This window comes from uncultured Fluviicola sp. (assembly GCF_902168135.1).
Taxonomy (GTDB): domain Bacteria; phylum Bacteroidota; class Bacteroidia; order Flavobacteriales_D; family Crocinitomicaceae; genus Fluviicola.
In genome coordinates this window covers 1-93,528 of the sequence record NZ_CABHOL010000050.1, presented here as the reverse complement: position 1 = coordinate 93,528, position 93,528 = coordinate 1, and the positions used below count along the sequence as shown (strand labels likewise).

Genomic DNA, 93,528 nt, shown 5'->3' with positions numbered 1-93,528 from the left:
CGGATTTCCGTTCCGGGAAACGATTTCCACTTTTCCATTACTGATTTTTGTTACTGCACGGTAACCGTCGTATTTCGGCTCATACATCCAATCCGGGTTATCTTCGTGCGACGAAGAAAGGGTTGCCAGCATAGGTTTTTTCAACTTTTTCCAGGCTTCTTCAATGGGGGTTTTAGGAAGTTCGGGCTCAGCATCCGTTTCGAGATCTGCAGAAACTTTCGGCTCTTTTTTCTCCGGTTTTCTTTTTGGTGTTTTCTTTTTCGCAAACGGTTTCACCGGATCGATCGAAGCAATGTTGTAGCTTTTTACAGCGTGGTCGTCCGATTTCTTGATCAGCAGCCAGTTCTTATCCGTGCCGTCATTCATCCGCACCAAAGCAAATGCTCCTTTCAGGTGTTTTCCTTTCAGGATGAATTTCAGATCTCCTTTATGATATTGATACAATAACAGCTTTTCAGCAGATTTGGAAGCATCCGGTTCCAATGGAATATAAGTCCCGTTATCCCAAATTTCCACAATCCCGGCACCGTAATTCCCTTTCGGGATTTCCCCGTAAAATTTACCGTAAGCCAGCGGATGATCTTCCACGTGGACAGCCAGCCTGCGTTCTCCGGCTTTCATCGACGGGCCTTTCGGAACTGCCCAGCTTTTCAGAACGCCATCCATCTCCAGCCGGAAATCGTAATGCAGATGAGAAGCGTCGTGGCGCTGGACCACAAAAGTCAGTTTTTTCGAAGCTTTTTCTTTCTTGCCCGATGGTTCGGGAGTTTCCCCGAAATTTCTTTTTTTCCGATAGAGATTGAGTGCCATAATCAGGATGCTTTGGATGATTTACTTTTCTCTAAACTGGCCTTGAGCTGTTCCATCAAATCTTTCGACTTGCTGTGGACCACTTTCAGTTTCGGTACTTTCGATTTTTTACCTTTTGCCTTTGCTTTGATAATCTTCAATAAAGCCGCGGCATACTCGTCTTTAAACTTATCAATATTGAAAGGTGTTGTGTATTGTTTAATCAGTGCCATTGCCATTTTCAGTTCCGCAGGTTTCACTTCGGAAGCGGAAGGCAGTTTCAGCTCATCTGTATCACGGATTTCCTGGGAAAAACGGATCTTACTCAAGACCAGTACATTTCCTCTTGGTTTCAATACTGTGAGCGTTTCAGCCGTACGAAGTACAAATTGGGCAATACCGACCTTTTTCGATTTTGCCAGCGCCTCCCGCATCAAAGCGTATGCCTTTACACCGGACTTTTCTGGCTCCACATAATAGGAATTCTCAAAGAAAATGGTATCAATATCTTTTTCATCCACGAAATGGTCTACCTGGATGATCTTACTTTTCTCCGGTGCCGCAGCTTCAAAATCCTCGGGATCCAGCAAAATATAGTGCTCTTTCAGCTTGTAAGCTTTTGCAATATGCTCCCAGGCTACTTCTTTCCCTGTATTTTCATTTATCCGTTTGAATTTAATGTGGCTCATATCCCGCGGATCGACCATATCCAGGTCTAACGAGCTCTGCTGTGTTGCACTGTATAGTTTGACAGGAATATTGACCAGTCCGAAACTAATTGCACCTTTCCAGATTGCTTTCATAATTCAAAATTTAAAATGGATAATTGAAAAGGGGATTAGACCTCTTTATTCTTATGTTCAAGAAAACAGAAAGCTGCTTAAAGTTCGAGTACTTTTTAATTCCACAATTTTCCATTTTAAATTATTTATCTGGTCTAAGCATACTTCCTTTTTCGTAAATGTCTACCACCATATTCCCGGAATGATCTATTCCCGCGCGGTGCATGCGGTCGCAGTTGAATGAAAAACCAATGTTTCCGTCCACATCCACGCTGATCATTCCAACATCGCCGTTGATCGGATTATCGATGTTCCGGATCACATTATCACATGCAGCCTGCAGGGGCATTCCTTTCAATTCCATCAGCAAAGCCACTCTATGTGCAATCACATTGATAATGATCAGCTCACCATCACCGGTACAAGATGATGCACATTGAGTATTCGCATAACAACCCGCCCCGATCATACAGCTATCTCCAACTCTTCCAGGCAAACTATTCGAAATACCTCCGGTAGAAGTAGCTGAAGCCAGGTGACCCGAAGCATCCAATGCGACACAGCCAACTGTTCCGTGACCATAACTTTTCTCTTCCTTCAAATCGTTGATCTGCCTTTCTACGATGAAATAATCTTCAGGCATTAACTCCAACTGATTCAACTTGGCGAGTTCCAATGCACCATATCCTGCGATATGCACATGTTTGGTATTACTCATAACCTTTCTAGCCAGTGAAATTGGGTTTTTCACTTGTGTAACCATGGAGACTGCTCCAGCGGCATGTGATTTTCCATCCATAATTGCGGCATCCATTTCAACCTTGCCATTGGAATTCAAAGCGGAACCTTTCCCGGCATTAAACAGCGGGTTATCTTCCAGAATTCTTACGGTGGCTTCTACCACATCCAGTGCGGAAGAACCCTTTTGTAATAATGCGTACCCTTGTTCTAAGGCTGCTTTTAATCCTTCCAGGTAAGCGTCGTAATTGGCTTCTATGAACTCACTGTTTTGTCCGGCACCGCCATGTATAGCAATTGCAATTTTATTCATCTTCTGTCGATTTTATGTGTGAATAACTTAATTTGCAGGTGTGGATGTTGAACTCGCAATTCCTGACAAGCAGATGCACTCTCAGGTTGTCTACATAGATAGGATCACCTTTTTCCACATCACTCACATTGGTCTGTTCAATATGACGTGCATCGATGATAACTACCATTCCTGAACCCAGGCATTGCGCTTTACGTCCTTTCCGTATCAGTAAAGCCGTATCTTCTCCCAATCCGACCCCAAGCTGGTTCGAATTGGAAATAACAGCATGGGCCAGTCTTCCGAAACGCCCTCTCCGTATAAAATGCGTGTCTATGATACAATCTTCGATCAGACCTAAACCGGAGCTAATACGCAAATCATAATCAATCAATGCTTCATTCGTACCACCGCTTTGGATCATCAATTTCGACATGACCATTGCCCCGGCACTTGTTCCTGCAACTGTAAAATTAGAATCGGTCTTGTAGCGTTTATAAATAGCATCCGATATGGGGGAACCTCCGATGATTGTAGCGATCTTGAACTGATCTCCGCCGCAAAACATAATCGTATCTGCTTTGTTCACCCGGTCCAGGTATTCCGAATTCTTGGTATCTGCAATGCTGTGAATATCCAGAAAACCAACATTCGTATAACCGACCTTACCGAAGGCTTTTTCGTAGCTTGCCCGGATCTCAAGGGGAAATCCGGTAGCTGTTGTGATCACTTCGATCCGATCATCCAGGGAATTTTCAGAAACCAGTTCTTTCAATATTTCAAGGTGCACAAACTGTTTGTTATGTGCAGCTATCGGGACCTGGTTCTCACCTTTATCTTCGGCCCCGCCGATTAGTAAAAGTCTGCCTTTGGGTACCATGCGGAGTGTTTTTAATTAAGAAACTTTAGACATTGAGTAAAGCAGTTTTTCCTGTAGTCGGCGCACCAGCTCGATCGAATGCTTTACATGGTCTGCACATACAAATATGAAGGCTTCCTGCGGTGCATTGGTAACTGCAAATTCAATTGCCGCAGCTTCATCGGAAATAACCTCGACTCTCGGATTAGCATTAACAGAATGAATTCCTTCCATTACCAAACCGGTCAGTTCTTCGTTTGTTCTGCCTCTCCCGTCTTTATCGTGCCTGATAATGATCTCATTAAAAATGGACGCTGCATATTTCCCCAGGTTGCGGATATCTTCCTCTCTCCGGTCACCGGTTGCCCCAATGATACAAATCTTGGAAGATGCATCCACCTGGGCCATATATTTCTGAATGGCATCAAAGCCCGAAGCGTTATGTGCATAATCGAGCATCAATTGGCAGTGAGCAAATTCAAAAAGATTCATTCTTCCGGGTGTCAATTCCGGAGAAGGAATGAACGAAGTAAGTGCTATCCGGATATCTTCGATTGTAAATCCTGAAACTATGGCCGCAGCGATTGAAGGTAAAACATTTGCTACCATGAATGCTGCTTTCCCACCCAAAGTAACCGGAGTGCGGGTCACAGCCAGGATCCGGATCACCGTCTCCCCTTTTTGTACGACAAAATATCCATCCTGCACGAATACGGATATGCCACCTTTTGCACAGTGCTCCGTAATCCGTTCATTTTCCTGCTCCATGCTAAAAAGTACCACCGTGGAAGAAACAGCATGACGCATTTCATAAACCAGGTCATCATCCGCATTTAAGATAGAATAACCTTTATCAGCTGTGCTCCTGGCAACGACTTCTTTTACCTGTGCGTAATCTTCCAGGGTATGGATATCATCAATTCCCAAATGGTCTTCCGTAACATTCGTAACGATGCTCACATCACATTCATCGAAAGCTAACCCGGAACGAAGAATTCCTCCCCGCGCACATTCCAGTACCGCAAAATCAACCATCGGATCCGCCAAAATAGTTCGTGCACTTTGCGGACCGCTGCAATCTCCTTCCCGAATGGTATGTCCATTGATATAAATTCCTTCCGTTGTGGTATACCCAACACTTTTTCCTGCTTTTTGTGCCATGTGAGCAATCAGGCGAGTGGTCGTTGTTTTACCGTTTGTACCGGTGATAGCAATAATCGGGATCTTACCATTCGAATTTTCCGGGAAAAGCATATCCAAAACGGGTTTCGCCACGTCGCGGGCCGTTCCGTTGGAAGGATGTGTATGCATGCGGAAACCGGGACCTGCATTTACTTCAATCACTGCACCGTTTCCTTTTCGAATCGGCTCCGACACATCTTTTGCCATGATATCAATTCCGCAAACATCCAGCTGGAAGAGTCGTGCAATGCGTTCTGCAAGGAATATATTGAACGGGTGAACACTGTCCGTTACATCGGTTGATGTTCCTCCTGTTGAAAGATTGGCTGTTTTCTTGAGCATAATCTCCATTCCCAGAGGAAGCACATCATCCAGGCTCAATCCGGCTTCTTTCAACAGTGCTTTGGTATGGTAATCTATTTTTATCTTCGTAAGGACTTTTTCATGTCCCAGCCCGCGATCCGGATTTTCGTTCTCTTTAGCAATGAGCTGGCGGATAGTCAACTGCCCGTCACCTCTGACACAAGCAGGCGTTCTTTTTGCAACTGCGATCAATTTGTAATTGATAACCAAAAAACGGTAATCAAAACCTTCAATAAATTCTTCGATTATAATCTTGTCGGATATTTTCCAAGCCTGCTTTGCAGCTTTCAACGCCACTTCTTTGTTACGTATATTAGCGGTAATTCCCCGTCCATGATTTCCATCAATGGGTTTAATAACCCACGGAAAAGGAATCTCCTCAATGGCTTCTTCCAATTCGGGTTTCGTATAAACGGTGATGCCTTTGGGAACAGAGATCCCGGCTTTTCCAAGCACTTCTTTCGTGAACCATTTACACGCTGCGGATTCTACTGCCAGGTTATTGGTGGTTCCCATCACTGTAGCGCGGAACAGCTGTTGATTTCGCCCGTACCCAAGCATATATAGAGAATGACAATCCATCCGTGTTACGGGAATATTCCTGCGGACTGCCTCATCGAGAATTGTTTGAGTACTTGGGCCGGGCATTTCATCTGTCCAAATCTCCTTCAGCGTTTCGATGACATTTTTAACATCAAAATTGTTCTTTTCCGCAACAGCTTTTACAAATTCCACTGCCGCTTTCCCGGCATAAATACCTGCTTCTTCCGATAAATAGGAGAAAACAACTTTGTATACACCATATTCTCCGGCAGATCTCGTTCTGCCGTAACCACAATCCATTCCGGCAAGCACCTGGAATTCCAGGGCCACATGTTCAATGACATGCCCAAGCCAGGTACCTTCTTTCATTCTTTCGCAAAGCCCTCCTGCTTTCCCTTCTGAACAGCGATGTTCGTATAAGGACGGTAATGCTTTCATGATGCGTTCGTAGAATTTCGGGATTTTATTGGTTGGAAGTTCTTCGTACTTTCCCAGGTCCAATTTCATTACGATCAGTTTCTGCCTGTAATTCGACCAATAATTCGGCCCGCGCATTACCTGTATGTTTTTAATTTCCATGATTTATTAATTAAACAGTGTGTGTCATTTCGGGTTTGAAAAACATTGAAAATTGAATCTATCCCAATGTCAGTCAGCACCGTAGGTAAAAATAAAACTGTATAGAAACTGCTTACTTACACAATTCTCCGGTCGATTTACATAAATCCTATTATTTGTTTTTTTTAAGAATATCGGAGGTTCTGCCCTGGTGGAATCATTCTATTAAAAAAAGCTAAAAATCGACTTTTCATGCACTAAAGATCAAAATCCCGGAATCTCATCTCACACATGCGCCAAATCCTTTTAAACACTAACAATTCGAAATCCGGAACGCATCATTGGGAATTATCCAAAGTGTGAATAGTACAAATTCTCAAAAATTAAGTGTAACAGGATTTTTATCAAAGCTCCCGAATTTTAGTTCTCTCACAGATAGCACCTTATATTGGTATGTGGGTGTAAGAAGAGTTTTATAACCAAAAGTAATGTATCATGAAAAGTGTAAGAATGACAGCAAGAAGGAGTTTGGCTTATTTAGGAGGATTAAGCCTGGGTTTATTAGTGATCCATGCATGTGGCGGTAATCCCGATGATTCGAAAGAAATCGCAGAAGACCAGAATGATGAGCGTTTTGATGACAGAAAGTCGGAAAAAGACGCAAACTTTTTAGTTGAGGCGGCAGCTATTAACCTGGAAGAAATTAAACTAGGAGAATTAGCTCAGCAAAAAGGGATGATGGAAGACACCAAAGCATTAGGTAAAATGATGGTGAAGGAGCATACTGCGGCATTGGACGAATTGAAAACACTGGCTGCAAACAAATCTATTACGATCCCTGAAGTTTTAACCGAAGACGGACAGGATGCCTATGACGACCTGAACGAAGAAAAGGGGATGAAATTCGACGAAGAATATGCCAGCATGATGGTAAGAGGACATAAAAGCGCTATCCGCAAGTTTGAGAATGCTTCTTCCAATGCGGAAGACCCGGACATCCGAAACTGGGCAACATCCATGCTTCCGGGATTGCGTGCGCACCTGGAGAACGCTAACATCTGCAAGGATAAAGCTAAGGAGATGAAGTAAGAGAAAGCACTGCTTTCGATTCGAAAGACCGTCATTGACGGTAAAAAGTGGTGTCGAAATGAATTTGAAAAATCAGTTTTGACCCACTAAAAAAGCAAGTAGTAACACATAAAAACAAACAACATGGCGACAAATAATCAAGAAATTGTAGATTGTTTAAACAACCTGGTACAAATCAATAACGACCGCATCCAAGGGTATCTAACCGCTTCGCAGGAAACCGACCAGGATGACCTGAAAAGTGTTTTCTCTGAAATGATGACAACCAGCCAGGAATGCCGTCGTGAATTGGTTCAGGAGATTACCAAACTAGGCGGAACACCGGTTGAAGGCACAACCGTTTCAGGCAAGCTTTACCGTGTGTGGATGGATATCAAGGCCGCCCTGAGCAGTAAAGAGCGTAAAGCAATCCTGAATTCCTGTGAATTCGGTGAAGATGCTGCGGTTAAAACTTACCAGACAGAAATGGATAGTGAAGCTTTGAAAGGAAGTGAATACGCGCAACTCGTTCAGGAACAGTATTCTAAAATCAAAGCAGGTCACGATAAGATCAAGCAATTACGCGATGCTGCCAATAACGCGGCGTAATTTGTTTAAATACAGGTATGACCTGTTCTTAAACACTATTCAATTAAAAGGGCTGTCTTTCGGGACAGCCTTTCTTGTGTGGATAACTTCCTGTTTTTAGAGGGAATGTATTTATTTTACCTTCCGTTTTTTGGGATATTCCAGCTGATAAGTTTGAATATCGAATTTGCAGTTTTTGACCAACAAGTGCACACGGAGATTGTCCACATAAACAGCTTCGTCATCTTTCGCCTCATTGATGTTGGTATGCTCGATCTCCCGACCGTCGATAAGAATCACCATGCCGGATCCCAGGCATTTCACTTCATGTCCTTTTTTAACGATGATCGCTGTGTCTTCACCCAATCCGATTCCCATTTGTCCGGGGTTGCGAATAATTGCCTGGGCAAGCCGACCGAATCTGCCGCGTTTCAAAAAGTGTGTATCTATAATACATCCTTCCAGCAGACCAAGTCCCCCACCTGTTTGCAAATCCGATTCAAAAAGCGCTTCATAAGTTCCCCCCGACTGGATCATAACTTCAGGAGCAACCGCAGCTCCGGCACTGGTCCCTGCAACTGTAAAATCCTTATCGGCAAAATATTTTTCTTTAATCGCTTTTGCAACAGGAGTTCCGCCAATTATAGTAGCTATCTTAAACTGATCTCCTCCCGAAAATAAAACGGTCTTTGCTTTTTTGATGCGGTTTATAAACTTTTCCTCATGTGCTTCCTTTTTGGTTTGGATATCCATGAAACCGATGTTTTTATAGCCGACCTTTTCAAATGCTTCTTCGTATTTTTTTTTCTGTGTTTGGGGCTCGTTCGATGCAGTGGTGATTACTTCAATCCGGGGGTTTTGTGTTTTACCGCTTACCAGTTTTTTCAGGATCTCCATTTCCACGAATTTCGGATTATGGAAAGCCATAGCTAACTCCCCTTTTCCCTTGTCTTCTGCACCACCGATAATTAATAATCTTCCTTTTGGAATAGTCTGCTGATTCATGATTCCTGTTTTTCGTTTATTCTTAAAGAAAAGTAGAAATGAACCGCGTAAAATGGTTTGCAAAAATTTCAGAACCATTTACATGATTCTCACCACCGAAAAAAATTAAGCAACATCCTCAGCAGAATCCCCGTCCCCGGTAAGAAACGGCTGCGTAGGAAAAGCAAAGCAAATAGATCGTTCTTTGAAAATCCTGATCACTTCCATGTATATGGCATGCTGAACATCCATGTAGACTCCGTAATCCGGACTGAGAACAATATAGACAAATTCAAAATTGATACTCCAGTGGTCCAATGCAGCTAAGTGACCGCGGCTGTATTCCACTTTTGGCTGTTTATCGATGATTTTTTTTACAATCCCCGGAATTTCTTCCAGCACTTCCGGCGGGGTATTGTATACAACCCTTAGAATAAATACGATCCGACGAGTCTCCAACCGTTTAAAATTGTTTACGCGTGAATTGGTAAGATCGCTGTTCGAACAAACGAGTTGGTCTCCGCTCAAAGTACGAATGCGGGTGGTTTTAATGCCTATTTTCTCTACCGTTCCGGACTGATCTCCTATTGTAATCGAATCGCCGATCTCAAAAGGTTTATCAAAGAAAATGGAAAAGTAGCTAAAAAGATCACCCAATATGTTTTGTGCTGCCAGTGCAACTGCAATCCCACCGATTCCAAGGCCGGTGATCAGCGTAGTAACGCTATATCCCAGGTTATCGATCAGGAAAATAATTCCCAGTATCCAAATGACGACATTCAGCACGATCATCAAGCCCGAAACGGATTGCTCTGCTGATCCATCATCGGTTCTACGCCTGGTAACTCTCATCAGCAAACGACGGAATACGGCACTGATCAAGCGAAGTACGCAAAAAGTAAGCACCACCATATAAATGATATGCACAACCTTATCCGCTTTTGGCGATAAGTGAAGGGTACTTATTGCAAGATAGAGAAAACCAACATAAAGGATCGGAACTACTAACCGTTCGATTCCAATGACTAACAAATCGTCCCAGGTTGCGGAAGTTGATGCTGACCAGGTTTTTAGCCGTTTTAATACGACGTAGCGAAATAATTTTATTCCAATGACGGAAACAATTACAATTCCCAAAGCAAACAACCAGGAATAGATGGTGTTTCCCCAAAAAGTGTACTGTAAAAATTGCTCCATGCCTTAATCCTTTAAACGAACAATCCCGGCCGGATCAATTATATACAGCTAAAGAAGGGGCTCTCGCCCCATCATAACCTAACTCCTAACCAGTTTTGCCATTACCAACTACAACTAAGTAATGAAGCTAAATTAAAGTTCATCTGAATTCAGAAACTTACAATTCTGTTATAAGAATTTACATAATTCATACTTTAGAACTGACACTGCGAAAAAGCCTATTGAAATCTCTCAAGGGCTTCTGTACTTTTCGGTGTAAAAAAATTGATCAAATTGCCATCCGGATCGCGGAATAACAACGAGCGGTTTCCCCATGGCATGGTCGTTGGCTGCTGTACTAATTTCTCACCGATTGAATCTTTGATCCTTTCGTATACCTCATCTACATTGTCGACCCGAAATTCAATAATCACACTCTTGTTACTTGCAGGAACCGCCATTCCCTCTCCGAAAAAATTCAAGGTACGTGTACTTCCAACAGCTAATTTGACTGACCCAATTTCAATTTCTGCAAAATCTTCCGTATACCAAACAGCCGGCAAAGCTGTAATGTGTTCAAAAAAAGACACCACCTGTTTGATGTCGGCTGTAATAATTCTAACTGATGCTAAATCCATAATCTTGTTTCTTTAAACTCCCAATGACATTATCGGGATTGTTTGACGAAGACAAAACTAGGGCAGCCCTGTGACAGCAGCTTGTCAGGGGTGTTGGAAATTTTTTCGCTTTTTCGCCAGGTATTGCTGAAGTGTGATTTTATGAGGTTCAAAAGCCTCTGCCAACGGTTCAATCGTTAAAATCCGGTCCAAACGGAACATGCGGTAATCTTTTCTCAGCCTGCAGAATGCAATTACAGCCCAACATTCATCCAATGTATAGTACATGGCAAAGGGTTCGATCTTTCGTTCCGTTTGCCCGGAACTGTTTTCAGATTGATAGGAAATTTTAAGCACATTGAAATTCGTTAAGGCATGCTGGATAACTGTCAGTGAATTACTGGAATGCGTTTTTGGTTTCACCGGACTCAGCGCAATGCGGTTGGATAAGAGATCCGTTCTGTCTTTTGCCGAATAGGAAAGCACTGCTTTTACTTTATTGACAGCCGAAACATAGGATTCAGCCAATGAACTGTCCCGGTTATTGAGGGCTAATTGTTCCATGGTTACCAGCGCATTTGCTTCCGCTTCGCTAAACATTACCGGAGGTATCTTAAATCCTTCTGTCAGCGAATACCCTTTTCCATCAATTACTACAATAGGAACTCCTGCCAATTCAAGGGTTTTTACATCGCGGTAGATGGTGCGCACACTCACACCGAATTTTTCCGACAGGAAAGTTGAAGTAACAATCCGCTTTGTCTGCAACTGAATCAATATTGCTGTTATGCGTGCTATTCTCGTTGTGTCCGTGCTGTTCATTCCTTGATTTCAGACCCTAAAATTGAAAAAGTTGTTATTCATTTCCAACTACAGACATTCATTCAAGGGTAAAACGCATGATGTACCCGATCTCTTCTCGCTTCATGCTTTCCAAACCATACCGGAATTGAATGAATAGAAAAATACCTGATGGTTCTTCAACAATTCTAACAACTCCCGGACCACCTCCATTGACTGAGGAAACAGTGAACTTTTTATTGTCATTCATCGGGAAAGGAATTTCATACCACATACCTGTTTTTGAAACAGTAAATGTGCTTGATATTCCATTTACATCGTAGGTGAAATCCGTAATGGTCAAATCAATAGACATTAACTTCCCTTTTATCAACGGATTTTCAGTAGTTTCATAAGTGGATACTGCTAAAATTTTTAACCCGTTGTACGGCGGAAATAAATTACTTCTGGATGTTTTCCAGTCTCCTGAATACCAGACCTGTTCTTTCGTATTACTCATAGTGCATTTTTTTGATCATCCTTTATTAATATTCTCCAATGCAAAGCTAAATTCAGTTGATGAAGTACCTGGTCCGCCTCCTGTCATTACGATATCTGCACTTGTAATACCCAGTAAGTTGATCTCTGTGTTCACCTGGGAAATGATCGCAGAATTCATTATATCACCTTCCTCAACCTGGGAAACAACCCCGATGTAAATACGCGGTCGAAACTCAAACACCGCTTTTTGCCCCGGAGCCAAACCCGTTTTAACAGCAAGTAATTTTCCATCGCGAAAACAGCTGGCGTTGATCGCACCCAAACTTAATTCGTTCCTCACCTCAACCTGATAGGGACTTGTAGCAGGAGTTGTTGACAATTGAAGTATATCTCCCGAAGTAGATTTAAACATGTCAAAAGCCTGACCATCGTAAGCAGTAAGCTGCGGAGTATAATTCCCATAAGAATCACTGGCCGACACCTGGAAATTCATCGAGTACAAGAACGGATGATTATCCAATCGTCCACAATTTTGAATGACTTTCCATGCTACTGCCAATTCATCGAAATTTTCTGCAACATTTTGCTGGAAGATAACCACATTACTGTTGTTCATGTCATTCGAACGGTTAATGAAATTCAGTTTAATAGCGTTCATAAATAATGGTTTAATTGCTTCCAAAACTAATCCAAAAATTGATTCAAAGAGGAAACTGTCGAAATAAAGTCAGGCATCCCGTTTGTCTTATTTCATCGCTCAAGACATATACTCTTATTCTTAACTCTTGCCAAAAAATGCCAAAACTGTGAGTTATGTAAGCTCCCGGAATTTTGTTATAACACATCAAACCGCCATTTCTGTCACCTTTAATTAGGATTTAAACAGACAGAATATGAAAAAGATTTTAATAATGGCTGCGGTGCTTTTGACAAGCCCTACAGTATTTTCACAGGATGCTCCTGAGAAAACGACCAAAACACTTTCGATAGGACCTTCCGTAGGGTTTGGTCACACCGGTCTGCGGAATACAGTTGGAACAGATATATTCAAACCATCCTGGAGAGCCGGTATTATCCTGAACTACAGCTCACGCAAACATATCGGATTTGCCGCAGATATTCTTTGGTCTATGGAAGGTTCAAAAGTACAAGACAATGGTTTTGAAGCAGATTTAAGCATGCACTACATCCGTGTACCTTTGAAATTCGCCTATTATTTCGGTGATTTTGAAGATGATTTCCGACCAAAAATAACAATCGGTCCTTCCATGGGATTCCTGCTGAAAGCAGATGGTTATGTGGAAGGCCTGGAAACGGTAGATGTGACAGACAATTATGAGAAGTTCGACATAGGTGTAGCTGCTTCCCTTGGTTTTAACTGGAAACTGGCAACCAACATCTGGCTGAATACCGATTTCAATTATTATACTGCATTTACGGCAGTTCGCGACAGTCAATACAACTCCAACTTTGGACTCCAATTGGGGGTGGCTTTTGGTCTATAAAAGAGTTTGAACAAACTCCGGAATGCCCTCAACGACAATGTCGGGGGCATTTTTGTTTTATAGCTCTTAAAATGCATTGCATCTAAAATCCATTGTAAATAAGGAACAGTCATTCAGAAAGGCGAACTACTAACTGAATCTCCTTCACTGTCAAAACTCATACCGAAAGAAAAGAGCGTAGAAACCCATTCTGAGTGAGTTTGAGAGTGAGAGAAGAGGGTAAAAAGAAAAGAGCGGTACTTGAGTATCGCTCTTTTCTTTTTGGAGCCGAAGCCCCCACTTAAACTAAAAAACTTAAACCTAAAACATTGTCTTTTACAACTTATTGAATGGTCCTTAAAATTACCTTATCAGTCATTCATTTAGTTACATTATCTTTTAAAGAATTTACAAATTCTTTTGACCGGAGCCGAATCACTATTCCTGTATCAGGGAAAGTATATTTTTCGAAGGATCCGTAAACCAAGCCTGTGAAGGTCCGTTCTCCATCCGGGAAATTCCTTTCTGGTCTGTTTTGATGTAAGGCATATCGTACTGCAGGAAAGAAACTCCCTTTTTACTTAATTCATCCACTGCATCTTCTATATCCGTAACCGGAATATTCAATACGGTGAATGTTGCCGGAACATGGTCCTGCTTCGGATAAATAATGATTCTCATTCCTTCATTGATGCTGATTGTTAATATCGACATCTCTTCTTTCTCGACCTGCAGCCCCAGCACATTTTTGTAAAAGAAATATGCTTCATCAGTATCCTCTGCCGAAAAACTGCTAAAAATTCGTTCTCTCTGTATCATAACTATCGTTTTATATTTCAATTTCAACTTCCGGTTTAGATGTACGCTGATCAAACAAACGCACTATAACCTGTTATTGCCCTTCCTACAATCAGGGTGTTGATCTCTTTAGTTCCTTCGTAGGAGTAGATTGCCTCCGCATCGGCCACAAACCTGGCGACATCGTATTCCAGTAAAATCCCATTACCTCCCATAACTTCACGTGCTTTACTGACAATATCCCGTGTACGCAGGCTGCAGAATACTTTCGCCAAAGAGGCATGCTCGTCGGTTAGTTCTTTCTGGTCCTGTAATTCTGATAAACGAGCAACCATGGTCTGCATAGCCGTAAGATTCGTAAGCATTTCCACCAAATGGTTTTGGATGAGCTGGAAAGAAGCAATCGGTTTACCGAACTGTTTCCGCTCCCGGGTGTATTTCAAAGCCGCTTCGTAAGCACCCCGTGCACATCCAACTGCCAGCCAGGCAACCCCGGCACGGGTCATACGCAGCACGTTAGCCGTATCCTTGAAAGAATTGGCTTTTTGCAGGCGGTCCGTTTCTTCCACTTCACAGTTCGTCAAGGTCACAATCCCGTTCTGAACAATGCGCAAAGCCATTTTATCTTCCATCTTGTCGACCGAAAGTCCCGGGTTTCCTTTTTTGACCAAAAACCCTTTGACCTGTTTATCATCTTCATCTTCCGCCCAGATAATGATTACATCTGCAAAAGTGGCATTGCCGATCCATTTCTTTTGTCCGTTCAGGACCCAGGTATCTCCGTTTCGCTTAGCTTTCATCGTAAGGCCTCCGGCAACGGCTGATCCGACTTCCGGTTCTGTCAGTCCAAATGCTCCGATTTTTCGCAAGCTCTTCAATTCCGGCAGCCATTGTTGTTTCTGTTCTTCCGAGCCCAGTAAATAAATCGATCCCATGACCAATCCGCTCTGCACCCCGAAAAATGTAGCAAAAGAAGCATCCACGCGTGCCATTTCCATGGCCAGTACCCCTTCAATCAAACAAGATCTCAAAGGATTGCTAAAACCTTCGTAAGTAATTCCGCAAATATCCAGCTCCCCTATTTTAGGAATCAGGTGATGTGGAAACTCACCCCGCAGCCAATAATCATTGACGATAGGTTTCACTTCTTCTTCCATAAATGTCCGGACTCTCAGCTGCAGTGCTCTTTCTTCGGAATTGAGCGTGTGACTGATATTGTAAAAATCCCCGTCGATGGGAGGCAGTTCTTTTTCGGAATGCTTTCCGCCGATGAGTTTCATTAAACCGGCCAGCTGCTTATCATCCAGTTTTCCCACCCGGTTCATCACCTCGGGAAGATCGATCTTTTTTGACAATTGGGAAAACTGTTCCATATCCACCTGCTTAAACAAGTGCCAGGCATTTTTGAGATTGGAAAATAACGACATTCGTGCGAGTTTTTTGTGTGTCCCTGTAAAGTATAACAAAAAGCCGCGCGGGTTTCTTAAAAGAACTTAAAACTACTTTACATCCGTGAGGTTTTCCAATGCCGTGGGAATGAGTTCGGAAACTGTTGGATGCAGTACAACCGTGTCACGGAGTGCCGTATAGGGAATACCGGAGACCATCAGGTTGAGAATTCCCGAAATAATTTCATCACCACCCACTCCCAACACCGCTGCACCAATGATCGTATCGTCTTTCTCATGGATGAGGATGCTCATAAACCCTTTGGTTTCTCCTTTTTCAACAGCTCTTCCTACCCGCGTCATTTCCCTGCGTGCTTCCTTCACTTTCAACCCTTTCTCAAGAGCTTCTCTTTTGGTCATTCCGGCTCTTCCCAGCGGAGGATCCACAAAAAGCCCGTAAGTTTGGATCCGGTCCGAAATCTTTCGTTTCTTTTCATCAAAAAGATACGATGCCGCGATTTGAAAATCATTGTACGAAGTATGCGTAAAAGCTCCTTTGCCGTTACAATCGCCCAATGCAAAAACACCGGACACACTGGTTTCACAATAATCATTCACTTCGATATACCCGCGTTTATCTGTCTGAATGTTCGTTACGCTTAAATTTAACCGGTCCGTATTGGGTATTCTGCCGATTGCCAAAAGCAGATGCGTAGCAGAAAGTGTGTGATCATTGCCATCCGTTCGATAACTTACCCGGATTTTTCCGGCTCGCCCTTTGGCAGATATGTTAGCAGCATGCTTGATAAATTTCACCCCGTCACTTTCCAGGCATTCCTGTATCACAGCACTCGTGTCTTCATCTTCACGACTGATTATCTGACCGGAGCGTTCAATGATTGTTACTTTACTTCCGAAGCGTTTAAAAAGCTGTCCGAACTCAAGCCCGATATAACTGCCACCGATAATCACCAGGTGTTTGGGTAATTCGGTCAACTCCAGGATGGATTCATTGGTCAGGTAATCGATGCCATGGTATTCTTGGGGAACTAAAGCTCTTGCGCCTGTATTGATGAAAATTTTTGGAGCAGTATACTTTTTGCCTTTTACCTGAATAACCTTATCGGAAACAAAAGATGCTTCGCCTTTGATCAGCGTAATATTCGAATGATCCCGAAAACTTTTCCCGATTGACTTTACCGAACCGTCTACTATTTTGTCTTTCCGGGCTTTGATCTTTTTAAGGTCTGCAGCAGATTTTCCTTTCAGAGAAATCCCCATTTCTTCCAAATGTTCGGTTTCCCACATGCGCCGTGCACTTGCAACATAAGCTTTTGTCGGAGTGCAGCCTGTATTTACACATGTTCCGCCTACGGTACTTTTCTCTACGATTGCCACAGACCACCCCTGATCGGCCAATTTGTGTGCTAAAGGAGTTCCTGCCTGCCCGGAACCGATAATGAGTGCGTCAAAATTTTTCATGCTTATCCGATCTTTTTAAATCTGCTCTAACGCTGATTGTTTTCAACAAGCTTTTCTTGTTTCGACACAATTTAGGATATTTCAGGAAATCTAAAAAATCGAACTTCCTTATCGATGTGGATCAGTTAAACGACTGACGGTACTCCAGGGGTGTGATGCTCGTTTTCTTCTTAAAAAGCGTACTGAATGACTGTGCATGCTCAAATCCCAATGCGTATGCAATTTCACTGACGGATTGATTGGTCGTAGCCAGCTTTTGTTTTGCTTTTTCGATCAATCTTTCGTGAATGTGCTGCTGGGTATTTTGTCCGGTGTGCATACGCAAAAGATCACTTAAATAGTTGGGTGACAGGTTCATCATCCCGGCTATATACTGCACGGTCAGCAATTCCTGCTGCATTCCTGCATTGTTTTCAAAATAATCGTCAACCAGCTTTTCAAATTTCGCCAATAACTGGTGATTGTGATTTTTACGGGTGATAAACTGCCGCTCATAAAACCGGTTGGAATAGTTCAGGAGTAATTCAATCTGTGATAAGATAATTTCTTGTGTATGCTTATCAATATGGCTGCATTCTTTATCAATTTTATGAAGTATCGTGATCAGATCTTCTTCTTCCTCAGCTGAAAGGTGCAGGGCTTCATTAACAGAGTAAGAAAAGAAACTGTAATTGCCTATCGTCTTTGCAAGCGAATGAGTCAATAAAAAATCAGGATGGAAGATCAGTAAATAACCCGAACCGCATTCCATGTTTGCCAGGTCCAGGTGCTGCACCTGGTTGGGAGCAGTGAAGCTCAAAACACCTTTATCGTAATCGTAATGCTGTTGTCCGTACCTGATCTTACCTTTCGCATCCCGTTTCAAGGCCACGCAGTAAAACCGGTTAACGAATCCCTTCCACACGTCGTCTTCCAGAAAAATACTTTCGGTGAGATTAATGACACTTACCAAAGGATGCCTGGGTTCTGGCAGAGACAACAAGCGATGAAATTCAGATATTGAGTTTATGGAATTCATAGTACTAATTTAAGCATTTAAAAAATAAAAAAAGCGGCTGTACACTTTACACAACCGCCTAATTCCTAGTCAATCAGCCCCATACTGAATTCATCGTACGGTTTGCCGGTATCCGTTCCCAGCGGCACAATGTTTTCCAATTTTGACAGATCTGCTTCACTTAACGGTATTTCAGCCGACGCAATATTCTGTTCCAGGTACTTTCTGCGTTTAGTCCCCGGGATAGGCAAAATCCCTTTACTCATGATCCAAGCCAGTGCAAGCTGGGAAGAAGTGATTTTTTTCTCTTCGGCCATTGCTTCAATTGCTTTCACTAACTCAATATTCTTGTAGAAATGAGCTTCCTGGAAACGTGGAATGGCTCTTCGGAAATCATTTTCTGGTAAATCATCGATTGTGCGGATCTGCCCGGAAAGGAATCCACGTCCCAATGGGGAATAAGCTACAAAACCAATTCCTAATTCCTCTAAAGTTTTTAGTACGTCTCGTTCTTCAACCGTCCGCTCAAATAGAGAGTACTCACTTTGAACAGCCGTAACCGGGTGAACAGCATGTGCTCTTTTTACTGTTTCTGAAGACACTTCCGATAATCCGATATACCCGACTTTTCCTTCTTTCACCAAATCGCTCATTGCTTCAACAGTCTCTTCGATAGGTGTGTTCTTGTCGAGACGGTGCATATAGTACAAATCAATGTAATCCGTATTGAGGTTCTTCAGTGAACGCTCCACCGCTTTTTTTACATACTCTTTTTTACCATTGATTGCCCAGGTCACTTTATCGTTATCGTCTATTTCCCAGCCGAATTTAGTTGCCAGAATATATTTATCCCTGTTCCCCGCAATGGCTTTGGCAATCAGCTGCTCGTTTTTCAAAGGTCCGTATAAATCCGCCGTATCTAAAAAGTTTCCGCCTAGTTCAAGTGATCGATGGATCGTGGCGATCGCTTCCTGCTCATCTGCTTCCCCATACATATTCCCTTCTTCAAAACCGGTCATTCCCATACATCCCAGTCCGATTACCGGAAGTACCAACCCTTCACTTCCCAATTTTATTTTCTTCATTTTTAACGTATTTGATTGAATGAGACAAAGTTCCGAAAGAATCTTTCCGCACTTGTTTGCAAATCCCTGAAAGTTGTATGCAAATCAAGGAGAAGATGAAAACCATCACAATTCTTTGCTCGTTTCGAATTTTTAATACCTTTGCTTCGCATTTAAAATGTTGGTGCGGTGGACAGGACTCGAAAAATTGTCTAACTAATATTTTTAAAAGCATGAAAAAGATCAGCACTTTATTCAAAAAAGACCCTAACGATTTAGGCCGGATTATCAACGAGATCAATCCTGAAAACGCTTGGGTTTTCAATGGGGAAGGAATTGCCACCCGAAAATTTGACGGAACTTCGTCGGCCATTATCGATGGCATTTTGTACAAACGATATGATGTAAAAAAAGGACGAACAGTTCCTGAAAACGCCATTCCGTGCCAGGAAGCAGATGCCTTATCGGGTCATCATCCGCATTGGTTACCATGCGACCGGACCAAAAAAGAAGACCGTTATTTCTTTGAAGCCTTTGATCAATTGACGGAAATTGTGGACGGAACCTATGAATTGTGTGGTCCTAAAGTTCAGAATAATACTGAAAACTTAGAGCACCACATCTTGATTCCACATGGGAACGAGATGATTGAAATTACCAATTTCAGCTTCGAAGCTTTTCAAAACTTGTTGTCTGACAAAGACGTAAACATTGAAGGGATTGTATTCCACCATGTTTCAGACGGACGCATGTGCAAGATCCGCAAACGCGACTTTGGCATTAAACGATAAAAAGCAATGTTAAAACGGGATTATTTGCTGCTGCGAATGGTCCCGTTTCTTGTTACTTTTGCAACTGCAAATCAGTATCCCATGACGCCAGAAAACTTATTAAAGCAAATCCAGTTCATAAAGGAGATCGACAAGATCAAGTACATTCAGCGCAAAACCAAATTATTCAACAGCGACCGGAACGAAAACGACGCGGAACACAGCTGGCATTTAGCCATGATGGCTATCGTACTGGCAGAACATGCCAATACATCCCTTGACTTGCTAAAAGTGGTCAAAATGGTATTGATCCACGACATTGTTGAAATTGATGCCGGCGATACCTTCATTTACGATACGCAGAAAAACCATTCGAATACAGAAGAAGAACTCGCAGCAGCCAAACGTATTTTCGGGATGCTGCCTAAAGAACAAGCCGAAGAACTGATAGCGGTTTGGAAAGAGTTCGAGGCCGGGGAAACAAATGAAGCCAAATTTGCCCGAACCATGGACCGCCTGGAACCTTTACTGCAAAATACTTCTAACAATGGCGGAACCTGGAATGAGTTCGGTGTAAGCTACGACAAAGTATATGCAAAGAAAAGCATCATGAAAGAAGGTTCAGACACCATTTGGTCTTACGCCGAAGGATTAATCAACGACAGCGTGGAAAAAGGGATTTTGAAAAAGGACTGATACAAAGCTCTCTCCAACTACTTTTTGATGAATTTAAAAGATACAGTTGCATTATTTTCCAGAACTAACTGCCCATAATAAAGTCCGGGAGCTAATTTCGAAACATCCACTTCATTGGATAAGTCCTCATTCGCTAAAATGACTTCCCTCCCGCTTTGATCCAGAACAACCATCCTGGTCACTTTTCCCGCTGCATCAATCACCAGTTTTTCTTCTGCAGGATTGGGATAGACATTTAACACGGAGATTTCCAATTCGGAGTTCCCCAGGTACTCAAACAGGTTACAATCACACAATGAAGTCTGCTTTTCCAATTCACGTCCTTCGTTGAAATCAACGATGTAAATCCACCAGTTGTTCAGAATCCCTCTTTTATCCCGGCAGGCCTTGTTAGGCAGATGCCTGTGCCACCAGGACATATACCCCAGTTGCGAACAATTCCAATCCAGGCAGTTCACCATTTCGGTTTCCTGGAAAAGGAAAGGGTATGTATACCAATTAGGAGCGTAGCTAACAACAGTGTTCAAGGCATCGTATTCGTAATCATCAGATGCATTCACCGGAAAATGGATATTACCAACATGTCCGCTGTCACTTTGATGTGTATCCAACAAGGTAAAGAAATCAAAACTACTGGCTGGAGAGGCATTGTTCCACCCTCCGAATAAGCGGATCATGGCATTTTCCGCACGGTGTCCATAACTGTGCCATGCTTCAGCCAGTCCGCGTTCATAATTGAAGCCCATAATCGGCAGGTGATCCGTACATGAATTACCTGTAAGCGGCGGAGAATTATAAAAAAAAGCGTTATTACCGGTCAGCCTGCTTTCATATAAACCAACAAATGGCATGGCGTAAACCCAAACCTCATCGATCTGTTCATTGTTGCTCAACGTGCAAAAATCATAATCTGCCAGAAGCTGGTTGTAAAGGAATTCACTTTGACCGAGCGTTTCCGCAACATAGTGCAGAGTTGCCCAGCCGGGTTCCATAAAAAGTTCCGCAAGGCTGTCTGCACTTATCGCCGTGTTTCCGAACAATGTATACAGGTTATCGGTGTGATACGTTTGAGAAATGGAATAGTGCACCACTCCCCCGCTGGCAGCATTCAGGCTGTCGCACAAGTTCTGTGATAAAGTCGCAGGATTTTCCCAGGAATGGTATTGGGAGAAAGTACTTCCTCCAAAGACTCCGGATGCGGGGTCTATAATCACTAATGCCACATTAACAGGACGCGTATTTGCCAACTGAGGCTCGATAAAAGGAGTTACCGTAACAGAAGCATGTGAGGTCAGAGTCGAAAATTGAGCGGTCAGTATTCCGGAACCGGTCGCTCCAACAGCAGAGATTACACCGTTACCGTTTACATTGAACACTGCGGTTTGGTTCGATGACCAGGTAAACAAAGCCGGATCTACCGCATGATAAATTCCTGAGGTATCCAGCATCAATGCCCCGGGCTGATAATCTGCCCCTGGTAAGATCCGAATGGGTGAAGGACTCATACAAATAGCTGAAACTTCAGTTTGTACACTTGCTTCAATATTCCATTCACGCAAATGCACGTAATCATCTCCGGTTGTACGTTCCAGTGTGAGCCGTAAAAAACGCGCCGAAGCATTTAAAGATTGGTCATCCCAAACATTATCAGTTATTGCAACCTGATTCACCAACACCTGGTAAGAACCTGTTTGACCATTCAGATCTGTCAGGGAATTGGCGCATTCCAGTTTCCACACGGCATTACCGGCACCATTCATCAAACTATTATCACCTATTGCTACAATCCGGTTAAAATCCAGTGTGACAATCATTGGGTTAATGGAAGCAGTGCGAGCCAAAGTAGCGGTATTGCCGTCAAACACATCGTTTATACTACCTATATCCAGGATCGGGTGAGTTATACCGGCTTCACCGCTAATAACTTCCTGACCAACATTTAATTGAAAAGTATAAGGGATTTGGGAAATTCCGGCCAATGGAAGGAGCCAAAACAAAAAAAGGAATCGTGATGCAGTCATAATGGTGTTTTTTCAATATTACAAAAAGATATGAGAATAATCCGCACATCATATCGGATCTATTCTTTTCATCTGTTTGTTTTTTACAGAGTTCCGGCAACTCCACACCTGTCACTTTGATGGAACGGTTATGAAAACCGGTCAGGCAGTCTGACTTTCCTCGAATTCCTTTTGGCGCTCTTTGATGAAGGCGGCGTGCGTCGTTCCCCAGTTGTCAATCTGTTCAAGGAGCGGCAGCAAACTCTCGCCCAATGCAGTCAATTGGTACTCTGTTTTCTTGGGATATGCATCGGTTGCGCGTTTTTCAATGACTCCGAAAAACAGTAATTCTGCCAGTTGCATTTCTATCACACGCGGAGAAGCTTCATCGATGTAACGGCAGATTTCTGCCGGACGAACGATCCCTCTGTGGATGGCGTCCAAGACACACAATTTCCACTTTCCTCCAAAAACTTTAGCAGCTACAAGAATGCCGCAATCCAGGTTCTCTTTTATTTTCTTTGTATACATGAACTGGTTTTTGATAAAATTACCGAATTCGTACAACAGGAAACCATTCGTTCATACCGAATCTTTTTTCGGGTATTGTGTAGTTATTTCTTTCCGGTGAAATTTGCTTCAGTTAATGAAATACACAGAAAAATGGAAAACAAAGCAACGAACAACGTCAAATTTAAATTACACACCACAGACATCTTCCCACTTTTAATCTGGGCCTTCGCCATTTTCATCACCTGGACATTTATGCACGGAGCGGATCACTTCCTGGACCTCACAGCTCAATCTCTCGGAAAATACTACGACTATAAATGGATCCTGATCGCACACATTACAGCTGGCGGAGTAGCTATTATTTCAGGCATGCTCCAGTTCTGGAAAAAACTGCGCAATTACAGCCGGAAACTGCACCGGTTTATTGGTTTCATATACCTGCTGGCAGTTCTCACAAGCGGGCTATGTGCAGTTGTACTGGCATTTACCACGGCTTACCAAGTAAATCTTCCATATGCCTTTTCGCTTCAAATCTGGGTAAGTGTCTGGCTGAGCGCCTCCTTTATAGCGTATTATGCAGCGATCAAAAAAAAGTTTCAATTACACAAAGAATGGATGATCCGAAGTTATATCGTAACTGTTGCCTTCGTTATTTCCGGTTTGACTCTTAAAATTCCCTATGTACAGAGCTTAGGAAGTTTTGAAGACATCTCTCCTTCCCTCTTTTGGTTCGGGTGGGCTGTGCCGCTTTACATCTATGAAGTAATCCGGAGCAGTAAAATGATGGCAAAATAATGCCCTGACTGTAACTTATCTTCCGATAAGCGTTATACAGTTGATTACTATACTTTTGATCATTAATCCAAAACAATGGACTATGAACCGGCTCCTTTCCTTACTATTCCTGTTGTCGTTCCAAAATATGTTTGCTCAAGAGCAAACAGAACACACCATCTCCTCAAAAGTCTTCGACACAGATCGAAAGATTACCGTTTATCTTCCGGCAGAATATCTTCTGGACACGGTAGGTAAGTTTCCGGTTGCCTATTTGTTCGACGGGCAGTCTGAACATTATCTCAAAATGGTTTCCGGAATGATGGAATACTACAACCAGACAAATCTCTGCACCGGTTTGGTGATCGTTGCAGTACATACCGAGGATCGTTTCGGAGAGTTTGTCCCGGAACCCAAAACGGATTCCGTCAATCATAAAACCACTTATTCGACCAAATTGACGGATTTTCTCGACCAGGAATTATTCTCATTCATAGATTCTAATTACAGAACAACTCATTTTAAAATGGGAATCGGGCATTCGCTGGGCGGGACTTTCCTGCTTTACGAATCCTTTAAGGAAAATTCCCCTTTCGGGGCTGTTATTGCCGCAAGTCCCAACACCAATATCCCCGGAATGACTCAAATGATCCCCGAATACCTGGATAAACATCCTGATATGAATACCTTCTTCTACATTACAGGTGGCGATACGGATCAAATGGAACTAGACTTTCTAAAAACAACTATGCAGATCGATTCTTCCATAAAGGCGCGAAATTCAGCGTCTTTGGATTGGAACTTCCGGAAATACGAGCACTCCAACCACATGGAAACTTTTCCAAAAACGTTCAATGACGGTTATTTGCTGTTTGTAGAAAGATGGAAGACGACCTCGAAAGACTTTGCTGCCATGAAAGGACTGCAAGATGAAGCACTTGAAAAAGAAGTTAAAAAGCTATTGGCCAAAAAAGCTGCTCATCAAAGAACAGAAATGCCTTACACCTTCAGAGAAGTGCTCATAGCTCAGAGACAAGCTGAAATGGTTAACGAATACCAAACAGCATCTAATATCAGCGGCCTGTTAATCCGTTTATTGGAAACAGATTCAACGGTTCCTAAGGATGACAAAGAGGGAATGTCACAATGGCTGAAAGAAAAACAGCTTTACCTGAAGTTCCGGGATATTTGCGGTCAGGCACAAAGTGCCTTGGACCGGAAAGACTACAAACTGGCAGCACAGGAGTATGCACGAGCCTTCGAACTAAACATTATCCGCGGCACCTTTTCTGAGCGTATCAACTCACTGGATGCTTTTGCACAAACCGGAAATACCGAAGCTGCTTTCAAACAGCTTGATCTGCTGGCAAACCTTTTCAAACTAAGAGGAAGTGAAAGCATAGTTGATGATCCGTTACTGGAACCACTTCATAAAGACAAGCGCTGGGATAAGTACTTGAAGATTTTAGAGGAAAATAAGAAGCTGAAGTATGAGTAAGTCCTTCAAAATCTATTTAACACTTCGGAAGTCCCAAACCATATTTGATGGCCGACTCAAGCACTTCCACAGCAATATCTTTCAACGATTTGAACTTAATAGAGTAACCCGTCACCTTGGCTTTACCCAATTTTGATCCGTAAGTTTCTGCCAAAAAGGTTTTGTCCTCCAAACCAAGAATATAAACTGATATTCCGGTTGTATTTGCACTCAATCCGATGCGGTAAAATTCCCTGCTTGTTCCGTCTGCGTAATTGATCATATATGCTCCGTAACCGATATTCGGGTTGGATACCACTTTACCCTCCGCATTTTTACCGTCTGTGAACCACAATTGACAACCCGGCGAAACCTGCAATATGCGTTCGTTCAGGAGTTGTATTTCATTCCTTTTTGCTTCCGGCAAGCTGGCAATATACGTTTTGATCTGTTCTTCTATACTCATATTTAATAGTAGTTAATATCGAAAAAAGGAACGGTTTTTAGATACTTTTTCTTCTTAAGACCATCCAAAATTGCTGTAAAAAATACCCTGCTCTATATTCTTAAGTGCAAACACAACTTCATCAATGGTGTTCTCAGGTAAGGAATCCATTGAAAACCAACTTAAATCATCGCATTTATGCGGCTCCATGTTCTGTATCGTACCATTCCAATTAGCGGCGGTCACATACACATCGATATACTCGCGATCTTTTGTGCGGCGGTGCATGACATGCTTAACCAGAAGATCTTCCGGAAGAAGTGTGATATCAGCTTCCTCCTTTGCTTCACGAATAATGCATTGTTCTGCAGTTTCACCATGCTCCAAATGACCGGCAACCAAACTATACATTCCGTCCCGATAACCGGTATTGAAGCGTCTGAGAAGCAAAACTTCCTTTTTTTTGAGAAGTACCAGGTATGCGGCTATGTATATTTTAAATTGTTCCCCGGACAGCTTGTTTTTCATAGAACAAACTTAGGTAAAATTTAACCGGACTCAATTCCCTGAATCAGAAATGATCAGCCTTTTATACCGGCAGATTTGAGACCCGAAACCTCCGGACCACCGAACAAAAGTTCAAACAATATTATTCACACCCAATTGCATAAAAAAATAGTGTGTGTGCATAGGGGTTATAAAGTTAGTTTTTAAACACAAAAAATTAGGCCTGATCTCTAAAATGTCAGTATCTTTGTGCCCTACAAATGGAGAAAATAATGATTAGAAGGGTAACATATTATTCCTTTCATGTGTCTGAGCTGGTTTATCTTATGCAGATGAAGAAAGAATTTAAACAATTCAGACCTTCGGATCGCCGCCTGACAGATTTATCACAATCCACAGATGATTTAAATTATTGTTACGAAGCACTTAAGAAGGTTTCCCGTTCTTTTGCCGTAGTGATCCAGCAATTACCTGAGGAACTGAAAAATCCCGTTTGTTTGTTTTACCTCGTTTTAAGAGGGCTTGATACGATTGAAGATGACATGAACATCGACAATACGGTCAAAAAAGAGATGCTGCTGAGTTTTGCCGACCGCATCAACAAAGAAGAGTTTATACTTAAAAACGTTGGAGACACCCAGGACTACCAGGATTTAATGCTCCATTTCGACAAAGTAATCCGTGAATACCAAAAACTTGGTCCCGAATACAAAGCCGTTATCACCGAGATAACTCACGAAATGGCAATCGGGATGAACAAGTATGCACATGAAACCGTTGAAAGTTATAAAGACTGGGATGATTACTGCTATTACGTAGCCGGGCTGGTTGGAATTGGTTTGAGCAGATTATTCCTGGCTTCAAAACTAGAAACAAGTCCAAAGCTTGCCAACAAAAGCCTCAGTAATGAAATGGGACTGTTCCTTCAAAAAACAAATATCATTCGCGATTTTGCAGAGGATTTGGAACAAGGCCGCATTTTCTGGCCGGAGGAATCCTGGAAAAATAAAGCAAATACACTGAAGGAATTACAGGCTGATGAAAAGAGCGGACTTGCTGCATTGAATGAAGTTGTTATCAACGCGCTTGGGCATGTTCCGGCTTGTTTGGAGTTTTTGGAATGTTTAGAGAACCAACAGGTTTTCCGTTTCTGCGCCATCCCCCAATTGATGGCTATTGCAACATTAAAAGAATTGTATAACAATCCGGAAGTGCTGCATAAAAACGTTAAGATCCGAAAAGGAAGAACAGCCAAGTACTTCATTTCGATCAAGGATTTTAAGTCCACAAAAAAAGAATTTATCTCTATACTGAACAGCTTAGAGAAAAAAGACCATACAGGTAAAATCAAATCAATATTAGCCGAAATTCAAAGATGAGCACAGGTGAGTTTGATATCATAGTTATTGGTGCCGGAGTTGCCGGAGGCGTATTTGCCGCTTCACAACCTTCCGGCACACGCATTCTTGTAATAGAACGCGACCTTACGGAACCCGACAGGATAATCGGTGAATTAATGCAGCCCGGAGGAATTCAGGCCCTGACCCAAATGGGGCTCGGTCATTTACTGGAAGGTATTGATGCACAGGAAGTCAACGGTTACAACCTGATCAAAGGAAATGAACGTTTTACGATCCATTACGATGAAGTCCAGAAAGGAATCAAGGGAATTGGTCTGAGAAACGGGAAATTCCTGACAAATATCCGTCAGGAACTTGCAAAACGTGAGAACATTACGGTAGTCCAGGGAAATGTTACTCAAATCCTGGAAAAGGACAATGCCATTATCGGTGTAAACTATACGCAGGAAGACGGAACAACTGTTTCCCAATACGCCAAACTAACCATTGTTTGTGACGGGCCGATGTCCGTACTGCGTGATAAACTGAGCAAGGTAAACAAGCAGGTGACTTCCTATTTCATGGGATTGGTAATGAAAGACCTGGAATTGGAATTTCCTTCCTACGGGCATATGATCGTTACAGGTGATTTCCCGATCCTGGTTTACCCCATTCATACCAATGCTTATCGCATCCTGATTGATTATCCGGGCGGAAAAGCTCCCAAAATGGGTAAAGAATCCATTGAACGATTGAAAGAATCGGTTGTAAAAGTATTGCCGCAGGAAATGATTGCATCCTTTTTGAAGGCGTTGGAAGAAGATCAGTTAAAGGTCATGCCGAACCACTCCATGAAGAATCAGGCATTCCGTATGAAAGGTGCCGTACTTTTGGGAGATTCTTTAAATATGAGGCATCCTTTGACGGGTGGTGGAATGACCGCAACCTTTTCGGATATCCTTTGTTTGAATGAACAATTAGCGGGAATTGACTTCCCGGATGAAACCAAATTGGAAAATGCCGTTAATGCCTATTATAACAGCAGAGGAAAAAATGTGGAAACAATCAATATTTTGGCAAACGCTTTGTATAGAGTGTTCACCGATGATGAATTGAAAGAAGCATGCTTTGAATATTTACAAAAGGGAGGAGAACAGGCTACCGGCCCGCTTTCCATTCTTTCGGGGATAAACAGGAACAAGCAATTCCTGTTGAAACACTTTTTTAAAGTGGCTATGCAGCACCCGATACATTTTATTACTAAACCGGCGAAACAAATTCGCTTATATAAAAATGCCTCAAGAATTATTCGTCCGATTTTAAAGGATGAAGGGGTTTCGGCAATGATCTGATGGAAAAAATTGAACACGAATCGCTTGAAGCGGCAGACTTAAGAAAAAAGAACCATTTGGATTTGGCTTTTGCATCGCAAAGTGCCCTATCTGATGGCCGTTTTTATTACGAACCGATGTTGGCAGGACATGCGGAACAATCCGACTTACCTGTTCGGCTGGGAAATAAAACCATGCGCTACCCTGTATGGATTTCCAGTATGACCGGAGGTACTTCAGCTGCGGGACCAATCAATAAAATGCTGGCAAAAACTGCCGGTAAATACGGTTTTGGTATGGGCTTGGGTTCTTGCCGGGTGATCCTGGAAGACGACACTTATTTCGATGATTTCAACCTGCGTCCGATCCTGGGTGATGCTTCTCCACTGTACGCGAATGTTGGAATTGCTCAAATTGAGCGGTTAATCGATAAAGGCCAGACTTCCAAATTAAAAGCGCTGGTTACAAAACTCGATGCGGATGGTTTGATCGTACATGTCAATCCTTTACAGGAATGGCTGCAGCCGGAAGGAGACCTGATTCAACGCTCTCCTCTTGTAACCATTAAGCAGCTGTTAAATGAAATTGACACAAACATCATCGTGAAGGAAGTTGGCCAGGGATTTGGTCCTGAGAGCATGAAAGAGCTGCTGAAATTGCCGATCCTGGCAATCGACTTTGCTGCAAATGGCGGAACAAACTTCTCTAAATTAGAGTTGCTGCGTAACGAGCCGTTAAAAGCGCATTATGAGGACGTGATTGCTTTGGGTCATTCTGCTTCAGAAATGGTCGATTTTTTAAATACAGCAATCCGGGAACTGGGTTCTGAACGTAAATGTGACAACGTAATTATAAGCGGTGGGATCAAAAACTTTTTAGACGGTTATTACCTGACCTCCAAAGCAAACATCCCTGCTGTCTATGGTCAGGCAGCACCGTTTTTAAAACATGCAAACGAATCGCAGGAAGCCCTGGATACCTTTGCAGAAATACAAATAAAAGGGTTGTTAATGGCCCACAAATTTCTAAAAATAAGATAAATGGAGCTAATCGAAGGGTTCTCAAAAAAGAACAAGCAGGAGAAGTTGGAGGCGATTGCGAATTTTTTCAAATCGCCGGGAGAAACGATTAAAACGTTTAAAAGTTTTGATCACTGTGATGCTGCTGTACAAGAAGTAATCAACGAGTTTAGTGAAAATACCATCTCGAATTTTCACTTACCTTACAGCATTGCTCCTAACTTTTTGATCAATGGGAAAACGGTTGCCGTTCCAATGGTTATTGAAGAAAGTTCCGTTGTGGCCGCAGCTGCTAACAGTGCCAAGTTTTGGTATGCTTTCGGAGGATTCCATACGGAGATCGTTGATACCGAAAAAGTAGGACAGGTCCATTTCTTATGGCACGATGATATTCAAAAACTGAAAAGCCGTTTTGATGAGCTAAAACAGCTTTTACTGGATGGTTCTGAAGATATTACTGTAAACATGCGTAACCGCGGTGGAGGTATCAAGGATATCGTTTTGAAAGACCTTTCGGATAAAGAACCGGGATTAATGCAATTGTTTGTGACTTTCGAAACGAAAGATTCCATGGGGGCAAACTTCGTAAACTCCTGCCTGGAGCGTTTTGCTGAAATTTTTAGAAACTGGCACCAAAACCAGCCTGAATTCAAAAAAGACGGATTGGAAGTCATTATGTCTATTCTTTCCAACCTTACTCCGAATTGTGTAGTTAAGTGCTGGGTAGAAACAGATGTTAAGAACCTGGATGGAATTGTACCGGGGGTTTCCGGAAAAGAATTTGCTAAAAAATTCCATACTGCTGTAAGAATCGCACAAGTGGATCCTTACCGCGCAACCACGCATAACAAAGGTATTTACAACGGTATCGATGCGGTTGTATTGGCAACAGGAAACGATTTTAGAGCAGTTGAAGCCTGCGGACATGCTTATGCAAGTATGAACGGCGGTTATTCTTCTTTGACGAACTGCACCATTGAGAATGATATCTTCCGTTTTGAACTGACTTTACCAATTGCATTGGGAGTTGTTGGCGGACTAACGAACTTACATCCGTTGGTGAAGCTTTCTCATGAATTATTGGACTTCCCGAATGCAAGAGAGTTGATGGGAATTGCTGCTGCTGCCGGATTGGCAAACAACTTTGGTGCGGTTAAATCATTGACCACAACAGGTATTCAGCAGGGACACATGAAAATGCACCTGTTCAATATCATGAACCAATTAGAGGTTAAAAAAGAAGACCGCGATAAAATTGTAGCTCATTTTAAAGACAAAAACGTTTCTGTATCTGCAGTGCGTACATATGTTGAATCTCTTCAATTGGTATAATTGACAGTTACGGAAAATAATATAAGGACCTATAAGGCATCAGGAAAACTGATGCTTTTTGGTGAATACCTGGTTCTGAACGGAGCAGACAGCCTTGCTTTTCCTTTAAAATTCGGACAAACGCTTTCTGTTGCGGAGTCTGATTCTATTCACTGGGAAAGTCATGCAAAGCATGGACTTTGGTTTTCAGCTTCCCTGGACCGGGATTTCAACATCCTGGATACCAACAACCGGGAAGTAGCGGAAATTTTGAAACAGTTATTCCTGGTTATTCGCGCAGAGAAACCAGGGCTTGATTTCAATCAAAATTTTAAATCAGAAGCAAATTTTGAATTGAACTGGGGACTTGGTTCCAGTTCTACTTTAATCAGCTTGTTGAGCCAATGGTCGGGAGTTGATGCCAGAAAACTGCTGGATGCATCTTTTGGCGGATCGGGTTACGATGTAGCTTGTGCAACTGCAAATGGTCCGATCATCTATGCCGACGGAAAAGTGAAAAAAGAAGTGAGTATCCCCGAATCAATAACGGATAAGCTGTTATTTGTCTATCTGGGCAATAAACAAAACTCACGGGAAGAAATCAAACGTTTCAAGGACCGGAAAGTGGAACAGCACCACATAGACACCATGAATACTTTGATCTCTACTGCGTTGCAGGCGCATGATATCGAAGTTTTCGAGCAGCAATTGGACCAATCTGAAGAATTGATTTCACCAATTATAGGTACTACTAAATTAAAAGAACGTTTATTTGCAGATTATTCCTACAGCATCAAATCATTGGGTGCATGGGGAGGAGATTTTTTTATGGCAACATTCAGGGATCTCCAAACGGCAAAAAACTACTTTGAAGATAAAGGACATGATATCTTATTTACATATCAGGAATTCATAAAATAAATGGAAACAGACAAGGAATTGATGAATAACGTAAAAGTAACGTGGCGCTGCCCGTCTAATATTGCAATTGTTAAATACTGGGGAAAAAAGGGAATACAAATCCCTTGTAATTCTTCGCTAAGTTTGACTTTGTCAAATTCATTTACAGAAGTTGAAGCAGAATTATCAGACAAAACCACGGATGAAGCGGTTCAGTTATCTTACTTTTTTGAAGGAGCTGTCAATGAAAAATTCGGTCAGCGTGTTGCTAAATTTTTAGAAGACAATCGTGAATTCTTCCCGTTTATTGCTGAAAAAGCAATTACGATCAATTCCTCTAACAGTTTCCCGCACTCAGCCGGAATTGCCTCTTCTGCATCTGCATTCGGAGCAATTTCCCTGGCACTTTTAGACATTGCCTACAGCCTGGAAGGAAAAGAAAAGGACGAAGCGTTCTACCGGGAAGCAAGTAACCTGGCGCGTTTGGGAAGTGGAAGCGCATCCCGAAGTATGTACCCGGCATTTGCACAATGGGGAGAAAATGATAACATTCAAAATTCTTCGAACCAGTACGCTATTGAGATCACAGACATTCATCCGACTTTCCGGAATATGAAAGATGCGATTCTGATCATCGAAGATGAGCCGAAAAAAGTATCCAGTTCTGTTGGTCACTCTTTGATGAATAACCATCCGTACGCAGAAAACCGCTTCAAGCAGGCCAATGAGCGCACAGCTGAGCTGGTTAACATTCTAAAAAACGGTGACATGGAAGCATTCATCCATATGTGTGAATCAGAAGCACTGACATTGCACGCAATGATGATGACCTCTATGGATTATTATTTATTGGTGAAGCCGGGAACAATTACAGCCATTGAAAAATTGATGGAATTCCGAAAAGAAAACAACATTCCGGTATGCTTTACACTGGATGCAGGTCCGAATGTGCACGTTCTTTACCCGAAAGCTTATGAAGCTCAGGTAGAAGCATTTATCAATGACGGACTGCGCGACACCTATAAAAAAGTTATTTTTGACCAGGAAGGAAACGGCCCAACAAAATTGAACTCGTAAGAAATGGAAAGCGTTCATTCAAAAATATTAGTGTTTGGAGAATACGGTGTTTTGCACAACGGTATGGCATTGACGATCCCATTCAGTAAATTTTCCGGGGAATTGTGCTATCCAAGAGACGAAGAAAGTGCTATGGCCGTATTATCCAATAAAGGTATTCGGGAATTCTTCAAGCATATTTTAGAAAATCACACCGACGATACGTTCAAATTGAACGTGAATAAATTGTCACAGGAGCTGGATAAAGGTCTGTTTTTCAGAAGCGATATTCCGCAGGGATTTGGACTTGGAAGTTCCGGAGCACTTGTTGCAGCGGTCTTTTTACGCTACCTGGACAAAGCAGGCGATTTCAAAGATGAATTGAAACACCTGACCATGGACCACATCCAAAGCTTAAAAAGCTACCTGGGAAGCCTGGAAGGACATTTCCACGGGAAAAGTTCCGGTATCGATCCTCTAAGCATCATTATCAACAAACCTTTGCTGTTAAAATCCAACAAAGAAATTGAAAAAGTAGATATTCCGGCTTACGATGAGAACGGAAAGAATGTATTGTTCTTATTGAATACCGGTATTGCCCGAAATTCAGAAAAACTGATCAAACAATTTAACAGTGCCTGCAAACAGGAAGATTTCCAGAAAAAACTGGAAACTAAATTCATTGAATATACCAATGCAGGTATTACCGATTTCCTGAAAGGAGATACGGAAAGTTTTTACCGGAACCTGAAGAAATTAGTCCAATTCCAACTGGATGAAATGCACTACCTCATCCCGGAAAAATATCAAAATACGGTGAAGCGGGGACTAGACACGAAAGATTATTTCCTGAAGATCTGCGGTGCAGGCGGCGGTGGGTACATGATCGGATTTACCCAAAAATGGGAAGAAACACAACAATTATTAAAGAACGAAGAACTAGAAGTTTTCTATAGATTTTAAAGTATGACAACAACTACAGCAATAAAACAGGATTTGGAAATCCAAAGAAACGCGATTATTCAATTTTTGGAGAAAGATGCATTGGAAGGTTTCCCTTCCAACCTGGCAGATTCTACCTACCATATCATGACATTGGAAGGGAAACGCCTGCGTCCGATCATGGTATTAATGGCTGCTCAGGGGTTTGGCGTAAGTACGGAAGATGCTATGTGCGCTGCAATTTCAATCGAAGTGTTCCACAACTTCACACTGGTTCACGACGACATCATGGATAAAGCTCCGCTTCGCCGTGGAACGATCACCGTTCATGAGAAATACGGAGTTGATAAAGCAATCGTAACCGGTGACGCCATGCTGCCACATTCTGTGAGCTTATTGATCCGGGGAAACGAAGAAAAATCAGCAGTTCTGTTAAAAAGCTTTTTGAAAATGGCCCAGGAAGTCATGGAAGGTCAGCAATATGACATGGAATTCGAAACACAGGACGTAGTAACTGTGGAAGAATACATGAATATGATCCGACTGAAAACTTCCGTTTTGTTTGGTTGTGCTTGTGAGATCGGTGCCATTTTAGGGAACGCTTCCGTTGAAGATCAGCAAAAACTGTACGATTTCGGACTATACACCGGATTGGCATTCCAGATCATGGATGACTACCTGGATACTTTCGGTGATGATTCATTCGGAAAACGTATCGGAGGAGATATCTTGCTGAACAAAAAAACTTTCTTACTGATCAATGCCATGCAGCATGCAAACGCTGATCAAAAAGCACGCATCGCTGAATTATTCGAAGAAAAGAACGAAGAAGCCAAAATCAGTGGGTTCCAGGAGATTTTTAAAGAAATCGGTGTGGTGAAAATTGCATTGGACAAGATGGAAGAATTACATGATAAGTCTGTAGAAGCTATTATGTCATCCGGTCTTTCTGAAGACGATAAAAGAAGAATGATCGAGTTGGGTGAAATTATGCTTCGCAGAACAACCTGATTCACCATGGATTTCGATCAAAAGGACCAATCCTATTTTTGGGATACCTGGAAATTTCATTCAAAAAACGGACAACAATACTGGAGTTTTGAGCTTCCGGATGATCTGAAAGGGATCATACAATCAGAATCCGACTGGGACAAACCGGAAGGAATCGCTTTCTTAAAGGCGTTTGATCGTGCTTTTATTTTCGACAAGCAGGTCAATCCGAATTCCGGCGACCGGGTATTTCGCTATCTGCGAAGCAAACAAGTAGGAGAACCAAAGATCATACCTTTAGACGATTCCCTTTCACTCAAAGAAAGAGCGCGCATCGGTTTATTGAATGGTTTTTCTTTTTATGAAACATTGCAGGAACCGGACGGAAACTGGGCGGGAGACTATGGTGGTCCGCTTTTCCTGATCCCTGGATTAACCATTGCGTCCTACGTTACAGGCTCGCCTTTTGAAAAACCGATGCAGGTTTTAATGAAGCGCAATTTGTGGAACCACCAAAACGAAGACGGCGGCTGGGGACTGCACATCGAAGGGCATTCAACCATGTTCGGAACGGTGATGCAATATGTAACCCTGCGTATTTTGGGCGAAGATCTTTCAAACCCGAACCTGAAACGAGCCCAGGATTGGATTTTAAGCCACGGTGGTGCCGTACAAATCCCCATGTGGGGTAAGTTCTACCTTTCGGTGTTAAACGTATACGAATGGGCCGGAAATGACTCCCTGCTTCCCGAATTGTGGAAACTGCCGAAATGGCTTCCCTTCCACCCCTCAAAATACTGGTGCCACAACCGCATGCTTTACCTTCCGATGTCCTACTGCTTCGGGAACAAGGTAAAAGGAGCAGAAACGGAGCTGGTCAAAGAACTAAGAAAAGAATTGTATACTACCAGTTACGAATCGATTAACTGGAAAAAAGCACGCCGTCAGGCCTGTGAGATCGATATCTTCAACCCGGTCAGCAAATGGTACACGGCTCTAAGCAAGATCATTAACGGATACGAAAAGATCCATTCCAAAAGACTAAGGAAAAGTGCATTGAAATATGTGGAAGATTACATCGACCACGAAGATCTGCACACGCGTTATATCAACATCGGTCCGGTAAACCAGGCCATGAACTCTATTTGCGTGTGGCATAAGCACGGCTTAGATTCCGAACAGTTCAAAGGCCATCTGAACCGCTGGAAAGATTACCTGTGGATTGCCGAAGACGGAGCAAAAATGGGAGGTTATAACGGTTCTCAATTGTGGGACACTTCCTTTGCCGGACAAGCATTGCTGGAAGCCGACATGGAATCCGATTTCCCGGAAATGGCTGAAAAAATCTATCATTTCATTGATATTACCCAAATTGACCGCGATCCGATTGATCATGAAAAATACTGCCGTGACGTAACGCTCGGCTGCTGGCCTTTTTCAACCATCGACCACGCCTGGGCAGTAACGGATTGTACTTCGGAAGGAATGAAAACCGCCCTGCTGTACAACGACAAAGCATACATCAAAAAACAAAATCGGATCGACCTGGAGCGCTTAAAACCTGCGGTTGACTGGTTATTGTTCATGCAGAATAAAGACGGAGGCTGGGCTTCTTATGAAAAGAAAAGAGCTCCGCAATGGATCGAAGTATTGAATCCTTCCATGCTGTTTGAGAATATCATGACCGAAGTGACCTATACGGAATGTTCTTCCGCCACCATGCAGGGATTGAAGGAATTCGCCAAACGTCACGATTACCGCAGGGAAGACATCAAAAAAGCACTCGACCGCGGCGGGAAATTCCTGCAGACCAAACAAGATCCGGATGGTTCCTGGTATGGCTGCTGGGGTGTTTGTTATACCTACGGTACCTGGTTCGGTATCGAAGGCTTGTTAGCCGCAGGTCATAAAAATGACTCCCCCGAAATTCAAAAAGCGTGTAATTTCTTGTTGAGCAAACAGCGCGCAGACGGAAGCTGGGGAGAATCCTTCGAATCGTGTGTGCAGCACAAATACATTGAACACGAAGACGGACAGATCATCAATACGGCATGGGCACTTTTGGCTTTGATGAAAGCAAATCACCCGGATAAAGGGGCTATTGAAAAAGGAATCGAATTCATCCTTTCCCGCCAGGAATCCAACGGCGATTTCCCGCAGGAAGGAATTTCAGGGGTATTTAACGGCAACTGTATGGAAACCTATACTTCGTATCGAAATGTGTTCCCATTGTGGGCGGTAGCGAGATATTATAGGTATTTGTAAGGGAGAGATATAGAAATGAGAAATCAAGCTCGATTCGGCTTATCCTCTCCCTTGGTCCCTCTCCAGCAACTATACTGAAGCTACAGCACAAGCATAAAGAGGGAGACTCAATTTGCAATTCAAACAGGACTTCGTTCTCATTTTCATTTAAATTCTGGAAAATCACATCAAAGTCTAATAAAGAATCCTGAAAAAACTTTTACGCCGAGAAGTTTTGAACAGCTTTAAGGTATCCTCTTTGCAAATAAAGTTCTGAATGAAATTCAGTGAATAACCAACCTGTTATGCGGTTCTTCATCGTAAGTAACAACTTCAAACTGCTGAGATGTAACTATTTTTCCGTCCACATTAAATCTAAAAAAGTATTCATCCGGCTCCAATGGATACTCTCCTACCCACTTATCCCCCACTTTCACCAGTAAGTTTTCAAATTGATAATAAGACAATCCATCAATCAGTACATAAGTTGCATCCTTAAAATCGGCCAACTCCAGTCTGTAATTCTTTCCGGGAGGGAACTTTCCCTCAAGTTGATCTTTAAAACCGATCAATGTTTCTTCTCCCGGATAATTTCTCAACCCTTCAATTAAGGTTTCATTCGCCTTTTCCTTTTGGCCTCTGCAATACAAGGCAAAACTGTTTACATAGTAATCTTTTGGCTCAGGCTTTATCTGCCGGAAAAAATGTTCAAATACGGGATAAGAATCAATATTTGCTTCCATATCAATTAACCCGGTAACAAGTAAACGCATCAAAGTTAAACGCTGTGCTGGATCCTGAATGGACTCCATCAATTCAATAGACTTCTCAAAATCTTTATTCTCTGCAGCCATATGAGCCCTTACCAAAATCTGGTCTTTGAACAGATCACACAGATAAATGGATGTTTTCCCCCGCTTCAACAATTCCCGGACAGAAGTTTTGTAAGCGTTTTTGAAATCCAACCCAAAATAGAACCAGATTTCACCCGTCGACAAATTATGAATATTCGAATAGATGGTACTGGCACCACTGGAATAAAATTGATGAGTCGAGTCACAGATCTGTGTAAATAATTCAAAGGAAGGTTCATTATTCTTTAATAATCGCTGTGCAATTGGCATGCGGAAACACGGATCGTCTTCCAGGTCTCCATGACACAAATTGTAATTCGTGGAAGCCAGGTGATTATCTTTTGTGATCCACATACTATCCGCAACGATAATTCCTAAATTCCCAAACTTATCCGCCAAATGCAGCTGACTGTGTTCAATTCCGGGAATTCTGTATTTTCTATAGAGATCCATTACTTCCTGAACCGTTGAGAAGTGCTCCAGGATATACTCAAACATTTTCACATGTCCCCCGGGATAATATTCCTTTTTCTCATTGGCTTTGCTTTCCGTGTACTCTACTCCGTTAAAATCAAAGAACAGACCGGCCTCGTTCACACCTCCCTGCATTCCCTGCTTAGGATTGTTATAGGTAAAAAATACATATCCATAATTACCATCATTGGCAGGAACAATATTGATCAAGCTCTTAAAGGTAAACAGGTTGTCTTCATTGTTCCCGGTCCAAACCTGTCCTTTTTTATCTTTTGCGCTAATGATTGTGCAAGAAAATGCCTGTAATTGAGCAAATAAAACGAAGGTGATAATGATTGCTTTCTTCATAGATTTGGTTGATTTATTGTCCTGTAACGTTTAAAAGGCTTGTTTATTGTAGCTTGAAACTGTTTCGGCTGCATCATTTCAATACTACGTAATAATTTTGGTATATCGTGAATTCTTTGCAATCAAAAAGTATTCAGAGTCATCAGGATTTCCAAAATCTGCCTTTATGAAACGACCTCTTTCTCCACTCTCATTTTCTTTGAAACTAAAAGCACCACTTTCGCAATGCTTTTAGTTTTCGTAATTGTATCGAAGAGTTTTCCAAATATTTGTTTGTCGATCAAAGACCTTTCACCGGACCGACAAGCGGAACCCGGACCGGTTTAGTAATTCCGTAGACAACCAGAACACCGGACCCACCGCCCCAGGTCGAATAAGCTGGATTTGGTTTTGCCTGCATTACTGTTTGAGGAAGGTTCCAATTATTAGCACACCAAAGATTACCGGCCTGGTCCACAATAACATCTGTCAGCATCTGTATACTCCCCGAATGAATGGTATGGATCACATCTCCTGTATCATAGGATTCCGTGCGTTTACTTGCTGAAGCTCCGGCCATAAATGAAACACCTCTTCCCATAAAGTTGGCAACCCAAACATCGTCATTTCCATCAACGGATATGCCCCAGGGAGCATTCAATTCACCGTCTCCGTAAGGCGTCAGATCAGATTCGTGAGTGGTTTCATCAATCGTATCGATGGGCTTGGCATGTGAAGGGATCATAAAAACAGAGCCTGTTTTATTATTACGCCCCAACGTTTGCTCCAGGTGCGGATAACCAAGAGCAAACCCCTCAATAATCGAAACATTGTCTGTTGGAGTTGTCGGCGGGAAATCCGGGCTTGTATTGCAGGCCACCCAGCAATTGCCTTTTGAATCCAATGCAACACCTCGTCCGCCTCCGGCAAGAATAAAACGTTCTACTTTTTCGTCGGCCGGAGAATAACGTATCAGCGATTTACTGTTCGTATTACTGATCCAAACGCGGTTCTCGTGGTCTATGGAAGCTGCAAAAGGGGCAGACAGCGCATTCTTGTGTTTTCCATGTTCATGTTCAATCGTCACAACTTTACCTTCTTTAAGTTCCCCGTTCGGAAAATAAATCATTTCATTGGATGAAGTCCCGGCCACCCAAATATCACCGTTTGGCGCAACACCGATACCCTGTAATCCACCGATCTCGGTCAATTTCTCAGCCAGTTTTTCCGGGATTCGGTCAACAATCGGGGAACCGTCTTCGAGCTTATACACACCGATAGCTCCGTTAAAGCTCGTAGTCCAACAGGTACCGGTATTGGTAATTGCCGTTCCCCAGCCTACACCATCCACTCCCATTCCGGTATAACCGGTAACAGGTGGAGAAAGTAATTTACCGGTCGAATCCAGTTTAACGAGTCCTCCGCCAATTCCCTGGTAAACTCCGTTTTGCGCTCCGGGCATCCAGTTCAAACCGGTCCACAGGTTTCCGTCTTTATCCAAAGCAAGTTTTCCCGGTGCACAAATTCCACCCTGTCCAAAAACCAGGATCATCGCAAAATCCTCCGGGGCAAAACTCAAATAAGGTACAAAAGGCGAGCTTCGACGACTAACAGGCACTTTGCTGTTTGGCTTTGCCGGGAAACCATCCTTTGGCTGCGGGTAAGCTTTATCAAAAAGATGAAACAATTCTGCCGGGTGCATCCAGGGAGATTGGGCAATACCAATCATTGCCTCAGCTGTATTCCCGGGTCTCTCTCCACCCAAGGGCGTTGAAAAATCTAAAAGGGCATGCTGCCATTTATCTGCAGCGCCTGTACCATAAGCCGTGATCAAAGCAGCCAGTGTATTAAAGCGGGCAAGCGTTTCATTCTGTGTGATGTTGAATGGATCGGTTATCACGTCTCCCCAGGTTCCCGTTACCGGATTCACGAAATTGGGTGTGTTTTTAGCAGCAATCCGAATACCCTGATGATTTCCTGATAATTCAAGTCCGCTAAAGAATTGGGCACAGGTAAAAGCAGATGCCACGGTTGTAAACTCATTTACAACGACTCCCTTTGTTGTAATCTCTCGGTGAAAATCCGGAGACAGGACCGACAGCAACACTACATTTAAAGGTTTCAGTTCTGCAACAATATAAAGAATCGCATCGGGTGAAGCGGGAGTTGCTGTCAGGCTAAATTCCCCCTTCGCTCCTTTGTCCACCTCACACTCGGCTATCGAAACCGGGGAATTAGCCTCCCAAAGCTTCACAGTTGCAGTAACTTCATTGGATCCGTTAAATGATAAGATTCCCTGAATAGTAATTTGATTAGACATTGTTTTCGTTTTAATATTAATAGTGATTGCTTCTTCCTAAACCATCTCAAAAATGCGTTCCCGGAATAACTGCTTGCATTCCGGGAACGGGCACATTTATAGCAGCTTTCTAATGCCTGGATTTTGGCTTCCCGGAACTTGTGAACGTGTAAAAATTTACGATCGGTATGTCAATGCAAATCGAAAGACTTACACGCCCGTAGCGATCGCTGTAGGTGTTTTCGTTAATTTGTGCATCTACCTTACGCAGAAGAGGCCCCATCTGCCAGCCTGCATTTACCGATATCGGCGACTTCGGAATACCGTACGAAAAGAAAATTCCGGGCGAAAGGATATTTTTCAGCTGAATGGTCGGTAATACTTCTGTTAGTGTATCGCTGAAACGGAAAGAAGCAATGGCTCCAATATCGATCACCGACAGGAATAGGCTGTAAGAAGAATGATTCTTTGCTCTTCTGCAGTTTCCACCGTAGCTGACGGAGATTCCAACCGGTGCAGTCAGTCCGTAACTGTTTATAGTACTTTTACTCGCAGACATCCATTTCGGATCGAGATCATAGACGCGTTCGTATCCCATATACGGACCGCAGTAAGCATTCAATGCAATGTTGAATGTTGATTCCCGTTTGATACGGGCAGAACCTACAGGCAACGCTGCGGATTCAATGGCAGCTTCCACATCATCGGATGTTTTGGCGTCAATAATGGCAGACATGAATGTTCCGTATTTGAGAAGCGATTTTAGAGTCATCGACAATTCATTCCGGATACTGTCACCCCATTTTTTCAAAAGGCCCTTATCAATGGAATCCTTTTCAATTTGTTTCAGGAGCTTTGAAACATCCTTTATTCGCGCTGAAATCTTCGCAAGGCTTTTTTCCTGATCAACGGTCGGTTTGTTTTTACCTGTTTGTGCTGATAACTTTTTATGTTCTTCCTCAAGTTCCGATTTTAGTTTTGTCATTGAAGCTGCCTTTTCCCGGTGCATTACTTTGTATTCCTTCTCAATAAAAGTATCTACAGCATCCCTGTGAAAAATCGTATCGTACAGCATAACCGTTTTCATGATGGCAGAAGCATATTGCTTTCGGTTGACATCAACTACAATATCAGACGCGGTGCGGGCCGAGTAAATATAGATCCCAGCATTTTTTGCGATATCCAGGTCCTTCGGGAAGAAAGGCATTTTTTCAACGGCAATCAATTGGTCCATCAGATCAAGTGCTTTCCCTGCAATAACATGATATTTCTCGACCTTTAAAGAATCTTTGTTAATCTCTTTAAGTGCGTCAATTGCTTTCTCTATATCACGGACCTTCGAGGAAACTGTGCGGAAGAAATTCTTGTATTCCTCATAACCACGTGCCAGGGTATAGGAACTGTCGATGATTTTCCAAAGTTCTTTACTCGTCTTTCCTTTAAAAACGATATCTTCTTTTTTTGCCTGCTGCACCAGTAGCCCGATGTATATTTTTACAGCAGTATCGTTGGTGAACAACTTTTTAATCAGGCTGTCATTTGCCCAATAATGTAAGGAATCAGTTTTACTTTTGAAGGACTTGGATACTAACTGTAAAGTCTTGAAAGAAGCGGCAATGTTTTGATTGATTCCCGTTTGGGCTCCCATAAACTCATCCACCGGATAATTAGCAATCATTTGTCCCGGATGTTCTTTCAACTGCACCTGCTGTGCAATGTAAAAACTGCTTTGCAGGATGACTTTCAACCCCGGGTTTGCATCGAAATAGGCGCTATGATTGTCAATGATTGAAGGCAGGTTGTTGGGAAGATCGGACAGGTCGCGGTCGAATGCATTTCGCAGTGCCTGCAAATAGTCGTTGTAATTGTAAATCTGGTTGTCGATCACCATCAATACTGCATACGTTTCCGGGAAAACAGTTTTCAGATCCACATACTTCGGATCGTTCAGCACTTCCTTGAATTTATCGAAGAAAGCGATATTGAGTTCCTGCTTGGTGCGGTCAACGATAAATTTAGCCAGGTCGTCTGCAAAGTTGGTGACATCGAGGTTGCCCACACTGCTAAAAACAGAGGATGCCATATCTCCGATTTTGTTTCCGCTATGCGTACTTTCAAAAACATCAGGCATGATATTTTTCAGGTATTGATTGTATGCAAGGTCTGTTGAACTTCCTATTCCATAAAATTTGAGAATTTCCCGAATAACGGAGTCCTTTTCCAGATTTTCTTTCAGGTACAATGCATCGTATAACAGATATCCGGGGTTATAGGATTTCCCTTCGGCTGAAAGAGCCACCTTAGTAGAAGGATTGGGCAAATTAGGGGTTACCGGAGGAGTTATTACCATGGGCAGCAATTGAAAAGGTGCTGTGGATGTCTTTCCGTCCACTTCAATGAGAAAGTTTGTCATAACTGAAGAGGAAGTGTCTGTATTAAGAACATAATTCCCCTGGTTTTGGACAATCCTGATAGTGAATTGATTGTTTCCGGAGTTAGTACTGATGGTATTGAGTGACTTCTCTTTTCCCACACCATACAGGCTTGCATTTCTATCAGGAGTAACAAAGTCAATTTTGGAAGTTCCCGGAATCCCTTCAAATAGTAATACAAGCTCCGAATACTTTTTCTGCAGATCTGCGGTATTTGAAACCAGTATATTTCCAGCGTTATCTCTTGAAATAGTGAAGGTTCCCTGCTGTGCCAGTAATGATCCTGACAAGACAAGGTAACTAGTGAACAGGAATAGTTTTTTCATAAGTTATAGAATGGATTAAACAATTTTGAAATTTGGAGACAAGGTGTCTTTTACCGGAAGCACGAAAGTGAAATTGACATCACTTCCGAGCAAAATACCGACCAGTTGTTTTTGGCCGTCGATTTCGACATACACCCCCGCACCCGAATCTCCGGGTTGAGAGACCGGTTTCGCGTTTTGCCTGTTTGGGTCATTTCCAATCAGAATCAGGTCATTTTTTTCGAACGTTCCGTTTCCATAACGTATGGGATATTTTTGAACGTTATGATCAAGGATATATGCTTTGTACTGCTGATTGCGAGCCTGGATTGTTACCTCCGTATTTCCAATATCCGCATCGCTTACGGAATAGTATTGATCATTAAACAGGATAGGTTGCTCAAAGTTGTCAACGGTTATTCCCGGATCCATTTGCACAACCATCAAATCCTGATTGTCCAGCAGCTGTTTGTAAAACCATTTCCCCTGAACAACTCCATTGAATGCGACTTTCGTCTGAAGTGAAGCATCAAGGAAAGTGTTGTTGTTTGTGAGAAACGCGCCTTTTGTGTAGACATGTGCAGCTGTTACGATTCCCAGGAAATCAGGATTTCTTTTTGACTCGACGATGCAGCAGATCGAACCTATATCCAATGGAAAGCCAACTTCTGCAACCGTATCTTGCTGCGACAAATGAACCGTTGCGGTTCCTCCACCTTTGATTACTTCCGTAGCAATACTCCGTGCACTCCCATCCGGCATCTTTGCCTTAAGCTTAGCAGGAATGCCCGCGGTATTTTCATCTTTCAAGTACAAAACAACTACATGCGAATCCGGTTTCGAAAGATCATCAACAGAATCACTAACAGAGACGATATTCGGGAACTGCATTCGCAGGTTTGGCTCGTTCTGTGCCACAGCCAACCGGGCGAGCTCCGCAGGAGTATATGCGGCATTTGCACCGGAATGTTCTGCTGTATTTTCGAAAGCAGCTGGAATCCCAATTTTGGTCTTACGCCGGGTAACAGTTGTCATAGTGATTCTTTATGTGAATAGTAATCGTTTCAGTATCACAATAATACTCAATTCGTTGAATCCTGCAATACTTATGGCAGCAAATCTTGGAAGAAAAGCCCGGTCGGGAGCTGGAGCTTCTCATGTGACTTCCGTTACAGACTTCTGTAATAACAGGCATGTTTAAAAATTACCCGAGCCAGAGCTTCATTGAATTGTCGGGGATTTCAAGCCTGTTAAACAACACTAAAATATTAGGTTAATGCTTATGAATGTTGTTTCTTGTTTAGAAGATATAGATCAAAATTATTCACTAAAATCAGATAGTCATGTTAAAATGGACAGCAGTATTTCTTGTTATCGCACTTATAGCTGCGATATTCGGATTTGGAGGGGTCGCAGAAGCAGCGGCTTCCATAGCAAAGGTTATATTCTTTATTTTCATTGCTCTCGTAGTAATCACTGGAATCATCGGGTTTACCACGATCAACAGGAAATAAGAAGAACCTATAAAAACAAATATCCCAGCAAACACGTGTTTGCTGGGATATAATTATTTTTTATTTTAGTCTAAAACCTGTATCGGTTATTTTGAATGTAGCTAAAGGGAAGATTACAAACCGATTATGGTATAACTATAAAGTGGACTGAAACCTATCCTCGAAATTACTTCTAATTCTTTTTTTATTTACGTGTTACGTGATAAAATCGTCAAAACCTTGAAAAACACTCTACTTTTTAGAGTACTTTCTAAACGCACTAATAAACTGATAAATTAAGTATGCACTGGTGATTCTTGAAATACCATCAAAAAGCAAGGCATTATTTACAAGCAAATCTTGATCCACATAAAATACTTTATCAAATTGATGGATAGGATTGATAAAGCTTATAAAACGACCGATTTCACTTCCTATTAATTCTGGAGCGAATTCAGTTTGTTTTAAATTATATTTAACAAAAGTATACCATAATATTGACAGTCCCAACAACCAACAGAATGCTCTAAACCAATTTAATCCATGATTATTAGATATCTGATTTAATCGAAGAATGAATTTATCAGATGTTTTTCCTTTTTGTACCTTGAGAATCTTTAGATATGCTCTCATTTCATATTTATGAAATAAGAGTTTCATTGAAACATCTGAATTTTTCTCTGCAACAATTTTCAATTGACGATAAGTTTCTTTTCTATCACTTAAAGAGTTGGCGGATTTCATAACTTTTGAATCACACCATTCAACATTTACTGGCACAATGTCTACCAAATTGCTATTCGATATTTGAATCTTGTCAAATAGAGAAAAATTCGTTGAGCTAATGATGGCTCTACCTAAATTCACTCCCTTTAAAACAATGATGGATGTTTTAGATTGGGGATATATACTGTTCAATAAAATATTCCCTTGGTTCGAAAAGTATTTAAAAATTCCAGTTTTTAATTTTATGTCATTCATGGAAAATGTGGCATCTTTTAATTCTCCATGCACTTGAAAATAGTTTACACTCAAATTCCTTAATAGAAAGTCCGTTTTGTGATTAGAATTGAATTCAATAAATAATTTGTCAATTGTGTTTTTATTTCCTCTGTTTGATAGAGTCAGAGTACTATTCGATTCACCTCCTGCTAGAGAAATTAAGCCGACAGACCGAGGGATTAATTGAATATCACGATTGAATTCATTTTTTACGAAGTTGAATTGTTCCGCTTTAAATTGATCAATTAATAACTCCTTTTGTAAGTTAAAGACACATAATTCGAATGTCAATAACTTAGCATCCATATTTCTGGATGTAAAATACTGATTGAATTTACAATTTAAGAATTGTAAATTCTTTAGATTTAGATTGGTGGCTAGAAATCTCTGCTCAAAAGTACAGTTTATAAAATAAATCTTTTGATGAAGGAAGTTCCCATTTAACTGAAATTCAAAATCAAATTTGCATTTAGTAAAAGTCACACTTCTGCTACCAAATACAGTCTCGTTATTGATTATTACTTCTTCCGTAATATTGAAATTCGAAATGTTCTGTTTTGTCTCCAGCAGGTACTTAAATCGATCTGGCGTTATTGTTATAAGCTCACTCATGTTCATGTTTACATTAGGACACTTCTCATTATTCTAACATCAAAATTCTATATAAAATATCAGGAATTGAATTGTGAATAGTCCTCATTACTTGCTTCAATACTACACAATAATTCTGAAAAAGAGTAAGATATTGAGAAAATCGGGAAAGAAATCAAGCCTGAAAGCCAACTGGATTCGAATGACTTTGATTCGATAGAAAAACTCAATAAAATCAATGGTTTGCGGGAGATTTGGGCTTATCCTCCCCCTTAGTCCCCTCTGACGGAGTCTGACACTCGTCAGAGTCGTCTGACCTCCGAAGGGGGAAATGAAATCGTCGCTTCGAACACGGATTCCCTTCCTCATTCTCACTCTCCGCTCTCGCTCTGAAGAAAAAAGCATCTGGGAAAATCGGGCAGAATGAGAAACAGAAAGAGAATGATGTAAAAGAAAAAAGCATCACTCCCGCGATGCTTTTTTCTTTTGTGAACCTATCGCAACCAGAGTCGAACACCTTGGAATCAGATTAACGTTTTACCACAGTATCAGGAACTTGGGGAAAAACTCATTTCTACTCACTCTTTCAAACGCAAACTGAGACGGAATACCAAATTATAACTTATTATCTTGAAGAGTTTTGATGTAAAAAATCTCGGAAACCGATTTTCATTATGGAACATTGATCTTTTAAGTGTCTGAATTGCAAAGGTATTTCTCCTATTCCAGGATTGACAATTATTAATTTCCTTGAGGCTGAAAAACTTATCCAATCACACAGACGAATGTTGATGTGCTCATCTCCAAAACTATATCCAATAACGTAAAGTGATTTGACATGATTTATATACCCTTCAAATATTCTAAAAAACCAATTCCCTGAATCATGTTGTATTTTGTCGGTAAATTTATGTTTTCCAGATAAAATTGTTTTCATTAGAAACTGATCTACTCCATCATTATCAAAATATGTTATAAGAGGTGAAAATGATATCTTATTATTTTTAGTTGCCATATCAGTTTCAACAATATGCTTTAAATCCTTGAATGTTGCTGAAGGAGAGTTGCTGTTTACAATCTTTAAATAATCTCTATTATTACCTTCAGTGAATAGATCAAGAGCACCATGCATTTTTACAAGATTAACGGTTCTTTTTTCTTTTGTAAAGAAACTAAACCTATTAGAGTTCATTTCTTCTTTAGAAAGGGTTTCGAAATTTACTCCATAGATTTCTTTCTTGCCGTTCATTCCGAATTTCATTGGGATTTGGGTAGCTGTACAGATCATTTCAAACAATAAGTCATGATTGAGACTAAACACCCAAAGTGGAGAGGTGGTACAAAACTTTTCAATCGATTTAAATAGTTCTAATTGAGCATCGATAAATTCTAGTTTTCTAGAATGTATATCATAGAGTATCCAAAAAATGGCATCATTATATTTTTTTATTATCCAGTGCCATTCATTGTGTAAGTTATTATCTCTATTTCGGAAGAATTCTATTTCAAGTCGACCGATGATATCTTCATAATTTAAATCTGGATCTTCGAGCAAGCTTAGCGCCAATTTACGTATTGGGCCTGGCGAATTATAACCAGGTAGACTTATTGCATTGATCAATTGTTTCTTGAACATCTCAGACAATTCATCAACAAGAGGCATCCCTAATTCATATGAAGCACCTGCTCCTAATAAAAACCCATTACTCATAAATTAGTTGGTGTCATCTTTAGTCATTCGATACATTATTTGCGAAGTTTCAAACACTTAATATAGATATGCAACTCAAACTACTTGCAACAGCTTAAAAAGCGGATTTTAAATTGAAATTAATTGATTTCATTGTGTGAAGGGCTCCTGTTACGTTTTAACTTCAATGATACACAATTATTCTGAAAAACAATTATTGCAAAGAGTTCTTACAAACAAAATCAAGTCTGAAACCTATCACAAAAAAAGTCGAACACCCTTCTTAATCAAGATTAAGTGATAGCATAATTATGACGTTTTCGGGCTTTGCGTTCAGGCGGGTTTCGGAGCACAAAATTTCAATTTATTATTAAAGTTTAATAGAAGCACAAAGCTCCAAGTTTGCACGTCAGCCCCCCTGACGCAAAACCCGTGTTAGGTGCAGTTTATTTTAGCACCAAGCATGTCGTTGAGTCAAATAACCATCTTCATTATTTGGAAATCGGTGTTCTTGGCTGAAATCAACAAGTCCTGTCCCGTAAAAAGTTATTATTCTAGGATTTTCTGCTTCCATAATAGGCTTAACTAATTCGACTCCTCCATTGGTTTTGTTGAATACCGCAAATATGCCAAACATTTTGTCGTTTCCAGAGCTTCTTCTTTGTACTATTTCTTGTAACTTTTTTATTTTCAATATATCATTATTGTAAGTATCAATGTCAGCTTCGTTAATTCCATTCTTGTCTCTGCAAAATTTAAGTTCTATGATAATGGTGTTACCCCCAATTTCAACACTTTTGCGTGGCAGTTTTTTGTATTCATAGGTTAAGTGACTTCTTTTTATTTTAAATTCAACTGAATGAAAAATACTAATATGTCTTGGCTCAACAATGCATAAGTCAGGTATAAGGGTTAATAAACCTTCTTCATCATAGAATTTTACTTCAGAATGAATTGCTGAAGCTGATACTCCAGTATCAATTGTATTTGCAGTATGAAGATGTCCATATAGTTTTGAAAATAAGAGACACTTAAGGTCATCTTCAGTTAAAATAAGCCCTTGGACTTTCTGATACTCAATCTCAATTTCTTTAAGGAATTCTATTATTTTTTCAACTAAAGTTTCATTTATTTCCATGCGGTTGTATTTTTCAAATTGCACCTAACTTACTTATATGCGCAACTCCAACTACTTACAACTAATTAAAATCGGATTTTATACTGAATTTCAGATGTTTTTGCGAATAGCCTTCGTTACGTTATTGCTTCAATACTAATCAATAATTCTGAAAACCAACTCACTGTTTAAAAATTCCGGGAAAGTTTACCTGAAAGCCAATAGGATTCGAACCGCGTTGAAGATTTGGAAAAATGAATTAAACCGATGGTTTTCGGGAGATTTTCGTATCGCCATCCTCCTCGGTCCTCCTTCAAAGGAGGAAGTTGATCTCAGCTTCGAACACGAATCCCACACTCAATTCTCACACTCGTCCCTGAAAAGAAAAAGCATCACTTTCGCGATGCTTTTTCTTTTTGTGATCCCATTTGGATTCGAACCAAAGACCTACTGCTTAGAAGGCAGTTGCTCTATCCAGCTGAGCTATGGGACCGTTGAAAGCGCTGCTTTGAACTAACGCACAAGCGTTAGCGCAGTGCAATACCTAAATTTCTAAAACAAAAAAGGGGATGATTGCTCATCCCCTTTTCTTGTGTCGGGGCGGCAGGATTCGAACCTGCGACCTCCTGGTCCCAAACCAGGCGCGATGACCGGACTACGCTACGCCCCGAACTAGGCTTTTATTTCAAGTTACTTCAATCGTTTTTGAAGCTGTGTTTTCTCTGTTTTGAGGGTGCAAAGATAGTTACTTATTTCACTTCTGCAAGCCCTTTGAGAAAAATTTTGCGGAGAGAGCGGGATTCGAACCCGCGGTACAGTTACCCGTACGTCAGTTTAGCAAACTGGTGGTTTCAGCCTCTCACCCATCCCTCCAATATTCTTACAAAGAACGCGTCTGAGGTCTCCCTAAGACAGGCGCAAAATTAATAAATGCATCGTTCTATCAAAGGATTTTCCCGAAAAAAAAGTAAAAAAAATGAATTTGGTTTCATTCACACCTATTTAACACTCGCTTAATCTCTAAAAATCAGGTCTTTCAACTGTTCCCGCTGTTCGCGTAAATTTTGGAGAATAGCACTCCTTCTTCGCGCAAAACGACCGAAACGCTGCTTGGAATTCAAATGGGACATGTAGCGCATGTAGTAATGGGCAAAGGTCCCGAATAACGGAAGCACCGCCAAATAAAGCAATGTTTCCAGCCAGGAAAGATCCAGACAAAAATGTGCAAGCAGGCCAAATCCCAAATAATTTAACGGGTAAAGGAGCAATCCCAGCAAAATCGACAAGGGCGCATGGTACTCCACTTCTTTGGTCATTTTCGGTACAATCCAACCGATCAGCCAATACGGAACCACGTGATGAATAAACCCAACGAGAAAGACCGGAACAGTCAGAATAACAAACAGCCAGCTCTGAATAAACTGCCTCAAAAACAACGATGATCTGTACGGACGGTCCAGGAAATCTGGTTTAATCCCCAAAAACTGTAGTGACGCAAATACATTACTCGTTTCAGTCTGTATTTCATTCAACTTCCACGGACTGGTCAAACTGTATTCTTCCAAACGCGCCTGGACAGATTTCATGAAATTCATTTCACCGGCAACATCCGTTTGTTTCGTGTACTTGGTTACGAAAAGATCTGCCAGTTGCTCCACCAGGTCTTCACGTGCAGAATCCTCCATGTTCACAAAAACACGAGACAACTCAACCCTGAAACGTTCCGTAAGCAGCTTGGCCGCATGCGCCTGGTTGGATTCATACTCTTTCCACAAGTCGGCCAGTTCGATAGGTCTACCCACATGTACCAATACTTTTCCGCGGTAAGAATCCGCCGAAACATAGTTCAGTCCGATCGGAACAACTTTCAATCCTAGTTTTCCCAGGTTCCTGCGTTCTACCTCCAATGCAATGCGCGCAGTACCTGTTTTGATCTCCCGGAGTTTACGTTCCAGAAAACTGGTTCCTTCCGGAAAAATGACCAAAACATCGCCCCTTTCCAATAATTGGTAACAAGCCTCGAACGAATCTTTGTTATTAACACCTGAGACAGCTCCGTCCGATTTCCGGTTGATCGGGATCATTCCCAGTGCACCCAATAATTTGCGTTTGAACGGAGAATTAAAAAAAGTTGCTTTTGCCATAAAATGAACACGTCTCCGGTTGGCAAAACCAACCATCCAGGCATCCATCAGGGTATTCGGGTGGTTCGCGATAATGATCAAAGGACCGTTCTCCCTGTCCAATAGTTCTTTATTCACAACTTTGATTTCGCGGTAGTAATGCCTGATTCCAAATGAAATGATCGCTTTTAAGATTCGGTATAACATGAGTGGGTTTTGAACGAAATTAATCATTTCATAATTACGAATTCCGAATGCCTAATTACGAATGGATGATTCGCTCTTAAAAGATGTGAAATTAGACCTAAATCAATAAATTCTCCAGAATCAATTAGGCATAGCCAGCAAATGGACAACCCAGAAACATTCAATAATTCGGCATTCGTATCCCGATAATTATCGGGACGTAATTCGTAATTTTGTTAAATGATTGAGCGTGCACTTTTCAGGTATCAGGAAAACTCCTTCCTCGTCGGGATCGGATGCGAAACAGAGTTTTTACTACATTCCGACCTGAACTGGTCTGCACTGAACGCTTTTCTCGACGAACACAAAGGCAAAACCCTGTTCACGGTTATCAACTACCAGCTGGGACTTGACATCCTTTCCGTTCCACACGCCCCGAACCAACTGCCTTTACTGCGGGTTTGGGTCCCGGAAAGCACTTATTTATATGAAGGTGGAACTGCTTATCCTTTGGAAGGAAAAAATGACGAAACCAATTTACAACTGGCAGAAGACCTCTTCCGGAAAAACGAACCGGCACCTTCCATCCGGTGGTCGGCAAAGATCGATCAAAAAACTTACCTGGAACGCATCCGCCAATTGAAGGAACACATTCAGTTAGGTGATATTTACGAATTGAACTTCTGTCAGCTGATCGATTCACAAGAAATTGAACTGACATCCATTCAACCCTTCTTCATGCGCATGTGGGAAGTAAACCCAACCCCTTTTGCAGGATTGGTTGAAACAACAGATTGGATGCTCGCCTCAGCAAGCCCGGAACGATTTATTCAAAAGAAAGGAACAAAACTCATTTCACAGCCCATTAAAGGAACGGCTCCAAGGGGTTTAACTGATTTGGAGGACCTGCAAAACCGCAATAACCTTCAGACCAGCAAAAAAGAACGCGCAGAAAATGTCATGATCGTAGACCTGGTGCGAAACGATTTGTCGCGGGTGGCAGCAAAAGGAAGTGTACATGTGGATGAGTTGTGTGAGATCTACTCTTTCCCCACCGTTCATCAACTAATTTCTACCATTTCCTGCGAACTGAAGGAAACTGCAACTTTCTCGGAAATTCTGAAAGCGGCTTTCCCCATGGGCTCTATGACAGGAGCACCAAAAAAATCCGCGGTAGAACTGGCCGAAAAATACGAAGGGTTCTCCAGGGAATTTTACTCAGGCTCCTTTGGTGTGATTTATCCCAATTCAGATTTCGACCTGAATGTTCTGATCCGTACCTTATTTTATGATACCCGGACAAAGAAACTATCCTGCGGAGTCGGCGGAGCAATCACCACGCTTTCGGACGCAGAAGCCGAATACGAAGAATGCAGGGTTAAAGTCGGTAAAATCCTCTCACTTTTCGGAACATGTCAGTGGTAAAAGAAGCACTTTCAAAGTTAGACCTGCAAAAGTTTAACCTGTGCGTGGCTTGTTCGGGCGGGCTTGATTCGACGGTTTTACTGGAAGCACTGATCCCGCTGGGATTCGAACCCATGGTCCTTCATATCAATTACCAGCTGCGAGGTGAGGAAAGTGACAAGGACGAGGCGTTTGTTCGCAGCCTGGCACAAAAACACAAACTGGAAATGGAGGTGGTTCGCTGTCCGAAAGAATTAACCAAAGGAAAAGGCATCAACCTGCAGGAAGCTGCACGAAAATTCCGCCACGAACTGTTCCGGGAATTCATTCAAAAATTACCTGAAAACCGGGTTTTACTTGCACATCATTCAGACGACCAGGTAGAAACCTTCTTCCTGCAGTTAATGCGCGGCTCAGGTATTTTCGGGCTTGGTGGAATGCACACCGAACGAAATGGAATCATCCGGCCCTTCTTAGGGCTTTCCAAAGAGGACTTAAGAAACTATGCTCTCGAAAATAACATCCAATGGCGGGAAGATGCAAGCAACGAAGAAAATAACTACAAGCGAAACCAATTCAGGAATATCATTATTCCACAGTTACTGGAAACCAATCCGGGATTGAACCATTCCATTCAACTTATTCAAACTGCATTTCGCGAAACCCAGCAGGCTGTTCAGGATTCTTTAAAATCGAAACTTCGGTCCTGGGAGAGAAATGCTCAGATTCCTTTCAGTGAATGGTCTGAACTGACAATGGAAGAACGCATCGCATGCTGTCATTATTTCTCATGGCCGATTTGGATGATTGATCGTATCCAAGGATTAAGCAATGCCAAACTCAGTGCTAAAATCGATAAGAGTTCCTTGTTTAGAACTAAAGATGGATTTTCCTGGAACTCCAATTTTACAGAAATTAGTCAATGGGAGTTCAAGATTGAAGAGGTTGAATTCTTACCTAAATCGTTTTCAAAATGGGAAGTTTACCTGGATCCCGCAAGCATGAGTATTCCACTCACCCAAAGCTTTGCAGACGCTTCAGACACCATTCAGCGTCCTGGCGTAAAAGGAAAAACCAAAGTATTCAAATTATTGAAGGATGCAGGTATTCCGGAACAATGGAGAGATTCCTATCCGGTATTTAAAAGCGGAAAAGAGACCATTTGGATACCCGGTGTAGCAGTTTCAAAAAAACACCTCGCACCCTCTTCTACCCGTCTGATAATCAAGCTCTACAAGGCCTCAGAAAATCATTAATACTTTTTTTTCACGAAATGTGATTTTGAAATTATTTTTTTATTAAATTTCGATTTGTACACTCTTAAAACCCCGCAAAATGGAACCAGTTACAGTCGAAAAAGAAATCGTGAAAGATTTGTCTTTTAAACATCCGATTGAATTTGAACAGCAATCAGATATTCGTGCCAAATTAGAGGAAGCAACCCGATTAGGGAACGGGTACCACCACAAGGTTGGCATCATTTTTCACGACGACGAGGGACTAAAAAGGGTCAACACAACCATTTGGGCCACCGGACAAAAATACATCTGCCTGAAAGGCGGAATGTGGATTCCCATTGATCACATTGTAGAATTAAAGTTTTAGCTTTTCAAGAAAGTTAGTTAAACTCATTATTGCCAAGCAGTTTTCGTTTCGTAGCTTTGGAAGTACAAACTAAAGCCCCATGCGTAAACTGCTTTTTTTATGCTCATTTTTATGGATCGGAACCAGTCTTTTTGCTCAGGACAGAGTAAAATGGGACTTTTCTTACAATACGAGCACCAAAGAAATCCAATTCAAAGCGATCATTTCCGAAGGCTGGCATTTATACAGCCAGCATATTAACAATACTATCGGCCCGGTCCCGACCAGTTTTACGTTTACGGAAAACCCGAATATCAAATTTGAAGGAGAGGTCACGGAACCCAAAGCCATTCACGAGTACGATGAGAATTTCGAGGCTGCACTTGACTTTTTCAAATCAGAAGTTACTTTCACCCGCAAAGTAGCCAAAGCAAAATCAGGTGATATGATCACAGGTTATGTAACCTTCATGGTCTGCAACGAAGTGATGTGCCTCCCTCCTGTTGATGTTGATTTTTCCATAACAATTCCATAATACACAACAAACTTTATGAAATACTTATTTAAAAGTTTAATCCTTTTAGTTGGTTTATTCACCTCATTACAAGTAAGTGCTCAGGTTCCAAATCCTGAAGACAAAGTAAAATGGAGTGGTAGAGTTGAACAAAAAGACGATTATGCAACAGTAATCATCGAAGCATCCATTATACCAAATTGGGAAATTAACCCTATGGTACTCCCAAAAGGCTCTATGAATTGGCCTACAACTGTAGAGTTGGTCAAATCAAAAGATTTTGAGTTGGTTGGAAAAATGACCGAATCCAAGCCTCACAGTGAATATGATAAGATTCTGGATGAAACACTCGTCTTTCACGTAGGAAAAGCTGTTTTTAAACAGAAAATAAAGATTCTATCTAAAAAAGATTTTAAAATCACTTTTAAATACGATTTCCAAACTTGTGAAATCAATGCTGCATGCCTTCCCCCATACCAATCATCAGGAACGATCAACGTGAAGGGGAATCCAAATGCTGATGCACTAACCTCAGAAACAGCAGTAAGCAGTGATCCCGAGACAAAAGACACCGCTTCTTCAACTTCTTCATCTGTAAAGACGGAGGTATCTGATTCTAAAAAAGATTCAAAGCAAGCTCAAAACGAAGATCATCAGAAAAAAGAGAAGAAAAAGTCAGGTTCACTTTGGGGAACTTTTTTCCTGGCTTTCCTGGGTGGATTTGCGGCAATCATCATGCCTTGTGTATTCCCAATGATTCCTATGACGGTAAGTTTCTTTACAAAAAGAAGTAAAACTCCGGCCTTAGGCAGAAGAAATGCTTTTATTTATGGAGGTTCTATCATTGCCATACATGTTTTGCTTGGTGGTATTGTTGTAATTACAAGAGCATCCAGCTTGTTGAATGAAATGTCTACAAACGTCTATTTCAACATTTTCTTCTTCTTAATGCTTTTTGTTTTCGGGTTATCTTTCTTAGGTGCATTTGAAATTCAATTACCTGCAAAATGGACCAATAAAGCTGATGAAAAAGCAGACAAAGGAGGTGTAGTAGGAATCTTCTTTATGGCATTGGTATTATCACTGGCTTCATTCTCTTGTACAGGACCGATTTTAGGGAGTTTATTGGTAGGAATTTCATCAAGCGGTGGAGATTCTGCCCTGATGGTCGGAATGTTTGCATTCGGACTGGCACTTGCTTTACCATTTATGTTATTCGCAATGTTCCCTTCGTGGCTAAACTCTATGCCGAGTTCAGGCGGTTGGTTAAACGTGGTAAAAGTATTCTTAGGTTTCTTGGAAATTGCATTTGCTTTCAAGTTCTTGTCCACAGCAGACACTACTATGCAGTGGCATCTTTTGGAGCGGGAAGTCTTTATTTCCATTTGGATCGCAGTTTTCGGAACACTTTCCCTTTACTTACTTGGAAAAGTCCGATTACCGCATGATAGCCCGGTAGAAAAATTATCGGTGGGAAGAACCATGATGGCAACATTAACTATTGCTTTCACCTTCTATCTCATTCCGGGCCTTTGGGGAGCTCCTTTAAAATTAGTCAACGCATTCTTACCTCCGGACTTCTATGCCGAATCGCCTAATGGCGTCGGTGGAAGTGGAGAAGGTACCATTTCCGCATCAGAAGTTCACGTAGACGGAATGCACAAAGGACCAAAAGGATTGATGGCTTTCAACGATTATGACAAAGCTTTGGCTTACGCGAAGAAAGTAAACAAACCGCTTTTTGTCGATTTCACCGGATGGGGATGTGTGAACTGTCGTAAAATGGAACAAAGTGTTTGGGGACAGCCCGGAATCATTGAACACCTTCGCGATGACGTTGTAATAGTGTCTTTATATGTAGACGAGCGCACGGAATTACCAAAAGAAGAACAGCGTACGATCAAGGTAAACGGACAGGATTTTTCAATAGTTACGATTGGAAATAAATGGACGGCTAAACAAATTGAAGAATATAAGACTTCATCACAGCCTTATTATGTACTTCAAACACCTGAAGGGAAAGACATTCCGGTCGGTTCTGCCGATTATCAAAATCATGGAAGTCCTGAAGTATTTAAAAAATGGCTTGAAAAAGGATTGGACACGTATAAAAAATAATTCATTTTTACCGTTCATCCATAAAAACTGTGTATTAAGATAATTTTAACTAAAAATATTTTACTCAATTACAAAATAGAATTATCTTTGTAATGATTTAGGTGGTTAGGTTAGGTTGATTAGTGAATGGAGTTTGGACGCCTGTCCGAACTCCATTTATCATTTATAGGAATCCCGTTTCAGAATTAAGATATTCTTCTAAAAGAATTTGGCCCTAAAATCTTAATATCCGAATGTCTTAATATCCAAATAGCTAAATTCGCATCATGAATCAATGGTTGCAAACTCACATCGAATTCCTCAAAGGAGTTGGTCCGCAAAGAGCCAAATTGCTGAGAGAAGAATTGGGAATCGCAACTTATCACGACCTGCTCTACCATTTTCCTTTCCGTTACATCGACCGATCCCAATTCCATTTGATCAAAGACATCCCTCAAATCGACGGGTATGTTCAACTAAAAGGCCAGATCATCTCGGTTTCGGAAACAGGAAGCGGAAGGCAAAAACGATTGAATGTCAAATTCCAGGATGGTACGGGAATTATTGATCTACTCTGGTTCCAGGGATACAAATACATTCTTCCGAACCTGAAACTGAATACCACTTATATCGTTTTCGGGAAAGCAAAACCCTACGTAAATACCTGGAACATCTCCCATCCGGAATTGAGTCCGGCAAACGGAACGGAGGCAAGCATGGGATGGCAGCCCGTTTACTCCTCTACCGAAAAACTGACCGCTTCAGGTCTGCATTCGAAAGGAATTCAAAAATTGATCGAAAACCTCCTGGAACTAGCTTCCAAAGTTTATTTCGAAGAAACTATTCCATCGAAATTGATCAGGGAATTAAAACTCCCGGCTTTCGGTGCCGCTATTCGTGCAGTTCACATGCCGGCTGATGTTGCATTGGCCCAAAAAGCACGCATGCGTTTCAAATTTGAAGAATTATTGAACCTTCAGATTGAATTACTGCTCCGAAAATCAATCAACATGCAAAAAAACAGCGGGCAAGTGGTTTCGGAAGTAGGACAGCTCTTTCACGATTTCTACGAAAACAACCTGCCTTTCCCTTTAACGAATGCTCAAAAAAAAGTGCTCCGTGAAATCCGAAGGGATATTGGTTCGGGTTTCCAGATGAACCGCTTACTGCAGGGAGATGTCGGTAGTGGAAAGACAGTTGTAGCTTTGCTAACTATTTTGATGGGAATCGGTTCCGGTCTGCAGGGTGCTTTAATGGCTCCAACGGAAATCCTGGCAAATCAGCATTTCACCGGTCTAAGCGAATTACTGGTAGGAACACCCGTCAAAATTGCATTATTGACCGGTTCAACCAAAAAAGCGGCCCGTAAAGAAATACATGAACAATTACTCAGCGGAGAAATTCATATTTTAGTCGGAACGCACGCTTTATTGGAAGACGTTGTCCAATTCAAAAACCTCGGATTGGTTGTAATCGATGAGCAGCATCGATTCGGTGTAGAGCAGCGTTCCCGTTTATGGAAGAAAAACACTTCTCCGCCTCATATTTTGGTCATGACCGCAACACCTATTCCCAGGACACTGGCAATGACTTATTACGGAGATCTGGATGTTTCGGTAATTGATGAACTTCCACCGGGAAGAAAACCCATTACCACCAAACACCATTTTGAAAAAGACAGGTCGCTTGTTTTTGGATTTATCCGCAAAGAAATTGCACTTGGAAGACAGGTCTACATTGTCTATCCGTTGATACAGGAATCCGAAACACTGGACTACAACAACCTCATGGACGGCTACGAAGCAATCAGTCGTGCTTTCCCGCTACCGGATTACAGGGTGAGCATTGTTCACGGGAAAATGAAACCTGAGGTGAAAGACTACGAAATGCAGCAGTTTGTTGAGGGAAAAACACAGATTATGATTGCAACAACCGTTATCGAAGTCGGTGTTAATGTCCCGAATGCATCTGTAATGGTCATTGAAAGCTCGGAACGTTTCGGTTTGTCACAGTTACACCAGCTGCGCGGACGTGTAGGCCGGGGTGCAGAACAATCCTACTGCCTGCTGATGACCGGAAATAAATTATCTGCCGACACCAAAAAACGGATCCAGACAATGGTCCGCACCAACGACGGATTTGAAATTTCCGAAGTCGATTTGGAACTGCGTGGTCCGGGAGATATTATGGGAACTCAGCAAAGCGGCCAGCTGGACTTGAAAATTGCGGATTTGGCAAAAGATGGCCCGCTTGTTGCTCTTGCCCGTGAGAAGGCAAGAGAGCTTTTGATAGATGACCCGCGTTTGGAAAAACAGGAACATGTTTTCTTGCGCCTCGAAGCAATAAAAAGACTTCAGGACAAACCAAATTGGGCAGAAATTTCTTAAACTTGGACAATGAAAAAACTTCTTCTACTAGCAATTGCAATTTTAAGCTACTCCCGGGCTGACTCACAAGTACTTACAGGAACACTGGTCGACTCAGGACGAAAACTACTAACTACCACAGAGAATTTCACCATTTCATCCGCTGCAGAAGGAACTGTTGTAGTAGAACTGGCTGTGAATAGAGAAGGCCTTGTAACCGGAACGAAGATCATCGGTGAGCAATCGACAATCAAATCAACACCGTCGCGGATGAAAGCCGAAAATGCCGCAAAGAAATTAAAATTTACTGCCGGAACGCGCTACGCGGCTTTTGAGCATGTGCGTGTGAAGTATACTTATAAAGTACAATAATCATCGCCTTAAAAGCAATCGGATTTTCCTCCCCCTCATTCCCCTCTGACGGAGTCTGACACTCGTCTGAGTCGTCACGACCTCCAAAGGAGGAAGCCAGATGAGATTCTTCTGAAAAGGTAAAATCTAAACTGGATTCGAAAAGATAAATTCCTCTGCATTTTCTTCCAGGTAAGCGAGTGTATCCAGGATTTCCTGCAAATCGAACGACGTAACTAATTTGGTTCGGTATTCTTTGAAATGCGCAATTCCTTTGAAATAATTCGTGTAATGGCGTTTCATTTCAACCACTCCCAAACGTTCGCCCTTCCATTTCACGCTCATCATTAAATGATCGCGGGCAGCCTCTACCCTGTCTTTTACTCCCGGAGCAGGCAAATGCTCTCCTGTTTCCATGAAATGCTTCACTTCATTGAAGATCCATGGGTAACCGATACTTGCACGACCGATCATGATTCCGTCAACCCCGTAACGGTTTTTGTATTCCAGTGCTTTTTCCGGCGTGTCGATATCTCCGTTCCCAAAGATTGGGATTTTAATCCGGGGATTGTTTTTCACTTCCGCAATGTAACTCCAGTCAGCTTCACCCTTGTACATCTGCGCGCGCGTTCGTCCGTGAATGGACAAAGCTTCCACCCCGATATCCTGCAGGCGCTCGGCTACTTCCATGATATTAATCATTGAATGGTCCCAGCCCAAACGGGTTTTAACGGTTACCGGCAATTTCGTGGAGTTGATACAAGCTTTTGTGAGGCGAACCATCAGGTCTACATCCTTCAACACTCCTGCTCCTGCTCCTTTAGAAACCACCTTCTTCACCGGGCAACCGAAATTGATATCCAAAATATCCGGGTTGGTAGCATCCACAATTCTTGCAGACATAGCCATGGCTTCTTCATCACCACCAAAGATCTGGATCCCGATGGGTTTTTCATAATCGAAAATGTCCAGCTTTTGACGGCTCTTGATCGCATCGCGGATCAATCCTTCCGAAGAAATAAATTCAGTGTACATCAAATCAGCTCCATGCTTTTTACATAAAGCCCTGAACGGTGGATCACTCACATCTTCCATTGGAGCCAAAAGAAGCGGAAATTCACCCAATTCAATATCACGGATTTTTACCATGGTGCAAAGGTAGACAATTCAAAAGAAAAAATATAAAATGAGTTACTAACTTAAATTACACTACCTTTACCCCAAATAACCATCATGAAACAACTTCATTTAGTACTTCTGGCAGCTACCTTATTCGTTAATCCTGTTTTCGGGCAAAATCCGGAATATATTGAAGTAAATCCTTTGGCTGGAAACACCGCAAACTTTCCTCAATTCGGAGATAGTGATTCCGATTTTTCAGATATTGACGGAGATGGTGATCTTGATTTGTTAATTTCCGGAACTGTTCATACAGTTGGACTGCAAACAAAATTGTATAAAAATATTGGAGGAGGAAAATTTCTACTTGTTCCCAACACAACATTTATTAGCCCGATATTACCCAAAGTTGATTTTGGGGATGTCAATGGAGATGGGGACGAAGATTTGTTAATCACCAGTGATGATGCAGCTCCCGCTTTATACGAGAATGATGGTTTTGGAAACTTCACCTTATCAGCTACACTTAGCAGCGAGCTTAGCAACGCATGGGGAGAAGGATCATTCATTGACATAAATGGTGACGCGTTCATGGACGTAGTGATCGCCGGCTGGAATTCTACCTTGTATTTCAATAACAACGGGAATTTTGTCTACCTGAATTCGCTCAGTGCTGCTTCCGGTTGTAAAATCGGTGATATGAACAACGACGGAAAATCGGACATCTTCTTGTTGAATTCTAATTCACCTGTTTGTATCAACGACGGTGCAGGTAATTTCACAGTAACTTCTACCAGTTTTGACAACATTGCAGTACCCGATGTAGCATTTAACGATATGAACAATGACCAGATTCTTGACATCATTGTACTTGGATCTCAAGCATCTGTTTACCTGAATAATGGAAATTTGAACTTTTCCCAGGCAACTGCATACGATATCCCGATCACTACAGGAGAAGTTTATTGTTTCGATATGGATTCTGACGGGAAGAAAGATGTTTTGATACGCGGATATGTCGGATCCGGAGAGTCTGTGATCTATGCATATAAGAATACAGGAACAAGCACGCTGCAAGAATTTGATTCAATTCCATTCGCTGATGGAAGAGGACATGTATCTATTGGAGATATTGATAATGATGGGGATGAGGATGTACTGGTTTCCGGACAGCAATTCCTTTCCAGCGGAAGTTTTGGTCCTAATGCTGCAAAACTCTACAAAAACCTGTACTTTAATCAGCTAAGTGTAAATACCTTCAGCTCTCCTTCCAACCCTAACGATTGTAACGGTTATGTTTTGATAGCTGCAAATGGAATTCCTGATTTCACATTTGAATTGAGTAATGGGACAACCATCGTGGGATCCGAAAGCACTTATATAGACAGCCTATGTCCTGGTATTTATTCCGTCCTTACAACAGATGGAAATAACGATACTATTACAAGTACTTTTGTGATTCCTTCCGATTCAAATTATATCTTCATTAACCCGTTCGATGATTTTACACCTGCAGACTCCATTGGAATTACCATTGAAAATTGCGATATCGATTACAATACTATTGATACAATTTATATTGATTCTTACCAATTCTACAGTTTGGATTCTGTAGTTGTGAACTGGGCAGTAATTGATACGAATGGAACCCATATTATTCCTAGTTTATTTGTTATGAATTACGGTTTTGGAAATTATTGGCTTCAACTATCACTTTATTGTACACAAAAATCATTGGGGAACTACTTTGTGGTTACTGAAGGCATTTCTTATACCAACGGACACATTTCATTACTGGAACTAGGTGAAAACGATATGAACTCCATAGTTCTATTTCCGAATCCAACCAAGGACAATGTAATCATTTATGGAAATCAAACAGAAACCCTGCTTACTGTTTATGATCTTCAGGGAAAAGTAATCAAACCGACTTATAGACTTGACAAGAAACAAGAAAGTCTTTCTCTGAAGGAATTTCAAAATGGAATGTACATTTTTGAGTTTTCGACAAATAAAGGCAAAACAATCAAAAGAATTGTGAAGAACTAAACTGCTCAAAGTTGGAAAACAGAATGATAACTTATCATTCTGTTCTACTCTCTCTTTTGCACAAAGTGCCCTTTTTTGAGTACATAAGTCGTTTTTCCGACATGCATGGTTGATCCGTCCTCAAACGTATAGAAATCCTTGTAATCAACACCGTTAAAGCTCAACGAACCTTTCGTTTTGTAGGCAATATCCAAGTAATCTTCATTCAAAATAGTTCCTCCACAAACAACTACATGAACCGGGATTCCAATATTCCCGATCAATGACATGTCTCTTGGAGAAGCAAAATTATCTGCTATCAAAACCAATTTCTCTGTTCTCGGATAACTCTTCAGAGAATAAATCAGCGCTTCCACATTGTTCTCCGGCAAATCACCACCGGATCCCTTGTCCATCACATAGATCATATACTCAGAAATAGAATCGAGGTTACTTGAGGTATAATTATAAACCCCACCTGTCTGACCGGCTTTCTTCGTTTTGTCTTTTCGATTATCTCCATCGTTGAAAAACACAAACTGCTTAGGTGCCTGAAGTTTGTTCTTTAGTTGAGCAGCTATAAATTCCACCACCTGGGCATTGTAGGGAGCCATACTTCCGGTCACATCACAAACCAATGTAGTTTTGGACCAATCCACCTTTGTAAGTGCTTTACTCACTTGATTGGACGTTGGTTGCGGTTTAATAGCATTGTAATTGTATGCTGGCAATTTGGGTTTCAACTTCGGAGGAACTTCCGTTGCAAAAACTTCCAGCGGAGACGGAACAACACTTCCCCTACTCATAAAATCGACCGAAAACTGAACCATGCATTCTGTTGGTTTTCCGTTCAAGGTTCCTGGTGTCCAATCCGGCATGGTCTTTATAAACTCGCGAACTTCTTCTTTATAAGGTGAAGGTCCTGGCAATGTTGGAAAATTGATCTGTGTAATTTTTCCTTCTTTGTTGATAATAAACTGTACATCTACCTTTTTGGGTCCGGATGCTTCAGGAGGAAAATTCAGGTATTTTGAAAAGTAGTTAATACGAGCCTGTTCGCTGTGCGGGAATTTCGGAAGTACAATAACCGGTTCGGTTTCGTCCGGTGAGGATTCCTTTTCCAATTTCTCCGTTTCCCGTTTCAAATAAGTATCGTAAGCATAGGATTTAATCTTTCCGGCGGCAACTTCCCGGATGAAACTGGTCTCTACTTTCGTAGTGATTACATCCGGAAGATCGCGGTAGGTAATTGCAAATCCATGGAAATAGTCTTTCCCTTCCTCTGCTGATTTGCACCCCGACTGTGCAATGAGTATCCACTCTATTCCCGACTGGTCCAAACTGTTCGGAGCCGACAGGAACAAATTTTCCAGGCGTTTTCTGCTTAATCCGTGCTGATCAAATGTTTCTGATTTCCGGTAAGTGGTGTAAATTAATTCGATCTTTAAAATCACTTTATCCTTAATCGAATTGAGCAATTCTTTATCCTTAAAAACCGCATTATTGAAGGCTGTTTCCAGGAAGATCATATCTTTTTTAGCCGGTTTGGTGTACTTCTCAACCGTTCGCGGCGGTTTCTTTAAAATGAAACTTATCTGCTCCGGAATGGTTTGTGCATTCAGGAACAAGGGAACTAAAAACAGGAAGAGTAAACGGTATTGCATATTCAGTTGGTTCTTCATTCCATAATGCACACTGAAGGAAATGTTACAGGTTTCCTAAAATGGCTTCTTTCCCGAAATACAATGCGGAACACCAGGAACTGATAATAATAAAGCCAACCAGACCCACCATCGATTTGTGCATCGGGTTTTGGGTTTTACTCAGGAAAACACTCATTAACCACATCCATGTCGGAACGATCAGCCATTCGAACATATTCATCATCAAACAAACCGACATTGCCGCCCCATTAGTAATCTGTAGCCATCGGTACATGGTTTTATCTTCCCACGCAATTAAAATCTGCCAGAAAAAGAAGAATACTACAAATCCGAGAAAAAACCAGGAAGAAAATACAACCAGTGTATCTAATTGCTGCTCAAAATCACGGTCTGAAAAGATCAGCTGCATGACAAACTTGGAAGAAACAGCAAGGAAAACAGCCCAAAGAATCAGGGTCACTTCCTTCAAACGGATTCTTTTTCGGTTGGCAATTAGTAAAATAAGAGCAACCAGGAACAATCCTACTTTATACAACCCGAACGGAAGCAGGTATGCTCCATCTTTCATGAAGGCAGATAAGCCATACATTGCAGCTGTCAGAACGGCCAATAAAACGATTCGTTCACTAATCATTTTTCTTCGCCAAAGCTTCCTCGATGTAGTCGAATGTGGAAAGAATAACCGGTTTTCCGTCAACTACTGCGATATCGTGTTCAAAGTGTGCACTCGGCTGACCATCTGCAGTAACAATTGTCCAATTGTCTTCCAATTGGATCACTTTTTCGGTTCCCATATTGATCATCGGTTCAATAGCAATAGTAAGACCATTCATAATTTTTTTACCGCGGCCTCTTTTCCCGTAGTTCGGCACCTGAGGATCTTCATGCAGGGTTTTTCCCAGTCCGTGTCCTACCAATTCGCGAACAACTCCGTAACCATGCTTTTCTGCATGTGTTTGGATAGCCCAGCCGATATCTTCCATACGATTTCCAACCTGAGCCTGTTCGATCCCCAAATACAAGCATTCTAAAGTGACATCCAGCAGTTTTTGTTTTGCTTCCGAGACTTTACCAATAGCAAATGTATAGGCGTGATCTCCGTAATATCCTTTGTAAACAGCCCCGCAATCCACAGAAACAATATCCCCTTCCTGGATCGGTCTTTCAGTTGGCAATCCGTGAACAACCTGTTCGTTTACAGAAATCAATAAGGTACTCGGGCATCCGTACAACCCCAAAAATCCGGGAATTGCATCCTGAGAACGGATATAAGCTTCCGCCATTTGATCCAATTCAAGGGGTGTGATTCCGGGACGGATCATTTCTGCTACTTTTCCCAATGTCCGGCTAACTACTAATGCTGCCTGGCGCATAATTTCGATTTCTTCGGCTGTTTTATATTTGATCATACTTTTATTCAGGAAATTCATTGATGCAAAGATACTTCAAATTGAATTGTGAATGCCGTATACCGAATGCCGAATTGTATTATTCGTTATCAATACTCATAATACCGCTGATTCACCTTCAGTTTTGAATTTCAAAATTCATGAATTCATAAATTCACTTGTTCACTAATTTATGAACAGATTCAAATTCAAAACATTGAAAACTAAACAATTGCACGGTTTTTCATTTCAAAAGAAAGATTGTTTACTTTTCAAATCGCCTCAACTGATGTGCCTCAAATGTCCATTCCGGGGTGTAGATCTTCATACGCTCCTCCAGGTTGTACCAAGGTGATGTATTTCTATTCATCGGATTTACCAGTACCTGGATTTCCTGCGCAGGCATGTAGCTTTGTGCTAAAAGCACTAATTTCTCACCATCGGAATTTTCTACCATATCCACTACAATTACAGCATGGCCGGGAGCACCTCCACGAATCAGCACATCTCCGATTTGTACATCTTTCAATTCAATGGACCGCAATTCCTTTTCCAAAGAAAGGGTGCTGGCATAATTGAAAACCGTTTCCATGTATTTTAAGAAGGATGAATAGCTTTTATCAGCCGAAGTAGATTTCTGCCAGAAGACCGAGTTTCCGTTCAATGCAACCCTGTTTCCTTCTCTCCATTTGGAATATTCGCAATTAAATCCGCTTACAAAACGGAAATGAATATCTGAAAACCGTTTATTCAGGAACAAATATTCCCCTCGCAGGCGCATCACTGCATCCGCACATTGCTGCAAGTCCCGGTTCCCAACAGACATATTAATGACCGCTGCATGAGCAGTTTGGTTCCCTTTCAAACTTCCATTGTATAAATGAACTTCAGCTCCGTGTTTCCGAAGCGGAAGATAGCGTAAATAAAACCCAAAACTGGCACTGTCCTGGGGCTTGCGCTCAAAACCATCCGGAGGCAAAAAACGGGTCGCAACCGTTGTACCGGAAGAATCGATTAACTGCTCAGAAGCGTTTATTCCCTCTATGGTTTTTGGAGGATTCAGATCACAGGAAGCTGCAATCAGAAATGTGATTGAGAATATAGCAAGCCTTAATTTGTTCATTGGCTGATGGTTTCGAGTTTCAACGCAAGTTAATTAAAATAACATCAAAGAAGCCGGGTACACAAAGAAATAGCTCCTCTGCATACCCGGTTGCTCGTGTGGATAATAAATAGTCCTCATTATTTCAAAGCGAGCGTCCTTCGCATCAAGCAATTTGAAATTGCTTTGTTAGTCTTTCCGCCGCGGCGGACTAACGCCTTCCCTCGGCTCACTCGTCTTTGTGAGACGAGGCCTCGGTCTTCACCAGCTACAGCTGGTTCTTCTTTTCAATCCGCTTCTTCATTTCTTCCAGGTCCGACATAAACGAACCGGTTTGAGCCAAAAGCATGGCTTCTTTAATCGCTTTTTGAGCTTTTTTGAATTTCAATCGTTTCTCTAAAAGCAAGGCTTCGTGATAGAAGAGCAATCCCCTGTCGATTCCTTTAAGTTTTCGTGCAAAAACCAATAACTTTTCCATCTCTTCAAATTCTTCCTGGATCAATAAACAATCCAAAAAGTAAGTGTAAGTCTCCAGGTAATCGATGTTTGCTGCAATCGCTTCCCTGAAATAGGAATTTGCCAGCGGATAATCCTTGAAGATCTCCAGATTTACTCTTCCCATCAGGCAGAGCGCAATCGGGTTATTTTCTTCGTATGCCATGGCATAATTCAACGATTCCAAAGCTTCTTCCAGGTTGTATGGATAATAGTCCAAAGCTTTTACCAGGTAAATATTTGCTGTCATGAGTCTAATTCTTTTCGTAGTTGCTGTTTCAATTGAGTACGTTGTTTCTTAAAAGTCTTCTCCGCTTTTTTGGGTTTGAAATCCATTCCGGTAAAAGTTCTCACCGGGTTTCCGCGCTCCAGTTGGTGATGCTGCGACCATGTTTGGTTGACAACAGCCACTAGTTTTTCACTTTGGACTTTTTCCAGTTTTTCACGAATACGTTCGCGGGCTATCTTCTTGTTTTGAAGCTGTGAACGGCTTTCCTGCACAAAAACCATTGTTCCGCTCTGGGGATGAATTGCCCGAACCGCTGAACTGACTTTGTTTACGTGCTGTCCGCCTGAACCACTGCTGCGAACCGATTGATAAACAATCTCATTTTCGTTCCAGCCGGTAATTTCCGCCGGATTTACTTCAAAAATCCCCACAAACCAGTTCTTCCGCCCATGATTGGGACGATACGGACTCTTGCCCCTGGGCTGAAGCTTCGGCGCAGGCCTATGAATCCATTGTATCGTCCCTAACCAGGATTGAATTGCTGTCTGAATCGCAATTCCGTTGATTTGGATGGTGGCGGATAAAATCATTCCGCTTTCGGGGCCGGCAGTCCGATCGATTACTTCAACCTGCAGACCTTTTTGTCGCAAATCTGCAAGCAAAGCTCCCAGGATTTTTCCGGCGGCCAATTGGCACTCCAGAGGACCTTTTGCTGTTGTGATATGAATTATTTTCGTTTCCATATGTTTTGTGTTTAACTGTCCTTCGCATCAGGCAATTTGTCATTGCTTTGCTCAAATTTTCTACCATTGCGGCGGACTAACATGTCCCTCGGCTTTTCCATCCGTCAACTGACGGACGGAGCCTCAGTCTTCACTAAGCTGCGCTTTCCATCGGCTTTTCCATCTTGTGAGATGGAGCCTCAGTCTTCACTAAGCTGCGCTTTCCATCGGCTTTTCCATCTTGTGAGATGGAGCCTCAGTCTTCACTAAGCTGCGCTTAGTTCTTATCCATTCTTACAATCTTCGGAGCAAATGTCCCGATCGTTTCTACCAATTCCTGCTGATTCCCCATGACCTGGTGAATGTTTTTGTATGCCATCGGAGCTTCGTCAACCGCTCCTCCGATCAAACTGACACCGGCATTGCTCAGGATTTTCATCATCTCGCTTTTGGTAAACCTGCTCTTGCATTCGGAGCGGGAGAACACACGTCCGGCGCCATGGGATGCAGAATTCAGACTGGAAGCATTTCCTAATCCACGGACAATAAATCCGGGAGCTGTCATACTTCCCGGAATGATTCCCCATTCACCCAAACCGGCTGGTGTTGCACCCTTTCGATGTACAATGCATTCTTTGCCATTCACGGTTTCTTTCCATGCAAAATTGTGGTGGTTCTCTATCGTCATCAACATGCGGAGCCCCAACTTTTTGGTCAATCGTGCGTGAATATCATCGTGACAAGCTTTTGCGTATTCACCGGCAAGGTTCATGGCATTCCAGTATTCTTGTCCGTCATGCGTGTCCAGGTTCAACCAGGCCAAATGCTGCACTTGTCTCGGCAAAGGACATTGTTTCACAGCCAGCTGCGTGTATTGTTTCGCAATAGCTGCACCCAAACCGCGAGATCCGCTATGACTCAGTAAAGCGAAATATTCTCCCGGAGGAATTCCAGCATCCGAAGCGGTAATGGTTACTGTTCCGAATTCCACAAAGTGGTTTCCGCCTCCGGAAGTTCCCAATTGCTGGTATGCCTTGGTTTTCAACTTTCTCAAAAGCGGAATTTCACGAAACAGCCTGCTTTCCATAACCGGATGATCGTGCTTGATCTTGTGCGTTTCAACCATTCCGAACTTCGTATGTTCCGAAAGCAAATTCTCCAGTTGATGCGTTTTCCCATTGAAAAACGACGCCGGCGCATCGAAAATGCTCAGTGACATCCGGCAACCGATATCTACTCCGACTCCGTAAGGAATCACTGCGTTATCCGTTGCCAAAACGCCCCCGATCGGTAAGCCGTAACCGTAATGTGCATCAGGCATCAATGCTCCCTGTACTGAAACCGGAAGTTTCAAAGCCTGGTAAAACTGATGTTTTGTTTTGTCATCAATTTCGTTTTCGCCGTAGATCAAAAACGGTGAACGTTCGATCTTCAATTCGTTGAATTTCACCTCAACCGGTGCAATGAGTCCTTCTGCAATTTTGCCCCAAATCCCATCTCCGATGTATTCATCCGGAGCGTAAAGCAATTCGGAAAGTTCTTTCAGGACGCGGTCTTTTGTTTCTCTTTTTTTATACCTGCTGATCAGCCCTAAGGCGATGTTTACAGTGTTGTCGTTGGGGAAGCCTATCTTCAGTAAGTCTTTCCCCTTAATCTTATTTCCCATAAAATTTGATTCTAAGGGTCGAAGTAAAATTCCAATCTCCGCGTTACTCAATAATTTTAGACAACTCATTTACTTCAGTAAACTCATTGCCTGAAAATTATCGAAAGCCTTGATCTTGAAATTTTCTTCCAACCCAATTGAAATGCGAACAAACAGTTTCATTCCAATCATTTTTAACTTTCTTGATTAGTCCTTTTGGACAAGAGAGATTCCGGGAAATTTGGTGGTACCTAAAACAAAAAAATCCGAAACCTCTAAGAGCTTCGGATTTTCATATAAAGATGATTTTTTAAATCGCTATTGAAAAACCCAAAGCCCGAGCACACCAGCATCCTTGCCAGTTGGAGCTCCTAATGTCATACTGAAATTGCTCATTGCTTCGGTTTTTAAAATTGTTATACTTCTTGTTAGTTGTCGACTTATTCTTTAGCGACGGCACAACACTTGTGCAATAGCTTCAGCGACGGCACAAATGTAACGCAAAAAAAATGATACGGTTGTGCATGAATTGAAAAAAAATTTTGGAGGACTTCAGCTTATTACGTAGTAATAAAAAATTTTGAATGTGGATCAAATCTGATGAGATTCCCCTTTAAAAAGTAACTTTCACCCGGTAAATCTTACTCAATCCGTTCTCATTTTGGTTCACATAATCCTGGAATTCATCCATGTTTTTAAAGTCTTTCGATTGCAGTGAATTTCGCTTGGCGGTAAAGTACAAAGTCTGCGTTTTTTCATCGTAGAACGGACAGTATTCCATGTATTTGGTATTGATCATCGCCCCCAGGTTTTCCCCTTTCTGCCAGACCCCGTTTTGGTCTTTTTTTGCCATGTACAAATCGCCGCTTCCCATGCCGTCCGGGGTATTGTATTTCGTGTAAATCAGGAAACGTTCATCACTGGAAATGAATGCGTTGAATTCGTATCCGGAGCTATTGATATGGTCATTTAAAAGTACCGGCGCAGCGTACTTTTTACCGTTCCATGCACAAAAATAAATGTCATCTTTCCCCTTACCCGTTTTGGCATCCATGGTGAAGTACAGGTTGTTGTTTTTGCTCAATGTCGGGTAGAACTCATTGTTCCCGGAATTGACCGGTTTTCCGAGATTAATCGGTTCTGACCATGCATCTGAAATCGTTTTTCGTTCGACGTACCACAAATCAAAATTTTTGTTGGTTTCTTTTGCTCCTTTTTCGGGTCTGTCGGAAGCAAAATAAAGACGCAATCCATCATCCGCAAGAAAAGGTTCCATGTAGCTGTTTTCGTCGCAAAAAGGCAGTAATTCGGCCTCCGACCAGGTGTTTCCTGAGTTAGTAATTCGTGCCAACTGTGAAATGGTTCCGTCAGGACTTTGCACCGTGAAAAAGGCCTCCGTTCCATCTTTGAAAATGCAAAAATCACGTACGTTTAAGAATTGGTTGAGGCTTTTATCGAATAAGGTTACTTCCAAAGAATCCTGTGCAACCGAAAATCCGGTGATGAATAGTGTTAAGAGCAGTTTGAATCGCAGCATGCTGATGAATTGTTTGTTTGCGAATGTACTGAATCCATCTCCAATTAACCTTGTCTGAAAAAGTAGAATTTTCGGATTAAAGCTTTCAATGAATGGTTTTGATATACGTCCTCAAAAAAACGAGTACGGAAAATCGCAACTGCAATAAAAAACGCAAAACATATATTTGACCAAACTTAAACTAAAATGATAAACTTACTGAAAAGCAAAATTCAAGAGCTTATCGTCAGCGAAAGCTCACTGGATTACCCGGGAAGTATTTCACTCCCATTAGAACTGATCAAGACTGCTAACCTGCAAGAATTCGAACAGGTTTTTGTCAATAACAAAACGAACGGAGCAAGAATCAACACTTACGTTGTAATCAGTAAAAAAGCAGGATTCGTAAGTCTGAACGGAGCTGCGTCTCACCATTTCAAGAAAGGCGATATTATTCATGTGCTCAGCTATCGTTTGGTAGGTGAAAAAAATGTTTCCAAACACAAACCGATTCTTGTTCGGGCGGATCTCGGCAACAGGGTTATTGAAGCCAAACCTTATTTTATTTGATCATGATCGTTTTTATTGCTCTTGCCGGAAGTTTGGTTGTCATTTACCTGGTGCTGTTTTTCATTTTGAAGCAATCCCTTTCGATCAGTCAAATTAGATTTCAATCTGCTGAAGATCTTCAAAACCGATCTTCTGATCCTTTGATTTCAGATGAACGTTTGCTCCGAAAAACTGCTTTTGAAAATGTCAGTATGCATCGTTCGCAAGCTTTTTACACGGATGAAGATATGGAAGCACCGTTTGATTTCATTGTTGTAACAGATCGAAAATCAAAAACTCCGCTGCTATCAAGCAGGTCTTACACGAACCAATCTGTTATTCGGAAACAACTGCACGCTCATGACCCGGAAGATTATTTAACTCTTGTGTTGGATCCGGATGAGGACTACGTTCTCCTTGATCGTTTATCGGGAAATTTAGCGCATCCGCTTTTCCTTAAAATGCGCGAACGGATCTTTATGAATTACTATATCCGGGTACTAAAAGCTTATCCGAAACATCATATTATACTGATGGCCCGCTCAAGTCCGGATGAACGCTTACTTACCAAATACCTGCGACTGGGTTTCCACATCGTGGGAAAACAAAAACACAACGGGGTAACACATTGGATTGTATTACTTCCCGGAAAAAAATCTACAAAAGCATTGTCCCAAAGCGCCAAACAATATTTCTTATTTAAACTTTTCACCTAAGATGTTGACCAAATTAAAAGCCACGTTTACCCTCATGCGCTGGTTTCATGAGGTAGTTGTCATGATTCCATTCGTTGCATTGTATGGATGCACTTATTACTTCGGGAAATCTCAGATGCAAACTTCTTTTGGGGGTATCGTTTTGTTGTGTTTTGCAGTGCAATTACTAATTGCAGCAGGCTGCGTGATGAATGACATCCGGGATAAGGAAATTGATGCTGTAAACAAACCGAATTCGCGTATCATCGGAAGGATTTATACTGTGAGGCAAAGCTACCTGCTGTTTATTGTCTTAATGTCCCTGGCATTTTTGGTCAGTATCGTACTAACGATTTTCTATTTTCGTGACTGGTGGTGGATTTCCCTTACGATTGTTGGTCTGTCTTTTCTGTACAATCTTTGGCTTAAAAGAACACCGCTTGTCGGAAACCTGCTGATGGCAGGAATGACCGCCTGGATTGCATTAGTCATTAAAGCATACCTTTCAAAAGACCTGACCGCAATAAACAGCGAACCACTAAATCTCTTATTTGATCTGTTTGCTCTGATATCATTCGCGATTATTGTACCCCGGGAATTAAGTCTTGATATTTCTGATCTCCAGGGCGATTTAAGTGATGAATGTTATACGCTTCCGGCAAAAATAGGTGAGCAAAATAGCAAGTGGGTGGTAACCGCCTTCCTTATTCTATTTGTCATCAGCGGAGGATTCGTCTCGTACTTTTATCCTTATCAGCGCATTACCTTCGGAATTGGAAGTGGGTTGATTATTTTTTACCTGTTTTGGTTGTTCCGGTGCAAAGAGCGAATCGACTACATTCGTGCAGGTCGTTTTCTTTGGGCAATCATGATTGTAATGTTCCTGCTGGCAACTTATTTTACCTTCCCCTGATCTCAAAACAGCAGGGATGCGATAAAAAAACAGTAGGGACGCGAAGCATCACGTCCCTACCTGGTGTACACCAGTAATTTGCCGAAAAACAAAAACCCCGAAGCGATGAAAACATCTGCTTCGGGGTTTTGTTAATATTTAAATCAGCTTAAGCCAATACTTCTTTCACTTTATCTGCTGCTTCCTGCAACAATACAGCTGAATGTACATTCAATCCTGAATCATCAATGATCTTTTTCGCTTCAATTGCATTTGTTCCCTGCAAACGAACGATGATCGGAACCGGAATATTCCCGATGCTCTTGTAAGCATCAACAACTCCCTGAGCCACACGGTCGCAACGAACGATACCACCGAAAATATTGATCAAAATTGCTTTTACGTTCGGGTCTTTCAAAATGATGTGGAATGCTTTTTCAACGCGCTCAGCATCTGCTGTTCCACCAACGTCTAAGAAGTTAGCAGGGTTACCACCGGAATACTTGATGATATCCATAGTAGCCATCGCCAAACCAGCTCCGTTTACCATACAGGCAACGTTTCCGTCCAGTTTCACGAAATTCAATCCTGCTGCATCAGCTTCAACATCCAACGGATCTTCTTCTGAAGTATCGCGCATAGCTGCGTAATCCGGGTGACGGTACAATCCGTTTCCATCCAAAGTTACTTTCGCATCTACTGCAATGATCTTGTTATCTGAAGTTTTCAATACCGGGTTGATCTCGAACATCGCAGCATCACATCCTTCGTAAGCATTGTATAAGTTCACAACAAATTTTGTCATTTGTTTGAAAGCTTCTCCTGACAATCCAAGGTTGAAGGCAATCTTACGAGCCTGGAATCCCTGAATTCCTACACGAGGATCGATTTCTTCTTTGAAAATCAAATGTGGAGTATCGTGAGCAACTGTTTCGATATCCATTCCACCTTCCGTAGAGTACATGATGGTGTTGCGTCCCTTTTCACGGTCCAATAAAACGGACATATAGAACTCTTCTACTTCAGCTTCACCCGGGTAATAAACGTCCTCAGCCAGCAAAATTTTGCTCACCAATTTCCCTTTCCCGTTTGTTTGAGCAGTTTCAAGGTGTCCTCCAAGGATTCCTTTTACTTTCTCCTCAACCTGGTCAATTCCTTTTGCCAAAACTACACCGTTAGAACCAGTTTCCTGAACGATCCCTTTACCGCGACCTCCAGCGTGGATCTGTGCTTTTACCACATACCAACCTGTTCCTGTTTCCTCTGTCAATTTTTTAGCTGCAGCAACTGCATCCTCTACTTTTTCTACAACAACTCCGCGCTGGATAGCAACACCGTATTTTTGTAAAATTGATTTTCCTTGATATTCGTGTAAGTTCATGACAACTTTTTAAATTTTTGGTGCGCTAAAGGTAAACATTTAATTGGTTCGCGATAATCAGAAGAAGATAAAAATTCGCCGGAATTGTAAAATTTCCGCTCCCTGTTTTCATTCCCCAAAAATCTTTGAATTCGAAAATACCCGTCGAGATTAAAATTCGATTAGAATTGATGTTTCAACCAAATCTTAACCAATAGATTGCCTAATTTTAAACGGAGTTCATTTATTGATGTTATGAAATTGTTCAAAACAAAAAAATTTTGGAAGCGGTTTGTCCTGTATCTGATTGTTACGCCCATGCTGCTCTTTTCACTGGTTGTATTGATCGTTTATTGGAAACAGGACGCTTTGGTGCAGGAGTTGATAGCGACACTGAACAAAGATTTCAAGGGTGAAATCCGGGTTTTTGACAGTCATGTTTCCCCTTTTGAGAACTTTCCGCATATTTCCATCGACCTGGAAAACGTGCGCATTTATGAAGCGAAAAAGCTGTCAGAAAAACCCATTTTAAAAATCAAAGATGTATATGTTGGTTTTGATATCTGGACAATCCTTTCCGGAAAGACCGAAATCAAATCGATTAAAGCAGAAAACGGGAAAATCTTCCTCACCCAGCACAACGACGGAAGTCTGAACTTATTAAATGCATTAAGCTCTGATAAGGAAGCAGAAGCTATCGAAGAAGAACTCCACCTGGACCTGAAATCCATCGGTTTGAAGAATATCGATGTTCAGAAATACAATGAAGCCACACAGGTATTGATTGATATAGATATTGAAAAGGCTCATACAGGCTTTAAGATGGTTCAGGATATAATCGATGCAGAATTGGACAGCAAATTCCAGGTCTCCATTTCACAGCACGGAAAACCTACGTATTTACAACACAAGCACCTCGAGTTCTCAACCGAAGTTTTCTTCAATAAAGTCACTAACATCCTTCGTATCGATCCGACTGAAATTCACCTGGAAAAATCCTTCTTCGGTATTCGGGGATCCATGGATTTCGACAATGACCTCTTTGTGGATTTAAAACTGAACGGGGACAAACCGAATTTCAACCTGTTCATTGCCCTTGCTCCCAACGAATTGATCCGTGTATTTGAAGAATATGAAAACCGCGGACAGATTTATTTCAATGCTTCCGTCAAAGGAAAAACACTCAACGGAAAAATGCCTGCAATACGGGCAGATTTCGGCTGCAGAGACGCTTTCTTCAGCAACGAACTGACGCACAAAAAGGTAGATGGAATCCGTTTCAAAGGTTATTTCACCAATGGGAAAGAACGCAGACCGGAAAGTATGGAATTTGGAATCTCGGATCTCAGCGCCCGTCCCGAAACCGGCAAATTTACCGGCCTGATAAAAGTCAAAAACTTCGTGGAGCCGGATGTCGATATGCAATTAATCTCCGATTTCAACCTGGATTTCCTGTCGAAATTCATCAATGCCAAAGAATTTACCGGCTTAAAGGGAAATGTCAAACTCACGATGAAATTTCATGACATCATTGATCTGAATCATCCCGAAAAAAGCCTCGAGAAACTGAATGAAGCTTACGAAACAAAGCTGGACATCAGTAACCTGGCTTTCCACTCCAAACAACTGCCCTATCCGATTCACGACATAGACCTGAAAGCACACCTGGAAGGACACATGGCAAAAATTGATCTCTGCAGGCTAAAAGTGGGACGAAGCGATATTTCGATACTTGGTGATGTAAGCGACATTCCTGCCATTATCCACCATACCAACATTCCTGTTACCACACAGCTGACAATTGAATCCAATCGCATGGACGTGAGTGAATTGTCGAAATCAGATGCCGCGTCAAAACCAAAGGTCGATGAAGAAATCAGCAATTTCAAAGCACAATTTAAATTCATCACCAGTGCAAGAGCCATTACCGAATCTCCGACACTCCCGCTGGGTGAATTCTACATCGATAACCTGTATGCGAAGCTGAAACATTACCCGCATGTATTGCACGATTTCCATGCAGATGTAATTATCCGGGACGATAATTTTAAAGTGGTTGATTTCACCGGTCAGATTGATCATTCGGACTTCCATTTCAACGGCGGACTGACAAATTACAACCTGTGGTTTGAAGACAAACTGAACGGAAATACAACCATCGACTTTCAGCTCAATTCCAACAAACTGAAGCTGGAAGATTTACTGGTTTACAAAGGAGAAAATTTTATTCCTGTGGATTACCGTCACGAAGAGCTTGATAATCTGAAATTTCACGGGAATGTAGCACTCCACTTTAATCACGGATTACAATCCACAGACCTCAAACTGGATCATTTCCATGCAAAAATGAAGGTCCATCCTCTGCGCATTGACCAGCTTGATGGCCGGTTCCACCTGGAAAACGAACATCTGGTGGTACAGGAAATGGATTTAAAACTGGGGCACTCGGATTTGCACATGGATATGAACTATTATTTAGGGAAAGACCATACCTTAAAAAAGAGAGATAACCTGATCCATTTGAGCTCAAATCGCATGGATGTTGATCAATTGGTGAATTACACCGAACAGGCACCCAAATCCGCATCTGAAAACAAGGTAAAACATCCGGATCACGACAAAGGTTTCAGCATTTATGACATTCCTTTTCCGGAAATGGAAGTAAGCCTGAAAATCAATGATCTGAAATACCACAAATACCATATCACACAATTGAACACACAATTCCATACCAAAAGCAATCACCATGTCACTTTCTCCAGGTGTGATTTACATGCTGCAGGCGGACAACTCGGGATGACCGGGTATTTCAGCGGTACAGACCGAAATCATATTTATCTGAGACCTCATCTTACCCTTAAAAACATCGAATTGGACCAGTTAATGCTGAAGTTCGACAATTTCGGACAGGACCACGTAGTTTCGGAAAACCTTCACGGAAGACTTTCGGGAGAATTAACCGGAAAGATTCATTTACATGCCGACATGACTCCGAAAATCGATGATAGCGACATCGAGCTGAAGATCGAAGTTTTGAAGGGAAGACTGGAAAATTTTGCACCACTGAGAAGCCTGGCAGATTATTTCCAGGACAAAAACCTGACGAAAATCCATTTCGACAGTCTCCAAAATTCATTGAAGCTGAAACACGGAGAACTCCTCGTACCGAAAATGGGGATCAACACTTCTCTCGGTTACCTGGAATTATCCGGAAAACAGGATGTTAAGATGAATATGGAATATTATGTCAGTGTTCCGCTAAAAATGGTTACTGAAGCCGGATTTAAAAAACTCTTCAAAAGAAGACGGGAAGAAGTTTCGGAAGACCAGATAGATGAAGTTCAGTACAAAACAGACAAAATGCGCTTTGTAACAGTGAAAATTGTGGGAAATACCGATAATTTCTCTGTTGGGCTAAGTAAGCAGAAGAAACATAAAACGGTTTAACCTTCAAATAACTAACACTAGCTATTTAATTTTGTTAGTTAAAAAACAATTCGATACATTTGCTTCATGAATAGTCCAATGCATAACAGCGCTTATTATTATCAGTTTCTAAATTTAGGAACCGAATAAGTCGTTATGCAAACTTTATAGCTGTGAAGCCCGGTTCTTTTTTGAGCCGGGCTTTTTTTATTCATCCATTTTTCTTTTGAAATGAAACAACAATTTGAAAAGTACACAAAAGATGATCTTGCCGTTTGGTCTTTGTTATTCGAAAGGCAGGTCGAAAACCTGGAACACAAAGCTTGTTCCGCTTACCTGGAATCATTGGCGAAAATGCGGGAGGTACTAAATCCGCATGAATTACCCAATTTTGAACGCATCAATAATTGGTTCAAACAATATACCGGGTGGGAAATCTATTGTGTGCCCGGATTGATTGAAGTAGCAGATTTTTTTGACCTGCTGGCAGAAAAGAAGTTTCCTTCATCAACCTGGCTGCGTTCAAAAGACAAACTGGATTACCTGGAAGAACCGGATATGTTCCACGATATTTTCGGACATGTTCCGCTACTCTGTAATGAAAGCTATTCGACTTTCGTGCACGAATTCGGCAAACTGGGCAAACAGTTTAAGGGAAATGCGGAGCGGATGCTGGAATTACAACGCTTATACTGGTTTACCATCGAGTTCGGGTTAATTTCTGATAAGGAGGGACCGCGTATCTTCGGAGCAGGAATCATTTCTTCTTTTCACGAGTCTATTTCCAGTCTTTCAGGCAGAGAAGTGAACCATATTCCGTTTGATCTGAACACTGTCATTCAAACGGATTTTTGCACCAGCGAATTGCAGCAGACATACTTTGTAATCGACCACCTGGAACAATTAGAAACAGCAGTAAAAACACTTTCAAATACTTTAAGTCATGAATTGGAACATTTTAGCACATCAATTTAGAAGCGTCATTCATTTCCGCAATCAAACAGAACTGGCACAATTTGTCCTGGAAATAGCTCAGGTAGCTGATCAGATGGATCATCATCCGGACTTGTCGGTAAAACACTGCTCGGAGCTTAGTATCTCCATCTATTCACATGACAAGGGGGGAATTACCCAGCGGGATTACCGGTTAAAAGAAGCAATTGATGAGTTATATACTCGGAAAAATAGTGGCGTAAACTAAAGTCTGAAAACCAATGGGGATAGTCCTGAAATTGCGGACTATTCCCATTGATTTAAAAAAATTTCATCCCTGACCAAAGGTTTTTTCAAGCAGGATTGTTTAGACAGTAAAACAAATCAATTCTATGAAAAAACAAGTATTATTTATCGCTTTCGCTGGTGCTCTGAGCACATTAAATGCACAATCATTTCCGAACGGAGGATTTGAGAACTGGACCAACCAGGTAACTTATGAAGATCCGCAATATTGGACGGGCATGAACATGATGAGTATGTTCGGTGCGGAGGAAACGGCTATCAAATCAACGGATGCCCACGGCGGAACTTATGCTTTAAAACTGGTTACCAGTGTGAGTGACATCGGTAATGACGGGGAAATGGATACGCTGCCGGGAATATTGATACTAGGAACAACTGATATTTTAAATGGCACGGGAACAAGCGGCTATCCTTTCATACACCGACCGGATTCACTGGTGGGCTGGTACAAATTGACTTCCCCGGATAATGATCCTTTTCAGCTGCAGGTAAGTGCTACCAAATGGGATGCCGGTAACAGCAGCCAGGAAACAATCGGCGCTACTTACTATCAGGGACAACCAAGTGCAACTTATGTTCGTTTCAGCGTTCCGATCACTTATTCGGATAACTCACTTCCGGATTCTGTCCAGGCATTTATCGGAAACGCTTCAAACGGATCCGGGGCAGGTAACGAATTGTATTTGGATGACTTGCAATTTATTTACAACAGCACAGCCGGATTGGAAGAACAAACAGCACAAATCCGTTTATATCCAAACCCCGTAAGCTCTCAACTGTTCATTCAAAGCGATCAGCCGATTCAGCAACTATTTGTAAGAGATCTTCACGGGAAGCAGGTTTTCGAACTAAACACCAATACCGAATACTACCAGTTGGAAACGGGTGATCTCACACCGGGAGTTTATTTCTGTGAATTATACTTCTCGAACGGATCATCACAGCGTTTGAAATTCGTCAAACAATAAATGTTTAAGTACCCCGAATCCTAAGAAAGACCTGTAATTTGCAGGTCTTTTTTTTATAAAATAATTTGCTGTTTTTTTTGATCTTTTTCGTGATTACACCCAAGGTTTTTGAGTTGAAAATTGTCTTGTAATTAGAAACATATAATTCAAATACCATGAAACGAACAATCGAAAAAATGCACCTCTTAACGGGAATTCTTTTAATCGCCGGAAAATTTGCAGCAGCCCAGGAACCCGCTCCAAAAGCGAGCAACTACCTGGAAGTTTCTTACGGACCTCACGCTTCTTTGAGCTTTCAATCCCTAAGTACAAGCAACAACGACCAGGACCAGTTTGAGTTCAATAATTTCAATAACCTGGGAACATTTGGCATCCGTTACGACCACCTGTTGAATCCGTCATTCAGCTTAGGAATTGATTTCTACTACCTGCAGAAAAAATCCACAGGCACCATGATTGAATACAACACCGGAATTCAAAGCAGCGCAGAATACATTATCAACCGCTTTAAAACACAAGTCCGTATTGCTTACCACTTCCCCATTTCCAATCCGAACCTGGATGTTTACCTGGGCGGTGGGATCGGTATCAACAATCAAACAAGAAAACTATTCCTTAACGGTACCGAAACATCCAGGAATGAATACCCGTCCTACCTTCATCTGCCTGTTTCATTGAGAACCTATGCCGGACTGCGCTATTCTTTCTCCAAACATTTCGGGGTAAATGCGGAACTGGGAATCGGCGGGCCTTTACTGAACGCCGGGTTTCATTTTCGCTTCTAACTAATCGCTGTTTTTTACTTTCAATAATTCCGCCTAATTTTGGCGGAATTATTTTTTTTGAAAAAAAATAACTTTTGACCAAAGGTTTTTGATTTTGCAATTGTTTATTCACTGAAACCTCATCTTTGAGCAAAGAATATGAAAAAAAAACAACCAGGATCCTTTTGGAAATTTGCACTTCTTATCGGGTTGCTTTTGCCCGGATTTACAAACGCGCAAACTCCCGAAAAGACCTATAAAAAATTTAATCTTTCCCTGGGTTACGGATTGGTGAGCTATTTCTACAGTCCGAACCAGGAAATTACCAATTATTACTGGAGTGATTCCGTAAACAATATTTCATCCTCACAAACAGACGTGGTAGTTACGGATGTAAAGATCAAACCGATCTACCTGCGTTTCGATTACAAATGGGACCCGAAAAACAGCATTGGTTTCATGGCTATTTACAATGGCTATAAAGCTTCGGGAATACGTACCGACTCTATTTGGAACGGAAATACCTACGATATTTCCAATACTGATCTGTTTTACAGCATGCACCGTCTGCGGTTCCAGGTTGTTTATACACGTCATTTTTTTGTGGACCGTCCGCGGGTAAACACCTATTTCTATACATCTCTGGGAGTAAACCTGAAATTCAATAAGTTCAAAGAAGAAAGCCAGGAAGGATTACCAAACTACTCAAGCTTTGATGTTTCGCGCGGTTTCCCGATTTCCAGCAGGTTGTGTTACGGTTTACGATACAATTTTAGTGAAAGCATGAGTTTGCATACCGAATTCGGATTGGGAGGCCCACTTTTATCCATTGGTTTAACTGCTAAATTTTAAATACAATACTCCCGTGGAAATCGAACTGATAAAACGTTGTATTCAAGAGGACAGAAGAGCACAGGAACTCTTTTACAAGCAGTGTTATGCTCAATTTATCGGCACGGCCTATCGTTACTCGAACGGAAAGGAACAAGCGGTCCATTTTTTCAACCTGGGTTTTGTAAACATTTTACTCAACCTGAAAAAGTACAATACCGAAAACCCTTTCGACTATTGGGCAAAGCGCGTATTGATCAATACGATCCTGAATGAACTGAAGAAAGAAAAACGCGAGTATGAACGTGTCCAGCCAACGGAAAACATTTCCGAATACACCCGAACAACCTGGGATGAAGAAGAAGACGCCATTATTCGTGAGAAAATTGACTTGATCAAAGAAAAAGCCGATTTACTGCCCCCGATGACCAAAAATGTATTCAATCTCTATACGATTGATGGTTATAAACATCATGAAATTGCCAGTTTACTGGATATTAATGAAAACACCAGTATGTGGCACTATTCGGATGCCAAAAAGAAATTGCGAAAAATGTTAGACATCAATTAATGCGCGATGAAAGATTTTAACAACATAGAAGCGGATCCGATTCCGGAAGGATTGGAATTCAACGAAAGCTACATGCACGATGCTTTTGCAATGTATGATGCTGAAAAACGCAAGCGAAAACGCAGACTACTCATCTGGTGGATTACTTCTGCCCTTGGTTTTTCTTCCGTTTTACTGATCGGGATTTTCTTTTTCACACGTGGGGAAGCTGAAAATCATTCTAATAAACAAAACACTTCCGACAGCAAAGTACTTGCACAGCGATTCTCTGCCGATTCAGATTCTGTTGCTGAGAAACACGATCAAAAAGTGGAGCCAAAGAGCGGGGATGAATCATCAGTTTCCGGTACTGACCAGAACCAAACAACAAATGCTTCAACCCTGAAATCAAGATTCAATAAGAATTTGAAGACAGCTAAAGCAGACAGGCTGGTGAATTCAGGAAGTGCATTCAAAAAGAACCGGAGTATCGACCCCACGACCGATAAAAGCATTCGGGAAAAGCCCGGTAACAACCAAAAAATCCCGACTGATCTTCCATTTTCGAACGAAACAACTCCCGGAAACACCCTTCAACATGAAACGGATGGAATTGCTGAATCCGTTTTATCCAAAACAGCTCCTGAACCGATTCATTTGCCTTTCAAACCTGCTGTACTTGCTTTTGTTGGTGATAGTGCTGCCAAAATTCCGGCACATGACCAACAAATGCCGCTTCAGGCAGCCGAAAATGACACACGTAAACATCACGTGTTTCTAAATCTTGGAGTGAATACTTTGTTCGGGATGAAAGAATTACAGAACAGGGCAACATTCAGAGAAAGCATCGGTGTTTCGTACAATTACCGAATCAATCCAAAACTTTCAATTGGCGCAGGGATGGATTACCATTCCATTTCAAGGATTTCCTACAAGCGAAAGATCGGTGATACCACCAATTCGGATAAAACAACCACCATATTGAATAAGACAACTTTGAACTACATCAGTTTTTCGCCTCAAATTCAATATCACTTCCTGCCGAAGCATACGCTTACTGCCGGATTCGGAATTGAATACCTGTTGGTTGATCCGGGTGAACGCTACGAAATTGACAATTATACCCAGGAAACCCCGAAAAGAACAAACAGCAAATTATACTACAGTACTTTCAATCGTTTTAACTTCTCCGCATCACTCGGATATACGTATCAGTTCAGCCGGTTCATGGCTGTTCATGCGTCTTACTATTATGGGTTTACGGATATTACTATCAATACGGATTTCAATAAAACCTTCGACCGCAACAGCAGATTGCAAATCGGTTTAAAAATCAAATTGTATTAAATGAGTAGGGGCGAATCCCGTACGTACGGGACTCCCCTACTCTATTTTCAATTCGTAATTATTTAATGCGCGTGTAATTTCCAGGTAGAGGTAATGTCTCTTGATGCCGCATTTTTATTCGTTTTCTCTGTCAGATCTTTCCAAATCTGCCCGATTCCGGCTTCCAATGCAGCTTTTTCATCCGTAAACATATCCCACATTACGGTTGGATCCTGGAAATAATGCTTCACGAAATTTGTATCAAAATCTCCTGAACGGAATGCCGGATGCATCATGACAAACTTCCCGAAATCCAGGGTTGTTTTCAATCCGGAGATCTCGTAATTATTGATTGCAATGATCATTTTGTCCATCGCTTCCTCACGGGTTTCTCCCCAAACAACCAATTTAGCTATCATCGGATCGTAATAGATCGGAACCTCCATTCCCTCTTCAAAAGCATCGTCCACACGCGCCATGTCTTTACGTGGTCTGCGGTAACGGTTCAATGTACCGATGTCCGGGATAAATCCGTTCAAAGTATCTTCTGCATATACACGCACTTCGATCGAATGCCCGTGAATGCTTAATTCGTCCTGTAATTTCGGCAAACGCTCCCCGCGTGCTACGCGAACCTGCCATTCAACCAAATCCGTTCCGGTAATTTCCTCCGTAACCGGATGCTCTACCTGCAAACGTGTGTTCATTTCCAGGAAGTAGAAATTTAAGTCCGCATCCAGCAAAAACTCCACAGTTCCGGCACCTTCATAATTACATGCTTTACAAACTGCAACTGCCGCTTCCCCCATACGCTTGCGCAATTCCGGGTTTAGAACAGCAGATGGAGCTTCCTCCACTACTTTTTGGTGGCGGCGCTGAATAGAACATTCACGCTCGAATAAGTAAACCGTATTTCCCAATTGGTCAGCAAAAACCTGTATCTCGATGTGACGTGGCTTTGTAACGAATTTCTCAATGAAAACCGCATCATCCCCGAAGGAAGAACGGGCCTCACTTTGAGCCATTTTCATCTGCTCTTCGAATTCTGCTACATGTTCTACCAAACGCATTCCTTTTCCTCCACCGCCGGCAGATGCTTTGATTAAAATCGGGAAACCTACTTCCGCCGCAATTTTTTTCGCTGCCTCAACATCCGTAATTGCTTCATCTACTCCCGGAACCAAAGGAACATTGTAATTCTTTACAGCTTGTTTAGCAGAAAGCTTGTCTCCCATGATTTCCATAGCTTCCGGAGAAGGACCGATAAACTTAATTCCTGCTTCTTTTACTTTTCTGGCAAATCCTGCATTTTCAGACAAGAAACCGTATCCGGGGTGAATTCCTTCAACTCCTAATTCCTTACAGTATTTTAAGATCAGGTCTTGTTGCAAATATGATTCTGACGAAGGGGATTTCCCCACATATACTGCTTCGTCTGCCTCGTGAACATGCGGCGCGTTTGCATCTGCATCCGAATAAATTGCTACGGTAGCAATATTCATTTTCTTTAATGAGCGGATTACTCTTCGAGCGATCTCGCCTCTATTTGCAATTAAAACTTTTTTCATAGATCATTTCAATGGCGGTAAAAATAAGTAAAGTGCAATTAATGACCTATAAAGATCCGTACTCTTTAATAACAAAATAGAGATCGCAAGCCTTAAAAAGCTCAAACGATAACCTAAATTACGGATTTGGTGTAGTACCCGGAACCGGTTCAGGCATAGTAGCAGGCACATTGTTTTCTTCCTCTTTATTCTCAACAGGAATCGCGGGTGACTGCCCCGGAATATAATCCACCGGAACGCGGTTTTTACGTTTGGAGTTGTTCACCTTGTTTTTCTTTCGGAACAAATTGGCGAAGAACTCAATGATCCGTGATTCGGAAATATTATTGAAAGATTCCTCGTAATGCAAACCGACACCCTGGGTAAATTCTCCCTTATCCTTGTTACTCAAAATTCCTTTATCATTTGATTCGTTGAAGATCGATACACGGAATGTTCCGTCATCATTAATCAGGTATTCCAGGTTGAAAGAACCGATCAGGGAATTCTGTGCCGTACCTGTCGTGGTATTATTGGAAACTCCCAGGGAGGTTTTCAATACAATATTTTGTTTCGCTCCATAAGCACGTTGCAGTCCCAACTGGAAATTCTTATCTCCCGTTACGGAATTATCGTTGTATCCGACATTGATCTTCGTTTCTTTGGATAATTGATCAAAAGCAGCATTCAACTGCTGGGTAATCACTTCCGCAACCCCGCCGTAGCTTCCACCCGTTCCACCTGTTCCCTGGAAGCGGTTGAATGCCAGTAAGGAGAAGAATTGCTTTTGAAGTTCATCTTTGTCAGAGCGGATTTTACTGAGAACTTCCTTACCTGATTCACTCACGTTAGGTACTTCAATGTCCAGTGTAATGGACGGATTGGAAAGCGTCTGCCCGATAATCAATACACAGTGAACCTCCGATTTGGTTTCTGCAGAACCTCCGATCTGATCCCTGTTCAACTCGTCCAAACTCGCATTTACCCTGTAATAAGCTTTGATATCCAGATTTGCCTCTTCTGGAGTCCCTGTCCAGTTGATCGTACTTCCCTGGGCAATCTGGAATTCTTTTTTCAACGGATTCAGTACAAAAAGGTATTTCCCGCTGTTGATCGTATATCGCCCGGTCATTGCTACATGGTTCTGCTGGTCAATAGATAATTCCACATTTCCACGGCCGGTTGCCTCAATCTCTTCCCCGGTTTGTTCGTTCAGGATCAATTTGATTTTAGCCTCAGGTGTTGCTTCTATTTTTAAATTTAAATCAACTCCGGTCAAATCAAGTTCTTTTTCCGCGGCAATGGAATCGGTATTGAAATCGATAAAATCAAACTCACTGATTTCTTTCGCACCATACATCGGTAGATTCACCTCCGTATCTTTCTCCGTTTTTGCATCAACTATGATCTCCGTATTTCCTTTTTCGATCAGGATACTTGCAGTTCCCGTAGCATATGCTTTTCCATAATAAACCGTTCCTTCTTTGTAGCCCGTATTCAATACCATAAATCTTTTGGGCGCACTCAAAGGGCGTTTACTCACAGGATCTCTAAAACCGCTTACTGATTCGTCAAATTTGACATCAAAGCTCATGGAGAAATCCTTGAAATTGTTGTGGAATATCGTTGTGAGGGCGTAAGCCGTATTTCCTTCATCATCCATTACCGGGAAAGCTCCGTAAATACCATCGTTCTTACCATCAAACTTAAGCGGTCCTCCAAGGCTGTAATGTGTTCCTAAAATACCCACTCTCAATCCACCTTTCTTCAATTGCAGATCTCCCGTAATTTCAGGCTCGTCAATACTTCCCGTTGCATGGATTACTCCCTTCAATGTTCCGCTGATATCCGAAATAACTTCCGGATCTATGAATGCATTTGCAAAAGACAAAGCCATATCCTTAAACTCCAGGTCAAAGTTGATATTGTCCTCTTTTTTCATCGGAAGAACATACCCGTTAAAGTCGAAAGTCTGCAGATTTCGGTACTTAAGATCCCCATTCAAAATAATCTTCTGTTCCAGGTCGAGCCAAATTCCGTTCAGATGCACATCCCCCACTTCCTGACCTTCCAGGAAGAAATCCTTCAAAACAAAGTCCCCGTCTATTTTAATGTCTGTAAATGGTGTTGCCAAACGCGCTGTTCCGTCCAGGCTTCCTTCCATTTTAACTCCTGTTCCCATCAGTGACGAGAATTCCTCCACGTGCAGTTCATGAGCATTGATTGTCAGGTAATCTTCCGGATTTTCAGAAAGAACGCCATTTACGGCCAGGTATTGGTTATCGCGTTCCAGCATCAAATGTTTGATCTCAAAGTGTTTCTTCTTGTAAACCATCTGACCGGTATTCATGATTTCCCACTTATTGTTCTTCACCGAGAAATAGGATGGCTTTACCTGGATATCAAATTCTCCTTCTTCACGCACATCGACAATGAAATCAAAATCGGAAGTATTGGGAACATCTTTGTTCCAGATCAAATCTGTTTTGTAAATGTTCCTGGTCCCGTCCATTGTGAGCTGGATATTTTCTACATCCAACGAGTCTCTTAATTGGGTTTTACCGGCATTCAGCGTAAGTGTTCCGTTACCTTGCATAAATTCCTGGTGCAAGACAACATCCGTCAAAAATGCATCACTTTTATCGTTCAACAGTTTTTCATAACTGATCTTAGACGACTGGATATCCAGCATTTGGTGATGTATCCGCGAATCAAGCTCCAATTTCACTACTGTTCCATAAGCTATTTCCAGCTTCGGCACAAAAATATTGAGGAAATCCCGGGAATTCTTGATCGTAGCATTTAGTTCAAAATGATCCGTCGATTGCATTCCTCTTGGAAATTCTTTCGGGGAGAAATAAGAAGGGAATGCATCCGAAAGTCCGTTATTTATAGCAATCGGAATGGTATTGAAATTGATCTTTCCATTCAGATCGGCATCTACGATATCACTTCTTAGTTCAAAACGGTCACTTTCCGGATTTCGCTCAATATAAAGACTTAGTTCCGGTAAAGCCATTTTTTTACCCTGATCAACAAACTCAATTCCATTAGCATTGATCAGTCCTTCATAGGTCTCCAATGAGTTCCCTCTAATATCCAAATCCAAATTCCCGATAAAAGAAGATTCCGGATCCTTCACAAAATTCAACTGCCCCAGATTTGCCTGTTCGATTCCTACCTTAAAGTCAAAATGCTGTACTTTAGACACATCTATCAACCCAGTGAATGCCAGTTTCAAATTGGGATCCCCTACTTTTAGATCTGCATCCAGGATATTATTAATGAACGAACCGTTCGACACGGAAATATTCGAATAGCTGTAGTCATTAAACATGAATTTGGTGACTTCTCCTTCCAGGGTTTCCAGGCGGATCAAGTCTTTCTGTCCAACGACCCCACTCAAATAAACCTGTCCGGTCACATTCCCGAAAGTCGGATTATCCAGGAATTGCCCCAGGTTAAAACTGTCAACAACAATGTCGTAACGTTCACCTGTTGTCCTGTCAAACGCATAACCACCCTCTTTCAATTTGGTAAAAGTGATTTCATTATCCAGCTGCACAGCGCCCAGCATACATTGCAGTTTATCGCTCTTTAAAGCAAATTTATCGGTAGAGCCATGCACCGTTGTATTCCGCACCTCTGCGTATTGCAGCCTGTCGATCATTTCATCGAAGTTCACGCGGTTTTGTCCGGCATCTTTGGGTAGTTTGATCTTTTCCACATCTGAAAAATCGATCAGTGCGTAATCTACACGCTGATTGAAATTAGAGGCCGAAAGATTCCTGAAATCCGGTAAGGAGTAATTTCCCCGGACTATACTTCGCGTTCCAAAACGCAGGTCCAGGTTATCAATTTTCAGATCTTTAACTTTTTTGGTAACTACTGCACTCAAAGAAACCACCTCATTCATTCCTTCAAGAGCGGTTCCGAATTGAGAAATATCCCAAAAACTAACCTTCGAAGAATCAATTACAGCGTCAAACGATACCGTGTCTACAAAATCATGAAGTCCCTGCAGGGAATTCATCAGCATGTGCAATTTGGAGGCATAGATAGTTGAGCGAGAAGTATTGATTTCTACTTTGCTAAGTAAAATTCCCTTATGCGGGTGTATTATGGCATCAGCAAATAAATGCCTCAGCCAGAAGCCACATTTTTCCTGGGTTTGCAAATGTTTTAACCGGAATGCAAGCACGCCCTTTTCTTCCTTAAAGTCTGTAATATGCAGGATCACATTATTGAATTTCAGGTGGTCGTAATCCATCCCGTATGTATTTCTCCCCTTCCGATTGTCGTCATAAGAAATGGTAACCCACTCAATATCTATGTTTTCAATGGTTACTTTCGGCGGATCTTTTTTGGGTTTATTGGACTTTTTCCCGGAGAAATAATCGGCGATAAATTCATAATTGTAATTTCCCGTAATCGTATCCCGTTCAATTCCAACTCTTCCTTTCGATAGCCCAACACTTTTCAGGTTAATATACTTTCCACCGAAATCAAAACTTTTTACACGCACCATAACTTGCTGCAGGGATGCCAATGTATCTCCATGCAGATCCCGGACAAAAACATCTTTCAAATACACTTTATCGAAAAAGACAATATCAATCTTCCCGATGCGTAATTCTGTATTTAATTCTTTGGATAAAAAGTTAGTTACGAGCGAACCCAAATAGGTCTGAAACTGGCTCGTACGAATGGCAAAAGCAAAAAGAATGAGTATCAAAAGAACCCATTCAAAAGAAATCCCTACTATTCTACCTAGTATTTTGAGTACTTTTGCCATGTATTATATACAAATTTAACAAAGTTGAGCCAACAATCGTTAGTAATTCTGGGAATTGAATCATCTTGTGATGACACTTCCGCTGCTATTCTCAAAGATGATACCATTTTATCCAACGTGACGGCAACTCAGGCCATTCACGAACAATATGGTGGCGTAGTCCCTGAATTAGCCTCGCGTGCACATCAACAGAACATCATTCCGGTTGTTGACGCAGCCCTAAAAAAGGCGGCTCTTACTTTGAAAGATATTGATTTAATAGCATTTACACAAGGCCCGGGATTGATGGGTTCATTGGTTGTTGGAACTGCCTTTGCAAAATCTCTGAGCCTTGCACTGAACAAACCCATGGTTGCGGTTCACCATATGCATGCACATATTTTAGCACATTTTATCAATGAAGGTGTTCCCGTTCCGGGATTCCCATTCATCTGTATGACGGTTTCCGGCGGACACACCCAACTGGTGCGCATCGACTCACCGACAGAAATGGTTGTTTTGGGAAGTACCATTGACGATGCGGCCGGCGAAGCTTTTGATAAAACAGCAAAAATCCTTGGCTTTCCTTATCCGGGCGGACCTTTGATCGATAAATATGCCAAAGAAGGAAATCCGGATGCATTCTCTTTTGCGAAACCACAAGTCGAAGGTTACAACTTCAGCTTTAGCGGACTAAAAACCTCCGTGCTTTACTTTATCCAAAAAGAGATAGCTAAAAATCCGAATTTCGTCGAAGAAAACAAAGCCGATTTGTGTGCTTCCATTCAAGCAACAATTTTGGAGATTTTATTCAAACAGCTCCGAAAAGTTTCTGCTGATACAGGAATAAAGGACATTGCCATTGCAGGCGGCGTTTCTGCCAACTCGGGACTGCGTGCAAAACTGGCAGAAGAAGGTCGGAAACTGGGATGGAACGTTTTTATTCCCAAATTCGAATACTGCACCGATAATGCCGCTATGATAGCAATTGCCGGAAAATTCTTAGCGGAAAAACAGCAGTTTGCGCAACAGGATATCAGTGCCGATGCGCGATTACCATTTGTGAAGCCATGAAAAAAGTTGATCTTCCAAGAGCATTCGTTGAACGTGTAAGCAAGGACCCCTTTTTAGGAGATTCACTGCTTGAGGCCTTAGAAACCCAGCAACCGGTTGCAATCAGGATTAATTCCTCCAAAGGAAATTCTACATTTACCGGGTTGGAAGAAATTCCCTGGTCAAAGAATGGTTTTTACCTCAAAGAAAGACCTGTTTTTACTCTGGACCCGCATTTTCACGGCGGACGTTATTATCCGCAGGAAGCGGGGTCTCAATTCATTGACAGCATACTTCGACAACTAGACCTTCCGGAAGAACCGGTAATCTTGGATTTATGTGCCGCACCGGGAGGAAAAAGTACACTTATTGCAGATTTTCTCCAGGGAAAAGGATTGCTTCTGGCTAATGAAGTGATCCAGAACAGATCTAAGATATTGAAAGAAAACCTCACCAAGTGGGGAGCAAAAAACAGCCTGGTCAGCAATAACGATCCTGCTGATTTCGACGGCTTGAAAAGTATCTTTGACTGCATACTGATTGATGCTCCATGCTCCGGAGAAGGCATGTTCCGCAAAGACCCGGATGCCCGCAGCGAATGGTCGGAAGAATCCGTTAACCTATGTGCTTCGCGCCAAAAAAGGATTGTAATGGATGTTTGGGATTCGCTGAAACCACAAGGTTTTTTGATCTATTCGACCTGTACTTTCAATGCTCAGGAGAACGAAGATAATATACGCTGGATCCTGGAACAAACGGATTCTAAAATCCATGAAATAAACCTTCCATTTGCGAAAACAGGACGCGAAGGGATTGGCCATTATGCACTTCCTTCCGAGCTAAAAACAGAAGGTTTCTACGTCGTTGTCATTCAAAAATCGGGTGAAGAACGCGCACAGAAAAACAAAAACAAGAAAAAAAGCACACTAACAAGATTAAAACGCGAGGCCTGGCACCGTGAATGGATCGGTGATTCAAAGGCAGATTTGGTCCAATGGAATAATTACGTTTTTGCACTCCCGGAAGGTTCAAGTGAATTAGTAGAAACACTTCATTCCCAGCTGCGAATTATCAAATTAGGAACAGAAT

The 93,528-nt window shown here is 41.8% G+C and carries 78 protein-coding genes and 3 tRNA genes; 38 read left to right on the top strand and 43 right to left on the bottom strand.

Features of this window, described 5'->3' with window-relative positions; genetic code table 11:
- The 5 genes from QZT69_RS17225 to cphA all read right to left on the bottom strand — a co-directional run.
- A partial coding sequence (locus tag QZT69_RS17225; protein ID WP_294678557.1) for a DNA polymerase ligase N-terminal domain-containing protein occupies nt 1-810 on the bottom strand: 810 nt, incomplete at its 3' end.
- 2 nt (nt 811-812) lie between these two features.
- On the bottom strand, nt 813-1,592 hold the full coding sequence (locus QZT69_RS17220) for a Ku protein (RefSeq protein WP_294678550.1): 780 nt from the start codon (nt 1,590-1,592) through the stop codon (nt 813-815).
- Nucleotides 1,593-1,713: 121 nt separating this feature from the next.
- Nucleotides 1,714-2,622, bottom strand: coding sequence for an isoaspartyl peptidase/L-asparaginase family protein (locus tag QZT69_RS17215; RefSeq protein WP_294678543.1), 909 nt, complete (start codon nt 2,620-2,622; stop codon nt 1,714-1,716).
- Entirely contained in the window at nt 2,615-3,481 is an 867-nt protein-coding gene (locus tag QZT69_RS17210) for a cyanophycinase (RefSeq protein WP_294678536.1), read from the bottom strand. The genes QZT69_RS17215 and QZT69_RS17210 overlap by 8 nt, the downstream gene beginning before the upstream one ends.
- A 15-nt stretch (nt 3,482-3,496) precedes the next feature.
- Nucleotides 3,497-6,127, bottom strand: coding sequence for a cyanophycin synthetase (gene cphA, locus QZT69_RS17205; RefSeq protein ID WP_294678528.1), 2,631 nt, complete (start codon nt 6,125-6,127; stop codon nt 3,497-3,499).
- Between the two features lie 474 nt (nt 6,128-6,601).
- Here cphA and QZT69_RS17200 point away from each other — a divergent pair, with 474 nt between their 5' ends.
- On the top strand, nt 6,602-7,195 hold the full coding sequence (locus QZT69_RS17200; protein WP_294678521.1) for a DUF4142 domain-containing protein: 594 nt from the start codon (nt 6,602-6,604) through the stop codon (nt 7,193-7,195).
- 123 nt (nt 7,196-7,318) lie between these two features.
- Nucleotides 7,319-7,783 (top strand): PA2169 family four-helix-bundle protein, encoded by a 465-nt coding sequence (locus tag QZT69_RS17195; protein ID WP_294678514.1) that lies wholly within the window; start codon nt 7,319-7,321, stop codon nt 7,781-7,783.
- 111 nt (nt 7,784-7,894) lie between these two features.
- Here QZT69_RS17195 and QZT69_RS17190 read toward each other — a convergent pair whose 3' ends face one another.
- The 6 genes from QZT69_RS17190 to QZT69_RS17165 all read right to left on the bottom strand — a co-directional run bounded on the left by QZT69_RS17190 (nt 7,895) and on the right by QZT69_RS17165 (nt 12,478).
- Nucleotides 7,895-8,767, bottom strand: coding sequence for a cyanophycinase (locus QZT69_RS17190; RefSeq protein WP_294678512.1), 873 nt, complete (start codon nt 8,765-8,767; stop codon nt 7,895-7,897).
- Between the two features lie 105 nt (nt 8,768-8,872).
- Nucleotides 8,873-9,943, bottom strand: coding sequence for a mechanosensitive ion channel family protein (locus tag QZT69_RS17185; protein ID WP_294678510.1), 1,071 nt, complete (start codon nt 9,941-9,943; stop codon nt 8,873-8,875).
- A 218-nt stretch (nt 9,944-10,161) separates the two neighbouring features.
- Nucleotides 10,162-10,560, bottom strand: coding sequence for a VOC family protein (locus QZT69_RS17180; protein WP_294678494.1), 399 nt, complete (start codon nt 10,558-10,560; stop codon nt 10,162-10,164).
- Nucleotides 10,561-10,644: 84 nt separating this feature from the next.
- On the bottom strand, nt 10,645-11,361 hold the full coding sequence (locus QZT69_RS17175; RefSeq protein ID WP_294678489.1) for a YafY family protein: 717 nt from the start codon (nt 11,359-11,361) through the stop codon (nt 10,645-10,647).
- A 58-nt stretch (nt 11,362-11,419) separates the two neighbouring features.
- On the bottom strand, nt 11,420-11,839 hold the full coding sequence (locus tag QZT69_RS17170; protein ID WP_294678483.1) for a hypothetical protein: 420 nt from the start codon (nt 11,837-11,839) through the stop codon (nt 11,420-11,422).
- 15 nt (nt 11,840-11,854) lie between these two features.
- Complete coding sequence (locus QZT69_RS17165; protein ID WP_294678481.1) at nt 11,855-12,478, bottom strand: hypothetical protein; 624 nt, start codon at nt 12,476-12,478, stop codon at nt 11,855-11,857.
- Between the two features lie 235 nt (nt 12,479-12,713).
- On the opposite strand from QZT69_RS17165, the gene QZT69_RS17160 reads away from it, so the two are divergent.
- Nucleotides 12,714-13,325 (top strand): porin family protein, encoded by a 612-nt coding sequence (locus QZT69_RS17160; RefSeq protein WP_294678479.1) that lies wholly within the window; start codon nt 12,714-12,716, stop codon nt 13,323-13,325.
- Nucleotides 13,326-13,742: 417 nt separating this feature from the next.
- Here the strand turns inward: QZT69_RS17160 and QZT69_RS17155 are convergent, their stop codons facing one another.
- From QZT69_RS17155 to QZT69_RS17135, 5 genes are all read right to left on the bottom strand, one after another.
- The gene (locus QZT69_RS17155; RefSeq protein WP_294678478.1) at nt 13,743-14,123 is read right to left on the bottom strand and encodes a VOC family protein; all 381 of its coding nucleotides are present in this window, start codon (nt 14,121-14,123) and stop codon (nt 13,743-13,745) included.
- Between the two features lie 50 nt (nt 14,124-14,173).
- Nucleotides 14,174-15,529 (bottom strand): acyl-CoA dehydrogenase family protein, encoded by a 1,356-nt coding sequence (locus QZT69_RS17150; RefSeq protein WP_294678474.1) that lies wholly within the window; start codon nt 15,527-15,529, stop codon nt 14,174-14,176.
- Between the two features lie 72 nt (nt 15,530-15,601).
- Nucleotides 15,602-16,972 carry a mercuric reductase gene (locus QZT69_RS17145; RefSeq protein WP_294678469.1) on the bottom strand — a complete coding sequence of 457 codons (1,371 nt, stop codon included), beginning with the start codon at nt 16,970-16,972 and terminating at the stop codon, nt 15,602-15,604.
- 121 nt (nt 16,973-17,093) lie between these two features.
- On the bottom strand, nt 17,094-17,990 hold the full coding sequence (locus QZT69_RS17140; RefSeq protein ID WP_294678465.1) for an AraC family transcriptional regulator: 897 nt from the start codon (nt 17,988-17,990) through the stop codon (nt 17,094-17,096).
- Between the two features lie 65 nt (nt 17,991-18,055).
- Nucleotides 18,056-19,054, bottom strand: a complete 999-nt coding sequence (locus tag QZT69_RS17135; protein WP_294678463.1) for an aldo/keto reductase — start codon at nt 19,052-19,054, stop codon at nt 18,056-18,058.
- A 212-nt stretch (nt 19,055-19,266) separates the two neighbouring features.
- Here QZT69_RS17135 and QZT69_RS17130 point away from each other — a divergent pair, with 212 nt between their 5' ends.
- Together QZT69_RS17130 and QZT69_RS17125 are read left to right on the top strand one after the other, a co-directional pair.
- On the top strand, nt 19,267-19,824 hold the full coding sequence (locus QZT69_RS17130) for a hypothetical protein (protein ID WP_294678461.1): 558 nt from the start codon (nt 19,267-19,269) through the stop codon (nt 19,822-19,824).
- Nucleotides 19,825-19,905: 81 nt separating this feature from the next.
- Nucleotides 19,906-20,499 (top strand): HD family hydrolase, encoded by a 594-nt coding sequence (locus QZT69_RS17125; protein ID WP_294678459.1) that lies wholly within the window; start codon nt 19,906-19,908, stop codon nt 20,497-20,499.
- A 17-nt stretch (nt 20,500-20,516) separates the two neighbouring features.
- On the opposite strand, the gene QZT69_RS17120 is transcribed toward QZT69_RS17125, so the two are convergent.
- Together QZT69_RS17120 and QZT69_RS17115 are read right to left on the bottom strand one after the other, a co-directional pair.
- Nucleotides 20,517-22,520, bottom strand: a complete 2,004-nt coding sequence (locus QZT69_RS17120; protein ID WP_294678457.1) for a T9SS type A sorting domain-containing protein — start codon at nt 22,518-22,520, stop codon at nt 20,517-20,519.
- A 141-nt stretch (nt 22,521-22,661) separates the two neighbouring features.
- Nucleotides 22,662-23,030: a helix-turn-helix domain-containing protein gene (locus QZT69_RS17115; protein WP_294678455.1), complete on the bottom strand. Its 369-nt coding sequence runs from the start codon at nt 23,028-23,030 to the stop codon at nt 22,662-22,664.
- A 132-nt stretch (nt 23,031-23,162) separates the two neighbouring features.
- Here QZT69_RS17115 and QZT69_RS17110 point away from each other — a divergent pair, with 132 nt between their 5' ends.
- Entirely contained in the window at nt 23,163-23,807 is a 645-nt protein-coding gene (locus tag QZT69_RS17110) for a DUF2306 domain-containing protein (RefSeq protein ID WP_294678451.1), read from the top strand.
- 82 nt (nt 23,808-23,889) lie between these two features.
- Nucleotides 23,890-25,284 (top strand): alpha/beta hydrolase-fold protein, encoded by a 1,395-nt coding sequence (locus QZT69_RS17105; protein ID WP_294678446.1) that lies wholly within the window; start codon nt 23,890-23,892, stop codon nt 25,282-25,284.
- A 16-nt stretch (nt 25,285-25,300) separates the two neighbouring features.
- Here QZT69_RS17105 and QZT69_RS17100 read toward each other — a convergent pair whose 3' ends face one another.
- Both QZT69_RS17100 and QZT69_RS17095 read right to left on the bottom strand, forming a co-directional pair.
- Nucleotides 25,301-25,729 (bottom strand): DUF1801 domain-containing protein, encoded by a 429-nt coding sequence (locus QZT69_RS17100; protein ID WP_294678430.1) that lies wholly within the window; start codon nt 25,727-25,729, stop codon nt 25,301-25,303.
- A gap of 54 nt (nt 25,730-25,783) precedes the next feature.
- A complete protein-coding gene (locus tag QZT69_RS17095; RefSeq protein WP_294678423.1) occupies nt 25,784-26,236 on the bottom strand; it encodes an NUDIX domain-containing protein in 453 nt (150 codons plus the stop codon).
- Nucleotides 26,237-26,547: 311 nt separating this feature from the next.
- Between QZT69_RS17095 and QZT69_RS17090 the strand changes: the two genes are divergently transcribed.
- From QZT69_RS17090 to QZT69_RS17050, 9 genes are read left to right on the top strand one after another with little or no spacing between them, the layout of a single operon-like run.
- A complete protein-coding gene (locus QZT69_RS17090) occupies nt 26,548-27,594 on the top strand; it encodes a squalene synthase (protein WP_294678416.1) in 1,047 nt (348 codons plus the stop codon).
- Nucleotides 27,591-28,907: an FAD-dependent monooxygenase gene (locus tag QZT69_RS17085; protein ID WP_294678411.1), complete on the top strand. Its 1,317-nt coding sequence runs from the start codon at nt 27,591-27,593 to the stop codon at nt 28,905-28,907. The genes QZT69_RS17090 and QZT69_RS17085 overlap by 4 nt, the downstream gene beginning before the upstream one ends.
- Nucleotides 28,907-29,926 carry an isopentenyl-diphosphate delta-isomerase gene (locus QZT69_RS17080; protein WP_294678403.1) on the top strand — a complete coding sequence of 340 codons (1,020 nt, stop codon included), beginning with the start codon at nt 28,907-28,909 and terminating at the stop codon, nt 29,924-29,926. The genes QZT69_RS17085 and QZT69_RS17080 overlap by 1 nt, the downstream gene beginning before the upstream one ends.
- Nucleotides 29,927-31,237: a hydroxymethylglutaryl-CoA reductase, degradative gene (locus QZT69_RS17075; RefSeq protein ID WP_294678396.1), complete on the top strand. Its 1,311-nt coding sequence runs from the start codon at nt 29,927-29,929 to the stop codon at nt 31,235-31,237.
- Nucleotides 31,238-32,137 (top strand): GYDIA family GHMP kinase, encoded by a 900-nt coding sequence (locus tag QZT69_RS17070; protein ID WP_294678389.1) that lies wholly within the window; start codon nt 31,238-31,240, stop codon nt 32,135-32,137.
- Nucleotides 32,138-33,193 (top strand): diphosphomevalonate decarboxylase, encoded by a 1,056-nt coding sequence (locus QZT69_RS17065; protein ID WP_294678380.1) that lies wholly within the window; start codon nt 32,138-32,140, stop codon nt 33,191-33,193.
- Between the two features lie 3 nt (nt 33,194-33,196).
- Nucleotides 33,197-34,135, top strand: coding sequence for a mevalonate kinase (locus QZT69_RS17060; protein WP_294678372.1), 939 nt, complete (start codon nt 33,197-33,199; stop codon nt 34,133-34,135).
- A gap of 3 nt (nt 34,136-34,138) precedes the next feature.
- Nucleotides 34,139-35,125: a polyprenyl synthetase family protein gene (locus tag QZT69_RS17055; protein WP_294678364.1), complete on the top strand. Its 987-nt coding sequence runs from the start codon at nt 34,139-34,141 to the stop codon at nt 35,123-35,125.
- Nucleotides 35,126-35,131: 6 nt separating this feature from the next.
- Nucleotides 35,132-37,369 (top strand): terpene cyclase/mutase family protein, encoded by a 2,238-nt coding sequence (locus tag QZT69_RS17050; RefSeq protein WP_294678356.1) that lies wholly within the window; start codon nt 35,132-35,134, stop codon nt 37,367-37,369.
- A gap of 263 nt (nt 37,370-37,632) precedes the next feature.
- Here QZT69_RS17050 and QZT69_RS17045 read toward each other — a convergent pair whose 3' ends face one another.
- The 4 genes from QZT69_RS17045 to QZT69_RS17030 form a co-directional block, all read right to left on the bottom strand.
- Nucleotides 37,633-39,024, bottom strand: a complete 1,392-nt coding sequence (locus QZT69_RS17045) for a carcinine hydrolase/isopenicillin-N N-acyltransferase family protein (RefSeq protein WP_294678348.1) — start codon at nt 39,022-39,024, stop codon at nt 37,633-37,635.
- A 280-nt stretch (nt 39,025-39,304) separates the two neighbouring features.
- Nucleotides 39,305-41,323 carry a hypothetical protein gene (locus tag QZT69_RS17040; protein ID WP_294678329.1) on the bottom strand — a complete coding sequence of 673 codons (2,019 nt, stop codon included), beginning with the start codon at nt 41,321-41,323 and terminating at the stop codon, nt 39,305-39,307.
- Nucleotides 41,324-41,432: 109 nt separating this feature from the next.
- Complete coding sequence (locus QZT69_RS17035) at nt 41,433-44,060, bottom strand: hypothetical protein (RefSeq protein ID WP_294678324.1); 2,628 nt, start codon at nt 44,058-44,060, stop codon at nt 41,433-41,435.
- Between the two features lie 15 nt (nt 44,061-44,075).
- Nucleotides 44,076-45,074: a hypothetical protein gene (locus QZT69_RS17030; RefSeq protein ID WP_294678317.1), complete on the bottom strand. Its 999-nt coding sequence runs from the start codon at nt 45,072-45,074 to the stop codon at nt 44,076-44,078.
- A 308-nt stretch (nt 45,075-45,382) separates the two neighbouring features.
- On the opposite strand from QZT69_RS17030, the gene QZT69_RS17025 reads away from it, so the two are divergent.
- Nucleotides 45,383-45,553 carry a DUF1328 domain-containing protein gene (locus QZT69_RS17025; protein WP_294678309.1) on the top strand — a complete coding sequence of 57 codons (171 nt, stop codon included), beginning with the start codon at nt 45,383-45,385 and terminating at the stop codon, nt 45,551-45,553.
- 231 nt (nt 45,554-45,784) lie between these two features.
- Here the strand turns inward: QZT69_RS17025 and QZT69_RS17020 are convergent, their stop codons facing one another.
- The 7 genes from QZT69_RS17020 to QZT69_RS16990 all read right to left on the bottom strand — a co-directional run bounded on the left by QZT69_RS17020 (nt 45,785) and on the right by QZT69_RS16990 (nt 52,262).
- Nucleotides 45,785-47,146, bottom strand: coding sequence for a hypothetical protein (locus tag QZT69_RS17020; RefSeq protein WP_294678301.1), 1,362 nt, complete (start codon nt 47,144-47,146; stop codon nt 45,785-45,787).
- Between the two features lie 604 nt (nt 47,147-47,750).
- Nucleotides 47,751-48,836 (bottom strand): SIR2 family protein, encoded by a 1,086-nt coding sequence (locus tag QZT69_RS17015; RefSeq protein ID WP_294678296.1) that lies wholly within the window; start codon nt 48,834-48,836, stop codon nt 47,751-47,753.
- A 430-nt stretch (nt 48,837-49,266) separates the two neighbouring features.
- A complete protein-coding gene (locus QZT69_RS17010; RefSeq protein ID WP_294678289.1) occupies nt 49,267-49,953 on the bottom strand; it encodes a hypothetical protein in 687 nt (228 codons plus the stop codon).
- Between the two features lie 398 nt (nt 49,954-50,351).
- A tRNA-Arg gene (locus QZT69_RS17005) sits at nt 50,352-50,425 on the bottom strand.
- A 102-nt stretch (nt 50,426-50,527) separates the two neighbouring features.
- Nucleotides 50,528-50,602 (bottom strand) — tRNA-Pro (locus QZT69_RS17000).
- Between the two features lie 116 nt (nt 50,603-50,718).
- Nucleotides 50,719-50,805, bottom strand: a tRNA-Ser gene (locus tag QZT69_RS16995).
- A gap of 140 nt (nt 50,806-50,945) precedes the next feature.
- Nucleotides 50,946-52,262 carry a lysophospholipid acyltransferase family protein gene (locus QZT69_RS16990; RefSeq protein ID WP_294678281.1) on the bottom strand — a complete coding sequence of 439 codons (1,317 nt, stop codon included), beginning with the start codon at nt 52,260-52,262 and terminating at the stop codon, nt 50,946-50,948.
- A 219-nt stretch (nt 52,263-52,481) separates the two neighbouring features.
- Between QZT69_RS16990 and QZT69_RS16985 the strand changes: the two genes are divergently transcribed.
- From QZT69_RS16985 to QZT69_RS16955, 7 genes are all read left to right on the top strand, one after another.
- Complete coding sequence (locus tag QZT69_RS16985) at nt 52,482-53,666, top strand: anthranilate synthase component I family protein (protein ID WP_294678272.1); 1,185 nt, start codon at nt 52,482-52,484, stop codon at nt 53,664-53,666.
- On the top strand, nt 53,654-54,901 hold the full coding sequence (tilS, locus tag QZT69_RS16980) for a tRNA lysidine(34) synthetase TilS (RefSeq protein ID WP_294678267.1): 1,248 nt from the start codon (nt 53,654-53,656) through the stop codon (nt 54,899-54,901). Before QZT69_RS16985 ends, tilS begins: the two co-directional genes overlap by 13 nt.
- Before the next feature lie 79 nt (nt 54,902-54,980).
- On the top strand, nt 54,981-55,250 hold the full coding sequence (locus QZT69_RS16975; RefSeq protein WP_294678262.1) for a hypothetical protein: 270 nt from the start codon (nt 54,981-54,983) through the stop codon (nt 55,248-55,250).
- A 79-nt stretch (nt 55,251-55,329) separates the two neighbouring features.
- Nucleotides 55,330-55,764 carry a protein-disulfide reductase DsbD domain-containing protein gene (locus QZT69_RS16970; protein WP_294678259.1) on the top strand — a complete coding sequence of 145 codons (435 nt, stop codon included), beginning with the start codon at nt 55,330-55,332 and terminating at the stop codon, nt 55,762-55,764.
- Between the two features lie 15 nt (nt 55,765-55,779).
- Nucleotides 55,780-57,861: a thioredoxin family protein gene (locus QZT69_RS16965; RefSeq protein ID WP_294678255.1), complete on the top strand. Its 2,082-nt coding sequence runs from the start codon at nt 55,780-55,782 to the stop codon at nt 57,859-57,861.
- Nucleotides 57,862-58,127: 266 nt separating this feature from the next.
- The gene (gene recG, locus QZT69_RS16960; RefSeq protein ID WP_294678237.1) at nt 58,128-60,227 is read left to right on the top strand and encodes an ATP-dependent DNA helicase RecG; all 2,100 of its coding nucleotides are present in this window, start codon (nt 58,128-58,130) and stop codon (nt 60,225-60,227) included.
- A 9-nt stretch (nt 60,228-60,236) separates the two neighbouring features.
- Nucleotides 60,237-60,578: a hypothetical protein gene (locus QZT69_RS16955; RefSeq protein ID WP_294678235.1), complete on the top strand. Its 342-nt coding sequence runs from the start codon at nt 60,237-60,239 to the stop codon at nt 60,576-60,578.
- 126 nt (nt 60,579-60,704) lie between these two features.
- Here the strand turns inward: QZT69_RS16955 and dusB are convergent, their stop codons facing one another.
- Nucleotides 60,705-61,706 (bottom strand): tRNA dihydrouridine synthase DusB, encoded by a 1,002-nt coding sequence (gene dusB, locus QZT69_RS16950; RefSeq protein WP_294678234.1) that lies wholly within the window; start codon nt 61,704-61,706, stop codon nt 60,705-60,707.
- A gap of 84 nt (nt 61,707-61,790) precedes the next feature.
- Between dusB and QZT69_RS16945 the strand changes: the two genes are divergently transcribed.
- A complete protein-coding gene (locus QZT69_RS16945; RefSeq protein ID WP_294678228.1) occupies nt 61,791-63,725 on the top strand; it encodes a T9SS type A sorting domain-containing protein in 1,935 nt (644 codons plus the stop codon).
- A gap of 44 nt (nt 63,726-63,769) precedes the next feature.
- Here the strand turns inward: QZT69_RS16945 and QZT69_RS16940 are convergent, their stop codons facing one another.
- The 8 genes from QZT69_RS16940 to QZT69_RS16905 all read right to left on the bottom strand — a co-directional run bounded on the left by QZT69_RS16940 (nt 63,770) and on the right by QZT69_RS16905 (nt 72,486).
- Nucleotides 63,770-65,368: a hypothetical protein gene (locus QZT69_RS16940; protein WP_294678220.1), complete on the bottom strand. Its 1,599-nt coding sequence runs from the start codon at nt 65,366-65,368 to the stop codon at nt 63,770-63,772.
- A gap of 43 nt (nt 65,369-65,411) precedes the next feature.
- Nucleotides 65,412-66,002, bottom strand: coding sequence for a hypothetical protein (locus QZT69_RS16935; RefSeq protein WP_294678212.1), 591 nt, complete (start codon nt 66,000-66,002; stop codon nt 65,412-65,414).
- Nucleotides 65,995-66,777 (bottom strand): type I methionyl aminopeptidase, encoded by a 783-nt coding sequence (gene map, locus QZT69_RS16930; protein WP_294678205.1) that lies wholly within the window; start codon nt 66,775-66,777, stop codon nt 65,995-65,997. The genes QZT69_RS16935 and map overlap by 8 nt, the downstream gene beginning before the upstream one ends.
- Before the next feature lie 244 nt (nt 66,778-67,021).
- Nucleotides 67,022-67,879, bottom strand: a complete 858-nt coding sequence (locus QZT69_RS16925; protein WP_294678198.1) for a DUF4846 domain-containing protein — start codon at nt 67,877-67,879, stop codon at nt 67,022-67,024.
- Nucleotides 67,880-68,126: 247 nt separating this feature from the next.
- Nucleotides 68,127-68,603 carry a hypothetical protein gene (locus QZT69_RS16920; protein WP_294678191.1) on the bottom strand — a complete coding sequence of 159 codons (477 nt, stop codon included), beginning with the start codon at nt 68,601-68,603 and terminating at the stop codon, nt 68,127-68,129.
- Complete coding sequence (prfH, locus tag QZT69_RS16915; RefSeq protein WP_294678187.1) at nt 68,600-69,325, bottom strand: peptide chain release factor H; 726 nt, start codon at nt 69,323-69,325, stop codon at nt 68,600-68,602. Before prfH ends, QZT69_RS16920 begins: the two co-directional genes overlap by 4 nt.
- 256 nt (nt 69,326-69,581) lie before the next feature.
- On the bottom strand, nt 69,582-70,970 hold the full coding sequence (locus QZT69_RS16910; RefSeq protein ID WP_294678179.1) for an RtcB family protein: 1,389 nt from the start codon (nt 70,968-70,970) through the stop codon (nt 69,582-69,584).
- Between the two features lie 592 nt (nt 70,971-71,562).
- Nucleotides 71,563-72,486: a hypothetical protein gene (locus QZT69_RS16905; RefSeq protein ID WP_294678171.1), complete on the bottom strand. Its 924-nt coding sequence runs from the start codon at nt 72,484-72,486 to the stop codon at nt 71,563-71,565.
- Nucleotides 72,487-72,672: 186 nt separating this feature from the next.
- On the opposite strand from QZT69_RS16905, the gene QZT69_RS16900 reads away from it, so the two are divergent.
- From QZT69_RS16900 to QZT69_RS16890, 3 genes are read left to right on the top strand one after another with little or no spacing between them, the layout of a single operon-like run.
- Entirely contained in the window at nt 72,673-73,035 is a 363-nt protein-coding gene (locus QZT69_RS16900; RefSeq protein WP_294678164.1) for an aspartate 1-decarboxylase, read from the top strand.
- Between the two features lie 2 nt (nt 73,036-73,037).
- Complete coding sequence (locus QZT69_RS16895) at nt 73,038-73,730, top strand: hypothetical protein (protein ID WP_294678161.1); 693 nt, start codon at nt 73,038-73,040, stop codon at nt 73,728-73,730.
- A 1-nt stretch (nt 73,731) separates the two neighbouring features.
- The gene (locus QZT69_RS16890) at nt 73,732-74,622 is read left to right on the top strand and encodes a UbiA family prenyltransferase (RefSeq protein WP_294678155.1); all 891 of its coding nucleotides are present in this window, start codon (nt 73,732-73,734) and stop codon (nt 74,620-74,622) included.
- A gap of 148 nt (nt 74,623-74,770) precedes the next feature.
- On the opposite strand, the gene sucC is transcribed toward QZT69_RS16890, so the two are convergent.
- Nucleotides 74,771-75,982, bottom strand: a complete 1,212-nt coding sequence (sucC, locus tag QZT69_RS16885; protein WP_294678150.1) for an ADP-forming succinate--CoA ligase subunit beta — start codon at nt 75,980-75,982, stop codon at nt 74,771-74,773.
- Between the two features lie 234 nt (nt 75,983-76,216).
- Between sucC and QZT69_RS16880 the strand changes: the two genes are divergently transcribed.
- The 8 genes from QZT69_RS16880 to QZT69_RS16845 all read left to right on the top strand — a co-directional run bounded on the left by QZT69_RS16880 (nt 76,217) and on the right by QZT69_RS16845 (nt 85,086).
- Nucleotides 76,217-79,408, top strand: coding sequence for an AsmA-like C-terminal region-containing protein (locus QZT69_RS16880; protein ID WP_294678141.1), 3,192 nt, complete (start codon nt 76,217-76,219; stop codon nt 79,406-79,408).
- A 210-nt stretch (nt 79,409-79,618) separates the two neighbouring features.
- Entirely contained in the window at nt 79,619-80,362 is a 744-nt protein-coding gene (locus QZT69_RS16875) for a phenylalanine 4-monooxygenase (protein ID WP_294678135.1), read from the top strand.
- Nucleotides 80,331-80,588 (top strand): 4a-hydroxytetrahydrobiopterin dehydratase, encoded by a 258-nt coding sequence (locus QZT69_RS16870; RefSeq protein ID WP_294678134.1) that lies wholly within the window; start codon nt 80,331-80,333, stop codon nt 80,586-80,588. Before QZT69_RS16875 ends, QZT69_RS16870 begins: the two co-directional genes overlap by 32 nt.
- 124 nt (nt 80,589-80,712) lie before the next feature.
- Nucleotides 80,713-81,594 (top strand): T9SS type A sorting domain-containing protein, encoded by an 882-nt coding sequence (locus tag QZT69_RS16865; protein ID WP_294678128.1) that lies wholly within the window; start codon nt 80,713-80,715, stop codon nt 81,592-81,594.
- Between the two features lie 155 nt (nt 81,595-81,749).
- The gene (locus QZT69_RS16860) at nt 81,750-82,379 is read left to right on the top strand and encodes an outer membrane beta-barrel protein (RefSeq protein ID WP_294678110.1); all 630 of its coding nucleotides are present in this window, start codon (nt 81,750-81,752) and stop codon (nt 82,377-82,379) included.
- 138 nt (nt 82,380-82,517) lie between these two features.
- Nucleotides 82,518-83,210: a hypothetical protein gene (locus QZT69_RS16855; RefSeq protein ID WP_294678103.1), complete on the top strand. Its 693-nt coding sequence runs from the start codon at nt 82,518-82,520 to the stop codon at nt 83,208-83,210.
- Between the two features lie 13 nt (nt 83,211-83,223).
- Nucleotides 83,224-83,760 carry an RNA polymerase sigma factor gene (locus tag QZT69_RS16850; protein ID WP_294678096.1) on the top strand — a complete coding sequence of 179 codons (537 nt, stop codon included), beginning with the start codon at nt 83,224-83,226 and terminating at the stop codon, nt 83,758-83,760.
- A gap of 6 nt (nt 83,761-83,766) precedes the next feature.
- Nucleotides 83,767-85,086: an outer membrane beta-barrel protein gene (locus tag QZT69_RS16845; protein ID WP_294678090.1), complete on the top strand. Its 1,320-nt coding sequence runs from the start codon at nt 83,767-83,769 to the stop codon at nt 85,084-85,086.
- Between the two features lie 62 nt (nt 85,087-85,148).
- Here QZT69_RS16845 and QZT69_RS16840 read toward each other — a convergent pair whose 3' ends face one another.
- Both QZT69_RS16840 and QZT69_RS16835 read right to left on the bottom strand, forming a co-directional pair.
- Nucleotides 85,149-86,633 carry an acetyl/propionyl/methylcrotonyl-CoA carboxylase subunit alpha gene (locus QZT69_RS16840; protein ID WP_294678082.1) on the bottom strand — a complete coding sequence of 495 codons (1,485 nt, stop codon included), beginning with the start codon at nt 86,631-86,633 and terminating at the stop codon, nt 85,149-85,151.
- 118 nt (nt 86,634-86,751) lie between these two features.
- Complete coding sequence (locus tag QZT69_RS16835) at nt 86,752-91,407, bottom strand: translocation/assembly module TamB domain-containing protein (protein ID WP_294678072.1); 4,656 nt, start codon at nt 91,405-91,407, stop codon at nt 86,752-86,754.
- Between the two features lie 24 nt (nt 91,408-91,431).
- On the opposite strand from QZT69_RS16835, the gene tsaD reads away from it, so the two are divergent.
- Nucleotides 91,432-92,460, top strand: a complete 1,029-nt coding sequence (gene tsaD, locus QZT69_RS16830; protein ID WP_294678064.1) for a tRNA (adenosine(37)-N6)-threonylcarbamoyltransferase complex transferase subunit TsaD — start codon at nt 91,432-91,434, stop codon at nt 92,458-92,460.
- Nucleotides 92,457-93,528: RsmB/NOP family class I SAM-dependent RNA methyltransferase (locus tag QZT69_RS16825; protein WP_294678056.1), on the top strand; the 1,072-nt coding region annotated here is incomplete at its 3' end. The genes tsaD and QZT69_RS16825, both read left to right, overlap by 4 nt.

Bases quoted from the DNA above. Each gene is read 5' to 3' on its own strand.
- QZT69_RS17045 (WP_294678348.1), bottom strand. From the start codon at position 39,024: ATGAAGAAAGCAATCATTATCACCTTCGTTTTATTTGCTCAATTACAG.
- QZT69_RS17010 (WP_294678289.1), bottom strand. From the start codon at position 49,953: ATGGAAATAAATGAAACTTTAGTTGAAAAAATAATAGAATTCCTTAAA.
- QZT69_RS17060 (WP_294678372.1), top strand. From the start codon at position 33,197: ATGGAAAGCGTTCATTCAAAAATATTAGTGTTTGGAGAATACGGTGTT.
- QZT69_RS17155 (WP_294678478.1), bottom strand. From the start codon at position 14,123: ATGATACAGAGAGAACGAATTTTTAGCAGTTTTTCGGCAGAGGATACT.
- QZT69_RS16860 (WP_294678110.1), top strand. From the start codon at position 81,750: ATGAAACGAACAATCGAAAAAATGCACCTCTTAACGGGAATTCTTTTA.
- QZT69_RS17085 (WP_294678411.1), top strand. From the start codon at position 27,591: ATGAGCACAGGTGAGTTTGATATCATAGTTATTGGTGCCGGAGTTGCC.
- prfH (WP_294678187.1), bottom strand. From the start codon at position 69,325: ATGGAAACGAAAATAATTCATATCACAACAGCAAAAGGTCCTCTGGAG.
- QZT69_RS16985 (WP_294678272.1), top strand. From the start codon at position 52,482: ATGATTGAGCGTGCACTTTTCAGGTATCAGGAAAACTCCTTCCTCGTC.
- QZT69_RS17165 (WP_294678481.1), bottom strand. From the start codon at position 12,478: ATGAACGCTATTAAACTGAATTTCATTAACCGTTCGAATGACATGAAC.
- QZT69_RS17035 (WP_294678324.1), bottom strand. From the start codon at position 44,060: ATGAAAAAACTATTCCTGTTCACTAGTTACCTTGTCTTGTCAGGATCA.
- QZT69_RS17090 (WP_294678416.1), top strand. From the start codon at position 26,548: ATGAAGAAAGAATTTAAACAATTCAGACCTTCGGATCGCCGCCTGACA.
- QZT69_RS17015 (WP_294678296.1), bottom strand. From the start codon at position 48,836: ATGAGTAATGGGTTTTTATTAGGAGCAGGTGCTTCATATGAATTAGGG.
- QZT69_RS16955 (WP_294678235.1), top strand. From the start codon at position 60,237: ATGAAAAAACTTCTTCTACTAGCAATTGCAATTTTAAGCTACTCCCGG.
- QZT69_RS16975 (WP_294678262.1), top strand. From the start codon at position 54,981: ATGGAACCAGTTACAGTCGAAAAAGAAATCGTGAAAGATTTGTCTTTT.
- QZT69_RS17210 (WP_294678536.1), bottom strand. From the start codon at position 3,481: ATGGTACCCAAAGGCAGACTTTTACTAATCGGCGGGGCCGAAGATAAA.
- QZT69_RS17125 (WP_294678459.1), top strand. From the start codon at position 19,906: ATGACGCCAGAAAACTTATTAAAGCAAATCCAGTTCATAAAGGAGATC.
- QZT69_RS16875 (WP_294678135.1), top strand. From the start codon at position 79,619: ATGAAACAACAATTTGAAAAGTACACAAAAGATGATCTTGCCGTTTGG.
- tilS (WP_294678267.1), top strand. From the start codon at position 53,654: ATGTCAGTGGTAAAAGAAGCACTTTCAAAGTTAGACCTGCAAAAGTTT.
- QZT69_RS16970 (WP_294678259.1), top strand. From the start codon at position 55,330: ATGCGTAAACTGCTTTTTTTATGCTCATTTTTATGGATCGGAACCAGT.
- QZT69_RS17055 (WP_294678364.1), top strand. From the start codon at position 34,139: ATGACAACAACTACAGCAATAAAACAGGATTTGGAAATCCAAAGAAAC.
- recG (WP_294678237.1), top strand. From the start codon at position 58,128: ATGAATCAATGGTTGCAAACTCACATCGAATTCCTCAAAGGAGTTGGT.
- QZT69_RS17185 (WP_294678510.1), bottom strand. From the start codon at position 9,943: ATGGAGCAATTTTTACAGTACACTTTTTGGGGAAACACCATCTATTCC.
- QZT69_RS16910 (WP_294678179.1), bottom strand. From the start codon at position 70,970: ATGGGAAATAAGATTAAGGGGAAAGACTTACTGAAGATAGGCTTCCCC.
- QZT69_RS17190 (WP_294678512.1), bottom strand. From the start codon at position 8,767: ATGAATCAGCAGACTATTCCAAAAGGAAGATTATTAATTATCGGTGGT.
- QZT69_RS16880 (WP_294678141.1), top strand. From the start codon at position 76,217: ATGAAATTGTTCAAAACAAAAAAATTTTGGAAGCGGTTTGTCCTGTAT.
- QZT69_RS17160 (WP_294678479.1), top strand. From the start codon at position 12,714: ATGAAAAAGATTTTAATAATGGCTGCGGTGCTTTTGACAAGCCCTACA.
- QZT69_RS16940 (WP_294678220.1), bottom strand. From the start codon at position 65,368: ATGCAATACCGTTTACTCTTCCTGTTTTTAGTTCCCTTGTTCCTGAAT.
- QZT69_RS17030 (WP_294678317.1), bottom strand. From the start codon at position 45,074: ATGACAACTGTTACCCGGCGTAAGACCAAAATTGGGATTCCAGCTGCT.
- map (WP_294678205.1), bottom strand. From the start codon at position 66,777: ATGATCAAATATAAAACAGCCGAAGAAATCGAAATTATGCGCCAGGCA.
- dusB (WP_294678234.1), bottom strand. From the start codon at position 61,706: ATGGTAAAAATCCGTGATATTGAATTGGGTGAATTTCCGCTTCTTTTG.
- QZT69_RS16855 (WP_294678103.1), top strand. From the start codon at position 82,518: ATGAAAAAAAAACAACCAGGATCCTTTTGGAAATTTGCACTTCTTATC.
- QZT69_RS17145 (WP_294678469.1), bottom strand. From the start codon at position 16,972: ATGAAAAATTTTGACGCACTCATTATCGGTTCCGGGCAGGCAGGAACT.
- QZT69_RS17050 (WP_294678356.1), top strand. From the start codon at position 35,132: ATGGATTTCGATCAAAAGGACCAATCCTATTTTTGGGATACCTGGAAA.
- QZT69_RS16925 (WP_294678198.1), bottom strand. From the start codon at position 67,879: ATGAACAAATTAAGGCTTGCTATATTCTCAATCACATTTCTGATTGCA.
- QZT69_RS17175 (WP_294678489.1), bottom strand. From the start codon at position 11,361: ATGAACAGCACGGACACAACGAGAATAGCACGCATAACAGCAATATTG.
- QZT69_RS17215 (WP_294678543.1), bottom strand. From the start codon at position 2,622: ATGAATAAAATTGCAATTGCTATACATGGCGGTGCCGGACAAAACAGT.
- QZT69_RS17135 (WP_294678463.1), bottom strand. From the start codon at position 19,054: ATGAAGAAAATAAAATTGGGAAGTGAAGGGTTGGTACTTCCGGTAATC.
- QZT69_RS17080 (WP_294678403.1), top strand. From the start codon at position 28,907: ATGGAAAAAATTGAACACGAATCGCTTGAAGCGGCAGACTTAAGAAAA.
- QZT69_RS17120 (WP_294678457.1), bottom strand. From the start codon at position 22,520: ATGACTGCATCACGATTCCTTTTTTTGTTTTGGCTCCTTCCATTGGCC.
- QZT69_RS17065 (WP_294678380.1), top strand. From the start codon at position 32,138: ATGGAAACAGACAAGGAATTGATGAATAACGTAAAAGTAACGTGGCGC.
- QZT69_RS17095 (WP_294678423.1), bottom strand. From the start codon at position 26,236: ATGAAAAACAAGCTGTCCGGGGAACAATTTAAAATATACATAGCCGCA.
- QZT69_RS17200 (WP_294678521.1), top strand. From the start codon at position 6,602: ATGAAAAGTGTAAGAATGACAGCAAGAAGGAGTTTGGCTTATTTAGGA.
- QZT69_RS16845 (WP_294678090.1), top strand. From the start codon at position 83,767: ATGAAAGATTTTAACAACATAGAAGCGGATCCGATTCCGGAAGGATTG.
- QZT69_RS17020 (WP_294678301.1), bottom strand. From the start codon at position 47,146: ATGAGTGAGCTTATAACAATAACGCCAGATCGATTTAAGTACCTGCTG.
- QZT69_RS16835 (WP_294678072.1), bottom strand. From the start codon at position 91,407: ATGGCAAAAGTACTCAAAATACTAGGTAGAATAGTAGGGATTTCTTTT.
- QZT69_RS16840 (WP_294678082.1), bottom strand. From the start codon at position 86,633: ATGAAAAAAGTTTTAATTGCAAATAGAGGCGAGATCGCTCGAAGAGTA.
- QZT69_RS17040 (WP_294678329.1), bottom strand. From the start codon at position 41,323: ATGTCTAATCAAATTACTATTCAGGGAATCTTATCATTTAACGGATCC.
- QZT69_RS17115 (WP_294678455.1), bottom strand. From the start codon at position 23,030: ATGTATACAAAGAAAATAAAAGAGAACCTGGATTGCGGCATTCTTGTA.
- QZT69_RS17110 (WP_294678451.1), top strand. From the start codon at position 23,163: ATGGAAAACAAAGCAACGAACAACGTCAAATTTAAATTACACACCACA.
- QZT69_RS17170 (WP_294678483.1), bottom strand. From the start codon at position 11,839: ATGAGTAATACGAAAGAACAGGTCTGGTATTCAGGAGACTGGAAAACA.
- QZT69_RS17130 (WP_294678461.1), top strand. From the start codon at position 19,267: ATGAAAAAGATCAGCACTTTATTCAAAAAAGACCCTAACGATTTAGGC.
- sucC (WP_294678150.1), bottom strand. From the start codon at position 75,982: ATGAACTTACACGAATATCAAGGAAAATCAATTTTACAAAAATACGGT.
- QZT69_RS16870 (WP_294678134.1), top strand. From the start codon at position 80,331: ATGAATTGGAACATTTTAGCACATCAATTTAGAAGCGTCATTCATTTC.
- QZT69_RS17105 (WP_294678446.1), top strand. From the start codon at position 23,890: ATGAACCGGCTCCTTTCCTTACTATTCCTGTTGTCGTTCCAAAATATG.
- cphA (WP_294678528.1), bottom strand. From the start codon at position 6,127: ATGGAAATTAAAAACATACAGGTAATGCGCGGGCCGAATTATTGGTCG.
- QZT69_RS17220 (WP_294678550.1), bottom strand. From the start codon at position 1,592: ATGAAAGCAATCTGGAAAGGTGCAATTAGTTTCGGACTGGTCAATATT.
- QZT69_RS17025 (WP_294678309.1), top strand. From the start codon at position 45,383: ATGTTAAAATGGACAGCAGTATTTCTTGTTATCGCACTTATAGCTGCG.
- QZT69_RS17195 (WP_294678514.1), top strand. From the start codon at position 7,319: ATGGCGACAAATAATCAAGAAATTGTAGATTGTTTAAACAACCTGGTA.
- QZT69_RS17150 (WP_294678474.1), bottom strand. From the start codon at position 15,529: ATGTCGTTATTTTCCAATCTCAAAAATGCCTGGCACTTGTTTAAGCAG.
- QZT69_RS16900 (WP_294678164.1), top strand. From the start codon at position 72,673: ATGATAAACTTACTGAAAAGCAAAATTCAAGAGCTTATCGTCAGCGAA.
- QZT69_RS17140 (WP_294678465.1), bottom strand. From the start codon at position 17,990: ATGAATTCCATAAACTCAATATCTGAATTTCATCGCTTGTTGTCTCTG.
- QZT69_RS16965 (WP_294678255.1), top strand. From the start codon at position 55,780: ATGAAATACTTATTTAAAAGTTTAATCCTTTTAGTTGGTTTATTCACC.
- QZT69_RS16990 (WP_294678281.1), bottom strand. From the start codon at position 52,262: ATGTTATACCGAATCTTAAAAGCGATCATTTCATTTGGAATCAGGCAT.
- QZT69_RS16865 (WP_294678128.1), top strand. From the start codon at position 80,713: ATGAAAAAACAAGTATTATTTATCGCTTTCGCTGGTGCTCTGAGCACA.
- QZT69_RS17100 (WP_294678430.1), bottom strand. From the start codon at position 25,729: ATGAGTATAGAAGAACAGATCAAAACGTATATTGCCAGCTTGCCGGAA.
- QZT69_RS16945 (WP_294678228.1), top strand. From the start codon at position 61,791: ATGAAACAACTTCATTTAGTACTTCTGGCAGCTACCTTATTCGTTAAT.
- QZT69_RS16895 (WP_294678161.1), top strand. From the start codon at position 73,038: ATGATCGTTTTTATTGCTCTTGCCGGAAGTTTGGTTGTCATTTACCTG.
- QZT69_RS17075 (WP_294678396.1), top strand. From the start codon at position 29,927: ATGGAGCTAATCGAAGGGTTCTCAAAAAAGAACAAGCAGGAGAAGTTG.
- QZT69_RS17180 (WP_294678494.1), bottom strand. From the start codon at position 10,560: ATGGATTTAGCATCAGTTAGAATTATTACAGCCGACATCAAACAGGTG.
- QZT69_RS16935 (WP_294678212.1), bottom strand. From the start codon at position 66,002: ATGATTAGTGAACGAATCGTTTTATTGGCCGTTCTGACAGCTGCAATG.
- QZT69_RS16890 (WP_294678155.1), top strand. From the start codon at position 73,732: ATGTTGACCAAATTAAAAGCCACGTTTACCCTCATGCGCTGGTTTCAT.
- QZT69_RS16905 (WP_294678171.1), bottom strand. From the start codon at position 72,486: ATGCTGCGATTCAAACTGCTCTTAACACTATTCATCACCGGATTTTCG.
- QZT69_RS16920 (WP_294678191.1), bottom strand. From the start codon at position 68,603: ATGACAGCAAATATTTACCTGGTAAAAGCTTTGGACTATTATCCATAC.